This window comes from Pseudarthrobacter sp. alpha12b, from assembly GCF_054130495.1.
The window spans coordinates 3980035-4091928 of the sequence record NZ_CP196746.1; the positions used below are offsets into that span (position 1 = coordinate 3980035).

The following is a 111894-nucleotide window of genomic DNA, read 5'->3' on the forward strand; positions in this document are numbered from 1 at the left end:
GTACCTGCAGGACAAGGTGCTGTTCGGCACCGACTTCCCGCTGATCACCCCGCGGAAGTGGCTGGGCGCCTTCGCGGACCTCCCGCTGAAGGACGAAGTCCGGCCCAAGATCCTCAAGGACAACGCCGTGCGCCTCCTGGGGCTGGGTGGCTAAGATGAACAGCTTGACGACGACGGCACCCGGCCTGGGTGCCCGGCTGTACTCCGCAGCGGACTGGTACGACGCCGAGTCCCTGCTCACCCAGGACGAGTGCCGGGTCCTGGCCCGGCTGAGGGATTTCCTGGACCGCGAAGCGAAGCCCCTGCTGGCCGAGTACTGGGAACGGGGCGAGTTCCCGCAGCAGCTCGCCCGGCCGCTGATCGACCTGGACCTCATGGAACCCACTGAACTCACTGTGGACGGGCCAGCGCGGGGCATCTACCAGGGCTTCCGAATCTTCGAACTTGCCCGCACCGACGCCTCCCTGGCCACCTGGTATACAGCGCAGGCCGGCCTGTTCCGGACCGCCATCCGCGTCGGCGCTTCCGAACAGCAACAGCGCGAGTGGATGCCCAAAGTCATCGACTTCTCGCTCAAAGGCGTCTTCTCACTGACCGAACCCGAGTCCGGCTCGGACATCGCCGGCGGACTCTCCACCACAGCCCGTCGTGAAAGCGACGGCAGCTGGATCCTGGACGGTGCCAAGCGCTGGATCGGCGGCGCCGCCACCGCTGACGTCCTGGCCGTGTTCGCCCGGGATGCCGCCGACGGGCAGGTCAAAGCCTTCCTCGTGGACCGCACCGCCCAGGGAGTCAGCCTGGAAAAAATCCAAGGTAAGACCTCGCTGCGGATGATGCAGAACGCCCACATCACCCTGACAGGCGTCCGCGTCCCGGAGTCGATGCGCCTGCACAACGTGAACTCCTTCAAGGACGTCGCGGCGATGCTGAGGGCCATGCGCTCGGACGTGGCCTGGATCGCCACCGGCATCGCCGCCGGCGCATTCGAAGCCGCCCTCGCCTACGTCAACGGGCGCCAACAGTTCGGCCGCAGCCTCGGTTCCTTCCAGCTGGTCCAGGAGAAACTGGCCCGCATGCTGGGGAACGTCACCGCCAGCCTGTCCCTGGTGGTCCGGCTCACCGAACAGCAGGCCAAGGGCATCTACCGCGACCAGGACTCGGCCCTGGCCAAGATGCAGACGTCCCTGTTCATGCGCGACACCGTGGCCCTGGCCCGCGAAGTGGTGGGCGGCAACGGCATCACCCTGGCCACAGATGTGGCACGGTTCCACGCCGACGCCGAGGCCGTCTACTCCTACGAGGGCACCCACGACATCAACGCCCTCATCATCGGCCGCGCCCTCACCGGCGAAAGCGCCTTCACCCGCTGAACCCCGTTTTCCCCACCCAACGAACAACTCCCGGAGGCAACGATGCCCACTCTCGTCGTCGATTTCGACACCCTGCTCACCCTGTCCGGCAAGGACCTCGGCACCACCGACTACCGCCAAATCACCCAGGAACAGATCAACCTGTTCGCCGACGCCACCGACGACCACCAGTGGATCCACACCGACCCCGAACGCGCCAAGGACGGCCCCTTCGGCGCCCCGATCGCCCACGGCTTCCTCACGCTCTCGCTGATCATCCCGTTCTGGGGCGAGCTGTTCGACGTCGACGGCGTCACCACCAAGGTCAACTACGGACTGGACAAAGTCCGCTTCACCTCACCCGTCACGGTCGGGTCCAAAGTCCGGATGCAGGCCACCATCGCCGACGTCACCGAGGTCAAGGGCGGCGCCCAGATCAAGGTCAACGCCACCATCGAAATCGAAGGCCAGGAACGCCCCGCCGTCGTCGCCGAATTCCTGGCCCGCTTCTACAAGTAAGCCGCTTCTACAGGTAGGCCGCTTCTACAAATAAGCGGCCCCCAGCAGCAACCCCTTTTCAACACGGGCGGTACCGCACGGCGCCGCCTCCGCAGGCAACCCCAAAAACCCTTCCCTCCGTACCCCCATCCCTCCGTCCCTAGGAACAGCCATGTCCGGACACACCACGCTCGCACCTGCGGGCACGGCCGCCAAGCGCAAGGAAGCGCGCACGGTCATCCTGTCCAGCTATCTGGGCAGCACCATCGAGTTCTACGACTTCCTGCTGTATGCCACCGCCGCAGCAGTAGCCTTCCCCAAGGTCTTCTTCACCGGAACGGACGAATGGGTGGGGGTCGTGGCCGCCTACGCCACCTTCGCCGCCGGGTACGTGGCCAGGCCGCTGGGCGGGGTGATCTTCGGCCACTTCGGTGACAAGGTGGGCCGCAAGGGGATGCTGATCATCTCCATGGCCATGATGGGCATCGCCTCCACCCTCATTGGCCTGATTCCCGGCGCCGGCATGATCGGGCCGTGGGGCGCCGTCATCCTGGTGCTGCTGCGCGTCTGCCAGGGCATCGCCGTCGGCGGTGAATGGGGCGGGGCCGCGCTCATGGCGCTGGAGCACGCCGACCCCAGGCGGCGCGGCTTCGCGGCCTCGTTCGTCAACGCCGGCGCCCCCACGGGTGCCGTGCTGGGCACCCTGGTGATGGGCGCCTTCTCGGCACTGCCGCAGGATGCGTTCCTGGCCTGGGGCTGGCGGGTGCCGTTCCTGCTGTCCTTCGTTCTCCTGATCGTGGGCATGTTCGTCCGCCTCCGGGTCTCCGAAAGCCCTATCTTCGCCGAGGCCGTGGCCAAGGAAGACGCCCAGGGTGCGAAGCGCAAGATTCCGCTGCTGGACGTGCTGCGCCGGCCCAAGGCCCTGATCATGATTATGTTCGCCGGCGCCGCCGGGTTTGGCCTGCAGGTGGTGCTGCCCACGTTCTCGGTGACGTATGCCGTGTCCAAGGGGGCGCCGCAGCAGGGTGTGCTGTACGCGTTCGCGGGAGCCTCCGCCATCTCCATCATCTTCGTCCTGCTGGGCGGCCGCCTGTCCGACCGGTTCGGCCGCCGCCCGGTCATGATCGCGGGTTTGGCCCTGTTCATCGCCTACTTGTTCCCCATGTTCGGCATGCTGGGCTCCGGCAACGTGGGGCTCGTCTTCGTGGCCTTCACCGTGGCACTGATCCTGCACTCATCCCTGTACGGGCCGCTGGCAGCGTTCGTCTCCGAGCAGTTTGGCACCACGTCCCGCTACACCGGCGCCGCCGTCGGCTACCAGCTGGCCACCCTCATCGGCGCGGGCTTCACCCCGGGCATCATCGCCGGGCTCTACAAGGACTCCGGGCAGAGCATCCTTCCCGTGGTGGTGTTCCTGTCCGTCATGGCACTGGTCTCGATTGTCTTCATCGCCCTGACGCGGGAGTCTAAGAACAACGACCTCACCACGGTCCGTTAGGAGAACCATGGACAACAACGGAGTTGGATCCTGGCTGCAGCGCCGCCGCCGGAAGTCGGGTGGCAAGACAGCCCTCCTGTCCGGTGCCGGCGCCCTGAGCTACGAAGAGTTGGCTGACAGGGCAGACCGCCTGGCCAACGCGCTCCGCGACAGGGGAGTGGCAAAGGGTGACCGGGTAGCCTACCTGGGCGAGAACCACCCTTCCTTTGTGGAAACGTTCTTTGCCTGCGGCCTCCTGGGCGCCATCTTCGTGCCGCTCAACACCCGGCTCGCTCCGCCTGAACTGCAGTTCCAGCTGCAGGATTCCGGCGCCCGGCTCCTGGTCAACGCCGGAGCCCTGGAGGCATCCGCCAGCGCCGCGCTGGAAGGGACGGCCGTCACCCACCGCCTCGTTGTAACGGCCGACGGCGGCACGGCACCTTCCGCCGCCACGTCACCTTCCGCCGTCGACCACTGCGCCGTCGAAAACTACGGGGAGGCGCTGCAGGCAGCGCCGGCCGAACCCATCGACGTACCGGTGGGCCATGACGACGGCGCCATGATCCTGTACACCTCGGGGACCACTGGCAAGCCCAAGGGCGCCCTGCTGACCCATGGCAACATCACGTGGAACTGCATCAACACCATCGTGGACATGGACCTGAACCGCAATGATGTGGCGCTGATGATCTCGCCGCTGTTCCATGTGGCGTCGCTGGACATGGGCCTGCTGCCCATGCTGCTGAAGGGTGCCACCGTGGTGCTGGAGGCCAAGTTCGATCCCGCCAGGGTCCTGGAGCTGATCCAGGAACACAAGGTGACCACCCTCAACGGCGTGCCCACTACGTTCCAGCTGCTCTGCGAGCATCCGGAATGGGCGGCGGCGGACCTCAGCTCCCTGGACAAGCTGACCTGCGGCGGCTCGGCCATTCCGCGCCGGGTCCTGGACGCGTACGAGGACCGCGGCGTCGGCTTCACCAGCTGCTACGGCATGACCGAAACAGCCCCCGGCGTCACCATGCTTCCCGTGGAGCGGTCCCGTGAAAAGGCCGGCTCGGCAGGCCTGCCGCACTTCTTCACCGACGTCCGGATCGCCGATCCCATGGGCGGCGCAGTGGCCCCCGGCGAAGTGGGGGAGATCCAGATCGCCGGCCCCAACGTGATCAGGGAGTACTGGAACCGGCCGGAAGCGACTGCTGCGAGTTACGCGGACGGGGCCTGGTTCCGCTCGGGCGACATGGGCTACCGGGACCAGGAAGGCTTCCTGTTCGTCTCGGACCGGCTCAAGGACATGATCATCTCCGGCGGGGAAAACATCTACCCGGCCGAAGTGGAAGCCGTCATTGCGGAGCACGGTGCCGTCAGCAGTGTGGCGGTCATCGGCGTCAGTGATGACAAGTGGGGCGAGGTCCCCCAGGCGATCGTGACCCTGCGGGAAGGGGGATCGCTGACGGAGGAACAGCTGCGCAGCTTCCTGGACGGCCGGCTGGCCCGCTACAAGATCCCCAAGTCCCTGGTGGTGGTGGCGGACATGCCCCGCACGGCCAGCGGCAAGATCCGGAAGATGGAGCTCCGCAAGCAGCTCTGATTGCCGGGCCGATTGCCGTTCACGTTTCCTGCCGCCGGAGTTTCCCGTGCAGTATGGTTCCGCCGTTGTTACCGTTCACGGTCATCAATTGGCGGAACCATACCAGCCGGTGCCACCATTATTGGATGCTTGAGGCAACTAAACCCCAGAAGTCCCCGGACGGGACACCCGTCAACCCCGCGTTCGAAGCGGAAAGCAGGATCGCCCGCATCGCGGTGACCGTGTTCCCCATCCTGGTGGTCGTCGCAGGCATCCTCGGTTTCCTGCTCCCCGGAGTCTTCAAACCCATGGCCCCCAGCGTGCCCTACCTGCTGGGCATCATCATGTTCTGCATGGGCCTGACCCTGACTCCGCCGGACTTCGCAGCGGTGGCCAAGCGGCCCTGGGCTGTGGCGCTGGGGATCGTGGCGCACTACATCATCATGCCCGGCGCCGGCTGGCTGATCGCGGGCGCCCTCAACCTCCCGCCTGAACTTGCTGTCGGCGTGATCCTGGTGGGCTGCGCACCCTCCGGCACGGCCTCGAACGTCATGGCCTTCCTGGCCAAGGGCGATGTTGCCCTCTCCGTGGCGGTGGCCTCCGTGTCCACCCTGATCGCCCCGATCGTCACGCCGCTGCTGGTCCTGTTCCTGGCCGGTTCCTACCTCCAGATCGATGCCGCGGGGATGGTCCTGGACATCGTCAAGACCGTGCTGCTGCCGGTGGTTGCCGGCCTCCTCGCCCGGCTCTTCCTCAAGAAGCTCGTCGCCAAGGTGCTGCCCGCGCTGCCGTGGGCGTCCGCCGTCGTGATCTCCCTGATCGTGGCCATCGTGGTGGCCGGCAGCGCCAACAAGATCATCGAGGCCGGGGCCATCGTGTTCCTCGCCGTGGTGCTGCACAACGGCTTCGGCCTGGGCCTTGGCTACCTCGCCGGCAAACTGGGCCGCCTGGACGACAAAGCCCGCCGCGCCCTCGCCTTCGAAGTGGGCATGCAGAACTCCGGCCTGGCAGCAACGCTGGCCACCGCCCACTTCACGCCCCTGGCCGCACTGCCCTCCGCGGTCTTCTCGCTCTGGCACAACATCTCCGGTGCCATCGTGGCCGCCTGGCTCGCCCGGCGTCCGCTGCGGGACAAGCGCGTGCTCCAGGAAGAGCAGGCTTAGCCAGGAACGCAGGCCTGACCAGCGCCGCCATCCCCCACAGCCCGTAACCAGCCCGTTTCCACCTGCCGATTGTGGGTATAGGACCCGATGGGACAACGTCGCTTCGACGCTGCCCGCCAGTTCCTACAAGGAGATGGACAGATGGCTCGGATTGACCGAATAGCTGAACCATGGGGGACAAGGACGCCGTACGGCAGCGGCGGTGATTGGCCGGTCAGGGTGGATACCCACCTGGCCGAGGGGGTGGCCCCGGAGGACGTGGACAGGTGGGTCCAGACGGCGTCGCTCCTGCACTCCAACGGCGACGCCATGGATATCGCCGTCAAGGACAACAAGATCGTCGGCGTGCGCGGACGGGCCGTGGACCGCGTCAACCACGGCCGGCTGGGACCGAAGGACCTGTACGGCTGGCAGGCGAACGGCTCGCCGGACCGGCTTACCAAGCCCCTGATCCGCGAGGGCGGGAAGCTGGTGGAAACGGACTGGGACACCGCCATGCAGCGCGTGGTGGACCGGTCCAAGGCGCTGCTGGCCGAGCAGGGCCCCAGCGCCATCGGCTTCTACACCACCGGCCAGCTCTTCTCCGAGGAGTACTACACCCTGGGGACGCTGGCACACGGCGGCATCGGCACAAACCACGTTGATGGAAACACCCGCCTGTGTACGGCCACTGCAGGAGAGGCGCTGAAGGAATCCTTCGGCTGCGACGGGCAGCCGGGCTCCTACACGGACGTGGACCACGCGGACGTGATCGCCCTGTACGGGCACAACGTGGCGGAAACCCAGACCGTCCTCTGGACCAGGATGCTGGACCGGCTGGCTGGGCCCAACCCGCCCAAGATCATCTGTGTGGACCCGCGGATGACGCCCGTGGCCAGGGCCGCCACCGTGCACCTGGCCCCGCGGCCGGGCACCAACGTGGCCCTGATGAACGGCATCCTGCACGAAATCATCGCCAACGGCTGGGTGGACCACGAGTACATCGACGCCCACACGGTGGGCTTCTCCGAGCTCGAAAAAGAGGTCAAGAACTACCCGCCGGCACTGGTGGCGGAAATCTGCGGGGTCCCGGCGGAGCAGATCTCCGAGGCCGCAAACATCATCGGCCACGCGGAGCGGCTGCTGTCCACGGTGCTGCAGGGTTTCTACCAGTCCAACCAGGCCACGGCCGCCGCGGTCCAGGTGAACAACGTGAACATCATCCGCGGCATGCTGGGTAAGCCCGGCTGCGGCATCCTGCAGATGAACGGCCAGCCCACCGCGGAGAACACCCGCGAATGCGGGGCCGACGGCGACCTCGCCGCCTTCCGCAACTGGTCCAACGATGCCCACATCCAGGACCTGGCCCGGGTCTGGAACATCGATCCCATGTCCATCCCGCACTACTCGCCGCCCACCCACGTCATGCAGATGATGCGATACGCGGAGGACGGCTCCATCCGGATGCTGTGGGTCAGCGGCACCAACCCCGCCGTATCGCTGCCAGAGCTGGCGCGCATCCGCAGCATCCTGGAGCAGGAGCGGCTGTTCCTGGTGGTGCAGGACATCTTCCTGTCCGAGACCGCCCAGCTGGCCGACGTCGTCCTTCCCGCCGCCACCTGGGGTGAGAAGACGGGAACCTTCACCAACGTGGACCGCACGGTGCACCTGTCGGAGAAGGCAGTGGATCCGCCCGGGGAGGCCCGTCCGGACCTTGACATCTTCATCGACTACGCGCACCGGATGGGCCTGCAGGACAAGGACGGGCAGCCGCTGATTAAGTGGCACGATCCCGAGTCCGCCTTCGAAGCGTGGAAGGAATGTACCCGCGGCCGTCCCTGCGACTACACCGGCATCACCTATGACAAGCTGCGCGGCGGCTCCGGCATCCAGTGGCCGTGCAACGAGCAGAATCCGGACGGCACCGAACGCATCTACGCTGACGGAAAGTTCTGGGCGCACCCGGAGTACTGCGAGACCTACGGCCGCGACCTCATCACCGGCGCGCCCGTGGAGCCGTCCGAATACAAGGCCCTGAACCCGGAGGGCAAGGCCATCATCAAGGCCGCCGAATACATGCCGCCGCACGAGCTGCCCAGCCGGGACTTTCCGCTGCAGCTCATCACCGGCCGCACGCTCTACCAGTTCCACACCCGCACCAAGACGGGCCGGACGCCGGAGCTGCAGGCGGCCGCACCTGACGTGTGGGTGGAGCTGTCAGCGGACGACGCCGGCGCGTACGGGATTGCCGAGGGCGACCTTGCGGAGGTGGAGACGCCGCGTGGTTCAGTCCGTGCCAAGGTGCGGATCAGCGGGATCCGGAACGGGGTCCTGTTCCTGCCGTTCCACTACGGATACTGGGACACTCGCGGCGGCCACCAGCCGGACGGGGCCGGCAGGGCCGCCAACGAACTGACCATCACAGACTGGGACGCCGCCTCCAAGCAGCCCATCTTCAAGACGGCGGCGGCACGCATTACCCGTGTGTCAGGCGGTGACGGGCCGTCCCCGGCGCCCACCACCACGGCGTCGGCTCCGGCCGGGGACTTCCCGGAAGAGGCCAGGACCAAGGGGATCGCCTCCGCACTGGCGGATGAGGCCACCGGAACGGCAGGAGGGGCACGATGAAATTCGGGCTTGTACTTGAGGAAATGCACCGCTCCGAGAACGACCTGGCGCACCACCTGCTGGTCATCTCGGAGCGGCACAAAGTGGACCACGAGATCTACCACCTGGCCCGCGACCTGGCGCGCTGGTCCCAGCAGCACGTGCGGGACATCGCGGCGATCGCCGGGAACTACGGCCAGGACCTGGATCCGGAACCGCGCGGCGAAGCGGGGCTCATGGAAGCCCTCCGGGAAAAGGGCAGCGAGATGGTGGGCCGGCGTCCCGAAACCGGGATGCTGCTGCTGCGGGACCTACGGGAGCTCTACCTGAAGACCTGCGGGGTCTCTGCGGACTGGGAGCTGCTGGCCCAGGCCGCCCAGGGGATGAAGGACAGGAAACTGCTGGCCCTGGCCGAGAAGTGCCATCCGCAGACCATCCGCCAGATGAAGTGGGCCAACGGCAAGCTGAAGGAGTCCGCCACGCAGGTCCTGGTCAGCTGATCTTCCGCACTGCATCTTCCCAGCAGCCGCACGATCTTCCCAGCAGCCGCATGCCCCGGGACCGCCCCTGAACTAGTTTCATTCAGTGAAACCGGCAGCGCGTCGGGGCCCGTCGATGGCCCAGAGTTGAGTCCATGAACGCGGACCCCCCAATTGGCCCGCTCCCGGCTACACAGGACAGAAACGGCGCGGCACACATGGAGTCAACGATGACGGCACTGCGGATCCTCCGGGGCATCGAGTTCGCCCGGCCACAGAACGCGGATCCGCTGCTGCTGGACCTCTACCTTCCCGGCGCCGGTGCGGCGGGCCGGGACCAAGGTGGCCGGCCTGCCGTGATCCATTTCCACGGCGGCGGCTGGCGGACGGGGGAGCGTTCCTCGCTGGGGCCCGGCGTGGACGGTTTTGGCCTCAGCCCCATCGAACAGCTGGCGGATGCCGGGTTCGTGGTGGCCTCCGCGGACTACCGGCTCACGGACGTGGCCACCTTTCCGGCCCAGCTGTTGGACGCAAAGGCAGCTGTCCGCTGGCTCCGTGCCCACGCCGCTGAGTACGGGGTGGATCCGCGCCGCATCTACGCCTGGGGTGACTCGGCCGGCGGGCACCTCGCCAGCCTCCTCGGCTTGACGGCTGGAGCCACCGCGTTCGGTGCGCCAGCCGGAACGCGGGGCCCTGGCGGTGATGACCAGGTTGCCGCCGTCGCGGCCTGGTACCCGCCCACAGACTTGCTGCGGATGGGGGCGCAGGCGCGGCCGGACGCCGTGGCCCGCGCCGATGATCCCGGCTCCCGCGAATCCTTGCTGCTCGGTGCGCAGCCGGCCGATGCTCCGGACAGGGCCAGCGCCGCCAGCCCGGTGACCTACGTTCACCCGGACGCGCCGCCCTTCCTCCTCATCCATGGAACGGCGGACCGGTTCGTCCCGGTGGCGCAGTCCACCAGCCTTGCCGAAGCCCTGGAACGTGCGGGCACCGCCGTCGAACTTCTCCTGCTGGAGGACGCGGACCACATGTGGCAACTGCCGGACGGCAGCAACGCCGCGGCGGGACAGGCAACTGCCGCCACCATCGATTTCTTCCGCCGCCAGGCAAACCAGCACTGATTTTCCACCACCGTGCCGGGGCCATCTGCGCCCCGGAGCAGACCTGAAAGGCCTCCCATGCAGTTCATCGGCATCACCCACCACGGCGAACCCTGGGCAGCGGCGCTCGCCGGATCCCGCGTCCTTCCGCTCGCCACCGTCACCGAATTCTGGGCCGACGCCGAGGACTGGCAGGACAAGGCAGCCACCCTGGCTGCCTCCGCGGGGGAGCATGAGGCGTCCGACGCCGGTGCCTGGCTTGAGCGGGGCAGCGTCGCCGAGGTGCCGCTGGTCCCAGCCTCCGCGCGGGTCATCTGCGTGGGCCTGAACTACAAGGCGCACGTGGCCGAGGGCAGCTTCAAGGACCAGGAACTGCCGCCGTATCCCACCCTGTTTGCCCGCTGGACGGCGTCCTTGTCCGTGGGCAACGTGCCCGTTCCCGTCCCCGCAGGCGAAGCCGGGCTCGACTGGGAGGGCGAGGTGGCCGCCTACATCGGCCGGCGCGTCGAGTCCGCGGATGAGGAAACCGCTGCCGGCGCCGTTTTTGGCTACTCCACCTTCAACGACCTCACCTCCCGCAAGGCGCAGAAGCTCACGTCCCAGTGGACCCTGGGCAAGAACGGCGACTTCAGCGGCCCCCTGGGTCCACTGGTGAGCCGGGACGAGGTGGGGGACCTGCGTGACGGGCTGCAGGTCCGCACCCGCGTCAACGGCATTGAAGCCCAAAACGGCAACACCCGGGACATGATCTTCTCCGTCCCGGCCATCATCTCGCTCATCAGCCAAACGTTCACACTGCACCCCGGTGACGTCATTGCCACGGGAACGCCGGAAGGCGTGGGCTACGCCCGCACCCCGCAGTGGCTGCTGCAGCCCGGCGATACGGTGGAAGTGGAGATCGAGAAGCTCGGCACCCTCACCACGCCCGTGGGCGATATCTCCCTCCGGAGCCGTGCCTGATGGGCATGTTCCATAACGCGGCGGACATCCCCGCTGAGGTGCAGGTCCTGATCGCCGGCGGCGGTCCCAGCGGGTTGTTCCTGGCACTGGATTTGGCTTCCCGCGGCATCGCCAGCACCGTCATCGACCCGCGGACCAGCGTGGACCCCACCCGGCCCCGGGCCAAGACCACCAACGCCCGCACCATGACGCACCTGCGCCGGCTGGGCCTGGCCGACGCGCTCCGTGCTGCGTCGCCCCTGCCGGTGGACTATGCGCAGGATGTCATCTTCTGCACCGGGCTCACCGGGCCTTCAGCGCACGAGCTCCGCCGGTTCCGCAACGCCTTCCAGCTGGTCCCCGGCAGGTACGGGCCGCAGCCGGAGTGCGGCCAGCAGGTGCCGCAGCCGGTCCTCGAGGAGGTGCTCCGCGCCGCCGCCGGGGACAACCCGCTGGTGACGTTCGTGACCGGGTGGTCTGTCCAGGAGGTCCAAGGCCCGGGCATCACACTGGACGGCACCGGGAGCCCCGGCGCCGGCCTTCCTGGCGCCGGGCCTGACGGTAAGGCAGCCACGGCGCCGTACGCCGTCGTCGTCGCTGATGCTGCCGGCACCCGCCGCACCATCCACGCGGACTATGTAATTGGTGCCGACGGCGGGTCCTCTGCGGTGCGCCGCAGCCTGGGTATCCGGCTGGAGGGTGGTTCCGCCGCACTGTCCAACATCAGCATCCTGTTCCGCTCGCAGTCACTGGCCTCCGCCGTCTCGCTGGATCCCGCAGTGCAATACTGGGTGGTGGGGTCGGAAACCTCGGGGATGGTGGGGCCCATGGACCTTGCCGACACCTGGTGGGCGATTGTCCAGGGGGTGGATCCTGCGGTCACTGTCTCTGCCGCTGATGCTGCCGGGATGGTCCGTTCGCTGGTGGGCACTGAGGTGGACGTCGAGGTGCTGGCTACCGACCCGTGGACCGCCCGCATGCTGCTGGCGCCGGAGTACAGCCGCGGCAACATCTTCCTGGTGGGCGACGCCGCCCACCTCAACCCGCCATGGGGCGGCCACGGGTTCAACACGTGCATCGGGGACGCAGCCAACCTGGCCTGGAAGCTCGCCGCCGTCATCAACGGGTGGGCCGGGCCCGGCCTCCTTGCCAGCTACGGGGATGAACGCCGGCCGGTGGCAGCCCGCACCATCCGCGACGCCGCGGAAAACGGCAAGGCCCTGGCTTACCACTTCGCTGATGCTCACCTCGCCGTCCCCGGGCCCGCGGGTGACGCCGCGCGGCAGGCGGCGCACGAGGCGCTGGCCGTGAAGCAGAGCGAGTTCGATTCCCTGGGCCTGGTGCTGGGGTACTCGTACGCGGACTCGACCCTCGTGGTGGCCGATGGCCTGCCCGTACCGGCCGAGGACCCCATCCGCTACGTTCCCTCAGCCAGCCCTGGCGCCCTGTTGCCGCATGCCTGGCTGGCGGACGGCGCCTCCCTGTACAGCCATTTGGGCCCGGGCTTCAGCCTGCTGGCCGACGCCGGGACGCTGGGCAGGATGCCGGCGGATGAGGCCTTGGCGCCGGTGCTGGCGGCCGCAGCCCGGCAGGGCATCCCGGTGACCGTCGCCGCCGTCGGGCCTTCCGACGACGGCACGCCCCTTTCGCAGTTATGGGGTGCCGGCGCCGTGCTGGTCCGCCCCGACCAGCACGTGGCCTGGCGGGGAAGTTCCGCCTCGGTCGCGGGCGCAGCCTTGACCGTAGCGGCCGGCTGGTCGCCCACCTCACTTGAGACCACCAGGAGCATCCGTGTCGACGCCGTCATTCCGTGATTACCTGTTCGCCCCTGGCCACCCGCGCGTCGCGGAGATCCGCGGCCTGAACGCCCGCGAGTATGCAGAAGCGGCCAAGAGTGATTCGTTCGCCGGGCCCCTGATCGAAGGCTGGCAGAAGCTGTACCCGCAGCCGTTCACGGGCATCACCAGCGACGGCGTGCGCCGGGAGGGCTTGTACCCGCTTGTTCCTGCCCGGACCGGGGAGGAAGCGCCCACCGCGGAGATGGTCGCCGCGGCCCGCAAGCTCCTGGACGCCGTTACGCCCCGGCAGGCAGACAAGCTGGGCTATGCCGTGGACGCGCCCGAGTGGCAGAGCTGGGCCAACCCCGAGTTCATGCAGCACGACACTGGCCTCCGCCTGGACGAACTGGATCCTTCCGCCCGGGATGCTGTCCTTGGGGTGGTGGAGGCATCCTTGAGCCCGGCCGGGTTTGAGCTGGTGCGGAACCTGATGCGCATCAACGGCTTCCTGGGCGATCTGGTTGAGCTTCCGCTGCTGATGAACGAGTTCAGCTATAACTTTGCCCTCTACGGTGAGCCGTCCGAGACCGAGCCGTGGGGGTGGCAGCTTTTTGGCCACCATGCGGCCCTGAACTGCCTGGTGGCGGGGACGCAGCTGGTGATCTCACCGGTATTCATGGGCGCCGAGCCGGACGTGATCGACGCCGGCCCGCACCGGGGCGTCAAGGTGTTCAAGGAGCGCATCGCCCTGGCCCGGCAGCTGATGGGTGCGCTGCCGGCGGATCTGCGGTCGGGCGCCATTGTGTACGGGTCCATGGTGGACCCGGCCATGCCGGAGGGCCGCCTCCATCCCGGGGATGAACGGCACCTGGGCGGCTGCTTCCAGGACAACCGGGTGATCCCATACGAGGGGATCCGCGTGGCGGAGATGCCCGCGGAGGCCCGGGAGCTGCTGGACGCGGTGGTGGAGGACTTCATCGCTTACCTGCCGGAGGGGCCCCGCGCCGCACGCCGCCGGGAAATCCAGGAGCACTATGGCGAGACCTTCTTCAGCTGGATCGGGGGCTGGGAGGGGGAGGAAGCCTTCTACTTCCGGCTGCAGAGCCCCGTGGTGGTGCTGGAACTGGACCACCACACCGGCGTCTTCCTCAGCAACGACCAGCCCGCCCCGTTCCACATGCACACCGTGGTCCGCACCCCCAACGGCAACGACTACGGCCGCGAGCTGGTGAAGCAAGCCACCTCCTAATTCCCCCATCCACCCACCCACCATCGATTGCTGAGTAACTGCCGTTTTGGGGCGTCATAACGGCAGTTACTCAGCAATCGATGGGTCTCGACGAACACAGAAGGCCCGGACTTCCCTTTCGGAAGTCCGGGCCTTCTCTCTGCGGCCAAAAGCTACGGGATGTCCAGGGCTGCGCGGCGCTGCGGCGGCGGGCCCACCACGGTCAGGTCCATCTCGGCCTGGGCGCGGCCGAAGCCTTCCATGTCCATGTAGGGCTCGCCGCCCTCGGTGTACATGTAGTCCTGGGTGGGCTGGTTGAAGTACTCGAAGAAGCCGTTGAACACCGACGGCGTCAGGAAACCCACCATCTGGGTGTTGTGGGCATCCAGGGCGAACGAGTGGATGGTGCCGGCTGGGGCGTGCACAAAGTCGCCCTTGGTCAGGAGCATCTCCCGGCCGTTGGCGTACAGCCACATGCGGCCCTCGGTGCAGAGGAAGTTCTCTGTGTGCTCCGAGTGGAAGTGCAGGGGAATGTAAGGGGTCTTGGCGCCCTTGGTGTGCACGGCGAAGTAGTTCGAGCCGGTGTTGGCCGGCCGGGACAGGTAGGTGAACATGGTCTGGTAGCTGACCAGCCGCTCTCCCTCGCCGGCACTCAGGAAGTACGGGCTCTGGGAAGGCGGCAGGCCGGCGTCGTGCTTGAACGACGGCGCCACGCGCTCAACGTCAGGGAAGGTGATGCCGAACTCGGCACCTACCTCGGCCTGCTCCTGCAGGCTGGCCTTGTGTCCGGGCCGGACCGGCGGAACGTGCGAATCGATGGGCGTACCCACCTTCTCGTAGTACTTCTCGCCGCCGCCCGGCGTCATCCAGTTCAGGAAGCGGGTGTAATGGCTGGCCATCCGGTAGGCGTGCGGGGTGTTCGGCGGAATGACCACCGAGTCGCCCGGGGTGAGGATCCTGCTTTCGCCCGGCAGCCAGACGTGCAGGATGCCGTCGAAGACGTACAGCGTCTTGTGCTCGATGCTGTGGCTGACAAAGGGGGACTCGGCCCCCATGCCGCCGGAGATGTAGGCCGCGCTGAAGATGCCGCCCGTATCGGCGGCGCGGGCGATGACCGTCACCAACTGGCCGTTGATTTCGTAGCGTGCGCCTTCGCCCGACGCCATGTAGTACGGGACCGCCTCGCCGGGCAGCACGTTGGCCGCCGGGAGCTGCTTGTTCATTTCCTCAACGCTGAGGGACATGGTTTCCTTCTTTCCAGTCGGCCGGCCCTTGCCGGAGCGTGACCTACATCATGGCTGGCCATCGCTCCGGCCACGACTACGGATTCCAATGGTTGAAACCCGAACCTGGCCGGCCCACGTCCCCCTGCTAGCCCTCGCACTCCTTGCAGTACTTCCTGCCGTCCTTTTCACGGGCCAACTGGCTGCGGTGATGCACCAGGAAGCAGGACATGCAGGTGAATTCGTCGGCCTGCACCGGGACCACCTGGATGAGGAGTTCCTCGTTGGAGAGGTCTGCCCCGGGCAGCTCAAAGCTGTCCGCAAGGTCCGTTTCGTCCATATCCGGAGAAGCCTCCCGGCGGCCGGACTTATCGGACTTCAGCTCCTCCAGGGCGACGTTCGGCTCTTCCTCGGGAGCCACCCGCGGAGCGTCGTAGTCAACTGACATGTGGTGTTTTCTCCTGTCCAGCTGCTGGTGTCCAGATTGTTCTGGACAGATCGACAACGCAGGGCGCGGGCAACAAATTCCCGGGGCCTGGTGGTAGGTAGGTAGACTGGTCTACCTACCCACTCGAGAAGGGTGCCCATGACAGCTTCAACCGTTCCGGCCGCTGCCCGCCGCCCCGCCCGGGAGCTGCTGCTTGAGGCGGCTTCGCGCCTGTTCTATGCCCACGGGGTATCCGCCACCGGAATCGATACGATCACTGCCGAGGCCGGCGTGGCCAAGAAGAGCCTTTACAACAACTTCAGCTCCAAGGCGGACTTGGTTGCCGCCTACCTGGAAGCCCGGCACGAGGAATGGCTGGGCCTTTACCGCAACCGGCTGGAAGGGGCCCTCACCCCGGCGGAGCAGGCACTGGCGGTCTTTGACGCATACCTGGACCACGCAAACGCCGCCTACCAGCACGGATTCCGTGGATGCGGGCTGCTCAACGCGGCCGCCGAGCTGCCCGCCGGAGATCCCGGGAGGGACGCCGTGCGTCGCCACAAGGAGGAGGTGCAGGAACTCCTGGCCCGGCACGTCAAGGCACTGTTGCCCGGGCGGGAAGGCCAGGTGCCAGCCGTTGCCGCCCACTTGGCGTTCCTGCTCGAAGGAGCCATGGCCAGGGCAGGCCTGGAGGGCGGCGACGCGCCGCTGCGGCAAGCACGTGCCATCGCCGCGCAGCTGCTGGACGCGCTGTGAGCAGCAGCCAAACCCATCCGAAGGCGCAACTGTGGGGAGCCCTGTCCGTGGTGGCGGCCTCGATCCTCTGGGGCACCACCGGCACCGCTGCCACCTTTGCCCCCGCAGTGAGCCCGCTGGCCATTGGCGCGGTGGCAATGGGGCTGGGCGGCTTGCTGCAGGCTCTCTACGCCGCACGGCACATTGCCATCCAGTCAGGCAGCCTGCTCGAACGGTGGCGCCTGATTTTGCCTGGGGCCGCCGCGGTGGCCGTCTACCCCTTGGCCTTCTACAGCTCCATGCGCTTCTCCGGCGTGGCAGTGGGAACCGTCGTCTCGATCGGTTCGGCACCGGTGGCGGCTGCCCTGATCGAACGCTTCGCGGACAGGAAGCCGTTGAGCCGGCAATGGAGCCTTGGGGCCCTGCTGGGAGTCGGGGGAGCCGCCCTGCTGTCTTTTGCCGGGCACGCGCCTGCAGGTTCCGTGGCCGCCGGTTCATGGACCCCGACGGCGGGAATCCTCCTTGGACTGCTGGCCGGCACCACCTATGCCCTGTATTCATGGGCGGCACACCGCCTGGCCGGTCAGGGTGTTACCTCAAGGGCCGCCATGGGGAGCATCTTCGGGCTGGGCGGACTCCTCCTGATGCCGGTCCTCGCGGTGACGGGAGGCCCGCTGCTGGACTCCTGGCGCAGCATCGGCGTGGGCGCCTACATGGCAGCGGTCCCCATGTTTGCCGGGTATCTCCTGTTCGGCTGGGGCCTGGCGCGGGTGGGGGCGAGCACGGCCACCAGCATCTCCCTGCTGGAAACCGTGGTGGCCGCCGTCCTGGCGGTGCTGGTGGTTGGCGAGAAGCTCCCCGCACTTGGCTGGCTTGGCGCCGTCGTTGTCCTGGCGGGCCTGTTCATCCTGACTCCGCGTCCGCAACGGGCGCGGCAATCCTCAACACCACGGGCAACACCGGGGCCGTCAGCCGGTGTGCTGCCGCCCCGCGCCCCGGGCCAGCACGGTGGTGCCCAGCAACCGGCAGGCACCCAACCCCAGCAGCAAAATCCCTAGTACCACCGCGCCCGGTGCCGGGATCCCGGCTCCTGCAACGATGAGCACAACGCCGATCAGCGCCGCCGCCATCCCCGGGAACAGGCCTGCGGGGAAACGCCGCGCGGGATAGCCGGACAACAGTTCCATGGCCAGGTGGGGATCGTCCGCGATCAGCCCCAGTTCCAGCTCCTTGAGCAGGCGTCGCTCCTCATCGGACATTGGCATGGCGGGTCCCTGTTTTCCCTGGGAGGCGGTAACGGTATTGACCGTAGGAGCCTTCTACCGGTTAGTCAATAGCGTCACCCGGGACGTCGTAGCGCAGTTCATTGCCCAGCACCCGCACGCCTTTCGTGGGAACGTGCAGAACCGCCTTGGCGGGCGGCATCAGATGTTCCACTGGCACGCCGGCCAGCAGGACGCAGTGGTCCGAGATGAGCCGGCGGTGGCAGCGCCACCAGAGCGTTTCACTGCACATGATCGCGGTCCGCACCGCCTGGGAGCCGGCCACCAGCTCAGCGGCGGCAGCCGTAAAGTCCTCGGTGCGCATGTAGCCTGCGTACGCGCGGAACGACTCATTGCGGAGGGCCGTATCCGGAGAGTCCGGGAGCAGCTTTCGGAAGCCGCCCAGCCGTTTCTCCCAGCGGTAGTCGATGCCCGCCGCCGGCAGCCACTCCGCCAGCCGGTCCTTGCCAAAATGCGGATGCTTGCGGCTGCCCGGCCCGATCCGCACGTCCACCAGGGACGTCACCCCGGCGTCGCTGAGCAGCCTGGTGAAATCCTCCTGGGAAGCGGTGCCGTGACCTACGGTAAACAGTGCCTTCATCGAAGCCATGATAGGCATGCGCCGACCCCTCCGAAGCCGGCTACCGTCGTCGTAATTCCGCGAACTCGATGGACGGGACAATGGCGCCCGCGTCCCGCTCCACGAAGTTGGTGCCCGGGGGCACCAGGTCGTCGATGGCGTCCAGCACCGTCTCGCCCAGCTGGACGTCGGCCGCGCGGAGGTAGGCCTGGAGGTGTTCTTCGCTGCGCGGGCCGATGATCACGCTGCTGATGGCGGGGTGGGTCAGGGCGAACCCCACGGCCAGGTCCACGAGGGACATCTCCAGCTTGTCCGCCAGGCGGGCCAACAAGTCCGCGGCCAGCAGCTTCCGCTCGCTGGATGGTCCGGAGATGTCGTACCGGCCCGGAAGCGTGTGGACCCGGGTGGGCGGCTTGGTTGATTCCAGGGCGAAGCTGCCGGAAAGCCAGCCGCCCGCCAAGGGGCCGTACGCAAGGACACCCAGGCCGTACTGTTGGGCGATGGGGAGCACGTCGCGTTCATTGCCGCGGACCAGCATGGAGTACGGAACCTGGTTGCCCAGCGGCGGGATCAAGTGGTTGGTGGTGGCCAGCCACTGTGCCTCCACGAGCTGCGCAGGGGTGAATACCGACGTGCCGTAATACAGAATCTTGCCCTGGCGGATCAGGTCATTCAGGGTGGTGATGGTTTCCAGGACATCGGTGTTGTAATCCGGCCGGTGCGCCTGGTAAAGGTCAATGCGGTCCGTCTGCAGCCGGCGGAGGCTGCCCTCCACTGCCTGGGTGATCCAGCGCCGCGAGTTCCCGGAGTGCGCCGGATTGGGGCTCATTTGGCCGTGGAACTTGGTGGCCAGGAAGACGTCATCCCTGCGGCCGCGCAGCGCACGGCCCACCACCTGCTCCGACTCGCCCTGCGAGTAGACGTCTGCGGTGTCAATCGCGGTGATGCCGGCGTCCAGTGCTGACTGGATGATGCGGATGCCCTCATCCGCCCCGGTGGGGGCGCCCTGGCCGTTGCCGGTCCCCTCGCCGAAATTCATGGTCCCAAGAGTGAGGGGACTGATGGGGGTTCCCGACCGTCCGAACACCCGCAGTTCGCTAAGGCTCATCTCCGGTCTCCTCCATTCCATTCAGTTGCCGTGCCCTGGATCGTCACGACGCTACACAGAGACGGCAGGCCGCCGCAGATTTCCGTTTTAGTCCTTCTCTTTTCGTCGCATGGAGTAACCGGAACCGCTGGGATGACGTTTTGTGGCGCCCAAACAGCGCCTTATCGTGCCTATATTGAGGCATGGGCACCCTCAATAGCGATGAACAGTTCGTCCAGTTGCACGACCTCATTATCGGCAGCAGCAACGTGGCTGACTTCCTGTCCGAGTTGTCCTCTGTTGCCGCGTCCACGCTCAGCGACGCCGCGGGCGTGTTTATCGAATGCGGGGTCACGCTCCGCCGCCTCAAACGCAGCGCCACCATTGCCGGCAGCAGTGAACGGGCCGCCATCCTGGACAAGCTGGAACAGGTCCTGGGGGAGGGGCCCTGCATTGCCTCCCTGGACGCAATGCAGCCCATGAACCTGTCCGATGTTGAGACCGATACCCGCTGGCCCGAGTACCAGAAGGTGCTGGCCGAAAACGGCTGCCGCAGCGCGCTGGGCGTTCCCCTGGCCCTGGACGAAAACCAGGCCGCAGCGTTGAACTTCTTTGCGGCGGAGCCCGATGTCTTTGCGCCCAACGTCACCCGCACGGCGGAAGGGTTCGCGGACCTTGCCGGCAGGGCACTGAGGCTGGCACTGCGGATCGCCGATGCCCAGAACCTGGCGGATGACCTGAAGGCCGCCATGGCAAACCGCACCACCATCGACCTTGCATGCGGGGTGATCATGGCGCAGAACCGCTGCACCCAGGAAGAGGCCATGGCCCTGCTCACCAAGGCATCCAGCCACCGGAACCAGAAGCTGCGGGACCTGGCCGGCGAGATCATGGGCCGGGTCAGTAGCGGGGCTGTGACCACGCACTTCGATCCGTAAGCCGCCAGGTTCCATCCCGAAACCCGCCCTGACTGCCTTTATGCGGCCCGGGTTTCGCCTCGGCGCCGCCCTGCAATAATCTGAACCAACGGTTGTGCACTGGGGTGTGAGCGCCCGGCATGACAGGCAGCACTGTAAGTTCCGGGACCATCACAGACGAGGCGGACACCCATGACGGCAACAGACCAGCAGCACGCGGCACGGCCAAGCATGCCCGCAGACCCGCCCGCCTCCGGGCTGGTGGATCCGCACCTGCTGCAGCAGCTGGCCGACGCGCATGGCGTGGGCACGTCCTTCCAGGGCTGGGACGGGCTTCCGCATTCGGTTGCCCAGGCGACGCTGATCAAAGTGCTGGCCGCGCTGGGGGTTCAGGCGCACACCAACCAGCACATCGAGACTGCGCTGGCCGAGGCGGAACTGGCGCCGTGGCGGCGGATGCTGCCGCCCGCCGTCGTTATTAAGCAGGGTGAGCCGGCGCAGGTCCCGGTCCACGTACGGGACGGTGCCACGGCGCGCCTGACCATCACCCTTGAAGGGGGTACCGGATCCCGGGAGGCGCTCCAGCAGGATGCCTGGATCCAGCCACGTGAGGTGGACGGCGTCTCCACCGGGCGTGCCACGTTCCTACTTCCGGAGGACCTGCCTTTGGGCTGGCACACCCTGCACGCGGAGTCGGAAGGCGCCACGGCCACCGCCACCCTGGTGGTCACGCCGGCCCGGCTGGCCACGGCGGCGCCCCTGGAGGAGCGCCGCGGCTGGGGGCTGGCCACCCAGCTGTATTCGGTCCGGTCAAAGCGGTCCTGGGGCATCGGCGATTTTGTGGACCTTGCTGACCTGGCGGCCATCAGCGGCGCGCGCGGCGCCGACTATGTGCTGGTCAACCCGCTGCACGCGGCCGAGCCCGTCCCGCCAGTCCAGCCCTCGCCCTACTCGCCGTCCACCCGCCGGTTCTTCAACCCGCTGTACATCCGCATCGAGGCCATCCCCGAGCTGGCGTACCTCCGGCCGCGGAAACGTGCGGCACTGGAAAAGCTGCACGAGGAAGTGGCAGGCCTGAACAGGGACGGTGCGCGGCTGGACCGGGACGCCGTCTACGCGGCGAAGCTGCAGGCCCTTGAGATGCTCTACCACACGCGGCGTTCGCCGGCCCGGCAGGCCGCTTTCGACGAGTTCTGCCGCATCTCCGGCAGCGGCCTGGATGATTTTGCCCTCTGGTCCGCCATCCGCGAGGACCTGGCGCCCGGCGATCCGTTGTGGACGGATCCGGAGTGCGCCATCGGAACACCGGCTGCGGAGGGCCTGCGGGAGAAGCTGGCGGACCGGATCGGGTTCCACCGCTGGCTGCAGTGGATCTGCGACGAGCAGCTGGAAGAGGCCCAGCAGGCCGCGCTCGGCTCCGGCATGCGGCTGGGCGTGGTGCACGACCTCGCCGTCGGCGTGGACCACAACAGTGCCGACGCCTGGACGCTGCGCGGCGTGCTGGCCCCGAACACCAGCGTGGGCGCGCCGCCGGACATGTACAACCAGCAGGGCCAGGACTGGGGCCAGCCGCCATGGCACCCCGCCCGCCTCGCGGAAGCCGGCTACGAACCGTTCCGCAACATGCTGGCCAACGTGCTGCGCCATGCCGGCGGCATCCGCGTCGACCACATCCTGGGCCTGTTCCGGCTGTGGTGGATCCCCATGGGGAATGCGCCGGGGGATGGTGCCTACGTCCGCTACGACCACGAAGCCCTGATCGGCATCCTGGCCCTTGAGGCGCACCGTGCCGGTGCCGTGGTGATCGGAGAGGACCTGGGCACCTTCGAGCCATGGGTGCGTGACTACCTGGCGGCCCGCGGCATCCTGGGCACTTCCATCCTTTGGTTTGAGTACGACGGCGATTCGCCTCTTGCGCCGGAAAAGTACCGCACGCAGGCGCTCGCCAGCGTGAACACCCATGACCTCCCGCCCACGGCCGGCTACCTCGCCGGGGACCACGTGGGGCTGCGGAGCAGGCTGGGGCTGCTGGAGCGGTCAGAAGAGGAAGAGCGGGCCGAGCACAACGCGTCGCTGGAGAAGATGTTTGCCTTGCTGCGCGAACGCGGCTACCTCTCCGAGGGGAACGCGGCCGGCGCAGCTGGACAGTCGGCGGAGGAGCACACTATCGAGGCGCTGCACCTCCTCCTGGCCCAGGCGCCGTCGGTCCTGCTGGGCGTGGCCCTGGTGGACGCGGTGGGGGAGCGGCGGGTCCAGAACCAGCCCGGAACCACAGAGGCCCTCTACCCCAACTGGCAGGTTCCGTTGGGCGGTCCGGATGGCAGGCCCGTCTACCTGGACGACCTTCCCGGCAACAGGCGGTTCAACGCACTGCTCGCCACAGTGGAGGGTGCCCTGCACAGGTCTTAGTCCCTTACTAAAACAATGTGGCCCCGCCGCTTTGCAAGCGGCGGGGCCACATTGTTTGTGTGGGCGCGGGAACTAACCCGCCGTGATCACGTGGGTGAAGTGGTCGTACCGGAAGGTGACCGGGCCGCCGTCGTGCTCTAAGACGATGTTGGCCCCGGGGGAGGCCCCGCCGGCCCCGTAACTGACGTCCCACGACTTGTTGAGGGCCGCCTTGAACTCGTAGCTCCCTGCCGGCAGGTCCGGCACGGTCAGCTTCCAGACGAGGTCTGCCGGGTCCAGCACCAGCTGCGCGTGGTCACAGGACGGTTCCCAGTCCGAGGCGCAGCCCAGCTCGCTGTCCATGCTCCCCGCTGCCGCCACGGCGGACGGCTGCTGTGAAGCGTAGACGGCGCTGAGCAGGTGCGTGCTGTTGTCGTAGCGGAAGGTGACCCTGCCGCCGGGGTGGTCCAGCATGATGTTCTGCCCGTTGAGCTGGCCGTCGGCACCGTAGTTCTCGTCCCAGCCGCCGTTGAGCGCGGCCTTGTACTCGTACGTCCCCGCGGGCAGGTCCGCGGTCAGCCGCCAGACGCGGTCCACCGGGTCCAGCACCATCTTTGCCTGCGGGCAGGTCGGATCCCACTGCGCGGTGCAGCCCATGGCCTGGTTCAGCGATCCGGCCACCGTGACGGAGTCGGGTTGCGGGGCCTGGCCGACCGTGACGGTCCGGATTTCGCTGGTGACATCGAAACCGGTGCCGGCCATCGTGGCTCGGTACCGGACCTTGGTGCCATCAGCCAGCCCCAACACGTCATCGGTGGCCGAGTACACGGGCGACGACGAGTCGGTGCCCACTGCGGTCCAGTCCCCGCCGTTCACGCTTCGCTGGAAGGACACCACGTGGCTGGCCTTCTCCGGATCGGCGGTGGCACTCAGCTCAACCTTGCCTTCCACACTGCTGCCCTCGGCCGGCTTCTGCAGCGTCAGGACGGGTGCGGGGACGCTTGCCGAACGGCTCTGGCTGGTGGCGGTTTGGCCGCCGTTGTCCAGAACTGTGGCCCGGTATTCCAGAGGCGTGCCGGCGTCCAGGGCCGCCACGTCGTGGAACACCTGGTACGGGGCGGTGTCGTCGGTGCCGATCCGTTGCCATTCGCCGCCTGCCGTCCTTGCTTCGAAGGTGACCTCGTAGAACGAAGCACCGTCGACGTCGGCCGTTACGTTGATGCGCCCGTTGTCACTTGGCGCTGCGGCGGGCTGTTGGAGGGCGACGGCGGGAGCCTCCTTGGAGTGCGGAATCCGGCCCGAGGATTGGTAGACGACGGCGGAGAGCGGCGGGACGGTCACCGTCAATGTGGCGTCCTCGGAGGTCTTGGCCTCGTCGGCGCCTTCGCCGTAGATGCGCGTGTAGCTGCGCTTGGCGATGTACGTGGGGATCGCCGCTGTCCGGGGCTGGGCACTGTTGTTCAGGGCCACGACGTATTCGCGCTGGTCCTGGGCGTCGGTGCGGGAGAAGGCGTAGATGCCCGGGCCTTCGGAGGCGTAGCGGTGCTGGTGGGCGCCGTTCCGGAGTGCCGGATGCTCCTTGGTGAGGGCGGCCAGTTCGCGGATCTTGGCGTACAGCGGATGGCCCGGGTTGAAGTTGTCCGTGGCGTGGGTGGAGTCCGTGCCCAGCAGGTCGTCGTCAAGGTAGTCCGGAACCTTGCTGGCGAAGAGCGTCTGGCGCGCGTCCTGGTCGCCGCCGGGGCCGGTGAAGCCCTGTTCGTCGCCGTAGTAGACCACCGGGTTGCCGCGGGAGAAGTACATCAGCTCATGCGCCAGCTCGTCGCGGGCCACCTTCTCGGCGTCGCTGGCGGCAGGGTTGTCCTGGCTGATGAAGCTGCCGATGCGGCCCATGTCGTGGTTGCCAAGGAAGGTGGGCAGCTCGTAAACGTTGGAGTCGGCGTCGGTGTACCAGTCGTCGCCGGCGAAGAAGGCCTGCAGCGCCTTGGCGTCCTGGCTCTTGGACGCGAAGTTGCGGGCGGCATCCTGGAACGGGAAGTCCAGGACTGCCTGCATCTTGTTGCGGGTGGTGAACTGCGACGTGAAGCTCTTGCTGGTGTCGAACACCTCGCCGAACATGAAGAACTCGTCCTTGCCATGCTCCTTGGCGTAGCTGAGGACGTTGGGGCCGAATTCCTGCCAGAACTCGTTGTTCACGTGCTTCATGGTGTCGATCCGGAAGCCGTCCACACCGAAATCGCCGATCCAGGACTTGTAGATGTCCTCCATGCCGTGCACCACTTTGGGATTTTCGGTGAACAGGTCATCGAGGCCGAAGAAGTCCCCGTACATGGAGTCCTCGCCGGTGAAGGTGGTGTCGCCGCGGTTGTGGTACAGCGTGGGATCGTTCAGCCAGGCGGGAACCTTCAGAGTTTCCTCGCCGGGAGCCAGGACTGGCTTGTAGGGGAATGATGTGTTCGCGTCCAGTTGCGGGAAAGTTCCGGTGCCGGCATAGTCGCGGTCATCGAATGCCTCGCCCGTGGCGTTTTTGTACGGGACCGCGTCCTTGGACACGTAGCCTTTGCGGTCGCCCTCCTGGTAGCCGATGACGTCGGCCGTGTGGTTGGTGATGATGTCGAAGTACACCTTCATGCCGCGGGCGTGGGCCTCGTCAATGAGACCCTTGAGTTCGTCGTTGGTTCCCAAGTGCGGATCGATCTGGGTGAAGTCGGTGACCCAGTAGCCGTGGTAGCCGGCTGACTTGTCCTCCGGCTGGACTGCCTTGTTCTTGAAACTGGGGGTCAGCCAGATGGACGTGGTCCCCAGGCCCTGGATGTAGTCGATCTTGTTGCGCAGGCCGGCCAGGTCACCGCCGTTGTAGAAGCCCTTCTTCGTGGGATCAAAACCGGAGACCATGGGGTCAGGGCCCAGGCCGCCCTGGTCGTTGGCGGCGCTGCCGTTACTGAACCGGTCCGCCATGACGAAGTAGAAGTTCTCGTCAGTCACCGGGCCGCGGAGCGAATGCAGGGCGGATACGGACCCCTGGCCTTTGGTGCCGGGATCCTTGGAGCCGGGGTCCTTGAAGCCCAGGGCGGCATGGGCCGGCAGGACCGCGGCGGAGACGGCGACTGCGGCTGCCAGAAGGCCGGCCGCGGATCTGGCCGCGACGGCACGGCCGGGGGATAGGCGGCGGGTTGGTGGATGCTGTGTTCCTGCGGGCTTTGCCGGCAGTTGGGCGCGTGGGGGCGCGCCGGGAGGGGTGCGGAATAACACTGTGAGACCTTCCTGGGAAGCAGCGCTGCTGTACAGGCTTGCCGTTGACATGGGGATGCGGCAGGAGGGTTCGAAGAACAGCATGCTGCCTTGTGAACCGAGTCACAACTGTAAGCGCTTGCACTGGATTACTCCAGCGTTTGGGGAAGACGGACGGCAGGGCTAACCCGCGGCCACCAAGGCAGTGGGTGATGGGGTGGGCAGGTTGTGGAGCGCCGGCCCGGGGAGGCCGGTGACGGGGTCCAACCCAATCGAGGCGATGTTGTCCGACCGTTCATGGGCCACGTGCAGCCAGTTTCCCCGGACCAGGTGGTGCCGCGGCCAGTCCCCGCCGCTGTCCAAGTCCTTCAGGGGGATCAGTTCGGTGCCGCCCCGGGCAACCTCCAGGACGCTGATGATGTTGGAGCCGCGGACGCCGGCATAAGCGAAGTTTCCCTGCGGGCCGAGGCAGATCTCAGCGCCGGAATCGCCGACCTGGCTGCCGCCGGCCGTGCCTGGCCCGCGGAACACCAGTTCGTAGGTCCCTGCCTGGGGCCGGACCACAAAGACCTCCACCGAGTATTCCGACACGATGAAAACGTTGCCGCCAGGGTGCTCCACCAGGTGCCGGGGGCCACTGCCGTAGGGGAGGACCACCTCATGATCGGCGACGAGCCCGGTACCTGGTTCATAGTTCCAAATGCGGAGGGTGTCGTGGCCAAGGTCGGTGGTCATGATGCGCCCGTCGCGCAGCATGAGGCTGGCGTGGGCGCGGCTTTGCCTGGGGACTCCGGGGGTAAGGCCGGCGTGGGGATCAACCGACGGTGCGGCGGGGAACCGCCCGGTCATGCCGCCGTCGGCATCCAATTCATAGAGGAGCACCTGCCCGTCACCCCAGCACGCGGCGGTGGCAAAGCGGCCGTGCGGGTCGACGGCGACATGGCAGGTGGCCTCGCCGGCAGGCTGCGGTTCCCCACGGGGTTCCAGGGCGGCGTCGCCGTGCCGAAGGTACGCCTGGACTTTCCTGCGCTGCTCGGCCGCCGCGTACACTACCGGCAGAGTCGGGTGGACAGCGACGAACGACGGCGATTGCGCCTCGACTGCCGTGCCCAGCCATTCGAGCCTTCCGTCCTGGTGCTCGCGGGCAGCGCCAATGCCCTTGGCACGGCCGCCGCCATCGGGGGTGTAGGTGCCGATCCAAAGGAGGTTGGTGCCGGTGGCGGTGGTCATGGTCCCATCCTGCCAAGACCTGGCCCCCATTCCCGTGCGCCAAGCCACCTACTAGCATGGGATTTCCAGCAACGGCAGGAAGAGGTGGGCGCGATGACCGCTGTGTCAGTTTTGGTAGTCCCCTTCCGGTGCCGCCCGGAGAGCTTGGCGTAGACGGCGTGGGGGTACCCGCGGGCTCACCGAAAGGCGTTGCCATGCCACCTCCGGAATCACGCGCTGTCCGCGACCAATGCCCCCCGCGGGAGTTCGACCGCATCGTCTCACTGTTGCGGTCTTCGGGATGCGTCTTCGCCGAAGAGGAGGCCCGGCTCCTGCTGGATGAGGACTGCAGCCCATCGGAACTTTCCCTCAATATCCGGCGCCGGATGGAGGGAGTCCCCTTGGAGCACATCCTGGGCTGGGCGGAATTCGCAGGCCGCCGCATCCGGGTTGAACCCGGCGTCTTTGTGCCGCGGCGCCGAACCGAGCTGCTGGTCTCCGAGGCCCTGGCAGTGCTGGCCGACGGAGCCCCGCCTGTGCCCGCGGTCGTGGTGGACCTGTGCTGCGGATCAGGGGCCGTGGGAGCGGCCATCATGCATCGGGCGCCGGGGGTGGAACTGCATGCCGCGGACATCGAACCAACTGCTGTGCGATGTGCCCGGTTGAACGTTGAACCCCTTGGCGGCCACGTCCATGCGGGCGACTTGTTCGGAGCCCTCCCTCCCGCACTGCGCGGGCGGATCCTGGTGCTCGCCGTCAACGCTCCCTACGTCCCCTCGGAAGCAATCCGGACCATGCCTCCCGAGGCGCGGCTCTACGAACCTGTCGCCTCCCTCGACGGCGGCCCTGACGGACTGGACTTCCACCGCTGTATTGCGGCCGAGGCGCTTGGCTGGTTGGCTCCCGGCGGTCATGTGCTCATTGAAACCAGTCAGCGGCAGGCAACCGGCACTTCCGCCATCCTGGCGGCAGCCGGTTTCGCCGCAAGGACGGTCCGTTCAGAGGGAGTGGACGGCACGGTGGTGGTGGGCGACGCAGGGGCAGGGGACCTGCGTGCCCGACGGCTTCCATAACCCAACCCTGCCAGCCACCACCGACAATAAGACCCCACAAAACCCCTAGGTGGAAAACCTGATCGGCAGCAGTCTTGAAGTCAGCGGGTTGGCTGGGCAGCCCGGGTTAAACACTGCCGGCCGCCGCGTCCCCCAAGGATCGCGACGGCCGGCAAGGCGATTCAGTTGTAGCACAAAGGCGGACCATTCCGTTTGTCACACGGAGGTGCCGCGTAACGAACGGCGATCACGCGGCTATCAGGCCTTTCCGCCGGCCCCATCGGAGGTACCAAGGTTGGTGGTCTCCGGGTGGGTGCTGTGCGCGGGGATGTGGTCTTCGCCCAAGCCGCCGGCATCACCGCCCGTTGAAGTTCCAGAGGAAGTGCCCGTGGAAGTACCAGTGGCGGAAGTACCGGAAGAGGACTGGCCCCCGCCGGATGCGCCGTCCCGGTGCATTGCGGAGCCGATCACTGTGCCTGCCCTGCGCGCAGCTTCCCCAAGCTGGTCCGCCACCTCAGGCGCCTTTTCCTTGATGGCTTCCGTAGCCACGGATACCTTGTCCTGGACCGGCTTGCTGTCCCAGACGCCGGCCGCGCGGGCCTTCAGCTTGTCGTACGCGGCGCGGCCTGACCGCGAGCCGAGCACGTAACCGACGGCAACGCCCACACCCAAAAGAAGCTTGTTTTTCACGATGAACTCCTGCTCTGCGAGAAGGTTGTCAGTCCGGCCGGGGTAGCGGGCTCCCGTTGCCGGAGAAAATGAAAGCCGGCCTGGGGATGATGTCCCCAGGCCGGCCTCCTGGCTTGCCCGTACAGTTATCCGCGGGCGCTGCGCTTGGTGACCATGCCGTAGATGGCAAGGACGATCAGCGAGCCGACGATCGCCAGCAGCCACGTCTGGATCGAGAAGAACTCCTGCAGTCCACTGCCGAAGATCATCCCGCCCAGCCAGCCGCCGAGGAAAGCACCAACAACGCCCAGGATCAGGGTGATGACCCAGCCGCCACCCTGCCTGCCCGGGAGGATCGCCTTAGCGATCGCACCGGCAATAAGTCCGAGAATCAGAAATGCAATAAATCCCATTTGAAGCTCTCTTCCTAAGTAAAGGAGGCCTCCAGTTCCGGAGGCACTTCATCCTTCTGCGTCAATAGTAATCATGCTTACTATCTTTTTGCCAACCCAGTTTTTGGAAAAAAGTGCAGTTCAGGCTGTTTTTAGTGCCCCGTTTTGTCCGAGTCGTTGCCCGCCCCGGGGCCCTCGTCCAGGATCGAAAGTTCCGCTAGATCCTGCGGGTCCAGGGCGAAATCGAACACGTCCAGGTTCTCCTCCATCCGGTCCGGGGAAGCCGTCTTGGGAATCGTTACCAATCCGTTTTGTATGTGCCACCGCAGGACCAGTTGCCCGGGGGTTTTCCCGTGTTTTTCCGCCAATTGGGAAAGGATTGGCGCGCCGAGCAATCCAGCGCCGGACCCACCAAGCGGGCTGTAGGACTCCGTGACAATTCCGTGCCCGGCGTGGAATTCCCGCTCCGCGGACCGGGTGATGGCCGGACTGAGCTGGATCTGGTTCACCGCCGGCACCACGTTGGTCTCCGCCATCAGCCGTTCGAGGTGCGCCGGCTTGAAGTTGGACACCCCGACGGAGCGGACCTTTCCCGCCGCCTGCAGCCGTTCAAACGTCTGCCAGGTGGAGACGTACTGGTCCCTCCCCGGCAGCGGCCAGTGGATCAGCAGCAGGTCCACGTAATCCAGGCCCAGGCGCTTCAGTGACCCGTCCAGGCCCGCCACCGCGCGGTCGTGGCCCTGGAATTCGCCGTCGAGCTTGGTGGTGATGAAGAGCTCGCTGCGGTCCACACCGCTGGCCCGGATGCCGTTTCCCACGCCGCGTTCATTGCCATACTTCACGGCGGTATCGATGTGCCGGTACCCGGCTTCCACGGCCTGTACGACGGCGGTCGCCGCCTGTTCGTCGTCCAGCGGCCAGGTGCCAAGCCCCAGCTGCGGAATCCTGTTGCCGTCATTGAGTTCGATGAGCGGTGCAAGTGTCATGCCATCAGTCTCCCCTCTATCGGCCGTCCTGTCGTTCACATGCCCGGACGCGTGAAGGCCCGGAGGATGTTGCCGGCGTTGTACTCCAGCGACACGCGGGCCGTACTGGATACCGTATCCGGGTTCTTCTGCTGGGCAAGGAAATCCACGAACCGCTGCACTGCCTGCCCTGCCTTGGCGGGGTCGCCATCCCGGACCGCCTGAGCGGCCTGCTGCGCGCTGGCGCCCAGCTGGCTGGCCACCGGTCCGGAAACATCACCGGATTCCACCAGGTCCGCCAGGATGTCCCTCAGGGCCTTGATGCTGCCCGGAAGCCATGCGGCGCGCAGCGGGACGTTGCCGAAGTTCATATCGGAGGCGAAGTAGAAGTCGGTGTAGGCGGGCTGGTTGTAAGCCGTATTCTGCCGGGCAACCTCGGCCCGGTACTGCGGATCGTGCATCAGGGTGTAAAGCTTGTGGTCGGTCACCTCGGTGCTCAGGTAGATGCGCAGGGCCGAGCTGTCCGCGGTGCGGGCCACCATTTCCTCCCGCCAGTCGCCCATGATGTCCGCCACCAGGCTGGGGGTGCCCTTGGTGCCGTTGTTGGTCCGGGTGCCGTCTGCCGTGAGCAGCCGCCCGCGCTTCCAGTCGTCGATGGTGGGCGTCTGGTCGCCTGATCCGTTAATGATCTGCGTGGTCATGTCCGCGGCCCATTTGATGCTCATGTTGGTGCCGGGGGCACTGCTGGAAAGCTTCCTGCCGTCCGCCGACTGCATGCCGATGGCCCAGTTTTCGATGCCGGGCACGGATGGATCCACGTCGCCGATCATGCCGCGGCCGGTGTCCTTGCCGGAGTACGCCCCGAACAGCACCTCGCCGGTGGCCGCGTCCCGCATGGCGTAGCCGTACGGCGCGTACGCGGCGCCTTCGTGGACTGTGAAGATCTCCTTGCCCGGCCGGTTGGGGTCGATGTCGGTGACATGCATGGCGTCACCATGGCCCAGCCGCGCCTCTTCGCCGGGAGCGGCGCTGCCGGTTGGCAGGGTGTCGAAGGACGTGTACAAAACCGAGCCGTCGTCGTCGAGCGTTGCCGATCCGTAGAGGATCTCCTGCTTTCCGTCGCCGTCCACGTCGGAGGCGCTCAGTGAGTGGAAGCCCTGCGTGGTGAGCTTGCCGTAGGTGGGGTCCGTGCCGTCGCGGCCGTGCGGGGAGTCGTTAAACGGGTTGGTCATGGGCGTCCAGCCGGAGTCCACGTTCCAGATGGGCGAGAGGTTGGTCCCGTCCCAGGTGTAGGTGGCCAGGGTGGTTCGGGTGTAGTAGCCGCGGGCAAAAACCGCCGCGGGCTTGCTGCCGTCCAGGTAGGCGACGCCGGCCAGGAACCGGTCCACACGGTTTCCCGGTTCGATGCGCGCCATGGCATAGTCGCCCCACATCAGGCCGTCGTCGGTACGCCCAGGCGTGTACGCCACGGTCTTCAGTTCCTTGCCCGTGGCGCCCTCGAACACGGTCAGGTATTCGGGCCCCGAGACAATGAAGCCCTCAAACGCGCGCAGGTTGTTGCGGGCGCTGCGGGACGGGGCGTAGACGTCCATGAAGTAGTCGGTGAGCGCCTCGGCGTCGGACTTTGACAGCGGGTACGTGTACTGCGGCGCGATGCCGAAGGCTTCCTCCAGGGTTGCGGGCCAGTGTCCGGCCTTCACCTCGGGGTGCTCCGTCCAGCCCCGGAAGGTCTTCACCATGTGCTGGTAGTAGTCCGCGGCGCTCATGCGGTAGTCATCCGTGTTGGAGTAGCCGGCGTTGATGTCGGTCTGGAGCAGGGAGATGAAGGAACTGGCCGCCACGCTGCCGTCCGCGTTGAAACTGGTGCTCTTGGTCCCCGGAGCGGTCTTCATCATCATCTCCGCCCGGCCGTCGCCGTCGAAGTCGTTGACCAGCAGCTGGGTGTAGTGGGCGCCGGCGCGGATGTTGACGCCGAGGTCGATCCGGCTGAGGAGCGTGCCGTCCGCCTTGTAGGTGTCGACGTAGGTGTTGCCCGTGTAGCCCACCTGGGAGACGTCCTTGGAGTTGTTCGGGTCCCACTTCACAACGAACTCGTACTGACCGTCGCCGTCCACGTCGCCCACCGAGGTGTCATTCGCGGAGTACGTGTAGGCCTGGCCCGCGGGAGTCACGCCGTCGGCCGGCTTTTTGAGCGGGATGTCCTTGAAGTTGCTGCCCCACGGGCTGGCGGAGGCGCTGTGGTCCACTTCAACGCCGCCGACGACGGCCCGCACCTGGTAGGCCGACGCTGCGGTTCCTGCACGGTCCAGGAAGTTGGTGCTGTCCGTTACCGTGGCAAGCTTCTGGCCGTCCCGGTACACGTTGAAGTCAGTCCCGGTGAGGCCGGTGGCAGAGGAGCCGGTGGCTTCAGTGCCCAGCAGGCGCCAGCTGAGGAATACGCCCTCCGACGTTCCGGCAGCAACCAGTCCGCGGTCGAGATGGTCCAGCTGGATGCCGGGATTGCCCGGCTTGGGTGAGGGGCCGACGGCGGAGGCCGGGGCGGCGAGGCAACCGACAGTGAGTGCCAGGCCGGCGGCGCCGGCAGAAAGAAGGCGTATGGGAGTGGGGCGGGGATTCATCAGTGAATCCTTTCAATTCTGAGACCGGAAAACGCTTCCCCAGTAATCTAGCCGCGGGGGAGGGGGCAGCGGAAGCCTTGTTTTCGCGGCGCAGAGAGGGTATTTAGAACGTTGTAGAAACGGAAGGGCCTGCTGCAGTTGCAGCAGGCCTCTTCGGCTTCCGCCGGGACCCCGGTCCCCCTGGGAAGCACCGTTCAGCCGTTCAGCCGCTTGGCTGATGGGGCCTGGGCCTGCCTTAGTTGGGGGCTTCCGCCAGCTTCCGCTTAAGGATCTTTCCACTGGGTCCCAGGGGGAGCTCGGAAAGGATCCTGACCACCCGCGGGTACTTGTAGGCCGCAAGCTGGGCGCTGGCGAAGTCCATCAATTCGGTTTCCGTGACTGTGGCTCCGGCGTCCAGGACGATGGCGGCCGCGATTTCCTGCCCGTGCACGTCATCCGGGATGCCGTAGACCGCCGCGCTGACCACCGCCGGATGGGTCAGCAGGACTTCCTCCACTTCGCGGGGATAGACGTTGTAGCCGTTCCGGATGATCATGTCCTTCTTGCGGTCCACGATGGTGAGGTACCCGTCGTCGTCCTTTGTCCCAAGGTCCCCGCTGCGGAACCAGCCGTCCACCACGGCCTCCGCGGTAGCCTCCGGCCGGTTCAGGTAGCCCTTCATGAGCAGGTGGCCGCGGATGACCAGCTCGCCCAGTTCGCCGTTGGGCAGCAGCTCGATCCGCTCGGTCACCTCGGGCCGGGCGATCTCGATATCAACACCCCAGATGGGAATCCCGATGGTGCCCGGCCGAGGCGCCGTTCCAACGTGGTTGAAGGCTGCAACAGGCGAGGTCTCGGTCAGGCCGTAGCCTTCGTGGATCTCCACCCCGTAGACGTCGCGGAACCTGTCCATGACGGCCAGTGGAAGGGACGCGCCGCCGGAGATGCCGTACCGCAGGGCCGCGGGCCGGTCCGGGATGCTCTTGGCAGCTTCCAGGAGCGCCACGTACATGGTGGGCACGCCGAGGAAGATGTTGACGTCGTGCTTTGCCAGCAGCTTCAGGGCATCCGCGCCGGTGAAGCGTGGCATCAGGACGATCGTGGCGCCGGCACGGAGTCCCGTGTTGAGGACCACTGTTTGGCCGAAGGTGTGGAAGAGCGGCAGTCCACCGAACAGGACGTCGCCGGGCCGGAAGTCCATCACGCTGGTGAGCAGGACGCTGGTTTGCTCCACCAGGGCGAAGTGCGTGCCCAGTGCCCCCTTCGGTTTGCCCGTGGTGCCCGAGGTGTACAGGATGGTGGCGGTGTCCGACGGGCGGCACGGCTCGTAGGTCCGGATCGGCTCGGCACCGGCGGCTTCCGCTTCGAGCCGGGCGAACCCGCCGTCGTCGGGCGCCATGACGGTCAACACGTCGATGCCAATGGCCGCGGCGCCTGCGGCACCCTCCGGAAGCAGCGGAGCCGCGCAGATCAGCAGCTTGGCACCGCTGTCCTGCAGGACGTACTCGATTTCGCGGGCCTTGAGCAGGGCGTGCACCGGGACAACGATGGCTCCGAGCGACAGGATGGCGTAATACACCCGTGCAAAGTCCGGGACATTGGGGATCAGGACGGCCACGGCGTCTCCCGGTCCAACGCCACGGGCCCGCAACGCGCCGGCGTAGGTACGGGTCTGCCGCCAGAGGTCGCCATAGCTCACCTGCTCTTCGCCGACGACGAGTGCGATGCTGTCGGGAGTCCTCTTGGCTGATTCAGCCAGGATTGCTGCGACGGAGATGGTGGCGAATCCGTCGTCGGAGTTGCTGTTGGTCATGGCCTGCTTCTTCGTTGGGATGGTCATGCTGTGAGGATCAGGGCGTCGCCCTGGCCGCCGCCCCCGCAGAGGGCCACGACGCCAGTCCCTCCGCCCCGGCGCTTCAGCGCCAGTGCCTGGTGCAGCACCAGGCGTGCGCCCGAGGCCCCCACGGGGTGGCCCAGGGCGATGGCGCCACCTTCGGCGTTCACGGCTTCGGTGTCGATGCCAAGATCGTTGGCGGACTGGATAAGGACCGAGGCGAAGGCCTCGTTGATTTCCACCAGGTCCAGCTCCTGCGCGGTGAGCCCCTGGTCCTTGAGGGCGCGCTCGATGGCCCGGGCGGGCTGGGAGTGCAGCGACCCGTCGGGACCGGCGGTCTGGCCGTGGGCCCCGATCTCGGCAATCCACTCCAGCCCCGCAGTCTCGGCCGCTGCCTTGCTGGCGATGATCAGCGCCGCAGCGCCGTCGGAGAGGGGCGAGGACGAACCGGCCGTGATGGTGGCCGTCTCCGCCTTGGAGAACGCCGGGCGGAGTTGCGCGAGCGATTCTGCAGTGGTTTCCGGGCGGATGCCCTCGTCATGTTCAAGGGTCACGGCCGGGCCCTTGCGCTGGGGGACCTGGATCGGCGCGATCTCCTCGGCCAGCACCCCGGCGGCCCGGGCCGCATCCGCCCGCTGGTGGGAGCGGGCCGCGACGGCGTCCTGCTCTTCGCGGGAGATGCCGCGTTCGGTGTTGCCTGCGTCGGTGGCCTCGCCCATCAGCTTGCCGCTGACCGGGTCCTGGAGCCCGTCGTGGTTCAGGGAGTCCAGCATCGGGGCATCACCGATGACGACGCCGGCGCGAAGCCCGGGGACCAGGTGCGGGGCGTTGGTCATTGATTCCTGTCCGGCGGCGACAATGAAGTCGGCTTCCCCGGTGCGGATCATCCGGGCGGCGTCGATGACCGCGGTCAGTCCGGACAGGCAGAGCTTGTTGATGGTGATGGTGGGGACGTCCCAGCCGATGCCGGCGGCCAGGCTGGCCTGCCGCGCGGGGCCCTGGCCGGCGCCGGCCTGGATGACCTGCCCCACGATCACGGCGCCGATCTGTTCGGGTGCAACGCCGGTGCGCTCCAGCGCGGCGCGGATGGCATGGGCGCCCAGTTCGCTGGAGGAAAAGGGTGTGAGGCCTCCGCGGAACCTGCCGAACGGGGTGCGGGCGCCGCCCAGGATGACGGGGATGTTGGCGTTCTGGTTCAAGAACAGTCCTTTCGAGGTTGACGCGCGGCCAAAGTCAGGTCTAAGAGATCAGGCGAAGGCGGAGGTGCCGGTGATGCCGCGGCCGATGATGAGCGCCTGCATGGTTTCCGTGCCTTCGTAGGTGTGGATGGCTTCGATGTCGGCCAGGTGCCGGGCAACACGGTTTTCCAGGAGGATGCCGTTGCCGCCCAGCAGATCACGCGCATTGGAGGCAATACCCCGGGCGGTGCGGGTGCAGGTGTACTTGGCCAGCGACGCCTGCTCCGGGGTGAGCGCTCCGGCTTCATCGAGCCGGGTCATCTGCACCACCATCAGTTGCATGGTGGCCAGTTCGCTAAGCATCCGGGCCAACCGTTCCTGCACGATCTGGGAGGCGGCCAGGGGCCGGCCGAACTGCTTGCGCTGCTTGGCGTACTGGACGGCCGTTTCGTAGCAGGCGGTGGCATGCCCGACGGCGGACCAGGCCACGCCCAGCCGGGTCGCCAACAGGACGCGGGCTGTGTCCTTGAAGGTTCGTGCGCCAGGGAGGACGTTCGCGTCCGGGACAAACACATCCTCCAGCCGGATGTGGGCTTGCCAGATGGCGCGCAGGGCCAGCTTGCCCTCGATCTTTGTGGCGGTGTAGCCGGGGGAGTCCTGTGGAACCAGGTAGCCGTGGACCTGGCCGTCGTCGCCCCGGGCCCACACGATGCTGACGCCGCCAACGGAGCCGTTGCCGATCCACTTCTTTTCGCCGTTGAGCAGGAACCCGCCTTCAGTACGGGTTGCCGTGCTTTCCAGGGCCACCGAGTCGGAGCCATGGGTGGGCTCGGTGAGGGCAAACGCTGCGTACTCGGTTCCGCGGGCGATCGCCGGCAGCCAGCGTTCCTTCTGCGCGGGAGATCCGCACTCGGCGACGGACCGCAGGGCCAGGCCGCCCTGGACCGCGATCATCGTGGCCACGGAGCCGTCCCCGCGGCTGATTTCCATGTTCACCAGGCCGGCGGCCATGCTGCTCATCGGTTCGAAACCGTCCACTGCAATGCCGTCGCGCAGCAGGTCCAGTTCGCCAAGGCGGCGGAGGAGGTGCAGCGGATACTCGCCGCGTTCCCAGTAGCCGTCAATGACGGGGAGGACCTCGTCCTGGACGAACATGCGGGCCCGGTCCCAGTACGCCCGGTCCTGGTCGCTGATGCCGGCGAGGATGGACGCCGGGTCCGTGCCCAGGGCCTCGGTCAGAAGGTAGTCCGGCTCAACCGTGCCGGCCGGGAAGCCGGCGGGGCCTCCGGCGCGGGCGGGCGCGAGGCTGGGCGACGTCGTCGTCATGTATCTGCATCCTTTAACTCAGCGGTGGCGGGACCCACCGAAACAGTGTGGCTTACGCCACACTGACTAAGGATGCAATGAAACGCAGTTCCACGTCAAGAAACTCCGTGTCAGAAGCAGGATCTGGGTAGCAACCCGCGGCTCGCTAGGGCAGGGCGTCGCGGACCGCCTGGGCAATCGCATCCTTGTCCGCCGCGCCCGGAAGGACGGTCACGACGACGGTGGGCGCCGGTTGCGCTGGTGCGGCTGACCCCAGGAGCGCGGGCCGGAAGGTTTCAGACAAGGCCTGGAGTTCGCCGGCCAAAGCTGCCGCCCGTTGGCGGTCCGCTGCCGCCGTTTCCCCGGCCCCGGGTGTGGCCCGAAGCCACTGCCGGAGGAAGGCATTGTGAACGGCCACCACGGCTGCGGCAAAGGCTACGGCCTTGTATTCACTCCGGCCGTCACCGGGCAGCTTGCCGTTCAGGTGCAGCAGGAACGCCCGCTCGTACCGGTGGGAGGTCACCAGCTCCCGGTCCCGAAGTGCCGGAACTGCCTGCAGAAGCCCGTAACGGGCGCGGGAGGTTTCGGGGTTCCGCAGATGGTGGTTGAAGACCAGCAGGGCTGCGTCAGCCACTGCGGCCAGCGGCTCAAGCCTGGATTCGGCGAGCCGGTCGTTGACCTGCTGCAGGATCCGCTCGTGGTCGGCGAAGACAACGTCCTCCTTGGACCCGAACCTGCGGAAAAACGTGCTGCGGCTCATGCCGGAGGCTTCTGCGAGTTCGTCAACGGACGTTGCATCGAAACCCTGCTTGGCCAGGAGGCCAATGGCTGCCGCAACGGGCCCGTCGGCAGGATGCCCTTCGACGGGACGGTTGGAAGGGGGCGAGGTCATGCGCCGAAATTTAGCACAGCAGCAATGTGGCCGGCCTGCCGCGGGATGCTGCGGCAGGCCGGCCACGCCGGCACTTACGGATCAGGCGCCCTGCCGGGACCAGCTGGTCAGCTTGTCCGAAAGCTGCATGTAGGACTCGGTCACCTGCTGCAGCTCCGGGTGGCTGTCGTACCACTGAACAATCTCCCGGGCGCCGTCCGCGAACGGGATGGTGGCAGTGTAGTCCGGCACCAGCGATTTGATCTTGGTGTTGTCAAAGACCACCGAATGGGACCGGTCGCCCAGGAGGTTGGAACCCAGTTCGGCGTCGTGGACAGCGATGGTTTCGGACGCCACGTGCACCAGTTCCGGTTCCCGGACGCCTGCCGCCCGCGCGAAGAGCCCATAGATCTGGTTCCAGGGCAGGTATTCGTCGGAAGTGATGGTGTAGCTTTCACCCACCGCCTGGGGCCTTCCGAGCAGCCCGACAAACGCCTTGGCAAAGTCCTTGCTGTGCGTCAGCGTCCACAGCGAGGTGCCGTCCCCGTGGACCATGACCGGCAGGCCGCTGCGCATCCGGTGGATGTCCGTCCAGCCGCCCACCATGGCGATCTTGGTGCGGTCGTAGGTGTGCGACGGCCGGATCACCGTCAGGGGAAAGTCCTGCTCCCGGTAGGCCCGGAACAGCAGCTCCTCGCACGCGATCTTGTCCCGCGAGTACTGCCAGAAGGGGTTCTTCAGTGGCGTGGATTCGCGGATGGGCAGCCGCGTGGGCGGCTTTTGGTACGCGGAGGCGGAGCTGATGAAGACGTACTGGCCGGTCCGCTCCCGGAACAACTCCATGCTGGTTTGCGCCTGGTCCGGGGTGTAGGAGATGAAGTCCGCTACGGCGTCGAACTCCCTGCCGCCCAGCGCCTCCCTCACGGCCGCTGCATCACGGACGTCCGCGTGCAGTACTTCCGTCCCCTCCGGGATGGGCCTGGTGGACTGTCCCCGGTTCAGGATGGTCAGCCGGTGGCCCAGCGCGGCGGCGCGTTCTGCCGCCGCCGCGCTGATGACCCCGGTGCCGCCGATGAAAAGGATGCTCCTCGGCGCCACCGTATCCGTAGCCGCTGGGGTTACCACGCGTAGTCTTCCGGTGCCGTGCGGTGCCCCGGGAAGATGTCGTCCAGCCGCTTGAGTGCGTCGTCATCGAGGGAAACGTCCAGGGCGCGGATGGCGGCGTCCAGCTGTTCCTGCGTGCGCGGGCCAACGATCGGAGCCGTCACGGCCGGCTGGTGCAGGAGCCAGGCCAGGGCGACGTCGCCGGGCTCGTGGCCCAGTTCGTCGGCGAAGTCCTCGTACTGGCGGATCTGGTCCTGGTGCTTCTTCAGCGTTTCAGCCGCACGCCCCTCGGTGCGCCGCACGCCCTCGCGTTCCTTCTTCAGCACGCCACCCAGCAGCCCGCCCTGCAGCGGTGACCAGGGGATCAGGCCAAGGCCGTACTGCTGCGCCGCGGGGATGACTTCCAGCTCCACCTGGCGCATGAACAGGTTGTAGATGGACTGCTCGCTGACCAGGCCGGTGTAGTTCCGCCGGCGCGCAGCCTCCTGGGCCTGGGCAATATGCCAGCCGGCAAAGTTGCTGCTGCCCGAGTACAGGATCTTGCCCTGCTGCACCGCAACTTCGATGGCCTGCCAGATCTCGTCCCACGGGGTATCGCGGTCAATGTGGTGGAACTGGTACACATCGATGTAGTCGGTCTGCAGGCGCTTGAGGCTGGCATCCAGTGCGCGGCGGATGTTCAAGGCAGAAAGCTTTGACTCATTGGGCCGGTCCGTCATGGTGCCGTAAAGCTTGGTGGCAAGGACGGTGTGTTCGCGGCGCTCGCCGCCCTTTGCGAACCAGCGCCCAATGATCTCCTCGGTCCAGCCGCGGTGGTCGGCGCCACCGTACACGTTGGCGGTGTCAAAGAAGTTGATGCCGGCCTCGTGTGCGGAATCCATGATGCTGTGTGCGTCCGCCTCCTCCGTCTGCGGTCCAAAGTTCATGGTGCCAAGGCAGAGGCGGGAGACTTTCAGGCCGGAGCGGCCCAGGTGGGTGTACTGCATGGAAAATCCTTTCAATCGGGAGCTTGCCAAACCACTGGTTGGGCCTGCTGGAACCTACATCTGGGTGAAGGATGCGACGGCGGGGTCGGAGCCGATGCGGGCTCCGGACTCGAGTGCGCTGATGGCGGACAGTTCGTCGTCTGACAGCTTCAGGGACGAGGCTGCGAAGTTTTCCCGGATCCGGTCAGGGTTCGCGGATTTGGGGATGACGATGTTTCCGTTGGCAAGGTGCCACGCAAGCACCACCTGGGCGGTGGTGGCATCGTGGGCATCGGCGATTTCGGTAACGGCGTTTCCGTTGAGGTCCCCGCCCTGGCCCAGCGGGCTGTACGCCTCGACGGCGATTCCAAGGCTGCGGCACTTGGCCGCAAGGTCAGCCTGCTGGTAGCTCGGGTGGAGTTCAATCTGGTTGACGGCGGGCACGGTTTCAACCGACTCCAGCAGGGTGTCCAGGTGGTCGGAGAGGAAATTGGAGACGCCGATGGCGCGGATTTCCCTGTTCTCGTACAGCCGCTCCATTTCCTTCCATGCCTGGACGAAGAGGCCTTGGGAGGGGACCGGCCAGTGGATGAGGTAGAGGTCGATGAAGTCCAGGCCCAGTGCCTTGCGGCTGTTCTGGAACGCCTCCTGCGCCCGGCCCTGCTCGCCGTTGCGGAGCTTGGTGGTGACGAAGATGTCCTCGCGCTTGATGCCGGTGGCGGCGAGGGCGGCCCCGACTCCTGCCTCGTTCCGGTAGGCAGCGGCGGTATCGATGTGGCGGTAGCCCGCTTCCAGGGCGTCCTCCACGGTCCGCTGCGTCTCTTCCGGCGGAACCTGGAAAACGCCGAAGCCAAGCTGCGGGATGGTGACGCCATTGTTGAGTGTCAGCTCTGACATGGGTGTGCTCCTTCTGTGGAGTGGTGCTGGAAGGTTGGATTGCTGCGGATTGGTGCCGGCTGCTCGACGGGTGAGAAAGCGGTTTCCATCGGCTCACTCCTGAGCCTATGCACTTTTGGCGGCCAAGTCAGCAGGCAAAGCTGTTCCTGTTTTTCCTAGGACTGCCAGTCCTACCTTCGTTGTAGAGCGGGGCACGCAACGCAGGCACAATGGTCTGCATGGGTCAAAGCGCCGAGTTCGGAAAATTCCTCAAAGCCATGCGGTCCCGGTTGAGCCCGGAGGTCGCCGGAACGGGTCCCAGCACGGGTGCCCGGAGGGTTCCGGGCCTGCGGCGGGAGGAAGTGGCGCGGCTGGCCGGGGTCAGTACCGACTATTACGTCCGGCTGGAGCAGGGCCGCAACATTCACCCGTCCCGCACCGTGCTGGACGCGGTTGCCAGGGCCCTGCGGCTGGACAGCAGCGAGCACGCGCACATGCTGGACCTCCTGGAGAACTGCGCAGGTGCGCCCCGCGAGCCCGGGACCAATGCCGCCCAGGGTGTCCGGCCGGCGCTGCGCCAACTCCTCGATGCTGTGGGGGAGGTGCCTGCAATGGTGCTGGGCCGGCGCAATGACGTCCTGGCCGGCAACAGGATGGCTTTCCTGCTGTTCACCGATTTCCCGGCATTGCCGCCGGCGGAGCGGAACCTGACCCGCTGGACCATCCTGGATCCTGCGGCGCGGGAGCTGTTCAGGGACTGGAAGACGGTGGCGGCTGAAGCAGCCGGATCCCTGCGGCTGGACGTGGGCCGGCATCCCAATGATCCCCAGGCCAACCACCTGGTGGGGGAGCTCGCGGTCCACAGCGAACATTTCCGCCAATGGTGGGCGGGGCACCGGGTGGCAACCCGCTCCGCGGGAACCGTCCGGCTGCACCATCCCGCGGTGGGGGACCTGGAACTGAACTTTGAAAACCTTGTCCTGCCGGAGGACCCCGACCAAACGCTGAGGGTGTACTCCGCCCGGCCGGGCTCGCCGTCGTCGGACGCCCTTGCCCTGCTGGGCAGCCTCGGCGCGGCGCCCGGCGCAGGCCTGGAACGCGACGCCGCCGCAGTGGCCGAAAGCGGCGAAGCGGGCTGACGTCCGCCCTGCTGCTGTACATTCGTCCAGCGAAGGGCGTTGATTCTGGCCAGCCGCCCATTGGCCCTTGACCAGGCGTTTCCTAGGGTGGGAGTACACGTTTTCCCCGCCCAGTCTTTACCACCCAGGATGGTCTCAACGATGAAACGCATCGCCCTGCTGAAGGAACGCCAGGCATCCGCCGGCACCGCCTCCACCGCCACCGGATCGCACTGCCCTGCTTCCGGTCTCTGGAGCCCGGACCTGGACCCGCATACGGTCCTGTCCTTCTTTGAGGGCCACGTCTTCCCGGCGTTCGACGGCGTGCCTACAGTCTGGCGCCGCCGCAGCCCGGGCACGGCAAACTAGGACAAACAGCGCTCAAAAAAACGGGTCGTGAAGCCAAAAGCTTCACGACCCGTTTGTTTAGCTGTGTCAGCCCTGCTCTTCCAGGCGGAAACCGATCTTGATGGTGACCTGCCAGTCCGCCACCTTGCCGTCTTCGAGGTGGCCCCGGACTTCCTTGACTTCGAACCAGTCGAGGTTCCGCAGGGTCTGGGAGGCCTTGGCTATCCCGTTCCGGACGGCGTCGTCCACGCCCTGGGTGGAGGTGCCGACAATTTCAGAAATGCTGTACGTGTGGTTGGACAACTTCGCTCCTCGTGATCATCGTTGCTCCCGGTTGCGGGCCGTCCCTGAAGCCTAGTAGGACTGCGGGAGCGTTGAACAGACCCAGTCCGCGCCCGGCTACTTCGCTTCCAGCACCAGCTGCTTCAGGTCGTCGAGGGTCTGCTGCATGTGCGCATCCATTGCCTGGCGTGACCGGACGGCGTCGCGGGACCTCAGGGCTTCGGCGATGTTCTGGTGATGGCCGATTGCGTGCTCCTGGATTGCCGGGACGGCGGAGGTCTCAGTCCTGCGCTTTTCCAGGACGCGGTGCAGTGGCTCAAACAGGACCGATACGAAGACATTCCCGGATGCGCGCAGGATGACGTCATGGAAGGCGAGGTCTGCCTCCACGAAAGCCGCGACGTCGTTGATGCTGTGGGCGGCCTTCATCGCCGAGATGTAGTTGAAGAGGGCTTCGATGTCCTCTTCGGCGATCCGTCCGGCGGCGAGCTCGCAGGCTCCCGTTTCGAGCATCCTGCGGAGCTCGATGAGCTGGACTGAGGCGTCGGCGTCGTTCTTGCCCTCGGCCGCGGCCCGGATTACGGCTTCCAGCGATGCCCAGCGGCTCAGGGGATTGACGAACGTTCCCCGGCCGCGCTCCACGCTCAGGATGCGTTGGGCCTGCAGGGTCTTCATCGCCTCGCGGACCGTCATGCGGCTGACCTCGTGGCGGGCGCTGAGTTCGTGCTCGCCGGGAACGGTGGAGCCGGGCGGAAACTCCCCTTCGATGATGCGGTCCAGCAGCTCGTCGGCCACCACGCCCACCAGTGACTTCCTTGCCATGTTGCCCCCGATCCCTCTTCCCGGCCGACGCCTGGCGGATATGTCAGACAAGTGTACTTGCGCGTCCTTATGCCGTGTGCCACACTAATTTTCAAATGCAAGATGTCAGACATCTTACAGTTACCTTTACATCAGGATCCGCGAACCCGGATCGCAACACAACGGAGTGCACTGTGACGCATGAAGCAGACGTTCTGGCCGCCTATCCGGCAGACCTCGATATTCCCGCCGGGCTGGTGGCCGGCGCGCTGGCCGCTTCCAACGCGGCGGTTCCCCGCGTCCTGGTAGTGCTCGACGACGACCCCACCGGCACGCAGTCCGTGGCAGACCTGCCCGTGCTCACCAAGTGGGACGTGGAGGACTTCACGTGGGCCTTTGGCCAGGGCAAGCCGGCAGTGTACGTGCTGACCAACACCCGCAGCCTTGACCCGGCAGAAGCCGCCGCCCGGAACGAGGAAGTGGTCCGGAACGCCCTGGCCGCAGCGGGATCACCGGACACTCTCCGCCTTGGCTTCGTCAGCCGCAGCGACTCCACCCTCCGCGGCCACTTCCCGCTGGAACCGGACGTCATTGCAGCCACCGTGGCCAAGGTCAGTGGAGAAAAGACCGACGGCGTTGTCCTGGTTCCGGCCTTCCCCGACGCCGGCCGGCTCACCATTGGCGGCGTCCACTACATGCGCGGCACTGGCGACGCCAAGGGAACCCTGATCCCGGTCTCCGAAACCGAGTTCGCCAAGGACGCGTCCTTCGGCTTCAGCACCTCCGTCATGGCCGACTACGTAGCAGAGAAGTCGCAGGGCAGGTTCCCCGCCGACTCCGTGATCGTCCTGGACCTGAACACCATCCGCGCAGGAGCGTCCGCGCAGGACCCTGCCATCTCCGCCAAGGCCATCGCCGACGCCATCGAGCCGGCCACCGACTCCACCCCCATCGTGGCGGACATCGTCACTGAGAACGACTTCCGCGCCCTTGCCCTGGGCCTGGACGAAGCCGAACGCCGCGGCAAGAAACTCCTCTACCGTGTTGGCCCGCCGTTCGTCCGCGGCCGCATCGGCCAGGAAATCCGCACCGCGCTGACCGCCGAAGAAGCCTACGCGGGCAACACCCCGTCAGAGGCGGGCGGCCTGATCGTGGTGGGCTCACATGTTGGGCTCACCACCCGCCAGCTCAACGTCCTCACGGCCGAACACAGCTCCGCGCGCATCATCGAGATCGATGTTGAGAAACTCCTCGGCGCCGAGCCGGACGCCACAGCGCACCTCGACGAGACCGTGGACGCAGTCGTTGAGGCCCTCCGCGCCGGCGACGTCATCGTCCACACCAGCCGCCTGCTCATCAAAACGGACGACCCCGCCGAAAGTCTGCGGATCGCACGGACCGTATCCGCCGCCGTCGTGGACGTGGTCAACCGCACCCTGAAGACCTTCCCGCCACGGTTCGTCATCGCCAAGGGCGGCATCACGTCCTCGGACGTCGCAGCCCACGGCCTGGAAATCCGCCACGCCATCGTCCGCGGCCCTATGCTGCCCGGCATCGTCAGCCTCTGGGAACCGGTGGACGGACCCGCCAAGGGCATCCCCTACATCGTCTTCGCCGGCAACGTGGGCGACGACGACTCCCTGGCCCAGGTCACCCGCAAACTGAGCAATACCTTCTGAGCCCACTGGCTCCCAACAAGCCCCGCAAAAAAATTCAACGGAGAACACCATGACCAGCAACTACACCGTCACCGTCCTGGGCCTTGGCGCCATGGGCCTGCCCATGGCCACCCGCCTGGCCTCCCAGCTGACCGTCCACGGCTTTGATATCGCCGAGCCGCGCCTCAAGCTCGCGCAGGAAGCCGGCATTGCCACGTTCACCACGGCCCGCGAAGCCGCCAAGGGCGCCGACGCCGTCCTCCTGGCCGTGCGTAACGGCGAACAGCTCAACGACGTCCTCTTCGGCGAGAACGGCGTGGCCTCCGTGCTGGAGCCCGGCGCCGTCGTGATCCTTGGCAGCACCGTGGGCACCGACGCGATTCCCGCCACCGTGGCCAAGCTGGCCGAATACGGTGTGGACCTGGTGGACGCCCCGCTGTCCGGCGGACCCAAGCGTGCCGGCGAAGGCGACCTGCTGATCGTCGTCGGCGCTTCCCCCGAAGCCCGCGAAAAGGCCGCCCCGGCCCTTGACCTGCTCGCTTCTACGCTAACTGTGGTGGGCGACAACCCCGGCGACGGCCAGGCGCTGAAGACCGTCAACCAGCTCCTGTGCGGCGTCCACATCGCCGCTGCCGCCGAGGCCCTTGCCCTCGCAGACGCGCTGGGACTGGACCAGGCCAAGACCCTCGCCGCCCTGGAAGCAGGCGCCGCCGGCTCCTTCATGCTTTCCAACCGCGGTCCGCGCATCCTGGAGGCCTACAACGAGGAAGGCGCCGAGGTCCTCTCCCGCCTGGACATCTTCGTAAAGGACATGGGCATCGTGGGGAAGGCCACCCGCGCCGCGGGCCTGGCAGCCCCCGTTGCCGCCGCCGCCGAGCAGCTCTACCTCCTGGGCCAGGCCCAGGGCCTCGCCGCCGCCGATGACTCCGCCGTCATCAAGGTGGTCGCGCCCGCCAAGCGCACCAAGTAGGTCCCTCCCCCCGAACGGTGCGACGACGGCGGTCCCCCCTCCGCCGTCGTCGTACCTCCCAGCGTTGCCGGCGCAGTCCCGCAATGTTTATCCCCACCCCGCCATTCCCTGATGCCGCCCTGCCCCGGGACCGGCACGTCAAAGGAGACACCTCCCCGTGAACCACCTGATGAGCCCGCTGATCCAGCGGGCGGCCGACGCCCCGGCCATCAAGCCCGCCGTTGAGCTGGGCACCCCAGTACTGCTCACCATTGCAGCCGTTGGCATCGCCATCCTGCTGGTGATGATCATCCGCTTCAAGATCCAGGCCTTCGTGGCCCTGCTCACCGTCAGCATCCTGGTTGCCGTCGCCGCAACCATCCCGCTGCAGGACATCTTCACGGTCGTCTCCAGCGGCGTGGGCAGCACCATGGGCAAAGTGGCCATCCTGATCGCACTCGGCGCCGTGCTGGGCCGCATGATCGAGGTGTCCGGCGGCGTCCAGTCCCTCGCCGACCACTTCACCCGCAAGCTCGGCGCCCGCCGCGTGGCCGTGGCGTTGACCGCCGTCGGATTCCTGGTGGCCATCCCCGTCTTCTTCGAGGTGGGCATCATCGTGCTGGTGCCCATCGTGTACGCCTTCGCCAAGATCGCCAAGGTGCACCCGGTCAAGTTCGGCCTGCCCATGGCCGGCATCATGCTTTCCATCCACGTTGCGGTCCCGCCGCACCCCGGCATCGTGGCCGGCGCCGGCGTGCTCGGCGCCGACATCGGGCTGATCGCCCTGATCTCGCTGCTGATCTGCGTGCCGCTGGGCTTCCTGTCCTACTGGGTCGCCTCCATCATGAACCGCAAGGACTACGAACTCCTGCCCGCCGTCAAGACCCAGGTGGAGGAGTTCGGCTCCGACTCACTGGTCAAGGTGGGCCACGACGGACCCGGTGCCGCCGCCATCGCTCCTCCCCGGCCGGGCCTGATCATCTTCCTGATTGCCGCGCCGATCGTGCAGATCCTCCTGGGTACCGTCGGCACGCTCATGATCCCCAAAAGTGACCCCCTCTACGGCCTCGCAGCTTTCGTCGGCAACCCCTTCCTGGCGCTGCTGGTGGCCGTGGCGCTGTCCTTCTTCCTGCTGGCCGTCCGCCGCGGCTGGTCCTTCAAGGAAACCGGCGAAATCTTCGAAGGCTCCCTCCCGCCCATCGCCTCGATCCTGATGGTGGTGGCCGCCGGCGGCGTGTTCGGCAACGTCCTGCAGGTCTCCGGCATCGGCGGGGCGCTCTCCAAGACCCTGGACACGCTCGGCGTGCCGCTGCTGCTGCTCGGCTTCATCATCTCGCTGGCGCTGCGCGCTGCCCAGGGTTCGGCCACCGTGGCCATCGTGACCACCACCGGCCTGCTCTCCGCTGCGGTCAGCGGCGGCGGCTACAGCCCCGCGCAGATTGCCGTGATCGTGATCGCCATCGGCTTCGGCGCGCTTGGCCTGTCCCACGTGACGGACGCCGGTTTCTGGGTGGTGGTCCGGTACTACGGCCTTACCGTTTCAGACGGCCTGAAGACCTGGACCGTCCTGACCACCATCCTGGGCCTGGCCGGCTTCGCGCTGACCTTCGTTGCATGGATCCTGGTGGGAGGCCTGGGCGTCTGATGCATACCCGACTGGACCACCTGGTCACCTCCGCCCTCCAACAGGGCTCCGCCGTGCCGGCCTTCACCTGCTACGACTTCACCACCGCGCTGGCCGTGGTGGGCGCCGCCGAGGAATCCGGCCGGGGCGTAATCCTGCTGGTGGCACCCAAGACCGCCGGCACCGCCAACGGACTCCGGCTCATCGCGGCGCTGCGCGGCCTGGCCGACGCCGCTGCCGTCCCTGTCGCGGTGCAGCTTGACCACGCATCCGATCTCAAGGTGATGGCCGACGCCGTCGGTGCAGGGGCGGATTCCGTCCTCGCCGACGGTTCGTCCCTTCCTTACGAGGACAACATTGCGCTGGTCCAGGCGGCCCGCGCTCTGCTTGGGCCGGATGTGGTGCTTGAGGCGGAACTGGGCGGCCTGGCCGGCGACGAGGACCGTGCATTCTCCGCCGACCAGCCGGCCGGCCAGTCCGGGGTCGACGTGGCAGGCCTGACGGATTCGGCACAGGTGGAGGATTTCGTGTCCCGCACCGGCGCTGAACTCCTGGCCGTCGCAGTGGGTAACGTCCACGGCAAGTACAAGGGCGAGCCGCGGCTGCGCTGGGATGTGCTGCAGGACATTGCGGCGCGGATCCACATACCGCTGGTGCTGCACGGCGCCTCCGGCATCCCGGCCGGGGAACTGGTCAAGGCCTCGGCCATGAACGTTGGCAAGGTCAACTTCAACACCGAACTGCGGACCGGTGTACTTGCCACCCTCCAGGACCAGCTTCCCGCCCACCGCGCGGACGGGGAGAACCTGCAGGGCCTGTTGTCCATGTGGAACCAGTCGGCGAAGGGCTTTGCCGCCACCACGCTGGCCACGCTGGCACGGTAGCGGCACCGGAAACTCCATCAGGCGGGAGGCTAGGATCAAGCAATGATCCTGGCCTCCCTTCTTTTTGCCTTCCTTGCCGGCGCGCTGCACGTCTTCATCTTCACCATGGAGTCGCTTACCTGGACCCGGCCCGCCACCTGGAAGCGCTTTGGGGTTGCTTCCCAGTCCGATGCCGAGACCACCAGGTCGCTGGCGTACAACCAGGGCTTCTACAACCTGTTCCTGGCCATTGGGGCGTTCATTGGCGTGGGACTCGTGGCATTTGGCGGCGCGGGGTCCGCCCAGGCCGTGGCAGGCTGGACCCTCATCTTCAGCTGCTGCGGCTCCATGCTGCTGGCGGCCGCCGTCCTGGCGTTCACCGGACGCAAGTACCTCCGGCCCGCCATAACCCAGGGCACTACGCCGCTTCTCGCCGTCGTCCTGGGACTGCTGGCAACACTGCAGTAGAAAGATCCGCAACCGGCCAAAGTCCTTATACCACCCGGGCTCCGGGGGCACAATGGTGGCATGGGCAGCGTCGAGTCTTTGTAGGGACCCCATGCGAAGCACCGGCACGCGAAGGACAGGAACCGGGGCGGACACGGCAATCCGTGACCCGGCCATCGACCTTGTCCGCTTCATCTGCCTGGTCCTGGTGGTGGTGGGGCACTCCACGATGGTCAGCCCGGTCCTGCACCCGGATGGGACCGTGACAACCGAGAACACCCTGGCGGAACAGGACTGGTTCGAACCCGTCATCTGGATCTTCATGGTCATGCCCCTGTTCTTCGTCACCGGCGGCATCACCGGACTGCAGTCCTGGCGGCGGCTCAGGGCAAGCGGCGGGACGGCTGCCCAGTTCGTCCGCGCGCGACTCCTGCGCCTGGTCGGCCCGGCCACCGCGCTGCTGGCAACCATGGTGGCCGGCCTGTCGGTGGCGGCCGCGCTGGGCGTGGACCGGCAGGTGGTCCAACTCGTTGCCACCGGTGCGGGCATGCCACTGTGGTTTCTGGCGGCTTACCTCGCCGCGCAGCTGAACATCCCTGTCCTGGCGGCGCTCCACGACCGTGCACCATGGCTGGTCCTCGGCCTGCTTACCGCGCTGGTAATTGCCGTGGATTGCCTCAGGGGCGCGTTGCCGGACCTCGCCAATGTCAACCTGGTGTTCGTGTGGTGCGCAGTCCAGCAACTGGGTTTCCTGGCTGCTGACGGACATTTTTCCCGCCTCTCCCGCTCCGGGCTGCTGGGCGTCGCGCTGGCGGCAAACCTGCTGCTGGGACTTGTGACCGGGCTGGGCCTGTACCGCGGCAACATGCTGGTCAACCTCAACCCGCCCAACCTGTCCCTGGTGCTTTTGGGCGTTTCCCAGCTGGCCCTAATGGAACTGGCGCGGCCGGTCCTGGCGCCGCTGGCCGGCGTCCGCTGGATCGGGGGGCTCCTGGGCGTGGCCGGTGCCAGGTCCCTGACGGTGTATCTATGGCACCTGCCGCTGCTGGCGGCCATGTCCGGGCTGCTGCTCCTGGCGCCGATCCCCAAGCCGGAATCCGGAACCGCCGAATGGTGGTGGTCGCGGCCAGTGGTGGTCCTTGCGCTGGTCCTGTTGCTCCTGCCGGTGGCTGCAGCCTTTGGCCGCCTGGAGGAACGGACGACGGCGCCCCAAGCCTTCCGCTGCCGGCCCGCCATGGCGGGGGCCGCCGTCGTGGTGGTCTTCGTCCCCGTGGCGGACGCCGCCTTCAACGGGCTGTCGCTGGGGCTGCTGGCAGCAGGCGCGGTGTGTTTTTCCGTGGCGATCCTCTTGCTGGGCGGCTTGCCTTCGCGGCGGCGGGGTGCCGTCCCCGGGGCCGGAGGCAGAGCCCCGGGAAGAGGGGGCGAAGGGGCATTGCCAGCGGGGTGAAGTAGTGCCAGTGTCGAACCATGACCGAGAACACCACGTCCGCAGAGGACAAGTTCACCGCCAACGTCTCGCTGCGGCGCAATGACACGCAGCACCGGTACGAACTCCTGGTGGACGGCAGGTTGGCCGTCAAGGCCTTCTTCCACGACCTTCCCGGTCACATCGATTTCACCCACACCGAGACCGGTGAGGACTTTGAAGGCCAGGGCCTTGGTAAAGTCCTGGCGCATTTTGCCCTGGATGACGTGGTGGCCACCGGAAAACGCATCATCCCGCACTGCCCGTTCATCTCCAGCTACCTCCGCAAACACGAAGGCTACGAACAATTCGTCGACTGGCCGGAGCGCTGACTGGCCGGGCACTGACTTTAAGTCAGCTGGCGAGGGCCTGGTCGCTGACCGACACGGCGGTCCCCGGATCATCAATGGTGAAGCCGCAGGCGCAACGGTAGGTGACGATGCTCTCCGGGACGGACCCGGGCCGCAGGGCAACGACGGTGTCCCCATCAACGTACACAGGCTGCCGTACCGGCAGTTCCCCGTGGTCTACGAGCTGCATTGGCGTGCGGCAGTGCATGCGCGAATTGAGGGTCATCAGTAACCCTGCATCCACGGGTACGGTGGTGGGCAAGAGCTGCCCAGCTGCCTCGGTGCGCTCCCCAGACGCCGTCAGCTGGTGTTCCATTGCGGTGGTCATTATGTTCTTCCCTGGGCTTCTTCACGGAACCGCCAGCGTTGGCAGCCCCGCCGCGAACTGCTTGCGGAGGTTCATCTATCGCAGTAAGCAAAGCATGCTTACTATTTGATGCACAAGTCAGGCTCTGCGGATCAGGGCTTAGCCGCGCCTGCGCTGCCAGTGCCAGGCGTGCCAGAAGAGCAGGAAAACCAGAGTCGCAAAACCGGCAATCACCACCTGCGGGGCGAACGTGAACAGCACGTATGCGAGCGGGATCCCGCTGGAGGATGGCCCCATGACCATAGGTCCGTTCAGCAGCGCCGCGGTGCCGCCGGCAATCAGTCCTGCGGACAGCAGCCACAACACCACGATGAACGGGTTCGGCGGGGACCAGGACCTTTCCGTCCCTGCGTCCCCTGTACCTTCAAGTTCAGGCGGTACAGGGTTCCCGTCCCTGTCCACTTCACGGAATCCAAGCGCTCCGGACTGTTGCTGGTCCATGTTTTCCCCCTTCATGGCAGCAGCCTGGCCAGCCGCCGGCGGTACCAGCCTAGCGGCCCTGGTTGCCGGCAGTGCGGTCCATCCGGCCGTCCGTCTGGCTAGGCTTGCAGCATGACGCCATCCAGCACCCGAACAACAGCACTCGTTACTGGCGCCAGCGCCGGGCTGGGCCACGAATTTGCAAAGCAGCTCGCGGCGCAGGGGCACCACCTGGTCCTGGTGGCGCGCAATGCCTCCCGGCTTGCAGAAGCAGCGGAGGATTTCCGGCGCCGCTACGGCATCACGGCTGAGGTGCTCCCCGCCGACCTGACGAACGACGACGACGTCGCCGCCGTCGTCGAACGCCTTGAGGACGCCAGTCGACCGGTGGGGATCCTGGTGAACAACGCGGGGATCGGACTCCTGCATAACTTCGAGGACAACCATGCGGCGGAGGAGAGGACGCACCTGAAGCTGCACGCGGAAACGTCCATGGTGCTCACCCACGCGGCCCTGAAGGGCATGCTGGAACGCGGGGAGGGCAGGATCATCAATGTGGCCAGCGTGGCCGCGTTCCTGCCCCGCGGCACCTATTCGGCTGCGAAGGCGTGGCTGGTGAGTTTCAGCCGGTGGGCAAACCTGGCCTACCGCAAGCGGGGCATCAAGGTCACCGCCGTCTGCCCGGGCTTCACGCACACCGAGTTCCATGACCGGATGGGGATGGACAAGTCCGTGGCGCCGTCCTGGACATGGCTGCGCGCGGAGCGGGTGGTCAGTGAAGGCCTGGCGGACAATGAGCGCGGCAAGGCGGTGTCCATCCCGTCCAAGCGCTACAAGGTGGTTGCCGCAGTGGCCAAGGTGGCTCCGGCTCGGCTAATGGCGGGCCCGGCGCGGAAACCGAAATAGGGGCCCGCGCCTGGACGGACCTCCAACGGGAACCTTCCGCGGCCGTGCACCGGACCTTCGGACGGCCACCACCACCAGGATCCCCAGCAGCGCCCCCACCAGTGTCTCCACCGCCCGCTCGAGGATCAGGACCCGCGGTTCGATCGGGGAGGCCAGCTGGGTTATCAGCAGGATGACCGGGGTGAACCAGACCATGGCCAGGCCGTAGTGCCTGGTCATGAACAACTCCGTGGCGAACTGGAAGAGGATCACCAGCAGGGCCAGCACAACCGCTCGCTGTGCCGGCTCCTGGAGTGCGGGGTAGAGCGCGGACAGGGTCCAGGGACCCGAAATGAGGACGACGGCGGTGACCGCCAGTCCAAGTAGCGTCCCCACGATGCGGTGGACACCCCGCCGGACGCTGCTGGGCAGGTCTGCTCCGGCCAGGGGGACGGCAGCGGCAGCCATGGCCCAGTGCGGGTGGCCCGTGCCGCTGATGACGCCCGCTGTCCCCGCAGCACCCACCGCCAGTACATACCGTGCAGCGTGGACGGACAGCTCCCGCCGCCGCGCCGCCGAACGGGACGGGATGCTCCTGGTGGCGCCGGGTTCCCAGGACCTCTGCCTCACCCACCCGCTGAAGCCGATCAGGATGGAGAACACCGATGATCCCACCGCGATGAGGATGGCGATGTACCAGGGGACTGCGGTGGGAACGGAAGCGCAGGCGCCCAGGGCCAGGATTCCGAAGAAGGGCCCGTTCGGTTTCAGCCGTACCCGGTCCGCGTACACCGAGCCAACCCCGGCAAGGGCGGCTTCCACTGCCACGAGCCACCAGGAGCGGATGTGGTTGGTGGACAGCGTTACTCCCACGGCCACGCCGCTGAGCAGCACCAAGGCTCCCTGGCCCTGGTGGCGGAGCCGCAGCTGGTGCGGTTCCAGGCGGCCGTACATGCCGGTCAGCGCGCCGAATACGGCGTAGATGATGAGGTTGGTATGGCCTGCGGCAAGCAGCAGCAGCGAGGGGACGGCCACGCTGAGGGCCACGCGGAGTGCGGCGAGGTGGTCGTTATTGGCCGGTTCCAGCCGGTGCAGTGCGCGCAACTGCGCCACCACGTGCTTCATGTCCCGACCTGTCCTGTTTCGTTGTCGTACTGCGGCCCGTAGGCCCTTGCGAACGTATCACCGCGTCTCCGGCTGAGTCACATTGCCGGCAGTCATGAAAGGACATCGGGCAGGAACGCAAAGGCCCGCCCAACGTGGTTTCCCCAAGGAAGCACGCGGGACGGGCCTGTGAGCGTGGGCTACAAGATTGCCCGGGTGGCGGGTTATGCCCCGGCCGGAACCCCGCGGTGGGCGTGCGGATCCGTGCCGTCCTGGGTGTCGAACGGCAATTCGTCCAGGTTGATCAGCGGGTTCTCGTCCTGGGTTGCCACCAGTTCCTTCGCTTCCGCCTGGGTGTCGACGCTGGGCATCGATCCCGGGAGCGGACGGTTGGCGGATTCCTTCAGGAAGTAGATGGCAATGGCACCCACCAGGGATGTGGCCATCAGGTAGTAGGCAGGCATCATGTCGTTGCCGGTGGCGCTGATCAGCGCCGCCACGATGAAGGGCGTGGTCCCGCCAAAGATGGCCACGGCGAAGTTGTAGGCAATGCCCATGGCTCCGTAACGGCTGGACGTGGGGAACTGGGCCGGCAGGGCTGAGGCCAGGTTGGCGACATAGAAGGTCACGGGGAAGGCAACCAGGGCCAGGCCCGCAAGGGTGGACCAGATCTGTCCAATGCCGATCAGCATGAATGCCGGTATTGCCAGGACGATGGTGCTCACGGCACCAATCCAGAGCACCGGGCGGCGGCCAATCCGGTCGGAGAGCTTGCCGGTTAGCGGGATGCACAGGCTCATGATGACCAACACGGGAATGGTCAACAGCGTGCCGTGAACTTCGTCGTAACCCTTGGACTCTGTCAAGTACGTCGGCATGTAGGACGTCAGCGCATAGCCGGCCGTGTTGGCAGCGGCCACAACCACCATGGCGACAATGATGGGGCGCCAGTAAGCCTTGACGATTCCGACGGGTCCCTTGGCGGTGGCCACGTCCCCTGCGGATGCGTTCTTGGCGTTCTCTTCCTGGGCGTCGAGGGTGGCCTGGAACTGCGGCGATTCCTCGATCTTGCTCCGGAAATAGATAGCGATGAGGCCCAGCGGGCCGGCCACCAGGAACGGGATGCGCCATCCCCAGGCCTCCATGGTGTCCTGGCCCAGGGTCAGCTGCAGGACGGACACCAGGGCGGCTCCAATGGCGAAGCCCAGGTAGCTGCCCAGGTCCAGGAAGCTGGCGAAGAAGCCGCGGCGCTTGTCAGCGGCGTATTCGCTGACGAAGGTGGTGGCACCGGCGTACTCACCGCCGGTGGAGAAGCCCTGGATGAGCTTGAGCAGCACCAGCAGCGCGGCTGCCCACAAGCCAATCTGGGCGTATCCGGGCAGGAGGCCGACGGCGAAGGTGCTGGCCGCCATGATCATCAGCGTGGTGGCCAGGATCTTCTGGCGGCCCATCTTGTCGCCCAGCCAGCCGAAGATCACGCCACCCAGGGGACGGGCGATGAAGGTGGCGGCAAAGGTTCCCAGCAGGAACAGCGTCTGGGTAGTGGGATCGGACTCGGGGAGGAAAACCGGGCCCATGGTGGTGATGAGGTAGCCGAAAACGCCTACGTCGTACCATTCCATCGTGTTGCCCACGATGGTTCCGCCCAGTGCTTTCTTAAGCATGGGCTGGTCAACCACGTTGACATCGGATTCCTTGAGTCGGCGGCGCGGCAGCAGCCGGGGCTTCTTGGCAGCCGTGGTGGCTGCCGGGTCAGTTCCGCGGGCGTTCCTGGCGCCTGTTGGAGAGTCGATCATGCTTCGGTCTGTGGGCATTTGGGCAACTCCTGTGGAGGTCATTTGCTTGCGACTTGTAGCTGCCCCGCTCCGGGCAGGCCTTCAATTTTACGGGATGTCTGTAGCGCGCCAACAGTTTGATGGCGTAGAGTGCGCCCTTTTGGGCCACTTCAGGGGTGGATTCCACAAATTTTTGATCCGCCGTTTCCCGCGCCGTTACTGGGAAGCAGGCTGAGGATCGGCGCCGTTACCAAAAATTTTCCGGCGGGACCCGTTTCAGGCCCCCATTTTTGGTGATCGCGGCCGCGAAAGTGACGGTGGCCACTGGCCCTGGAAGGGGTTCACAGGACTCCATGACGTGCCTATGGTAGAGCGATGAACACACTTCTTTCCGGGCAGTAGTTCACGCACGCCCGGGCGCTCTGGTTGGCGTTTCGTCTCAAGGAAGAACGAAGGAAAGAAGGGAAGTACAACATGGGTGAAGAATCCAGCCAATTCCACATCAGGCCTGAGGTTGCGGACCACCTTGCGGCAGCCATGGATACACCGGTGTCGCCCGGCCCGGCAGCAACCGGCGCCGTCCCTCTCGTAGAGCAGGGCGGGTGGCCGGACGGCTATGGGAAGCGGCGGCACCCCAAGGAGCGGGACGCCGGCCATGGCCGGATGGGACATGAGGCTGCTGTGACGGCCGTCCACCGCACCGGCCGGCCGCAGATGCCGCATTCCTCGTAGCTGCCAGCGGGCGCCCGGATGCAGCATGGCGACGCGCGCTCTCCATTTCGACACGGAAATTACCTGGCGCCCCCGGAATACGGAATAAATCAAGCTGTCTGTGACAGTTTGGGTGTTTGGTTGGGTTGGTTGATCCAGGCTTCCCCGGGCGGTGCCGGAGTGACCGGGGGGCTGCGGAAGCGTTCGGGGTGTCGGCGGTAGTAGGCCTCGTGGGCGTGTTGGCGGTGGTTCCGGATGTCTGCTGCGCTGCCATCGTGCACTGAAGTGGGTGTGAACCAGTTCAGGCCACTGTGTAGGTGGTTGTTGTTGTAGTCATCGAAGAACCAGCGCGCAAAGTCTCTAGCTTGTTTGAGCGATTCGAAGCGCTCGGGGAATTCGAGTGAGTACTTCACGGTCTTGAAGAGGGATTCGATGTAGGGGTTGTCGTTGGAGACTCTCGGGCGGGAATGCGAAGGACGGATCCCCAAGGTGCGCAGCAGTTCCCATGTCCGGGCGGACCTCATGGGTCCTCCGTTGTCCGCGTGGAGCACTTTCGGGGCTGTCCTGGCAGCCAGGACTGCGCTGCGGATGAGGTCCTGGGCGAGTGCTGTGTCCTCGACCTGCTCGACTCGGTGGCCCATGACTTTCCGCGAGAAGACGTCAATGATGGTGTAGAGCTTGAGGTGTTGTCTGCCGGGTCCCCGAAGCATCGTGATGTCCCAGGACCATAGCTGGTTCGGCGCTGTGGCTTGGAGGACTGGTTTCGCGCGGGAGGTTGTTGCGGCGCCAGCGGATCTTCGGCGGCGTCGGTCCCCGTTCTGGCCATGCCGACGGACGATCCGGTGGGCAGATGCCATCGAGCAATAGATGTCCCCGGCATCAGCCATCCTCCTCACGGCTTGTGTGACGGAGAGCCCGGAATACTCCTCGTTGTTAATGGTTTGGAGCAGTTTCTCTTCGTCCTCGGGGCTGATCCTGTTCGGATAGGACCGGTCACGGTGTGCAACGACAACACCGGGGCGTTTGGTGCCTCTGCGATACCGGTACCAGGTCTCGTGGGAGAGCCCCAGCAGGCTGCAGGCCCTGCGGACTCCGTAGCCGACACCACTCAACGCGGTGATCACTCCGAGGAGGACGTCCCGTCGACGGGCTTCTTCAGCCACTCTGGCCGGCCTGGTTCCGGTTCGTCCAAGTGGGGATCTGTTGCTGCCGCGCTCCGGGCCATAGCGTCCAGGAGCGCGGCAGCTTTTCCCAGGATCTCCACCGCGGCCTCCGACTTCTCCAGCTTTTGCTTCAGCCGCTCGTTCTCTGTCCGAAGGTGTTTGAGTTCATCCCTGTCACGCGCTGTCATCCATGTCTTCCCCTCACCTGTCCCGGGTTGAACCCCCGGCGGCAGGAGCCGCCCTTCATCCCGGGCAGCAAGCCAATCACGGAAGGTCGCGGAGTGCACCTGAACCCGGCGGCAAAACTCGGACTTGGAACCCCAGTCCACGCACTTGTCGTATTCCAGCAACAAATCCCACTTCTGCTGGGCCGAGAACCGATGAAACTTTGTGGGACGAGTCGGAATTTCCATGGGCGTTCCTTCCCCGCCCCGAAGTGTCACACAACAGGCTGACACACAGGGAATATGGAGGCGTCAGGTAATTTGCGCGTCGTGAATTCGCATGCGCGTCGAAAACCGGCCGCCCCGCCGGGCTTCACCCTTCCCGGACCACCTCCGACGGGTCCTTGTCCACACGCCAGCCCCGCCACCGCGGATGCCTGAGCCTGCCCGGCCCCGTCCACTCGCTGTAGGTCACCTCGCCCACAAGCTCCGGTGACACCCAGTGGGCATCGGCGGAATCCGGCCGGGGTACGTCATGGAAGGGTGAGGTCTTCCGGCCAAGGCGTTCCACCGTTTGCCGCAGTTCCATCAGCTCCCGGGTGCTGAAACCAGAGCCCACCCGGCCCACATACTGCAGCTTGCCGCCGTCGGGAATGCCCACCAGCAGCGATCCCACGGTGTCCTGGCGGCCGCCCTTGCCTGGCCGCCAGCCGCCCACCACCACTTCCTGGGTCTGCTCGGTCTTGAGTTTGATCCAAGTCCTGGTCCGCTGGCCGCTCACGTAGCGGCTGTCCGTCCTCTTGGCCATGACTCCTTCGAGGCCGAGCTCCTGCGCGCTGTCGAGGAGATGCTGGACGGGCTCGTCCAGTACGGGGGACAGCTCCACCGGGCAGCCGGACGGCTGGAAGAATTCCTCCAGGCGCTGCCGCCGTTTAGCGAGCGGGAGGGGCCGGAGGTCCAATCCGTTGTCGAAGAGGAGGTCGAACAGCATCAGCTGGACCGGGATGGCGGTGCGGGCTTTGGCGACGTCGGCGGCCCGGGTCAGTTTCATCCGGCCCTGCAGCAGGCCAAAGTCAGGCTTTCCGCCGGGCCCGACGGCGATGATCTCACCGTCCGCCACGAACGGATGCTCCGGCCAGCAGCCGCGGTCCGTGAACTCCGGATAGGTTCGAGTGACGTCGTTGCCGTTGCGGGAGAAGATCCGGACCTTCTCCCGGTCCGCCACCAGGATGGCCCGGACGCCGTCCCATTTCAGCTCGTACTGCCACCTGCTGCCGTGGAGATCGGCAGTGCTGCCGGAGGTGGCCATCATGGGCGGGTATTCCAGCGGATCCGGGGCGGTGCCTGCTGCGGTGCCGGTTGCAGTGCCGGCACCGGGTACGGCCGGCTCGGTAACGCCGGCTGGCTGTCCAGACTCCCCGTCGTCGTCGTCCTCTTCCCGGCCGTCCACCTGTGCCGCCGGAGCTGCCGGAGCCGGGTGCCGCCGTCGTCCGCCCGCATGTTCCTGGTCCATCAGGTGGATGAGCCACTGTCCTTCGGCGTCCTTGCCCTGCCCGCGCCCCGTATGGATGAGGGCCACTTTTTTGCTGCCGCCCAGCCCGCCGTCTTCGGACCCCGTCAGGGTGACGATGACTTCCTTGCCGTTGATCCACTTGTGCAGCTCGTAGGTGCCGGTGTCCCAAATGGTCATGACGCCGGCGCCGTACTGCCCCTTGGGGATGGTCCCGTGGAAGGTGAGGTAGTCCATGGGATGGTCCTCGGTCTGGACAGCGAGGTGGTTCTTGCCGCCGGAGTCGGGGATGCCTTTGGGCAGCGCCCAGGATGCCAGGACACCTTCGTGTTCCAGCCGGAGGTCGTAATGCAGGCGGCTGGCGTGGTGCTCCTGGATGACAAAGCTGTTGCCGCCGGCCGGGATGCCCGCAAACGGTTCCGGCGTTGCGTGGGGGTCGCGCATGGAGCGGTACTTGCCCAGGCGGGGATCGGCGTCGTGGGGTGCTTCCCCCTGGTCCGGGCTGCCCGTACCACCAGCCGCAGGGCCTGCTGCAGCGTTGACGACGGCGGCGAAGGGGTCCTTGCCGTCCCGCACCCGCCGCAGCACTTCCTTGTAGTCGAGGTGCTTGAGGCGGGGAGAGTCGATTTCCCGCCATGTCCGGGGTGCGGCCACCAGGGGCGTGGGACGGCCCCGCAGTGAGTAGGGGACAATGGTGGTTTTCGCCGCGTTGTTCTGGCTCCAGTCCACCAGCACCTTGCCCGTGCGGAGCGACTTCTTCATGTCGCTGACGGCGAGGTCCGGGTGGTCGGCCTCGAGCGCGCGGGCCAGCTCCCGGGCGAACGCGGAGATCTGTTCCGAGGTCTGGGTCCCGTCCAGCGCCGCGTAGAGGTGGATGCCCTTGCTGCCGCTGGTCACCGGGACCGGGTCCAGGCCCACGTCCTGCAGGATGACCCGGGCCAGGAGGGCCACCTCGCGGCATTCCGGCAGGCCGGCGCCCTCACCCGGGTCCAGGTCCAGCACCAGCCGGTCCGGGTTGAGCTGGTTGCCATGGGTGTCCACCCGCCACTGGGGCACGTGGATTTCGAGTGAATTGATCTGGCCGAACCAGGTGAGCGTGGCGGCATCATTGACCATCGGGTAGTGAATGGTCCGGTCCTTGTGCGTGATCGCCGCCCGCGGCAGCCAGCCGGGGGCTGAGTCCTCCAGGTCCTTCTGGAAGAACACTTCCCCGGGCTTGTCCGCGGTGCCCACTCCGTTGACCCACCGCTTGCGCGTGGCCGGACGGTTGGCGGCCGCCGGGATCAGGACGTGGGCCACCGCGGCGTAGTAGGCCAGCACGTCCGCCTTTGTGGTGCCGGTCTCCGGATAGATGATTTTGTCCAGGTTGGTGAGCGTCAGTTCGCGTCCCGCAACCCGGACACGTTCCCTGCTAACGGCCACGGGGCTTCACCTCCGGCCCGCTCTGATGTTGACTGTAGGAATGAGAGCCATCTGGAAAGGTGCCATCGCGTTCGGGCTGGTCAACGTGCCCGTGAAGGTCTACAGCGCCACTGAGGATCATGACATCAGTCTGCACCAGGTTCACAATGCTGACGGCGGCAGGATCCGGTACCAGCGCCGGTGCGAGGTCTGTGGCGAGGTGGTGGACTACTCGGACATTGAGAAGGCGTTCGAGGAGGACGGCCGCACGGTGGTGCTGTCCAAGGATGAGCTCAAGTCCATTCCCGCGGAGAACAGCCACGAGATCGAAGTGGTGCAGTTCGTCCCGTCCGAGCAGCTTGAACCCATGATGTTCGAAAAGAGCTACTACCTGGAGCCGGACTCCAAGTCGCCCAAGGCCTACGTGCTGCTCCGCCGGGCGCTCGAGGACACGGACCGGGTGGCCATCGTCCAGTTCGCGCTGCGTGAGAAGACCCGGCTGGGGGCCCTCCGGATCAAGGACGACGTCCTGGTGCTGCAGTCACTCCTCTGGCCCGATGAGGTGCGCGAGGCAAGCTTCCCGTCGCTGGACGCCGATATCAGGATCTCGGCCCAGGAGCGCGACATGTCCGCAGCGCTGGTGGAGTCCATGGCCGCTGACTTTGAACCCACTTCCTTCACGGACGAGTACCAGGTGCAGCTCCGGCAGCTGATCGAGGCCAAGCTCGAACAGGGCGAATCGCTGGATACGGAGGAGACTTTCGGCGTCGAGGCCGGCGAGGGCGGCAAGGGCGAGGTCATCGACCTCATGGAGGCCCTCAAGCGGAGCCTGGACAGGAAGCGCGGCGGTGGGGAGGCGGCCTCCGCCGGCGGGGATTCCGACGACGAAGCGGACACCGGGGACGGGGAGGCCGAAGAGGCCAAGCCGGCGCGAAAGGCCTCCGCATCAAAATCCACGGCTTCCAAAACAACTGCCGCCAAATCGAGCGCAGCCAAATCAACGTCCGCCAAATCGACGGCGTCCAAATCGACGGCGTCCAAACCGGCTGCCGCCAAGGCTGCGGATACCAAGTCCGCAGCCAAGCCTGCTGCCAAGACCACCAGGGCGCGCAAGCCCGCCTGACCCTGGTGTCCGCGGTGTCCGTGCCTTTACACCGGCCGGTATCGCGTCCACAATGAGTCGCATCGCAGCCTCCGCTGTGCCAACAGTGTGCTGTCGCTCATTTGAACGGACACGTAGAGGGGCACGGACATGGACAACCAGACCGACTTAGTGGACGCGGACCGGGAGCTCAAGAAGAAGCACCGGGCCATGTGGGCGTCAGGGGATTACCCGGCCCTCGCTGATGAGATGCTCCTGGAACTGGGCGCCGTCCTGGTGGAAGCCTGCGGCATCAGGTCGCGCCAGCGGGTCCTGGACGTTGCGGCAGGAACGGGGAACGCGGCCATCCCGGCGGCCATGATGGGCGCCAAAGTGGTGGCCAGCGACCTCACCCCCGAGCTTTTCGAGGCAGGACGCCGGGAGGCCGCAAACCGGGGCGTCAGCCTGGAATGGCAGGAAGGCGACGCCGAGGCCCTGCCGTTCGGCGATGCCGAGTTCGACGCAGTGATGTCCTGCATCGGCGTGATGTTCGCGCCCCACCACCAGGCGGCGGCCGACGAACTGCTCCGGGTCTGCAAACCCGGAGGCTCCATAGGGCTGCTGTGCTGGACACCGGAGGGATTCATTGGGCAGATGTTCGCGGTCCTGAAGCCTTTTGCCCCGCCACCCCCGCCGGGTGCACAGCCGGCGCCGCTATGGGGGAGTGAGGAGCATGTCCGCGAACTGTTGGGCGACAGGATTACCGGGATCCACACCCGCAAGCAGAACCTGGCCGTCAGGAGCTTCCACCAGCCGGCGGACTTCGTCAGGTATTTCAAGTCCCATTACGGACCCATCATCTCCGTCTACAAATCCCTGGGCGACAGCCAGGACAAGGTCAAGGCCCTGGACAAGGCCCTCACGGATCTTGCTGATTCCTTCGGCGACGCACACGGCGATACCCCGTTCCAGATGGAATGGGAGTACCTGCTCTTCACGGCCAAAAAGGCCTGAGAGATGCCGGAAGACCATGTGGCAACCTCCGCCACCATCATCAACGCCCGTCCTGGGCGCGTGTGGGAGGTGATGACAGACCCTGTCGCCGTCAAAGAGTTCATGTTCGGGACCACGCTGGAGACGGATTGGAAGGTTGGAAGCCCCATCACCTGGCAGGGCGAGTGGGAGGGTAAGGCGTACCAGGACAAGGGCCGGATCCTGGCGGTTGAACCGGGACGCAAACTGGTGCACACCCACTTCAGCCCGTTGTCCGGCCAGGAGGACGAGCCCGGGAACTACCACACCCTCGAATGGACGCTCGAGGACCGGGGCGGCGGCACCCGGCTGACCTTGGCCCAGGACAACAACCCCACCCAGGAAGCCGCCGAACACTCCAAAACCATGTGGGACAAGCTCCTGGCCGACGTCAAGGCGCTCGCCGAGAGCGGCTGACCGGCTACCTACTTGGGCGACGGGACGCTTAAAAGCCAAGCGGCCGCCGTCGGGCGTATCCCTTGGGAGGGAAAGCCCGACGGCGGCCGCCGGCGGTGTGCTGCCTGAGGCAGCGAAGGTGCTACTCGGCGTCGTGGTCCGTTTCCAGGATCTGCACCAGGTGGTTGAGCGCATCGTCCGCACCGGCACCTTCGGCGCGGAGCACCACAACGTCGCCGTGGGAGGCGCCCAGGCTCATCAGGGACAGGATGCTTGCGGCGTCCATGGCCTCGTCGGCCGGTTCGCCTTCACGGGCGATGGTGATGTCCAGGTCGTACTCGCCGGCGGCCTCCGCGAAGATGGCGGCGGGGCGGGCGTGCAGGCCCACGCGGCTGGCGACGGTTGCGGTGCGTTCTGGCATTGTTGCTCCTTTGGTCTTTCGGCGTGCTGACGGTTCAGCGGCCGGTGGGATATGCGGCTGGGGCCGGCTCAGACGGTTACGGGTACGGGTTCAACCGTATCAACCGTCTTCTTGACTGCCCAGCGCTTCAGGGCGATGACCGACAGGGCGGTGATCACCGTGCCGACGGCGATTGAGACGACGAACATCAGGAAGTTGTCGATGGCGAAGAAGACGAACAGGCCGCCGTGTGGTGCCTTGGATCCGACGCCCGCAGCCATCGAAATGGCTCCGGTCACGGCACCGCCCAGCATGCTGGCGGGGATGACGCGCAGCGGGTCGGCCGCTGCGAACGGGATGGCGCCTTCGGAGATGAAGGATGCACCCAGCAGCCAGGCTGCCTTGCCGTTTTCCTGCTCGGCGAGGCTGAACAGCTTCTTGTTCAGGACGGTCGAGGCCAGGGCCATGGCCAGCGGCGGAACCATGCCGGACGCCATGACCGCTGCCATGATCTGCCACGGGGCCTGGTTGTCGATGGTGGCGGCGCCCAGCCCGGCGACGGCGAAGGAGTAGGCAACCTTGTTGACCGGGCCGCCGAGGTCGAAGCACATCATCAGGCCGAGGATCACGCCCAGGGCGATGGCGCCTGCACCGGTGAGTCCGGAGAGCCAGCTGTTCAGGCCGTTGGTGATGGCGACGATCGGGCCGCCCAGGATCAGGAACATCAGGCCGGAAGCCACGAGCGATGCCAGCAGCGGGATGATGACCACGGGCATCAGGCCGCGCAGCCAACGGGCAACCTGCAGGCGGCCCACCACATGGGCGATGTAGCCGGCGAGCAGGCCGCCAACAATGCCGCCGAGGAAGCCGGCGCCCATGAACCCGGCCACTGCGCCGGCGACAAAGCCGGGGGCGATGCCCGGACGGTCGGCGATCGCGTAGGCGATGTAGCCGGCCAGCGCCGGGACAAGGAAGCCCAGTGACAGTGCACCGATCTTGAACAGCACGGCACCGAGGTAGGCGCCCAGCGGGCCCCAGGCGTTGTCCGGGAACTGGGTGGGCAGGTTGAACAGGCTGTTCTGGACAACGATCGTGTCCGCGTACTTGGTGATCAGGTAGCCGCCCATGAGGAAGCCGAGGGCGATCAGCAGGCCGCCGCCTGCCACGAACGGAATCATGTAGCTGACGCCGGTGAGCAGGGCCTTCTTGAGCTTCTGCCCGATGTGCTCGCCCTTTTCCTCAGCCTCATGCTCGGCCTGCTCCTCCGCGCCGAAGTGCGGGACGCGGCGGGCGTGGGGGTTGTCTGCCGCTGCGAGGGCTTCCTGGACCATCTTGTCCGGTTCGTCGATGCCGCGCTTGACCGGTGCGTTGATGACCGGTTTGCCGGCGAAGCGCTCCTTGCCTCGCACGTCCACGTCAACGGCGAAGATCACGGCGTCCGCTGCTGCGATGACGGCGGGGTCCAGCGCCTTGGCGCCGGAAGAGCCCTGGGTCTCAACCTGCAGGTCGACGCCCACTTCCTTGGCCGCCGCCACCAGTGAATCGGCTGCCATGTAGGTGTGCGCGATGCCGGTGGGGCATGCGGTCACAGCCACGAGGCGCTTGGGGCGCGGGCCGGTTGAGCCCGCAGCAGCGCCCGCATTCGAGACTGCCGATGAAGAACCTGCTGCACCTGCTGCCGCGCCAACGCCGGCGCCGACAGGTACCGCATCAGCCGGAGCCGCTGCGGCGTGTGCGGCGGGCTTGTCCGCCAGGGCGCCGTCCACGAGCTCCACGATCTCGGCCTGGGAGGAGGCGTTGCGGAGGGCTGCGGTGAAGTCCTTTTTGATCAGGGACCGGGCCAGCTTGGACAGCAGCTTCAGGTGTTCCTGGTCCGCCCCGTCCGGAGCGGCGATGAAGAACACCAGGTCTGCCGGGCCGTCCTTGGCGCCAAAGTCCACCTTCGGGTTCAGCCGCGCCATGGCCAGGGTGGGCACGGTGACGGCCGCCGAGCGGCAGTGCGGGATGGCGATGCCGCCGGGGATGCCGGTGGCGGTCTTCTGCTCGCGGGCGAAGGCGTCGGCGAAGAGGCCTTCAACTTCTGACGCGCGTCCGGTGGCTGCTACCTTGCTTGCCAGATGCCGGATCACCGCTTCGGGGGTATTGCCCAGGTTCTGGTCGAGCTCGACCAGGTCCGTGGTGATGAGCTGGGTCACTGTCAATCCTTTCGAAGGGCCGTGATGGTTACGGCATCCGGGGTTGTTTGGTTTACTGCCGGAACAGTGGAACCCGGCAGGGAGGCAGCGGCGGCACCATGGGCCACCGCCTGACGAAGGCAGTCGGCTGGGGCGGCGCCCCGGCCATGGGCAAGCAGGTAGCCGGCAAGTGCGGAATCGCCCGCACCCACCGTGCTGACCGCGGCGACCGGCGGGTGCGTGGCGAGCCACGCGCCGTCGGCCGTTACAAGGACAGCTCCCTTGGAACCGAGAGTTGCCAGCACAGCACCCACACCGGCACGTACGACGGCGGCTGCGGCGGCAGCGGCAGCAGCCGGGTCCGCTTCCAGCTCGTCACCGGAGGCCGGGGCAAAACCGGCGGCTGCGGCCAGCTCCGCCAGTTCCTCGGCGTTGGGCTTGAGGAGGTCCGGCATGCCCTCCGGACCGCCGGTGAGGGCGGCGGCGAGGGGCAGTCCGGACGAGTCGACGGCGATGCGCGGGGCGGCGCCGTCGGCGGAGGAACGCAGCCGGTGGGCCACGGTCGCGTAGAAGTCCGCGGGGAAGCCGGGCGGCAGCGAGCCGGCCAGGACCACCCAGCTGGCGCCGCGCGAGCTTTCCACCAGCAGCTTGATGAGGGCTTCCTGCTGGTTCCCGTCCAGCACGGGTCCGGGTTCGTTGATCTTTGTGGTCACGCCGCCGGGCTCGGTGAGCGCCACATTGGTGCGCAGCGGCTCGTCGATGGGAAGGGAAACGAAGGGCACTGCACTTTCGCGCAGGCCGGCCAGGACGGGGTCGCTGTCCGCTCCGGGGAGGACGGCAACGGACTCCAGCCCGGAAGCCACCAGGGCGCGGGAGACGTTGACGCCCTTGCCGCCGGATTCCTGCCGGACGGAGACGGCGCGCTGCACCTCGCCACGTTCCAGCGGGCCGGGGAGGGCGACGGTGCGGTCAAGGCTGGGGTTGGCCGTGAAGGTGACGATCATGCGACCACCACGTCTACGCCGGCATCTTCCAAAGCGGCTGCGAGTTCAGGTCCGGGTTCACTGTCTGTGATCAAGGTGTCCAGATCTTTCAGGGAGGCGAACTGGACCAGGGTTTCCGTGTCCAGCTTGGAGGAGTCGGCCAGCACCACAATGCGGCGTGCCGACTGGACGAAGGCCGCCTTGACGGCGGCTTCTTCAGGATCGGGAGTGCTCACGCCAAAGGTGGCGTGGATCCCGTTGGTCCCGATGAACGCGATGTCGGGGCGGATGCGGGCGGCAGCGTTCACCGTCGACTGTCCCACGGCCACCTGGGTGAGGCCGCGAACCCGCCCGCCAAGGATCTGCAGGGCAACGCCGGGGACGTTGGAGAGTTTGCTGGCGATGGGTACTGCATGGGTGATGACCACCAGTTCGTGCTGGGGTCCCGTTCCGTCGGAAGGTTCGACGGCGGCGCGGCGGGCCAGCATGTCGGCAAGCACCTCGGTGGTGGTGCCGCCGTCCATCAGGACGCTGGCGGGTGAGTTCCGGGGAATAAGGGCAAGGGCGGCTTCAGCGATCCGGATCTTTTGGTCCGGCCGCTGGATGGCCCGTTCGGTGACGCTTTCTTCGGTGGTGCTGAAGCGGTCTGCCGCCACTGCACCGCCGTGGACGCGGCGGACGGTGCCGGCGTTTTCGAGGGCGGCAAGGTCCCGGCGCACTGTTTCGGTGGTGATCCGGAAGCGCTCAGCCAGCAGGGTCACGCTGACCCGGCCGCTGCCGGCTACAAGCTCGGCAATCTGTTGCTGGCGCTCTTCGGCGAACACGTACCCTCCGTTGCGTAGGTCCTGCTGTAAATGTGCGCCGGGCCGGCTTCCCGGCCTGGCGTGACTGGTATCACATTGATGTTGAGTTACTTGACTTTATCTTTGCTTCTGTTGGTTTGTCAATGGAAACCAACATGAAACAAAATCCGCTGGATCGGCTCCCAGCGGAGACGCGAAAGCCGGGCTGGACGCTTTGTGGTCCAGCCCGGCTTTTCGGGTTCATCGATGGCTCTCCGGGATCCCCGCCCGGTTCCGCCGCGCTTAGATGCCCCCGTCCCGGCTTTCGTGGCGGGTGATGCGCTCACCGGTGTTGGGATCAATCACGGAGCGGGACTCGCTCACGCGGCGGCTGCGGCCGGGGGAGGCGAGGATGAGTGACGCGATCAGACCGATCACGCCCACGGCCATCAGGATGTATCCCACCAGTTGCTGGTCCACGAAGGGGATCAGTCCAGGGGCCACTGCCCAGGCGAGGATGGCGCCGAGGGCGATGAGGAAGATTGACGAGCCGATTCTCATGACGTGCTCCTTATGGCCGCGTCCTGCACGGCGCTGGTAGGGCATTACGGACGGGTGTTGCGTCATTGCCAAAAGCTAAGCCTGCTGTCTGTCAAGCGTCACGCTACCTCCCGGTGATTGCGGATTCAATGACCCGGCCGGGGTGGCGTGCTTCCCTCGTTAGGCTGGTCCGGTGGAAACAGTTGTGTGGTCCAGGCCGGAAGGCCAGCGCGCCGGCACTCCCTTGCTGGTGATGATGCACGGTTACGGCACGGACGAGTCGCGGATGGTGCGCCTCTTCGACTACCTGCCGCCGGAGTTCACCTGTGCCGCGTTGCGGGCGCCGATGCCCATCGGCGACCACTGGGGCTGGTTCCTGCTGGACTACTTCCTGGCGAACGACTTCGCGGATGTCATCTCGGCCGCCAACGCAGTGCGGGCCTGGATCAGCTCGGTCAAGGACCAGCACAGCAGTGTCACCCTGATGGGGTACTCGCAGGGCATGGCCATGGCCAGTACGCTCCTGCGGCTGCACCCTGATGACTACAAGGCTGTTGTGGGACTGTCCGGCTTCGTGCTCAACAACGAGCTCCTCTCGGTGACGGATTCCTTCACGGTCAAGCCGCCCTTCTTTTGGGGCCGCGACAAGGCGGACCTGGTGATCAACGAGGACGCCGTGGCCTACACCGCCGAATGGCTGGAGGAAAACACTCAATTGACGGCCAGGACCTACCCGGGGATGGGGCACGCAATGTCCAAGACCGAGATGGTGGACGTCAGCGCCTTCCTGCGCCACTACGTGCTGGGCTGACCGTGTAGCGGTTCCGGCAGTGGGTAAGAAAAAACAGTTGCCAGCGAAATTTGCAAGCGCTTACACTCATCTACGGCCATGATCGGTCCTGCAGTGGGCGGACGAGGAAGCGATGCTGTGTGCATGAGGCGCAGCAGCACCTTTCTTCAGGCTGCCCCGGCAGGGCCGGCTGTCCACGAACCGAAAGGACACGCACTGCCGATGACACGTGAAACTGCAGCTGACACCGCCTGGACCGGCGCCGCAGCAATCCTTTTCGACCTTGACGGGGTGTTGACGCCCACGGCTACCGTGCACGAGCGCGCCTGGCAGGAACTGTTCGACGGCTACTTGTCCCCGCATCCGGAGGTTGCCGGGTACAGCGAAAGCGACTACTTCGACCACATCGACGGCAAACCCCGCTTTGACGGGGTGCGCGACTTCCTGGCCTCGCGCGGGATCACGCTGCCGGAAGGCCCCCTGGATGACGACCCCGCCCACGAAACTGTCCAGGGCCTGGGCAACCGGAAGAACGCGATCTTCAATGACATCGTGAGTGCCGGCGTCGAACCGTTCCCAGGCTCGGTGCGCTTCCTCGAAGCCGCGCTGGAGCGCGGACTCAAGGTCGCCGTCGTCTCCTCCTCCCGCAACGCCCCCGCCGTCCTGAAGGCCGCTGGACTCAGCCACTACTTCGCAGTGGTGGTGGACGGGGTGGTGGCCGCGGACCAGGGCCTGCCCGGCAAGCCAAACCCGGCCACTTACGAATACGCGGCAAAACTGCTGGACCTCTCCAGTCCGGAGTGCGTGGTGGTGGAAGACGCAGTGTCTGGAGTGCAGGCCGGCCAAGCGGGATCCTTCCACTCCGTCATTGGCGTGGACAGGGGTGCCGGGCGCCAGACGCTCCTGGACGCCGGCGCCACCCTGGTGGTCAACGACCTCCAGGAACTGATCCCCTAAAATCCGCGCATCAGAACCGGCGTTGCCTGCCCCGGGCAACCCTGCTGCTTCCCCGGCAGCACCCATCCGAGTACCGCCCTCCCCCGAATACTCCGTGCCGGCCAGTACGGCACCACAGCAAGGCCAAAAGGACCCCCACCATGGCACTGATTACAGCGGACCGCGAACGGTTCCCCGACACCCCTTGGCAGCTCGTTGAAACGCGCTATGAGACCGATGGCGCAGGAACCCTGGAGACCCTGTTTGCCCTGGGAAACGGTCATTTGGGTATCCGGGGTGCACACTGGGCGGCGGCCGACGCCGATCTGCCGGGCAGCTTCATCAACGGCCTGCACGAGATCTGGGACATCAAGCACGCCGAAAACGCCTTTGGTTTTGCCCGGACGGGGCAGCGCATCCTTTACATCCCGGACGTCAACAACTTCACGGTGGTGGTGGACGGCGAAAACCTCAGCCTTGCCGAATCGGAGGTCCTTGACTACCGACGGAGCGTCGACTTTTCCACCGGGATCTACGAGTGCCGGATCACCTGGCAATGCCGGTCCGGCGCCACGGTGACCACCACTGAACGGCGGGCGGTTGGCTACGAGTCCCGCGGCAGCCTCGGCATTTCGCTGGAGGTGGCAGCGGACCGGCAGATCTCCCTGGACGTCACTTCCGCCGTGATCAACCGCCAGGACCAGCCGGTGGAAGACCACTCCGTGCACGATCCCCGCCGGGCCGGAAGGCACGCCGGGAGGGTGCTGCTCCCGGTGCGGCTCGACGGCGGCGACGGCTCGCTGCGCCTGTCCTGGGAGGCGGCCGAATCCAAGCAGCGGGTGGGGATCGCAGTTGACCACTGGACCTCCGCCGGGCACCAGCCGTTCGAAACGTTGGTGGACCAGGATGACAGCAGCGTCCGGTACGTGCTTGCCGTTGAGGCCGGCGATCCGTTCCGGTTGGAAAAAAGCGTCAGCTATGCGGCAGGTCGCACCATCCAGGACCCGGACGTGGATGCAGCCGCGGTGGCCGAAGAAGCGCTCCGCCCGGTGGACAGCATCTTTGCCGAGAGCATGGCCCACTACCGCAGCTACTGGGCCACCTCGGACATCGTGGTTGAGGGCGGCCGGCCCGGGCTGCAGCAGGCCATTCGGTGGAACCTGTTCCAGCTGGCGCAGGCCACCGCGCGGGTCGATGTTGCCGGCATCCCCGCCAAGGGCGTGACCGGTTCCGGCTACGAGGGGCACTACTTCTGGGACCAGGAGGTGTACCTGCTGCCGTACCTTACCTACACCAATCCCGACGGCGCCCGGCAGGTCCTGGAGTACCGCCACGGCATTCTTCCTGAGGCCAAGATCCGGGCCAAGGAGCTGAGCGTGGACGGCGCCCTCTTCCCGTGGCGGACTATCAACGGGCTCGAGGCCAGCGCCTACTACGCTGCCGGCACGGCCCAGTTCCACATTGCGGCTGCGATCGCCTTTGCCACCAACAGGTACCTCTGGGCTACCGGCGACTCCGCCTTCCGCGAAGGAATGGGCGCTGAGCTGCTGATCGAGACGGCCCGGATGTGGACATCCCTGGGCTTCTTTGGCAAGGATGGGCTGTTCCACATCCATGGCGTGACGGGTCCGGATGAGTACACGGCCGTAGTGAATGACAACCTGTACACAAACGTCATGGCCCGCTTCAACCTGCGCGCAGCCGCCGCGCTGGAGCACCCCGAAATCACCCACGAAGAGCGCCAGTTGTGGGAGGCAGCCGCAAAGCGCATGCAGTTGCCGTTCGACGACCGGATGCAGGTGCACTCCCAGGACAACGACTTCATGACCCTCGAAGCCTGGGACTGGACCACGCCGCGGTCCAAGTACCCGCTGCTCCTGCACTTCCACCCGCTGGTGATCTACCGCCACCAGGTCCTGAAGCAGGCTGACACCGTCCTGGCCATGTTCCTGCAGTGGCAGGATTTCACGGCGGAGGAAAAGCAGCGCGCCTTCGACTTCTACGATCCCATCACCACCGGTGACTCAACCCTGTCTGCCTGCGTGCAGGGGATCATGGCGGCCGAGGTGGGCTACTCGAGGGAAGCGCTGCAGCACTTCACCAACGCCGTGTTCATCGACCTGGACGACACCCACGGCAACACGATCGACGGCGTTCACATCGCCTCCACCGGGGGAGTCTGGAGCTCGCTGGTGTGCGGGTTCGCCGGCATGCGCGACCAAGGCCAGGTCCCATACTTCGATCCCCGCTTGCCCGCTGAGTGGCAGGGACTGGCCTTCCACCTGAAGATCCGGGGGCGGCTGCTGCTGGTCCAGCTTGCCGCCGGGTCCATCACGCTCACGGTCCAGGAAGGCGGGCCGCTGGAGGTGGACGTCCGCGGCCAGCGCCTCACCGTGACGGGCCAGCCCGTGCAGGTACCGCTGGAACCGGTCGCGGAGCCGGAGCCCACGGTGTTCCCCAGCGGACTTCCGACGGCGAGCATCCCGGTGGTGCGCGGCAACAACTGAGCCGCGTTGCCGGGCTGGGAGGACGCGTCCGACGGCGGCCCGGCAGGTACTGCAGCCGGCACGCCTTAGTCTCCTGCCGCCGTCGTGCGTTCCACCGCTTCTAGCCTGCGAGGAGGGTGCTGGCTTCCTGGCGGGTGGTGCCGGAGTCCTGGATGCCGTCGGCGATGTGGGCGAGTTCGGCGGGGATGTCGCGGCCTTTTTTGCGCATGGCGGTGGCCCAGAGGCGGCCGGCGCGGTAGGAGGAGCGGACCAGGGGGCCGGACATGACGCCGAGGAAGCCGATTTCTTCGGCTTCGTGCTGGAGGTCCACGAATTCCTGGGGTTTGACCCACCTGTCCACGGGCAGGTGCCGTTCGGACGGGCGGAGGTATTGGGTGATGGTGATCAGGTCGCAGCCGGCCTGGTGCAGGTCGCGGAGGGCTTCGCTGATTTCCTCGCGGGTTTCGCCCATGCCCAGGATGAGGTTGGATTTGGTGACCATGCCCAGGTTCCGGCCCTGGGTGATGACGTCCAGGGAGCGTTCGTAGCGGAACGCGGGGCGGATCCTTTTGAAGATCCGGGGCACGGTTTCGACGTTGTGGGCGAAGACTTCGGGGGCGGAGTCGCAGATCGCGCGGATGTGGTCGGGGTTGCCGGAGAAGTCGGGGATGAGCAGTTCCACGCCGGTGCCGGGGTTCAGTTCGTGGATCTTGCGGACGGTTTCGGCGTAGAGCCAGACGCCTTCGTCTTCGAGGTCGTCGCGGGCCACGCCGGTGACGGTGGCGTAGCGCAGCTGCATGGACTGGACGGAGCGGGCCACCTTGGTGGGTTCGAACATGTCCACGGGGGAGGGTTTGCCGGTGTCAATCTGGCAGAAGTCGCAGCGGCGGGTGCATTCGGAGCCGCCGATCAGGAAGGTGGCTTCCTTGTCTTCCCAACATTCGAAGATGTTGGGGCAGCCGGCCTCTTCGCAGACGGTGTGCAGGCCTTCCTTCTTGACCAGGTTCTTCAGGCCGACGAACTCGGGGCCCATCTGGACCTTGGCCTTGATCCACTCCGGTTTGCGTTCCACCGGGACCGCAGCATTGCGCTGCTCGATCCGCAGCATCTTCCGGCCTTCAGGTGCCAGGGTCATGATCGTGTTTCCTTTGTTTGCTGGGTGAATCGGGGCGTGCTGGATGTCAGCATTCGACGACGTTGACGGCGAGGCCGCCCATGGCGGTTTCCTTGTATTTGGAGGACATGTCTTTGCCGGTTTCGCGCATGGTGATGATGACTTCGTCCAGGGAGACGCGGTGGGTGCCGTCGCCCCAGAGCGCCATTTTCGCGGCGTTGATGGCCTTCGCCGCAGCGATCGCGTTCCGTTCGATGCACGGGACCTGGACCAGCCCGCCGATCGGGTCACACGTCAGGCCCAGGTTGTGTTCCATCGCGATTTCCGCGGCGTTCTCCACCTGCGCCGGGGTGCCGCCCATGACCTCGGCCAGGCCCGCGGCCGCCATCGAGGACGCGGACCCCACCTCGCCCTGGCAGCCCACCTCAGCCCCGGAGATCGAGGCCTGTTCCTTGTAGAGCACCCCCACCGCGCCCGCGGCGAGCAGGAACTTGACCACCACGGCATCCCGGTCGGCCTGGGTGGCCTGGTCCATGCCCGGGGCGAAGTGCAGCGCATAGAACAACACCGCCGGGATGATCCCGGCGGCCCCGTTCGTGGGCGCGGTGACCACCCGCCCGCCGGAGGCGTTCTCCTCGTTCACCGCCAACGCCACCAAGTTAACCCACTCCTGCCAATACCTGGGGTCGTAATGGTCCCGCCCGTCCTGCCCGTCCTGTTCGGTGTCTTCGGGGCGGGCGGTTTCTTTCTTCAGCCGCTCGTACCAGTCCGGGGCGCGGCGGCGGACCTTCAACCCGCCCGGCAGCACCCCTTCCCGCTTCAACGACGTCTGCACGCAGTTCTCCATCACGGACCAGATATGCAGCAAACCCTCCCGGATCTGCTCCTCCGTCCGGGACGCCTTCTCATTCACGAACATGACATCGGCGATGCCCAGCCCGGTCACCGCGCAGTGCTCCAGCAACTCCGCCGCGGTCCGGAACGGCAACGGCAACTCCTGTTTGGACGCGTCCAGTTCCTGCTGCGCCGCGTCCTCCTCACCCTCCCGGACAATGAACCCGCCACCGACCGAGAAAAACGTCGCCGCATGCAAAACCTGGCCACCGGCACCGGTGACGGTGAACGTCATCCCGTTCGTGTGCCGCGGCAACACCGTGAGCGGCCGCAACACCATGTCCTTCACCCCATACGGCAACGCCACGCTGCCGGCCAGGTTCAGGGTCCCGGTCTCCGCGATCGAGGCCAGCCGCTCCTCCACCTCATCGGGCAGGATCAGCTCCGGATGGAACCCCTCCAACCCCAACAGGACAGCGGTCATCGTCCCATGCCCATGACCCGTCGCCGCCAACGACCCATACAAATCCACCCGCAACCCAGCCACCTCAGCCAGCACCCCCGAGGCCTTCAACTCCTCCGCGAACACAGCAGCAGCCCGCATCGGCCCCACAGTATGCGAACTAGAGGGCCCAATCCCGATCGAAAAGAGATCAAAAACGCCAACAGCCATGCGATTGGTTCCTAACTAAAACGAGGTGGTTGGGGTGGAGCGGGCAGGACATCCTCTGCATGCTCGGTCGCGAAGACGCCCGCTAAGCGGACGTGACGCCGTGGCAGGGTTGGGTGCGCCTGGCCGAATTCCTCCGCGTGCTCGGTCGCGAAGACGCCCGCTGCGCGGACGTGACGCTCCCTTAGACGCACGTCTCCGGGATCCGCCCAGTCGCGAGCAACCGTCACCAAGGCGACAGGGCAAGCATGCAACGCACACGGAGGCGTCAGGACGGGAGCAGGAAACACGCACGTAGTCCGCATCCACCCACTTCCTGTATGCCCCGGCCCCCTGCACCCACGGCGACAAGCCCACAAGGGGCCGGCGGAGCCGGACTTTTCGAAAGCGTGCGTCAAAGCGACGAAGGAGCAGCACGCGTGAAAATGTCCGGTCCGCCGGTCCCGAACCCAGCCACGGCTCAGGACAGCGGTGCGATGTCCGGGTAGAGCGGATGCGCGGAAGCCAAAGCCTCGACGCGGTGACGCAGGCCGGAAAGGTCCGCGTCGGCGTCGGCAATTAATGCCTCGGCGATGATGTCTGCAACCTCGCGGAAGGCGTCCTCGCCAAAGCCACGGGTAGCCAGGGCGGGGGTGCCGATGCGCAGGCCCGAGGTGACCATCGGCGGACGCGGGTCGAACGGCACGGCGTTGCGGTTGACGGTGATGTCGATTGCGGCGAGCCGGTCCTCGGCCTCCTGGCCGTTGAGCTCGCAGTTGCGCAGGTCAACGAGGACCAGGTGCACATCCGTGCCACCGGAGACCACGCTGATGCCCTTGGCGGTGACGTCAGGCTGGACCAGGCGCTCGGCCAGGATGCGGGCACCTGCCAGGACGCGCTCCTGCCGCTCGCGGAACTCTTCGGAAGCCGCGATCTTGAACGCCACGGCCTTGCCGGCGATGACGTGCTCCAGCGGCCCGCCCTGCTGGCCCGGGAATACAGCCGAGTTGATCTTCTTGGCGATGTCGGGGTCGTTGGAGAGGATGATGCCGCCGCGCGGACCGGCGAGGGTCTTGTGCGTGGTGGAGGTGACCACGTGGGCGTACGGGACCGGCGAGGGGTGCAGTCCCGCGGCCACCAACCCGGCGAAGTGCGCCATGTCCACCATGAGGTAGGCGCCCACGGAATCGGCGATGCGGCGGAACTCCGCGAAGTCCAGCTGGCGCGCGTAGGCTGACCACCCGGCCACGATGAGCTGCGGCTTGTGCTCCTGGGCCAGCCGCTCCACCTCCGCCATGTCGATGGTGTGGGTGTCTTCGCGGACCTGGTACGGAACCACGTTGTAGAGCTTGCCGGAGAAGTTGATCCGCATGCCGTGGGTCAGGTGGCCGCCGTGGGCCAGGTTCAGGCCCATGATGGTGTCGCCGGGCTTGATCAGCGCATGCATCACCGACGCATTGGCCTGGGCGCCGGAGTGCGGCTGGACGTTGGCGTATTCTGCGCCGAACAGGGCCTTCACCCTGTCGATGGCCAGCTGCTCGATCACGTCGACGTGCTCGCAGCCGCCGTAGTACCGCTTTCCGGGGTAACCCTCGGCGTACTTGTTGGTCAGCACCGAGCCCTGCGCCTGCATGACCGCGGCGGCGGTGTGGTTCTCGGAAGCGATCATTTCCAGGCCGTCGCGCTGGCGGCCCAGTTCGTCGTCGATCTTTGCCGCAATTTCCGGGTCCAGGACGGACAGGTCTGCGTTCAGGCTCGGGGAGACCACCTGCTCGAAGGCAACGGTGCCCGCGGTGGAAGCAGCGCCGCTCACAGTTCGCCGCCGTTTGCTTCGGCGTATTCCTGTGCGGACAGCAGCGGGCCCTCTTCGCTGACGGTGACCTTGAACAGCCAGCCGGCACCGTAGGGATCGTTGTTGATCACGGCAGGGTCGCTGACCACGTCGTCATTGACTTCGGTGACCTCGCCCGTCACCGGGGAGTACAGGTCGGAGACGGACTTGGTGGACTCGATCTCGCCACAGGTTTCGCCTGCGGTCACCGTGGAGCCAACCTCGGGCAGGTCCACGTACACGATGTCGCCCAGCGCCTCGGCGGCAACAGCGGACACGCCCACCACGGACGGGCCTGAGCCGTCAGCGGCGATCCATTCGTGTTCGGCGGAGTACTTCAGTTCAGCGGCAACTTTAGCCATGGTGTGTTTCCTTAAGTTCGGGGTTCAAAATGCGGGAGCGCCGGGCTATTTTTGGCGCTTGTAAAACGGCAGGGCGACGACTTCGAAGGGCTCGGCCTTGCCGCGCAGGTCCACGTCCAGGGCAGTGCCCAGCCCGGCGTGCTCGACGTCGACGTAGGCCAGCGCCACCGGGTAGCCAAGGGTGGGGCTGGGCTGGCCTGAGGTCACCTCGCCCACTACGTTTCCGTCTTTAAGGACGGGGTAGCCGCCACGGCCGGCACGGCGGCCGTGACCCTTCAGGCCCACCAGTTTTCGCTTGGGCCCTGCTTCCTTGGCTGCCTCCAGCGCTGCGCGGCCCACGAAGTCGCCTTCCTTGGATTTGAGCGCCACCACGGGGCCCAGGCCGGCATCGAACGGTGACCGCTCCAGCGAGAGCTCGTTGCCGTACAGCGGCATGCCCGCTTCCAGGCGGAGTGAATCGCGGGATGCGAGGCCGCAGGGGACAATGCCGAACTCTTCCCCGGCCTGGGCGATCGATTCCCACAAGGAGGCTGCGCCTTCATTCGGGAGGAAGAGCTCGAAGCCGTCTTCACCGGTGTAGCCGGTGCGGGCCAGGATGACATCGTGCCCGGCGACGGTGACTTCGTTGAACGCGTAGTACTTCAGGTCCGTGACCAGCGCGTGCTGGGACTCGTCGGTCAGCTTGAGCAGGATGGCCTCGGCCTTGGGTCCCTGGACGGCGACGAGGGAAGTTGCCCCGGAGGCGTCCTCTACCGTCACGTCGAAGGTGGCAGCGCGTTCGGCTAGGGCTGCGGCCACGGTGGCGGCGTTCCCGGCGTTGGGAACCACCAGGTACTTCTCGTCACCGAAACGGTAGGTGATGAGGTCGTCGATGATGCCGCCGTCTTCGTTGCAGATCAGCGAGTACTTGGCTTTGCCGTCCGCGATGGCGGACAACTTGCCCACCAGGGCGTAGTCCAGGAAGGCACCGGCCTGGGGCCCGGTGACCCAGACTTCGCCCATGTGGGAGAGGTCAAACAGGCCGGCGGCATTACGGACGGCGTGGTGTTCAGCCAGTTCGGAGCTGTACTTGAGCGGCATCTGCCAGCCACCGAAGTCGGTGAAGGAGGCGCCAAGCTTCTTGTGCTCTTCGTAGAGAGCCGTGTAGTTCTCACTCATGGGGGATCCTTAGTTTTCGAACTCGGACAGCGGCGGGCAGGAGCAGATCAGGTTCCGGTCTCCACCGGCGCCGTCGATCCGGCCCACCGGCGGGAAATACTTGTCCTGCTTGAGGTGGTGGACGGGGAAGACGGCCTGCTCGCGGCTGTACTGACGGGTCCATTCGGAGTTCACGACGGCGGACGCGGTGTGGGGTGCGTTGCGCAGCGGGGAGTCCTGGACAGAGAAGTCGCCGTTGGCCACCTGGTCGATTTCCTTGCGGATGGTGATCATGGCCTCGATGAAGCGGTCGATCTCTGCCAGGTCCTCGGACTCGGTGGGCTCCACCATCAGGGTGCCGGCCACCGGGAACGCCAGGGTGGGGGCGTGGAAGCCGAAGTCGATGAGGCGCTTGGCCACATCCTCCGCGGTGACGCCTGTCCTGGCAGTGAGGTCGCGCAGGTCCAGAATGCACTCGTGCGCCACCAGGCCGCCCTCACCGGTGTAGAGCACCGGGAAGTACTCGTTCAGCCGGGACGCGACGTAGTTGGCTGCGAGCAGGGCTGCCTTGGTGGCTTCGGTCAGGCCCTCGCCGCCCATCAGCTTCACGTAGGCCCAGGAGATCGGCAGGACACCGGCGGAACCGAAGTTCGAGGCGCTGATGGCCACGCCGTGGCCTTCCTCATGGGCGGCCTTGTTGGCGTCGCCGGGCATGAACGGGGCGAGGTGGGCTTTGGCTGCGACCGGTCCGACGCCGGGTCCGCCGCCGCCGTGCGGGATACAGAAGGTCTTGTGCAGGTTCAGGTGGGACACGTCGCCGCCGAACTTGCCCGGCTGGGCCAGGCCCACCAGGGCGTTCAGGTTGGCACCGTCAACGTAGACCTGGCCGCCGGCAGCGTGGACAGCCTCGCAGATCTCGGTCACGTCCGCGTCATAGACACCGTGGGTGGACGGGTAGGTGATCATGATCGCCGAAAGGGCGTCCTTGTTCGCCTCGATCTTCGCGTACAGGTCCTCGTGGTCGATGGTGCCGTCTGCGGCTGTGGCGACGACGACGACCTTCATGCCGGCCAGCACTGCGGAGGCGGCGTTGGTGCCGTGGGCTGATGCCGGGATCAGGCAGACGTTGCGCTGGGTATCGCCGTTGGCACGGTGGTAGCCGCGGATGGCCAGCAGGCCGGCGAGCTCGCCCTGGGAACCGGCGTTCGGCTGCAGCGACACCTGGTCGTACCCGGTAATTTCTGCCAGGTCTGCTTCCAACCCACTGATCAGTTCACGCCAGCCCTCGGTCTGGGAGTCCGGTGCGAACGGGTGGATCGAAGCGAACTCCGGCCAGGAGATAGCTTCCATCTCGGCAGTGGCGTTGAGCTTCATGGTGCAGGAGCCCAGCGGGATCATGGTGCGGTCCAGCGCCAGGTCACGGTCGGAGAGCTTCCTGATGTAACGCAGGAGCTGGGTTTCGGACCGGTGGGTGTTGAATACCGGGTGCTGCATGAACTCGGAGGTGCGGAGCACCTCCGAAGGCAGATCGAAGCCCTTCGCGTCCACGACGGGACCGGCACCGAAGGCGACGGCGATCGCGGACAGGATTTCCGGCGTCGTGGTTTCATCCGTGGAGACACCGATGGTGTCGGCGTTAATGAAACGCAGGTTGATGCCGCGTGCTTCAGCAGCGGTGATGACCTTGGCGGCCTTGCCGGGGACGGAGACCGTGACAGTGTCGAAGAACGTCTCGGTGGCCAGTTCCCGGCCTGCGATCTCGAGCGTAGTGGCCAGCGCGCGGGCGTTGTTGTGGACGCGCTCGGCGATGGCCTTCAGGCCGTCGGGGCCGTGGTACACGGCGTAGAAGGAGGACACGATCGCCAGCAGCGCCTGCGCGGTGCAAATGTTGGACGTGGCCTTTTCGCGGCGGATGTGCTGCTCGCGGGTCTGCAGCGCCAGGCGGTAGGCGGGAACGCCGGCGTCGTCCTTGGACACGCCCACCAGGCGGCCGGGCATGGAACGCTCCAGGCCCTTGGCCACCGCCATGTACGCGGCGTGCGGGCCGCCGAAGAACAGCGGAACACCAAAACGCTGGGTGGAGCCGACGGCGATGTCGGCGCCCTGTTCGCCCGGAGGAGTGATCAGGGTCAGGGCCAGCAGGTCGGCGGCCACCGTGACCAGCGCGCCGCGCTCCTTCGCTTCGGCGATGACGCCGGCGTGGTTGAAAACACGGCCGGACACGCCGGGCTGCTGGAGCACGATGCCGTTGATTGAGCCGTGGGGCAGGCCGTTGGACAGGTCGGCGACCTCAACCTCGAAGCCGAGCGCCTCGGCGCGGCCCTTGACGATGGCGATGGTCTGCGGGAGGACATCGGCGTCCAGGACGGTCTTGCCGTCGCGGGCGTCCTTGTTCTTGTTGGCGCGGCGCATCATGAGGACGGCTTCGGCGACGGCGGTGGCTTCATCCAGCAGGGAAGCGTTGGCGATGGGCAGCCCCACCAGGTCCTGGACCATGGTCTGGAAGTTCAGCAGCGCCTCCAGCCGGCCCTGGGAGATCTCCGGCTGGTAGGGGGTGTACGCGGTGTACCAGGCCGGGGCCTCGAGGACATTCCGGCGGATGACGGCGGGCGTGATGGTGTCGTAGTAGCCCTGGCCGATCATTTGTACGGCGGTCTTGTTCTTGGCGGCGAGCCTGCGCAGTTCCGCAAGCACCTCAACCTCGCTCAGCGCGTCTTTGAGCGCAAGGGGCTTGGACTGGCGGATTGAGTTGGGAACGGCGATGTCCACCAGTCCATCAACGCTGTCGTAGCCAACGGCCTTGAGCATGGTGTCCACGTCAGCCTGGCGGCGTGCACCGATATGCCGGTCTGCAAAGGCAGACGGAAGGGATTGAATCGTCATGAGGAACTCCAGGTTTGGCCGGCCACGGGTGGCACGGCATGGATCGGGTCCCTCCCCGCTCTGTATTGGACCTGAGAGATTCCGCAAACCCATCAGGGCCTGCTTGCACCGTCGGTGAGTGCTGCCGGAGCAGCACTGCTTTCCAGAGTCGCCTCGCCGTGACGGTACATGGGCCTGAGAGATTCCTGGGGAGGATTTGCTCCTACGGCGCCTGCCCGGTGATGGCCGGGAGAACTCTCCCGCCACAGCTCGAAAGGCATATTGAAATGTGGGTGATTCGGCTCACAGGTTACAGGCAAAGCGAAGCGGGGAGCAAATCGGTCCGTCATGAATTGGGGCTCCAGAGCGTTACGTGGATGGCGTAACGCCGGGTTTGACTTTTGTCCGTGACGGACGCCACACTGAACCCCGTGATCCGGCCGGACCGCGGAACTGGCCCAAAGATGCTGGGTGCTCTGTTCGCCGGCCGGGATCACCGGAGGCGCCACAATCCATTCTGCGCATTACCGCGCCTGGGATGGATGCCCTCCGACAACTGAACACTGATTTAGCAAGCAAACGCTTTTGACCTGCGGCGGGAGAGCCCTGCCGGTACGTTCAGCAGGCGCCGTAGGAGCAAACCCTCCCCAGGAAACTCTCAGGCCCACGTACCGCCGCGGTGAGGCAACTCTGGAAAGCAGCCGGGCCCTGTCCTGGCTCACCGACGGTGCAAGCACGCCCATGCCGGCATGTGGAAACTCTCAGGTCCCAGACAGAGCGGGGAGGAAATCCAATCTTTGCGACACCCCGGGTGCCGCTCGAACGATGGAGTTCCTCAATGACGACCCATTCCCCGACGTCCCCCGGCGGCGGAGCCCCGCACCTGGAGCGGCAGCTCAGCAACCGCCACATCCAACTGATCGCCATCGGCGGTGCAATCGGCACCGGCCTGTTCATGGGCTCAGGCAAGACCATCTCGGCGGCCGGCCCCTCGGTGATCTTTGTGTACATGATCATCGGCTTCATGCTGTTCTTCGTCATGCGTGCCATGGGTGAACTGCTGCTCAGCAACCTCAACTACAAGTCCTTCAGCGACTTTGCCGCTGACCTGCTGGGTCCATGGGCCGGCTTCTTCACAGGCTGGACCTACTGGTTCTGCTGGGTCATCACCGGCATCGCCGATGTCATCGCCATCGCGGGCTACTCCAAAGAGCTGTGGCCCGGACTACCCCTCTGGATTCCCGGCCTGGCCACCGTGGCCATCCTGCTCCTGCTGAACCTCACCACCGTGAAGGCGTTCGGCGAAACGGAGTTCTGGTTCGCACTCATCAAGATCATTGCCATTGCCGCTCTGATCATCGTTGGCCTGTTCATGATCTTCACCGGTTTCCAGTCCGACGCCGGCCCTGCCACCTTCACCAACCTGTGGAGCCACGGCGGATTCTTCCCGAACGAGTTCATGGGCTTCGTGGCCGGCTTCCAGATCGCCGTTTTCGCCTTCGTGGGCATCGAACTGGTGGGCACCACCGCCGCCGAGGCCAAGAACCCGGAGCGGAACCTTCCCAAGGCCATCAACTCCATCCCCATCCGCGTGCTCCTCTTCTACGTGGGCGCCCTCATCATCCTGATGGCCGTCACCCCCTGGACTGAGTTCAGGGCCGGTCACAGCCCCTTCATCGCCATGTTCTCCCTGGCAGGCCTGGGCGCCGCGGCCACCGTGGTCAATCTCGTGGTGCTGAGCTCCGCGATGTCCTCCGCGAACTCCGGCATCTACTCGACGTCCCGCATGGTCTTCGGCCTTGCCCAGGAAGGCGACGCTCCCGACGTCTTTGGCAAACTGTCCCGGCGGAAGGTGCCCCAGAACGCACTGTTCCTCTCCTGCGTGCTGCTGCTGTCCGGCGTCGTCCTCATGTATGCGGGCCAGGACGTGGGCAAGGCCTTCGACATGGTGACCACTGTCTCCGCCGTCTGCTTCGTCTTTGTCTGGTCGATTATCCTGGCCAGCTACATCGCTTTCCGCCGCCGCCGGCCGCACCTGCATGAGGAATCGAAGTTCAAGATGCCCGGCGGTGTGGCCATGGTCTGGGTGGTCTTCGCGTTCTTCGCCTTCGTGATCTGGGCCCTGACCACGCAGCCTGACACCCTGGTGGCCCTGCTGGTCACCCCGGTGTGGTTCGTCCTGCTGGGCGCCGCGTGGTTCGTCCTCCGCCGCCGGCCCGCACACCAGGCCCGTTTCGCCGCGTTCCAGGCTGAACTGCAGGCGGACCAGGACTTCACTGACGCCGCTTCCGGCAGGGCGGCACGGCAGGATGCCTCCGCAGAAGCGCGCGAAGAGCGGGTCAAGCGGTGATCGGCACCGAGGTCCGCGCGGCGGGGGCCGGCCAGCTCCAGGCCATGCCGCACGAAACGGGCCGGGAATTCGTGCTGACGTTCCATTGCCCGGATGCCCTTGGCATTGTCCAGGCGGTGGCGGCATACCTGCTGGAACAGGAATGCTACATCGTGGACATCAAGCAGTTCGGCGACAGGGCTAGCGGCCGGTTCTTCATGCGAATCCACGTCACCTCTCGGGTTGAGCTGGACCTTGGCCGCCTCCGGGCGGGTTTCGGTCAGGTGGCCCAGGAGTGGCAGATGGACTGGCGGCTGGAACGCCACGGACGCAAGCAGCCCATCCTGGTGATGGTTTCCAAGTATGAGCATTGCCTCAACGACCTCCTGTTCCGCGCCCGCAGTGGTGAGTTGCCCGTGGAGATCGCCGCCGTGGTGTCCAATCACCCGGACCTGAAACCGCTTGCGGCGTGGCACGGTGTTCCGTTCCACCACATCCCCGTGACGCCGGAAACCAAGGCCGATGCCGAGGAGCGGCTGCTGGGCCTGGTGGACCACTACGCCGTGGAGTTGGTGGTGCTGGCCCGCTACATGCAGGTGCTCAGCGACGAGGCCACCACCCGCCTCAGTGGCAAGGCCATCAACATCCACCACTCGTTCCTGCCCAGCTTCAAGGGTGCCAAGCCCTACCACCAGGCCTACGAGCGGGGCGTCAAAACGGTGGGCGCCACAGCCCATTACGTCAACTCGGAGCTGGACGAGGGGCCCATCATCTCCCAGCAGGTCATCGAGGTGGACCACACGTACTCCGCCTCGGACCTGGTCACGGTTGGCCGCGACGCCGAATGCAAGGCGCTCACGAATGCCGTCCGCTGGCACGCTGAAGGGCGGATAGTCCTCTCCGGCAACCGGACGGTCATCCTGCGCTAGCTGCCGGCCCATCCACGCGGCCGGCGCCCGCACTCCCTCCAGCCGGGAGGGGCAGGTGCCGGCCGCCGTGGCACCAAATCTGAATACAGCCTTTCGAGCTGTGGCGGGAGAGTTCTCCCGGCCATCACCGGGCAGGCGCCGTAGGAGCAAATCCTCCCCAGGAATCTCTCAGGCCCATGTACCGTCACGGCGAGGCGACTCTGGAAAGCAGTGCTGCTCCGGCAGCACTCACCGACGGTGCAAGCAGGCCCTGATGGGTTTGCGGAATCTCTCAGGTCCAATACAGAGCGGGGAGGGGCCCGATCCATGCCGCGCCACCCGTGGCCGGCCAAACCTGGAGTTCCTCATGACGATTCAATCCCTCATGGCAACAGCCGCAGCATCGATTCGCGCGGAAGGACAGGCCGGCAAGTCCGGTGCGGTACTGCCTGTCCGGATGCAGGTCATTCCCTCGGAGGGTATTGCCGCCATCGTCCAGGCCGCCGTACCCGCTGGGACACAGCTGACGGTGACGTGCCTGCCCTGCCGGGGTGTGGGACCCACCATCCGGACGGCCATCGAGCTTGCCTACCTTGGCTTCGAGGTTGTCCCGCACCTGGCCGCACGAAGCATCGAAAGCCGTGAGCAACTGGCCGGCGTGCTCCGGAACTGCCACGACGCCGGCATCACCGAAGTGTTCGCCGTCGGCGGTGACGCGGGGGAGCCGGCCGGTCCCTATGACAGCAGCCTTCCATTGCTGGAGGACCTCGCGGAGGTTTCCGGCGGACGGATCCGGGCCGGGGTGGCGGGTTACCCCGAGGGGCACCCGGACCACAGTGAACTGCACATGCTCGATGCCCTGCTGGAAAAGCAGCATCTGGCATCGTCAGTGGTGACGCAACTGTGCTTTTCGGCCCCACGGATCCAGTGGTACGCCCAAACCCTGCGCCGGGAAGGGGTGCGCCTGCCTGTCTGGGCTGGGGTGCCCGGCGCTGTTCCGCGGGCCGAGTTGATTTCCCTTGCGACCAGGATCGGTGTGGGCCCATCCCTCAAACTGCTGAACCGCAGGGGCCCGCTTGGCCGCCGCCTGCTCCGGGGCGGCCACTACTCGCCCGAGTCCATCGTGGCGGAACTGAAGCGCGGCGGGGCAGTGGAAGGTATCCACCTTTACACGTTCAACAACCTGGCCGGTCCCGCCAGCTAGAAGGCCGGGGGCCGGGGTGGCAGGTGACGCGGATCGGAAAGTTCAGCATGCTTAGTGTTTGTCCACATAGGATGGATAAGCACGGCAGCCTACCCGCTGCAGGTCGATTTGAATGAAGGTGACCATGGCCAGGCGCAGCAATCCCGCAGTACGAATCGCACAGGAAACCGCCCACAACGCAATGTTCGATGCCGACGGCAAACCCAAGCCCGGTGTCCACAACATGCTGCTGAAGGCAGTGCAGATCCAGCGGCCCCTGGTGGTGGCCTACATCCGCCGGCTCCAGAAGAAGCATCCGCGGGCCACCGCCGCCCAGTTGGCCGCCATCGCAGAGCGTGACTACCTGCGCGCAGTGGCCGGTGGGGGCGCCCTCGTGGGAGCCACCGCCGTCGTCCCTGGTGTTGGAACCGTGGCGTCGCTGGGACTTTCCGCAGCCGCAACCGTCGGCTTCCTGGAGGCGACGGCCCTCTACGCGACCTCGCTGGCAGAGCTCCACGGCATCCGCCTCACCAATCCCGAGAAGGCCGGCACCATGGTCATGGCCATCATGCTTGGTGAGGAAGGCACCGCCCTGCTGGGAACGCTCAGCGGCCAGGCGGCCGGGGGCGCCAAGCCCGCCGACGTCTGGGGGAGCATGCTGTCCAAGTCCTCGATGCCTGGATTCGGCAGCGTCCGGAAGAGTATCCAGCACGCCTTCCTGAAGAACCTGCTCAAACGGCAGGGCACTGCGCTGTTCGGCCGGGCCCTCCCCTTCGGCATAGGGGCAGTTGTGGGCGGAGCCGGTAACCTCGTGATGGGCCGTGCCGTGGCGCAGAACGCCAGGGAGGCGTTCGGACCCATGCCGGACACCATTCCCGGGGAGCTGACCGCCGCTGCCGGGCCGGACAACCTGACCCTGGAAGGCAACACACTTGGATCTCAACGCTGATGTAGGCCAATCATTCGGCTCCTGGACCGCGGGAGGCGATCCGGCGATGTTTCAGCTGGCCACCAGCGTCAACGTAGCGTGCGGCCTCCACGCAGGCGATCCGGTCACCATGCTGGACAGCTGCCGGGCGGCTTACGAACTTGACGTCACCGTGGGTGCGCACCTTGGCTACCGCGATATGGCCGGATTTGGCCGGCGCTCGCTGGACATGAGTTTTGATGAGCTATTCGGCGACGTGCTGTACCAGCTGGGCGCGCTCGACGGCGTCGCACATGCCGTGGGTGCCTCGGTGGACTTCGTGAAGCCACACGGTGCGCTGTATGACACGCTGATCCATGATGCCGAGCAGGCCGCCGCCCTGGTTGCGGCCGTGAACGCCTACGATCCCGGACTTCCCATCCTGGGCTTCCCGGGCTCGGAGCTGCTGAAGCAGGCCAAGGAAGCCGGCCACCCCGTATTCACCGAGGCCTTCGCCGACCGCGCCTACTACGCCGACGGCACCCTGGTGCCGCTTTCCAGGGAAGACGCCATGCTGAACGACGTCGACACTATCGTTGAGCGGGCCGTTCGCCTGGCCACGAAAGGCGAAGTGGTGGCCATCGACGGGTCCATCGTCACCGTCCAGCCGGACTCCCTGCGACTGCAGGGCGGCAGCCCCGGCGCCGTGGAGACGGCGGCAAACATTCGGGCAGGTCTTGAAGCCGCAGGCGTGGAGCTGGAGGCCTTCGCATAGGACCCAGCCGTTTGCAAGCTGGATTGGCATACCCGTTGGCGTACCAACCGCGTGGCTGGCCGGCTTCACGGTGACAGGGCGTATGGCTCGGCGTGGAATTCGGCCCAGACTGGATCGTCGGCCGGCAGGTCGTTGAGGTCCACGTATCTGGCGTCGTCGGGTTCCCACTGCGGGAGGTCTTCGAGGTGCGCGTCAAGGCACCGGCATTCACGGGGCACGGCCCACTGCGGCCATTGCGGCCAGGTTCCTGGTGGCCAGGGGGTTGGTTCGGCATCCTGCTGTTCGGCGTTGTAGTGCCTGCCTGTTGGTGAGGTCCAGCCGGGTGGCTCATTCTTGTTGGCCGGGTCCGGTGTCCATCTGCCGTGATGTTTGAGCCGATGATGCTTAGGGCAGAGTTGAGCCAGGTTGCTGACGTTGGTGATGCCACCGTGTTGCCAGGCGGTGAGGTGGTCGGTGTCGTTGTCGGGGGTGCGGTTGGTGCAGCCGGGAAAGGTGCATTTGGCATCCCGCATCCTGATCCAGCGTTTGATGGTTTCGGTGAGCCGGTAGTTCTTCCTGCCGATTTCCAAGGGTGCCCCGTCACGGGGGTCGACCAGGACCCGGTAGAACGAGTCAGCCCCGTCCGCGACGAGCCTGCGTGCCATGGATGCCGGGATCGGGCCGAAACCATCCAATACGGCGGGTTCATCGGTCTGGCCGAGGAGGGAGAGCACGGGGACGGTGACCAGGACGTCCGCCCGCGGGGTGGGGACTTCGCTGAGTTCCTTGGCAGTTCCAGCGCCGAGGAGCAGGGAGGCGGCGATGTCGGGGCGGAGTTGGGTGAGGGTGCGCTCTTCGGTGGGGCCTTGGAGGCCTCGGGCGGTGGCGGTGGTCCGGTTCCAGATGGCGCAGGCGGTATCCCCGGGGAGGTAGAGGGAGACCCAGGCCATGCCGTCCCGGTCGGGGGTGTATTCCATCCGCCGGTCAGCCACCCCCTTGGCGTGCCGCTTCTCAATCGATTCCGGATGGTGGCGTTCCCGCCACCCACGGACCTTGGCCCGGAACCGGGAGGGTACGAGCTCACCGGGGGTGGCACCCCGGTGGGGGTTCGGCGCATCGGGGTCGAAGAAGTGCGCCACCAGAGAGGCCGCGCCGTCGGGGGAGAGGCCTTCGGTTTCGTCGGCGATGATCTTCGCGTGCTGCCAGGACAACACGCCGGCGGCCAGTGCGTCCATGACGGGTGGCAGGGAACAGACCCTGCGGGATTGGTCCGTGAACGCGCCCGCGGCCGCCGAACTGATGGTCAGGACCCCGGCGACCTCCTCCACCACCGACATCTGCGCGTAAGTGCGGTCTTGGATCGACGCGTCCGGCGGCGTCATGGCCTCCTGCAGTTCAACGGCTCGGACGGCCTGCCGGGACTTTAGCGCGGCGAGTTGAGCTTCCAGCCGGGCCATCAGCTCCAAGCCTTCAAGACACAGCTCATACCGCCGTTGCAACACATCCACACCGGCACCAACATGAGCCCCGGACGCCAGGAAAACGTCCTCTTTCTCCAGCGTACCCAGGGCAGCAACAGAGGCATGGACACCCTCCAAAGCCGCCCCAACACCACCGTCGATTCCCATACCGACATCATCCAACGAGGCACTGACATTTGAGCCCGCCCCCTGCCCAATCCGCCAGGCCGCCAACGCCACCCGCGGCCAAAGGTGCCTTGACCCTAAAAAGCGCGTGCCGCCGTCGTACGCGTTCCCGCTGCGCAGGTTCCTTCCCGCACCCCTAATACGGAATAAATCAAGCTGTCTGTGACAGTTTGGGTGTTTGGTTGGGTTGGTTGATCCAGGCTTCCCCGGGCGGTGCCGGAGTGACCGGGGGGCTGCGGAAGCGTTCGGGGTGTCGGCGGTAGTAGGCCTCGTGGGCGTGTTGGCGGTGGTTCCGGATGTCTGCTGCGCTGCCATCGTGCACTGAAGTGGGTGTGAACCAGTTCAGGCCACTGTGTAGGTGGTTGTTGTTGTAGTCATCGAAGAACCAGCGCGCAAAGTCTCTAGCTTGTTTGAGCGATTCGAAGCGCTCGGGGAATTCGAGTGAGTACTTCACGGTCTTGAAGAGGGATTCGATGTAGGGGTTGTCGTTGGAGACTCTCGGGCGGGAATGCGAAGGACGGATCCCCAAGGTGCGCAGCAGTTCCCATGTCCGGGCGGACCTCATGGGTCCTCCGTTGTCCGCGTGGAGCACTTTCGGGGCTGTCCTGGCAGCCAGGACTGCGCTGCGGATGAGGTCCTGGGCGAGTGCTGTGTCCTCGACCTGCTCGACTCGGTGGCCCATGACTTTCCGCGAGAAGACGTCAATGATGGTGTAGAGCTTGAGGTGTTGTCTGCCGGGTCCCCGAAGCATCGTGATGTCCCAGGACCATAGCTGGTTCGGCGCTGTGGCTTGGAGGACTGGTTTCGCGCGGGAGGTTGTTGCGGCGCCAGCGGATCTTCGGCGGCGTCGGTCCCCGTTCTGGCCATGCCGACGGACGATCCGGTGGGCAGATGCCATCGAGCAATAGATGTCCCCGGCATCAGCCATCCTCCTCACGGCTTGTGTGACGGAGAGCCCGGAATACTCCTCGTTGTTAATGGTTTGGAGCAGTTTCTCTTCGTCCTCGGGGCTGATCCTGTTCGGATAGGACCGGTCACGGTGTGCAACGACAACACCGGGGCGTTTGGTGCCTCTGCGATACCGGTACCAGGTCTCGTGGGAGAGCCCCAGCAGGCTGCAGGCCCTGCGGACTCCGTAGCCGACACCACTCAACGCGGTGATCACTCCGAGGAGGACGTCCCGTCGACGGGCTTCTTCAGCCACTCTGGCCGGCCTGGTTCCGGTTCGTCCAAGTGGGGATCTGTTGCTGCCGCGCTCCGGGCCATAGCGTCCAGGAGCGCGGCAGCTTTTCCCAGGATCTCCACCGCGGCCTCCGACTTCTCCAGCTTTTGCTTCAGCCGCTCGTTCTCTGTCCGAAGGTGTTTGAGTTCATCCCTGTCACGCGCTGTCATCCATGTCTTCCCCTCACCTGTCCCGGGTTGAACCCCCGGCGGCAGGAGCCGCCCTTCATCCCGGGCAGCAAGCCAATCACGGAAGGTCGCGGAGTGCACCTGAACCCGGCGGCAAAACTCGGACTTGGAACCCCAGTCCACGCACTTGTCGTATTCCAGCAACAAATCCCACTTCTGCTGGGCCGAGAACCGATGAAACTTTGTGGGACGAGTCGGAATTTCCATGGGCGTTCCTTCCCCGCCCCGAAGTGTCACACAACAGGCTGACACACAGGGAATACCCGGCGCGAAAAGGAATGTGCGCAGCGAAAAAATCTACCCGCAGCGAAAAGCCCCGAGCGAATCACCCAAAGATCAGCTGCGCCACCGTGAAGATCGCCAGCCCTGCCAGCGACCCCACCACCGTGCCGTTGATGCGGATGAACTGCAGGTCCTTGCCCACCTGGAGCTCGATCTTCTGCGAGGTTTCCTCGGCATCCCAGCGCGCCACCGTGTCCGTGATGACCCCGGCGATGTCCGAACGGTAGGTCCGGACCAGGTAACCCGCAGCGTCACCGATCCAGGCGTTGACCTTCCCGGCCAGTTCCGGATCCTGCACCAGGCGCGACCCAAAATCGCGCACCGCTGCCTTGAACTTGATGGTGAGTTCGCTGTCCGGATCGTCCACGGCACCCAGCAGTGCGTTCTTGACCGTGCCCCATGTCCGGGACGCGAGCTCGCGCACCTCGGGGTCGCCCAGGACCTGCGCCTTGATGTCCTCTGCACGCGCAATCATCGCGGGATCATGCTGCAGGTCCTGCGCAAGGTCGCTGAGGTACTTGTCGATCGACTGCCGAACCTGATGCCGGGGGTCCGCCTGGACGGCCCGCACAAACTTCAGGATTTCGAGGTAGACCTTGTCGCCCACCAGCCCGTCCACGAACTGCGGAACCCAGGTGGGGGAGCGGTCGGACACCAGGTGGGTGACCGTATCGTGGTTGTCGTCCACCCAGTCCGCCGCGCGGTCCACCAACAGGTCAACCAGCGTGTGATGGTGTCCGTCGTGGAAGATCCGCTCCGCCAGCCTGCCCACCGGAGGTCCCCACGGCGGTGTGAGCAGGTGCTTGCGCACCATGCCCTCGATGACGGCCTGGACGTCGTCGTCATTCAAAACCTTGAAGGCGCCGCGGATGACGGCAGCCCCCTCCTTGGCCACGCGGTCGGCGCCGCCGGGCGCCGCCAGCCACTCACCGGCGCGGCGGGCGATATTGACGCTCGCCAGCTTGTCCTGGACAACCTGCTCGGAGAGGAAATTGGTCTCCACGAACTCACCCAGGGAAGCACCGATCTGGTCTTTCCTGCGTGGAATGATGGCCGTGTGCGGAATCTTGATGCCCATGGGGTACTTGAACAGGGCCGTTACGGCGAACCAGTCGGCCAGCGCACCCACCATGCCGCCCTCAGCCGCCGCGCGCACGTACTGCAGCCACGGATATTCCTTCTGCAGCGCGAACGCAAAGACAAAAATCACTGCCATGGCAATCAGCAGGCTCAGCGCCAGCAGCTTCATCTTCCGCAGCGCTGCCGCCTTTTCGGCGTCGTCGGCACCGGGTTGGCGGCGTACGACGGCGGCTGCCGCCTCCGCGCCCAACCCCACCTGCTGCGCGGCTTCGGTGGGGGCTTCCTGCGTGGTTGGCCCAGTAGTTGCCTCAGAGTTCACCTGCATGTGCCAAGCCTAGCCCCGAAGGCGGGAGCCGGTCGGCTACCGTGTGTGCATGACAACTGACGAGTCAGTGATGCAGCGGCCGCTGGTCTTTGCCCACCGCGGTTCAAGCGGCGCCTATGCCGAACACACCCGGGCCGCCTACCTGCAGGCCCTGGCCGACGGGGCGGACGGGGTGGAGTGCGATGTCCACCTGACCCGGGACCAGCATCTTGTCCTGCTCCACGACGCCAACCTGGACCGCACCTCGGATGGGACCGGGCCGGTAGCCGACCGAACGCTCCGTGAGCTGCGCCAGTTGGATTTCTCGTCCTGGAAGGGAGTCCGCATCCCTGAAACCTACGGGGCGCGCTCGGAGCAGCTCCTCACCCTCCCGGAGCTGCTGGACATCCTGCGCGGGGCAGGTCGTCCCGTGAAACTGGCCATCGAGCTCAAGCATCCGAGTCCGTACCAGCTCAAGCTGGAGGACCGGGTCCTGGAGGTGCTCCGCAGCGAGTGCTGGGACCCGCAAAGCTCCACTGTGGACAACGTGGCCGTGACCTTCATGAGTTTCAGCCCGGATTCGGTCCGCCACCTGCTTCTTTCTGTCCCGCCCCAGTACATCTGCCAGCTCGTGGACGATCTCACCATCCACGAAATCCGCGGCGGGCTCGGCGTGGGGCCGATTACCGGGGGCGCTATCGCCAACCTGATGAAAGCCACCCAGCTGGAGGGCGAACGGATCCTGGACGACCGCGAGGTGGGCATGGCCGGGCCCGGCATCGAGTACGTCCGTGAGCGGCCGGACACCGTCCGCCGCTGGCTGGACTCCGGCCGCCGCTTCAGGGTGTGGACCGTGGACTCACCCGAGGATGTGGCGCTCTGCCGGGAGTTGGGCATCCAGGAGATCACCACCAACGTGCCGGCCCGTGTCCTTGACCAGCTCCACGTTGCCTCGCCGCAGGGAAAGTAGGGGGGGACATGGACGCCCCCGGCCCGTTTTCCCGGCCCCGGTGGTGGGCCGGTCCGCTCGACGTCGAAGGCCTGGCACTCCAGTCGGTGGAAGCAGCGGCGGATGCACTGAACCTGTACGCGGGTACGCCTGGCCGCTTCAGAACCACACCTGGGCTCACGGCGGCTGCCTTTGATTCCTTCGGACACCTGCTCATTGCGGGGCGCAAACCGCAGGGATTTGCGCCCCTGTCCGGCTTCCGGCGCACCGCCGACGGCTGGATCCGGCTGCACGCCAACTACCCGCACCACGAGCAACGGCTGCTGCAGGCGCTGGGTGCGTCCTCCGCGGCAGGGGCTGAACACGCCCTTCGTTCCATGGCGGCGTTCGAGGCTGAGGCGGCCATCCAGGGCCACGGCGGGATTGCTGCCGCCGTCAGAACCCGCGCGGAGTGGCTTGCCTCCGAGATGGGCCAGGCGGCGGGCGCGGGGTCCTGGGTCGCCGTGGAACACTCTGACGGCACCATGGCCGGGTTGGGGCTGCAGGACTTTGGGGCGGCAACGGCTGTGACAGGCGGCGGTGAGAGCCAGGGTAAGGGCAACGACGGCGGCACCGGCCTGCCGCTGGACGGGATTCGGGTCCTGGACCTGACGCGGGTGATCGCAGGGCCGGTCGCCACCCGCCTGCTGGCAGCGCTCGGAGCAGACGTTCTGCGGATCGACCCGCCCGCCTTTCCCGAGATCGAAGACCAGTTCGTGGACACCGCGTTTGGCAAGCGCAGCGCGGCAGCCGACCTGGGCCTCCCGGCAAACCAGCACCGCCTCAGGCAACTGCTGGCAGGCGCAGACGTCGTGGTAACCGGCTACCGGCACGGCGCCCTGGACCGCTTTGGGCTCAACCCGCGGGAACTGCTGGCAGCACATCCAAGACTGGTGGTGGTCACCCTCAACAGTTGGGGCGGCAGCGGGCCGTGGAGCGTCCTGCGCGGCTTTGACAGCATCGTCCAGGCCGCCAGCGGAATCGCGCACGTCTGCGGCAAAGAGGACGACGACGGCGGGTGGCGCCCCGGAGCCCTTCCGGTCCAGGCGCTGGACCACGCCACCGGGTACGGGGTGGCCGCGGCGGCCGTCCGCCTTCTGGCCGGGCGCCGCCACGGGGGCATGGGCGGCGCCGCCCACCTGTCGCTGGCGCGCACCTCCGAGGAACTGTTTTCCCTGTCGAATAACGCGGAAAGCGCGAGGAACACAGAAAGCCCGGACCGCAGAGAAAGCCCAGCGGAACTGCCCGCGCCCGAATACCGATTCAGGGATAGCAGCTACGGGGATCTCCGCTACGTCGGTCCGCCCCTGCTGGACGCGGGCCAGCCGCTGGACTATCAGTCCCCACCGCCGCCGTACGGAAGCTCGCCGCTCGCCTGGAGGTGAAGCCACGCGGAGCCGCCTTGCCATCGTCGCCTTGCCGCCGTCGCCTTTACCGCATTGGCTCAAACGCCGGTTTCTGGGCTCCGCTGTGGCTGTGATTGAGTGGTTCCATGTCTTTTCCCAGGTCCGTCCCCGCCGCTAAGGGCCTGTCCGCTTCGTGCCGATCCATTCAAGGCGCGGCCCTACAGCACCTGTCCGCAGCTGCCATGGGAGCCCTCCTGCTTGCCAGCGCCGGTAAGCATTTCAGGGACCCCGGCTTCTACCGCGACGTAGTCCCGGAATATCTATGCCGCCAGGATCCGACGACTGACACCACCCAAAGCACTGCATCCCAGCATCCTTTGGCCGTCCTGTCCAGGGACGAGTGGATCGCCGTGAGTGGCCTGCTGGAGCTGGCGGCCGCCGTCGGAATTCTCCTCCCGCCCACCCGCAGGCTGACAGCCACTGCCCTTACGGCGATGTTCACCGCGTTCCTGGCAGGGCACGTCGACGCGCTTGTGAGGGCGTACGGTCCGCAAGGGACGCCCCTCCGGCGGAAGATCCACGCCGCCCGGCTTCCACTCCAGGCGCCGCTGATCCTGTGGGCCTGGAGCCTGCGGAAACGGGCAGCGCCCGGCCGTAACCCGGGAGGCCGCGGGTGAAGCTGCTGGCCTCGCCAGCGGTCAGGGTGGGTATTTCCATCAGCATTGCCACTGGCCTTTACGGCGTGTCCTTCGGGGCGCTCGCGGTGACGTCCGGCCTCAACTTCTGGCAGACCATGGCCCTGAGCCTGCTCCTCTTCAGCGGCGGCTCGCAGTTCGCGTTCATTGGGGTTGTGGCAGGCGGAGGCTCGGGCCTCGCGGCCATGAGCGCTGCCACCCTCCTGGGCATGCGCAACGGCATCTACGGCATGCAGCTGAACGCGCTGCTGCGGCCCACCGGGTGGCGGAAGTTCATCGGCGCGCAGCTGACCATCGACGAATCCACTGCCACCAGCACGGGCCAGACGGACCCGGCTGAGCAGCGCCGTGGATTCTGGACCGCCGGGATCGGCGTCTACGTGTTGTGGAACCTCTTCACGGCGGTGGGGGCGCTCGCCGGGAGCGGGTTGGGTGACCCCAAGCAGTGGGGGCTTGACGGGGCCGCGGTCGCCGCCTTCCTGGCGCTGCTCTGGCCCCGGCTCAAAGGCAGGGAACCCATCGCCATCGCGGTGGTGTGTGCCGTGGCTACGGTAGTTGCTGTTCCCTTTGTGCCGGCGGGCGTGCCCATCCTGGTGGCCGCAGTAGTGGCGGCGCTGGTGGGCTGGTTCAGCCACGGCCGTCGTGACGAAGGCCTTGAGCCCGACGTCGAGCCATACGGCGCCCACGGCCCCGGCCACCACTCCGGCCATCGCCCGGGCCGGGACAGCCGTGGTGCGGGAACCGGGCACAGGGAAAGCGCCGATCCGGAGGCAGGCGCATGAGCCTGTGGATCTGGCTGCTCATTGCCTGCGGGCTTGCCTATGCATGGAAAATCGTGGGCTACTTTGTTCCTGCCAAGTTCCTTGAGGACCCGCGGGCATCACGCGTCGCAGGGACCATGACTATCGGCCTGCTTGCCTCGCTGACCGTGGTGAATGCGGCGGTGTCGGGCCAGGGGCTCGCTGCCGACGCCAGGCTGGGGGCGCTCGCCGCGGCAGCGATCGCCCTGGTTTTCCGGCCACCCTTCCTGGTGGTGGTCATCGCCGGAGCCGGCACTGCGGCGCTGTTGAGGTTTCTGGGCTGGAACTAATCCGGCAGCCCCGCGCACAACGGAGTGATTCACGTCACTTTACTGGGCCGGTGCCGGTTGTACTATGAGATCGGCTTATGCAGTTGGCCATGGATTCCCTATGAACGGTAACCATGGAAAATCAGCTGCATCCGGCAGGCGGTTTGGCGGGCAGGCTCCGCCAGAAGAACGCCCGACGGCGGGCGGGCCTCCCTGCCAAACGCTTCTTTAAGCGCTTTTCCGGACTTTCGGACGTACCGGAAGAGGACCTGGAACTTCTCTCCGAACGGCTTCGGGAAGCACTTGACCTTGATCCGTCGTCGTCCGTGCCTGCACTCCAGGCCCTGGTGCGCCGGGAAATCCGCAAGCGCGCAGACACGGGAACCCCCTAGGCGGCCAGCATTCCGGGCGCCATATGTGGTGCACTGGAAGAGAGGCAGCCCACACCCAGGCGGCCACCAAAGGAGGAATCGAGATGGACGAACAGTCACGGCCTGTCGAGCCGCAGGACGGCCAGGGCACCGAGGACACCGGCGAGAACGTCAGGGGAGAACAAGGCACGGGAGTGCCGGCAGCAGAGCAGACCGCAAAGTCGCGGGCCGCCTATCTTGACCCGCGCGGCTCGGAATCAACCCGGGAACTGCGCGACACTGCCAGGAGGCGCCGGGATGCGGAAGAGAAACTCCAGCAGCACCTGATGGAAGCGAAGGACCACGTGCCCAACGAGTTCCATGAACACCCGGGCCACGGTTATGAAGGACACGAACACGCAGGCCACGAGCAATTTGGTCATGAACACCCTGGTCCTGAAGACCTTGAGGCAACGCGCCAGGAGTCGCACCAGCCCGGCGAGGGGACTGAGAGCAACGCCCAAGGCGGGGACAGCGGGGCCGGGGAAACGACAGCCGACAAGCCCTGACGGCCGGCCGGTACCTGGCTGCCGGTCTGCACTGACCGGCAGCCAAGTGCCGGAGCAAAGCCAAGTGCCGGGGCAGGCGGTGGGCTAAGCTACCCCGTGGGCGGCGCCGTCAGGTGAGACTGCCCGGCGGCAACTTTCTTCGACGCCCATCTCATACCAAACCTGCGCGCCGAACTCGGGCTCTGGGGTGTCAAGGTTCTGGTACAGGGCATCAAGCAGTTCCAGCAGCTCCCCGGTTGCCAGGGTGGGGAGGACTTCCTCCGGCCCAAGGGGATCTGTGAGGTAGTGGAGAAGCTTTGAGTGGTTCATTGCAGTGCAACCGTCGTGTTGCGGACAGGCGCGAAGTGCATGGATCGCTCCAACGTGGAAGTGCCTGAGGCTGGCTGCCTAACCCCAACTTCGAGTGTATTGCACGTACCCACTGCTAACAACGGACTCGGCTGACAACGCAAACGCGGCAGTCAGCGTCGCGCCGCGGCAGGCCTACTCCGGCCGGCCGCCGGGCTGGACCGGCCCGGTGGTGAAGCCAGGGGCAGCCGGGACTGGCACGAACACGGGCAGCGGGCGCGACGGGCGGACCGTACGGATGGCATCCTCAACCAGGGCCAGCGGCCGGCGCCAGGCGTCAGAGCCCGGTTCCATGGTGTCCACCACGCCGATCAGCATGGCCAGCAGCCGGAACATATCGGTCATGGAGATGTCCGGGCGCAGGCTTCCCTGGCCTTGCCCGCGCGCCAGCAGGATGCTCATGGATTCCATCAGCGATCCTGTAATTCCGGTGAGGAGCTCGCGCCGGCCCGCCACCGCACACAGCAGGTTGGCGTCGTCGCTTGCTGCCGCCATCAGGGCTTCCAGGACGCGCAGCAGGCCTGCAGCGGCGTCGATGTCGGCAAGGGCGCCGTCCATGACGGGGTCCACGGTGAGCCGGAGCTGCCGGTTGAGCGCGGCAAGCACCAGTTCTTCCTTGTCCGCAAAGTTGCGGAAGAGCGTTGCAGGGCCCACGCCAGCCGTGGTTGCGATGGTCTGGAGCGGTACTTCCGGGCCGAACTCCTGGAAGCACTGGCGCGCCGCCGTGATGATCTTGTCCACGTTCCGCGCTGCGTCTGCACGGAGGGGCTTTCGGGCGACTGCGAGGCTCATGCCCAAAAGGGTAGCAACGGAGCCCCGGGCCAACACGGTTACTGCAGGGTAGGCGCTTATGTGACGGCGGCGGGCGGTGTTCACGCCTGCAGCTGTCCGCGGCCCCGTGGGAGACTGGGGAGCATGTTGCTTGCATTTTCTGTTGCTCCGTCAGGCGTTCCCAGCGAAGGTTCCAGGCCCAACGACGCGTCAGTGCACGACGCCGTTGCGGCCGCAGTGAAGATCGTCCGGGAGTCCGGGCTGCCCAACCAGACGGATTCGATGTTCACCACCATTGAAGGTGAGTGGGACGAAGTGTTCGACGTCGTAAAGCGCGCCACCGAAGCTGTGGGGCGCTACGGCAGCCGTGTCTCATTGGTGATCAAAGCAGACATCCGGCCCGGTTACAGCGGGGAGCTGACTGCGAAAGTGGACCGCCTGGAGAACGCCCTGGCGCAGGAGCCCTAAGCCTCTTCGAAGGGGCCAAAGTGTCTGGACCGCCGGAACGCCGCATGCCAAACTGTGCCCATGTTCGAGCACAAACCCCGGCCGGAGTGGATTGCCACTGAGGAGTTTTTGTCCCGCACTGTGGTGCATCCGGACAGTGCGGTCCAGCATGCCATCAGCACCGCGGCTGAAGCCGGAATGCCGGCCATCGAGGTGGCGCCAAACGCCGGGAAGCTGCTGAAGCTCCTGGTCCAACTGTCCGGTGCCCGCCGCATCCTGGAGATCGGGACCCTGGCGGGCTACAGCACCATCTGGATGGGCCGGGGGCTTCCACACAACGGCAAGATCGTCACCTGCGAGTACCTGCCCCAGCATGCTGAGGTGGCGTGGGCCAATATCGACGCCGCGGGCCTGGGGGAAGGGGTGGAGATCCGGCTGGGGCCTGCCCTGGAGACCCTGGCTGCCCTCGAGGAGGAGGACAGGGAGCCGTTCGACTTCATCTTCATCGACGCAGACAAGCAGAACAACAGCCGCTACCTCGACTGGGCCGTCAGGCTGGGCAGGCCTGGAGCCACCGTCATCCTGGACAACACCATCTGGGAGGGTGCTGTCCTGGACCCGGACATCGACCCCGTCAACGCACCGGGCATTATTGACGCGCTCAAGATGCTCGGTGACCACCCGCGGCTGGACGCCACCGTCATCCAGACGGTCGGCTCCAAAGGCTGGGACGGCTTCGCGCTGGCGCGCATCCTCCCGCAAAACAGTAAGTAAGCTGTGGAGATGCGTCCGGTGCCCCACCGGACATCTTCCATGGAGGACGTACTTGCAAGCGCCACCTACACCTGTGCTCCTAAGCTCCGCGCCCGCCGCGCTCTCCCCCTGGGTTTCGGTCCTTGATTCAGTCGCCGGTGCAATTGGTGACGTCCCGGCCCTGCTGGCACTGGCTGTAGAGGCCGGACGGACGTGGCCGCGGCCCGGTGAAGGACGCACCGCCGTGTTGTGGGAACTCCTGGCATCTGTTGCTGCCACGGACGTGGCCGCGGCCCGGGTGCTTGAGCCGCACCTCGACGCGGTCGCCATTCTTGCCCAGGCCGCCCAGGCATTTCCGGCCGTCGACCCCGTGCCGGAGGGTGCCGCGGAAGCTGCGTGGGGCGTCTTCGCCGCAGAGGGACCAAACGCCCGGCTTGAGGCGCGGTCCGCAGGTACCGGGCTTGTCCTCAACGGCTCCAAGCCTTGGTGTTCACTTGCCGGGCGCCTGGACTGCGCCATCATCACCGCCCACACGGACGACGGCGGCAGGGCGGCTTTCGCGGTCAGCCTTCGCCACCCCGGCGTGGCAGGTGAGGAACCGGAGTGGATCGCACGCGGGCTCCGGGAGATACCCAGTGGAACTGTCCACTTCGACCAGGTCCCGGCGACGCCTGTGGGTGGAACCGGCTGGTACCACAGCCGGCCGGGCTTTGCCTGGGGTGGTATGGGCGTCGCTGCCTGCTGGCTGGGCGGAGCCGTGGGCGTTGCACGCGACTTCCGTGACGGCCTGCTGGCAGCTGCCGACACCGGACGGGAGCCGGACCAGCTGGCCCTCGCAGCATTGGGCGAGGTGGACCGAACCATCGCCGCCGCCCTGCAGTACCTTGCCCGCACGGCAGACCGCATCGACCACGGCACGCTCGGTGCCGACGGGAACCAAAGCACCTGGAGCGAGGCCCAGCGCGTGCGCGGAACCGTTGCCGCCGCCGTCGAACGTGTCCTTTACCTGGTGGGTTCCAACCGCGGTCCAGGTCCGCTCGCCTTTGACGAACCGTACGCCAAGAAGATGGCGGACCTGGCGCTTTATGTGCGGCAGCACCATGGCGCGCGGGATGATGCCCAACTGGGCCGGCTTGCGCTCAAGGGGGACTGCCCGTGGTGACCTTTTCCCACGCGGACCAGGGGACTGGCGAGGCGGACTGGGCCCGGAGTGGACTGGCTGTGGCGCCGGAGCTGCCGCTCGATCCCACCGAACTGGCGGGCATGCGCTTCGTGGTCCTGGCAGCGCATCCGGACGACGAAACACTTGGCGCCGGCGGGCTCATGGCCTCGCTGGTGGCGCTGGGAGCAGGGGTTGAAGTCCTGCTCTGTACCGCGGGGGAGGGGTCGCACCCGGATTCGCCCACCACGAGCCCGGAGCAGCTGGCCACCATCCGGCTTGCCGAATTTTCCGCGGCCCTGGCCGCCCTGGGCCTGGCGGACCACTGGACGTTCCTCGGCTTGCCGGACCGCGGACTGGGTGCCCACGAAGAAGCGATCGCCCGTGCCGTCCGGGACGCAGCACGGCGGCTGCCCGGCGACCCGGATCGGTTGGCCCTCGTGGCCCCATACCGGGCCGACGGCCACGGCGACCACGATGCCCTCGGTGCGGTGGCGTCTGGGGTTGCCCGGCGCGACGGCCATGCACTTTTGGAGTACCCCATCTGGTTTTGGCACTGGGCCACGCCCGGCGACGGTGACTGGCGGCAGTGGGTCCGCTTCCATCTGGACCAGCAGGCGCGCGAGGCCAAGAAGCGCGCCATGGCGGAGCATGCGACCCAGGTGCAGCCACTCTCGCCTCTTCCCGGGGACGAAACACTGCTCAGCGGGCCGTTCCTGGAGCACTTCTCCCGTGGCTATGAGGTATTCGCCTGGACGCCTGCGCCAAGTGCATCCGGAAGGCCGCATTCCAGCAGTGACGCCGAGTTGGTTTTCGACGGGGTCCATGACGGCGCCGAGGATCCCTGGAACTACACCGGGAGTTGGTATGAGCGGCGCAAACGCGCTCTCACCCTTGCGGCGCTTCCGGCGGAATCTTACGAACGCGGCCTGGAAGTGGGCTGCTCGATCGGGACCTTGACGGCGGGGCTGGCCACCCGGTGCCGCAACCTGCTGGCGGTAGACGCCAGCGGAACCGCAGTGCGGCGCGCCAAGCAACTGCTGGAGGGCACGTCCGGGGTCCAGGTGGAGCAGCGGGTCGTACCCGGATCCTGGCCCGGAGGAACGTTTGACCTGGTGGTCGTTTCCGAGGTGGGCTACTACCTGGCCGTTGAGGAGCTGGCGCAATTGTGGGACCGGGTGGAGGCATCCCTGGAGCCCGGCGGAACCCTTCTCCTGTGCCACTGGCGGCATCCCATAGCGGGTTGGGAACTCAACGGGGACACCGTCCACACGCTGGCCCGGCAGCGGCTGGAGTGGCGGACCGCCGGGCTCTACCAGGAACGTGACTTCGTGCTGGAAGTCCTGGTGGCCGAAGCCCTGGTTGCCCCGGCCGGCGGCGGGCGGCCGGATGACTAAGGTGCCCCCGCAGGGAGATACGTCAGGGGACCCGGCTGTCCCAGGCATCCACAGCATCCAGCAGGTTGCGGTTGTCATTCCGGCCCACAACGAGGAGCAGCACCTGGAACGGGCGCTCACCGCCGTCAACTGCGCGGCGGACCGGACCGAATCCGAACTGCCGGATGTCAACGTGCGCGTGGTGGTGGTCCTGGACGGCTGCACTGACCGGTCCCCTTCGATTGCCGCCCAGTTGGCTGCCGGAGACCCACGCTACGTGCTCCTGCCCGTGGACTTCGGGAGTGTGGGAAAAAGCCGGCAGGCCGGGGTCAGTGCCGCGCTGGGGAACGCAAACAGGCCGCTGCAGGCCCTCGGAGCGGCGGTAGGTGATCCGATGCAGGGGATCTGGCTGGCCAACACAGACGCCGATTCCTGCGTGCCCGGACACTGGCTGGTGCGGCAGCTGGAATTGGCCGCACTCGGTTCCGATGTTGTCCTTGGCACGGTGCAGCCGGACCCCCTCGACCTGCACCACGAGCTGTTGGCCCGCTGGCATGCCCGGCACGGCGGCACCGAGGACCACTCCCATGTGTACGGTGCCAACCTTGGAGTCCGTGCCTCTTCCTACCTTGCCTCAGGTGGCTTCCCCGGCGTCGATTTCGATGAAGACCAGGCGCTGGTGGACCGGCTTCGAAGCATCGGCGCGCGCATTGTTGCCACCGACACTACCCGGGTCCTCACATCAGGAAGGACTGCAGGCCGGGCGCCGCGGGGGTTCGCCGCCTACCTCCTGGCGCTTGCTCAGTCGTAGGCCCACCCCCGACAGGGACCGCCCGGGCGCGACAAAGGGCTGTTGCCTGGCGGCAACAGCCCTTGGTCCCCAAAGACTCAATCTCCGGTGATGGCGTCCCTGGCCTTCCCGTGGGCCGGCTTCAGAAGGCCCTTCCGTTTACTGTCAGACCAGGTCCGGAGCGCTGGCAACGATGTAGTCCGCCGCGGCTGGCCCAGTCATGGAGAGGTTATTGCTGTCCGGGTTGATTCCGGCGTCCTGCATGGCTTTCCACAGGGCTGCCGGTGGCTGGAGTTCCGCCTTGTGCAGGAGGCACCAACTCGTATAAAGACCGTATAGCTCGTCGCGTCCGAGGCCCAGCCCGGGCTCCCTGTCCGCGATAACTGCTTCGGCGAGAAACTGTTCAAAATGGGTAGCAGGCATGTCCGCTCATAAGGGGTCGACAGTTACTTCCGCCGTCTGCTTCAGCGGCCTTGCCGGTTTCCGGAGGATCCCGGCGAGGTATTGAAGAAATTATTGCAGTTCAACGCGCTTTGTCCAGTTGGACCAGGTCCGGGCCCACCTTGCCGGGCCGCGCCCCATCGGGCCGGGCCCTGTACGGTTTCGTGGTGTTAAAGTTGCGCGCTGTTAAGGGGCGCCCGGGTACCGGGCGGGGTTGAGGGGGCCGACGGCGACTGGGGGGACTGGCCTCGGTCTCAGAAGAGGCCATCTCACCGCCGACCCCGCCTTAGCCCGGGTTTGCTGCATCCCGGGAAAACCAAACAGGACCTTCAAGATGAATTTTCCTCCATCTCGAAGGTCCTGCCTAGTCCCCCTGCGGCGGCTGCGCCTGTCTGCCTAAGCGCTCCCGCCGGGCCGGCCGCCGTCGTCGGACTCTCCGTTGCCGGCGCGGTGTTGCACCTTCTCGCGAACCCTGTCACGGTGCCGCTCACCGTGGGTCTCGCCGTTCTGTTCGTTGCCGGCAAGCTGCCCGTTGCCGCTGTCGCCGGCTCCGTGCCCGCCGTTCTGGTTGCCCTCCGAGCTGTACTTCTCCCGGAGTTCACGGCCGTGCTTGATGTCTTCCTCTTCCTGCTTCTGCAGCTTGTCGCTCTTCTTGGTACCCCGCGGCGGCAGCTGGATGGTCTCCTCAGCCTCAATCCCGGCCTGGAGTTGCCGTCCCCGCTCCGTCTCGGCGTCGAACTCGGCTCCGAAAAGCAGGGACATGTTCAGGATCCACAGCCACAGCAGCGCGACGATCACACCGCCGATTGCGCCGTAGGTCTTGTTGTAGCTGTTGGAGTATGCCACGTAGAAGCCGAAGGCCAGCGAGGCCAGCAGGAACACCACTACGGCGATGGCGGAGCCCATGCTCATCCAGCGGAATTTCGGCTGCTTTACGTTCGGGGTGGCGTAGTAGAGAATGGCGATCGCAACGATAATCAGCGCCAGCATCACCGGCCACTTGGCGATGTTCCAGAGGGTCAGGAAGGCGCCGCCGAGCCCGATCAGGTTTCCGACGGATTCTGCCACAGGGCCGCTCAGTACGAGCATCGCCGCGATGACGACGACGATCAGCAGGTTCACGACGGTGACGCCGAGCATGGTGCCCCGCAGCTTCACGAACGCCCGGCCCTCATCGATCTCGTAGACCCTGTTCATCGCCCGGCCGAAGGCGCCGACGTAGCCGGAGGCGGACCAGAGAGCGGTGAGGAGGCCCAAGATGAACGTGAGGCCGGCGGCAGAGGAGCTGGCGAGGTCCTGGACCAGCGGGCGGATCGTGTCGACGGTCTGGCCTGGGGCGAAACCCTGGACGATATCGAGCAGTGCGGAGGTGGTCTTTTGCGGGTCCCCGAAGATCCCGAGGAGGGACACCAGCGCCAACAGCGCCGGGAAGATCGAAAGCACTGAGTAGTAGGTGAGTGACGCTGCCAGATCGGGGCACTGGTCTTTGCTGAACTCGCGGAGCGTCTTCTTGGCGATGTACTTCCAGGACGGCTTTTCCAAGTCCCTCGGCCTGCCGGGTTTCCTCGAGTCGTTTGGGTCCGGAGCCTGGCCCGCCTTGGCGGTACTGGTCTCGGATGTGTCGTGAGTGGCCATGGGGTGTCCTCTCAAATCAGGGGGCGAAGCGGACAGGCCGGCTCCGCGGGAAGCGGTGCCGGCCTGTCGGACAAAGCTATTGCCTTCGCGGTGCCGTGACCGGCCGGGTTAGGTGTTTTGGACGTTGTCTTTGGCGTCGGTGGCGCGGTCTTTGACGTCGGTGGCGGCCGTTTGGCCTTCGGTCTTGACGTTCTGGGCGGCGTCGGTGGCGGTGGCCTTGACGTTTTCCATGGCTTCCTGGGCGGGTTCCTTGAGGTCCTGGGCCATGGTTTTGGCGGCGTCGGTGACCTGGGTTGCCAGGGGCTGGGCTGCGGTTTTGAGTTGGTCCGCGGCTTCGCGTTCCTTTTGGCTTGCCGGGATCAGCGAGGAAACGAGCATGCCGGCGCCGAACGCGATGAGCCCGGCGGCCAGGGGGTTGCCGGCGGTTTTGGCTTTGACCTGGTCCGGTGCGTTGGAGACGGCCTGGCCGGCGTCGGAGAGTTTGGCTGAGACGGTGTCTGATGCCTGGTGGAGGCTGTCCCCGGCGGAGTGCATGGCGTTGGTGGTGTGTCCGGCGCCGGTGTTGGTGGTGTGGTGGACCTTGGTGGTGGCGGTGTCTGCTGCTCCCATGATTTTCTCCTTCACCCCGGTCACGGCGTCGCGGACTTTGTCGGTTTGGCGGTGGACGATGTTGGACGGGGTGACTTTGTCGGCCACGGCGTCGACGTTGGTGCCCAGGCGGGCCCGGGTGGCTTCTATGTCTGCGCGGATGACGTCAGGGTTTTCGCTCATCGGTTTACCTCACCTGGTTTTAGGGTTGGGGGAATTTCTGAGAGGGTTTCCCCGGTTTGGGGCAGGCCCTTGATCTGCTTGAGTTCCTTGCGGCCAATGGAGGCCAGGACGGCGGCGATGATGGCCCAGATGACGGCGACGATCAGCGCGGACCAGCCCAGGGCCATGATGGCGCCCAGGGCCCACATCAGGGCCAGCGAGAGGAAGAGCAGGACGAAGTGTCCGCCGATCCCGGCGCCGGCGAGCATGCCGGCGCCTTTGCCTGCGCGGGAGGTGGATTGTTTGAGTTCGGCCTTGGCCAGTTCCACTTCCTGGCGCATCAGGGTGGACAGGTCCCGGGTCACGTCCCCGAGCAGGTCACCCAGCGACGCGTTGTCCGCTTTCACATGCGCCGCACTGGGCGGCGGCTCGGGAATCTGGCTACTCATCACAGACCACCCGTCTGGCCGCCCCGGGTGCGGTCCTGGGTAAGGGGGTCGTTTGCCATGGGGTCGTCTGCAAGAGCGCGGTCACGGAGCGGGTCGTCGGAGAGTTGGTTCCCCGACCAGGGTTCTTCTACGAGTTGCGGGCTGTCCAGGCCGCTGGCCGGACCTGCAGCCTCGGGATAGCTGCTGCCTGGTGCGCCGCCGTCGTAACCGGCCGTGGTGGTGGCCGGGCCGGGGAGCTGGACCGGCGGGGGCGGAACAGTCCCCCCGGCAACGGGGTAGGACTGGTTGTACTGGTCGCCGTACGTGGTGCCGGAGTACTGGCCGGACAGGCCGGCTGCGCCGGTGCCGGCCGCGGTGGTGGCGGAGGCCTCGGGTGCGCCTGCGGTGAGGCTGCGGGTAAGGCGGCCGGCCAGGACACCGGCGCCGGCGGCCAGGAGCAGGAACGTTCCCGGATTGTTGCGCGCGTACCGCTGGACCTCGTTCAGGAGGTCACCGGGCTGCCGGTTCTCCAGCCATGACGCAACCGAGGAGGTGCGCTCGGCCGCCTGCCGGACCAAGTCGCTGGCCATGCCCTGCTGGTCGGGGGCGCTGGCCATGCTGTGCAGCTGGCTGGAAATGCTGTGGAGGCCCTCCGCGGCCTTCTGCTGCTGCGTGCCGGCCTGGCTGGTAAGGCCCGACTTCGCCTGGTGCAGGAGGTCCTGGGCATTGGCCTTCGCCTCATGCGCCACGTTCGCTGCCTCTTCCTTCGCAGTCTGGGCAACGTTCTGCGCGGACCCCGCGGCAGTCCGGGCCACGCCGGCTGCTTCTTCCTTGGCGGCGTCCTTGCGGGACGAACCGTAGGTGTCACCAGCCTGGCTGTCGCCGGCAAGGGGAGTGCCGGTTGAGGGGAACGTGGCGGGCTGCCGCTCACCGGGGATTCCTGTATGGGCCGGCGGAGCCGTGTAAGCGGGATCCTCGGGCCATTGGTTCTCTGTCATCTTCGCTCTCTTTCCAAGAAGGCCGGTTGTTGATCAAGAACCAGCAATACTGGCCGTAAAATGATAAGCATGATTACTAATAAAAGGTAAGTACCCTTGCTAAGCAAGTTATAACCGTTCCAAAAATGTCAGCCGGAATGGCGAGGGCCTGCCCGGTCACAACGAAGTGGAAAGTGGTGGGAAACGTGGACACAGCTCCATGGGTATGGATAGTGGTTGCCGTTGTTGTTGTGGTGCTGATCGTGCTGCTCCTCCTGGTTGGCGGGAAACGCCGGAAGGCCATGCAGGAGAAGCGGGACCAGGAGCACCGGGAAAAGGCCGCCGAGATCCGGCGTGAAGCCGAGAATATGGAAATCGACGCCCGCGAACGGGAGGCCAAGGCCATCCGGGCGCGTGCCGACGCCGAGCAGGCGCAGGTTGATGCGGCTCGGCTGCGGCAGGAAGCCGAACAGCGCAGCCAGGAAGCCCAGTCCCTCCGGGGTGATGTTGCCAGCCATGCCCGGAAGGCGGACGAGCTCGATCCCGATGTCGGGCGCGATGGCGGCCGGCAGGATCGGCGCGAGGAGTTTGGCGGCCGGCACGACCAGGCAGGGGAGTTTGGCGGCCATCATGAGCGCGGTCCGGCCCACGCGGGTCCTGCCGGGGCCGCGGGCGCTGGCTTGGGCCGGGAAGCAGGGTATGGGAACGGTGCGCAGGCCGACGCCGGGCATGCCGACGCCGGACGCAGCCCCGGCGGGCACCATGACACTCCTGCTGCCGGTGCCGATACCGGGATCCCGGAGGCAGAATCCGGACGGAGGCGCCAGACTGACGCCGCTGACACTGCCGCTGGGCATGATGTCCGCGACGAGGACAACCCGCGCACGGGGATCTGAAGTTTGCGGCCGCCGCGGCCAAACCCGCGGCGGCCCTTTTAGTGCTGCCTCTCCGTCGGCGCCTCTGGGCGCTGCTTCCAGGGGCGTCAGCGCGGCTTGAGAACGGGGGAAGGGTTGACTCCTTCCCCCGTTCCCATGCCCGCAAGAAGTTCCTTGACGGCGTCAATCGACGACACTTTTGGTTCCCATCCCAGGATCAGCCGCGCCCGGCTGGTGTCCATGATGGGCGCACCGGCCGCCATCTCCACCCATCCTGAATCCGTGGGTTGGACCCGTGCCCGCCACGTCAGGTCCACAACTGCGTGGAGCAACCGCATGGGGATGGGGAGGATTCTCTTGGCGCCAAGGATGCGCCCCAGTTCCTGCGGTGTCAGGACCGGCTCGGCGGCGATATTGAAGGCTCCGCTGGCGCGCTGGTCCACCGCCCGCCAATAGGCTTCTGCGACATCGTCCGCATGGACCGCCTGGAAAACCAGGTTGTCCGGGGCCGGCAGTATTGGCAGCCAGGGTTTCGGCGGCACCAGCCGGGGAAGGACGCGGCCCAGGAAGTACCTGCCGATCTCAGCACCCGCGTTTCCCTGGAAAATGAGCGCCGGCCGCAGCCTGGCAACAGAAATGCTTGGCTCAGCGGCCGCGAATTGGTCCAGGAGCTTTTCCTGCTCGGCTTTGTGCCGGCTGTAGTGCGAACCGGCCATTCCTTCCGCCGGCCACGACTCGTCCCTGCGCTGGTCCTTGCCGGACTTGCTGTAGGCGCCCACTGACGAGGCGCAGACAACTTGCTTGACTCCCGCGCGGGCGGCAGCGTCCAGGACATTTTTGGTTCCCGTGACGTTGGTCCGGTGCAGGAGGTCCAGGTCCCGGTTGGGCTGGATCTGCCACGCCAGATGGACCACTGCATCGACCCCTGTGAGCGCCTTTTCCAGCAATGGCATGTCCTGGTCAAGGCCCACGTCCAGGGTGTGCCACTGCACGCCGCTGTAGGGTTCCCGGGACGTATCGGGCTGCCTGCGGCTGATTCCAACCAGTTCCAGGCTGCCGGGCTTCCTGGCCAGTTGGCGCTGGAGGTTGCGCAGCAGTGCTGTTCCCGCGTTTCCGCTGGCTCCGGTGATGGCGATGCGCATGACAAAGACTCCTTGCTGGGTGGGTCCGGCTGCCGCGTACATTCCGAGCTTATAACGGAGAAGGATTGTTTTATAAGCAAGCTTATGATTTGCTGCTTCTAAGTCTTGCCGCAGGCTTTCGGAACCAGACCGAGGGAAACCAACACCCATGCCCGAATCCTTTGCCGCACTGGCCGTGGACGCTGCGTCTGTCCACCATCAACAGCCGGTACCCGCACAACAACAGACTCCTCCGGCCCCCTCAGGGCGGCTTCGGGAGGCGTTCGAAAACGACCTGGTCCTCAGGTACCTGGACCTCGCTGAGGCACTCGCCTCGCGTTTTGAAGCGCGCGGCAGGGAGCGCGCGGACCTGAATCAAGTGGCCTACCTGGGCCTGGTGAAGGCAGCGCGCGGTTTCGACCAGGCCAAGGGCGAAAGCTTCCCCGCCTATGCGGCGCCCACCATCACCGGCGAACTCAAGAGGTACCTCCGCGACCGGACATGGGTTGTCCGCCCGCCGCGCCACATCCAGGACCTGAGGACCCGGCTGTTCCGCGCCGAGCCGGAGTTGACCCAGTCGCTGGGCCGGAACCCGAGTGTTGCCGAGTTGGCCGGAGAGCTGGGGAGTGACCCGGCTGAGGTGCAGGAGGCCATTTCGGCGTCCAGCAGCATGCACCCGGATTCCCTCGACGCCGTGAACCCGAACTCCGACGCACCCTCCATTGGCGAGGTGCTGGCCTGCCCGGAAACTCCGCTGGAGCGGCTGGAAGAGCTGGCCTGCCTCCGTGATGCCATGCAGGACCTGGACGACTCAGACCGTGAACTCCTGTACCGGCGCTACTTCTGCGAGGAAACGCAGGTGCAGTTGGGGAAGCGGCTGGGAATGTCCCAGATGCAGGTATCCCGCCGCCTGGCCAAGGTACTGGTGGAACTGCAGCGCCGGCTGGAGGGGAGCTCCCAGTTCAGCAGGCCGGAGGACTCCGCAGGCAATGGAGCACCGGCCCGCATGGGCCGGGCAGGCCACCCGGGCGGCCCGGTTGCACCGTTCCACCGGGCGGGCAGCACCGGACATCCCGGCAGTGCCGGCAAGGCAGCGGGCCGCCGCCACGGCGGTATCGGGACCAGGTAGCACCCCAACTGCCCAGCGCCGCACCAACCCTTATCTTGCCTGTTCAACAACGGTGACGGTGCCATCGCCACCGTGGCTGAAAAGCCCGCGGCCTTGTTTAGGAGCAACTGCAAGAGGGAACAGGTTGGTTATGGGAAGCTCTGAAATGTCCAAGCTCCGGGCTGTCCTGTTCGACCGGGACGGGACCCTGGTGATCGATGTGCCGTACAACGGGGACCCCGGCAAAGTGCGGCCCGTGGCCGGTGCCAAGGCAGTGCTGGACAGCCTGCGGGCGGATGGAATCGCCACCGGCGTGATCAGCAACCAGTCGGGTATTGCCCGCGGCCTGATTAGTGCCGAAGACGTGCAAAAGGTCAACGACCGGGTGGAGGAACTCCTGGGACCGTTCGATGTGTGGGAGGTCTGCCCCCATGCTGAGCAGGACGGCTGCTCCTGCCGCAAACCCGCCCCCGGCATGGTCCACAGCGCCTGCCGAAAACTGGGCATCCACGAATCCGAGGCCGCCCTCATCGGGGATATCGGCGCCGACGTGGGGGCTGCGGAGGCTGCCGGAGCCACCGGAGTCCTGGTTCCCACACCCGTGACCCGTGCCGAAGAGGTGGCCGCGGCGCGGCTGGTCGCCTCCGACTTGGCCTCCGCCGTCGGCCTGCTGCAGGAGACGCCTTGATGGGGCGCGTCCTGGTGGCCCGGCTGGACAGCATGGGCGACGTCCTGCTGGCCGGTCCTGCCGTGCGCGCGGTGGCGAACGGCCGGGCCCAGTACGGCGGCAGCACCAATCACGTGGTGATGCTGTGCGGCCGGCAGGGTGAAGCCGCAGCCGCCATGCTCCCCGGCGTCGCCGAAGTCTACAGCTGGGACAGCCCCTGGATCATGAACCCGGCCCCCCGGATGACCGGCCCGCATGCTGACAGGCTGATCGAATACATCCGCAATTCCCGCATTACCGAAGCAGTCATCCTCACCTCCTTCCACCAGTCACCGCTGCCGCTGGCCCTGTTGCTGCGCCTGGCAGGGGTGGAGCGCATCACCGGCGCCTCCACCGACTACGCCGGCTCGCTGCTTGACGTGCGCTTGAAACCGGGGGAGGACTTTCCCGAAGACCAGCCCGAAGCGGAACGGGCGCTGGGCATCGCCGAAGCCGCAGGTTTCCGGCTCCCCGCGGGCGATGACGGAAAGCTCCGCGTTAACTCCGTCGCGGAAGTGACAGGACTCGTGGGTAAGGAGCCCTACGTTGTGGTCCACCCCGGAGCAGCGGTTCCCGCCAGGGCGTGGCCCCCGCTGCACCATGCTGCCGCCGTCGAACTGCTCCAGGGTGCCGGGTACCGGGTGGTGGTGACCGGCGGCCCCGGCGAGACGTCGTTGACGGCCACGGTGGCCGGCCCGTCCGCACTGGACCTCGGCGGCCGCACCGACCTCTCCACCATGGCAGGCGTCATGGCCGGAGCCGATGCTGTGGTCAGCGGCAACACCGGCCCTGCCCATCTGGCAGCCGCCGTGGGTACACCGGTAGCCTGCCTGTTTTCCCCCGTGGTCCCGGCGATCCGCTGGGCACCCTACGGCGTGCCCCTGGAACTCCTCGGCGACCAAAATGCCGCCTGCCGCATGTCCCGCGCCCGGGATTGCCCGGTTCCCGGCCACCCCTGCCTCGACTCGGTATCGCCGGAGGAAGTGGTGGCGGCGGTGGAACGCCTGATCAGCGGAGTGAGCTCCTTCAGCACGCACGTCAGCACCCGTAGAAAGGCCCGCAACAGATGAGGATCCTGCTCTGGCATGTCCACGGTTCCTGGACGGACGCCTTTGTTCGCGGCCGTCACGAATACCTGCTCCCCATCCTGCCCGGCGGTGGGGCCTGGGGGCTGGGCCGCGCCGGCAGGGACTGGCCGGCATCAGTGCGGGAGGTGGACCTGGCGACGCTCGATGCCGACGCCGTGGACGCCGTCGTCCTCCAACGGCCCGAAGAAATCGACGAAGTGGCACGCACCCTGGGACGGATGCCCGGCGTCGACCTTCCGGCCGTGTTCGTGGAGCACAACACGCCCAAAGGCAATTTCCCCAACATCCGCCACCCGCTCGCGGACCAAAACCGCATCCCGGTGGTCCACGTGACCCATTTCAACCGGCTGGCCTGGGACAACGGGTCCGCCCCCACCACGGTGATCGAGCACGGGATCCCCGATCCCGGACAGCTCTACACCGGTGAACTCCCCGAACTGGGGGTGGTGGTCAACGAGCCCGTGCGGCGCGGCCGGGTG

At 66.4% G+C, this 111894-nt stretch carries 106 protein-coding genes and 3 riboswitches (2 of these 109 cut by a window edge); of the genes, 56 read left to right on the forward strand and 50 right to left on the reverse strand.

What is annotated here, in order from left to right:
• The 12 genes from ACTAQI_RS18405 to ACTAQI_RS18460 form a co-directional block, all read left to right on the forward strand.
• A protein-coding gene (locus tag ACTAQI_RS18405) for an amidohydrolase family protein (protein WP_457947785.1) crosses the window boundary here: on the forward strand, positions 1-154 show its final stretch. The gene continues 737 nt to the left of window position 1, outside the view; only the last 154 of its 891 coding nucleotides appear in the window; its start codon lies beyond the left edge, outside the window; its stop codon occupies positions 152-154.
• Between the two features lies 1 nt (position 155).
• The gene (locus ACTAQI_RS18410) at positions 156-1370 is read left to right on the forward strand and encodes an acyl-CoA dehydrogenase family protein (protein ID WP_457947786.1); all 1215 of its coding nucleotides are present in this window, start codon (positions 156-158) and stop codon (positions 1368-1370) included.
• A 42-nt stretch (positions 1371-1412) separates the two neighbouring features.
• Positions 1413-1868, forward strand: a complete 456-nt coding sequence (locus tag ACTAQI_RS18415; RefSeq protein WP_457947788.1) for a MaoC family dehydratase — start codon at positions 1413-1415, stop codon at positions 1866-1868.
• Positions 1869-2019: 151 nt separating this feature from the next.
• Positions 2020-3345 (forward strand): MFS transporter, encoded by a 1326-nt coding sequence (locus ACTAQI_RS18420; RefSeq protein WP_457947790.1) that lies wholly within the window; start codon positions 2020-2022, stop codon positions 3343-3345.
• Between the two features lie 7 nt (positions 3346-3352).
• On the forward strand, positions 3353-4912 hold the full coding sequence (menE, locus tag ACTAQI_RS18425) for an o-succinylbenzoate--CoA ligase (RefSeq protein ID WP_457947792.1): 1560 nt from the start codon (positions 3353-3355) through the stop codon (positions 4910-4912).
• 125 nt (positions 4913-5037) lie between these two features.
• Complete coding sequence (locus ACTAQI_RS18430) at positions 5038-6054, forward strand: bile acid:sodium symporter family protein (RefSeq protein WP_457947793.1); 1017 nt, start codon at positions 5038-5040, stop codon at positions 6052-6054.
• A 141-nt stretch (positions 6055-6195) separates the two neighbouring features.
• Complete coding sequence (locus ACTAQI_RS18435) at positions 6196-8661, forward strand: molybdopterin oxidoreductase family protein (RefSeq protein ID WP_457947795.1); 2466 nt, start codon at positions 6196-6198, stop codon at positions 8659-8661.
• Positions 8658-9140 (forward strand): hypothetical protein, encoded by a 483-nt coding sequence (locus ACTAQI_RS18440; protein ID WP_457947796.1) that lies wholly within the window; start codon positions 8658-8660, stop codon positions 9138-9140. Before ACTAQI_RS18435 ends, ACTAQI_RS18440 begins: the two co-directional genes overlap by 4 nt.
• Before the next feature lie 134 nt (positions 9141-9274).
• Positions 9275-10240 (forward strand): alpha/beta hydrolase fold domain-containing protein, encoded by a 966-nt coding sequence (locus ACTAQI_RS18445; RefSeq protein WP_457947797.1) that lies wholly within the window; start codon positions 9275-9277, stop codon positions 10238-10240.
• A gap of 57 nt (positions 10241-10297) precedes the next feature.
• Positions 10298-11179, forward strand: a complete 882-nt coding sequence (locus ACTAQI_RS18450) for a fumarylacetoacetate hydrolase family protein (RefSeq protein ID WP_457947799.1) — start codon at positions 10298-10300, stop codon at positions 11177-11179.
• Positions 11179-12972, forward strand: a complete 1794-nt coding sequence (locus ACTAQI_RS18455; protein WP_457947800.1) for an FAD-dependent monooxygenase — start codon at positions 11179-11181, stop codon at positions 12970-12972. Before ACTAQI_RS18450 ends, ACTAQI_RS18455 begins: the two co-directional genes overlap by 1 nt.
• Positions 12950-14185 (forward strand): DUF3500 domain-containing protein, encoded by a 1236-nt coding sequence (locus ACTAQI_RS18460; RefSeq protein ID WP_457947802.1) that lies wholly within the window; start codon positions 12950-12952, stop codon positions 14183-14185. The genes ACTAQI_RS18455 and ACTAQI_RS18460 overlap by 23 nt, the downstream gene beginning before the upstream one ends.
• 152 nt (positions 14186-14337) lie before the next feature.
• On the opposite strand, the gene ACTAQI_RS18465 is transcribed toward ACTAQI_RS18460, so the two are convergent.
• The gene (locus ACTAQI_RS18465) at positions 14338-15408 is read right to left on the reverse strand and encodes a quercetin 2,3-dioxygenase (protein WP_457947803.1); all 1071 of its coding nucleotides are present in this window, start codon (positions 15406-15408) and stop codon (positions 14338-14340) included.
• A 127-nt stretch (positions 15409-15535) separates the two neighbouring features.
• The gene (locus tag ACTAQI_RS18470) at positions 15536-15835 is read right to left on the reverse strand and encodes a DUF4193 domain-containing protein (protein WP_457947805.1); all 300 of its coding nucleotides are present in this window, start codon (positions 15833-15835) and stop codon (positions 15536-15538) included.
• Positions 15836-15973: 138 nt separating this feature from the next.
• Here ACTAQI_RS18470 and ACTAQI_RS18475 point away from each other — a divergent pair, with 138 nt between their 5' ends.
• Together ACTAQI_RS18475 and ACTAQI_RS18480 are read left to right on the forward strand one after the other, a co-directional pair.
• Positions 15974-16570, forward strand: a complete 597-nt coding sequence (locus tag ACTAQI_RS18475) for a TetR/AcrR family transcriptional regulator (protein WP_457947807.1) — start codon at positions 15974-15976, stop codon at positions 16568-16570.
• Positions 16567-17607: a DMT family transporter gene (locus ACTAQI_RS18480; protein WP_457947808.1), complete on the forward strand. Its 1041-nt coding sequence runs from the start codon at positions 16567-16569 to the stop codon at positions 17605-17607. Before ACTAQI_RS18475 ends, ACTAQI_RS18480 begins: the two co-directional genes overlap by 4 nt.
• Here ACTAQI_RS18480 and ACTAQI_RS18485 read toward each other — a convergent pair.
• From ACTAQI_RS18485 to ACTAQI_RS18495, 3 genes are all read right to left on the reverse strand, one after another.
• A complete protein-coding gene (locus ACTAQI_RS18485; RefSeq protein ID WP_457947809.1) occupies positions 17518-17814 on the reverse strand; it encodes a DUF3040 domain-containing protein in 297 nt (98 codons plus the stop codon). The genes ACTAQI_RS18480 and ACTAQI_RS18485 overlap by 90 nt on opposite strands.
• Before the next feature lie 61 nt (positions 17815-17875).
• Positions 17876-18430 carry a DUF488 domain-containing protein gene (locus tag ACTAQI_RS18490; protein ID WP_457947811.1) on the reverse strand — a complete coding sequence of 185 codons (555 nt, stop codon included), beginning with the start codon at positions 18428-18430 and terminating at the stop codon, positions 17876-17878.
• 22 nt (positions 18431-18452) lie between these two features.
• Positions 18453-19499, reverse strand: a complete 1047-nt coding sequence (locus ACTAQI_RS18495) for an aldo/keto reductase (protein WP_457947813.1) — start codon at positions 19497-19499, stop codon at positions 18453-18455.
• Positions 19500-19681: 182 nt separating this feature from the next.
• Here ACTAQI_RS18495 and ACTAQI_RS18500 point away from each other — a divergent pair, with 182 nt between their 5' ends.
• Positions 19682-20416: a GAF and ANTAR domain-containing protein gene (locus ACTAQI_RS18500; RefSeq protein ID WP_457947815.1), complete on the forward strand. Its 735-nt coding sequence runs from the start codon at positions 19682-19684 to the stop codon at positions 20414-20416.
• A gap of 171 nt (positions 20417-20587) precedes the next feature.
• Complete coding sequence (gene malQ / locus ACTAQI_RS18505; protein WP_457947817.1) at positions 20588-22804, forward strand: 4-alpha-glucanotransferase; 2217 nt, start codon at positions 20588-20590, stop codon at positions 22802-22804.
• 72 nt (positions 22805-22876) lie between these two features.
• On the opposite strand, the gene ACTAQI_RS18510 is transcribed toward malQ, so the two are convergent.
• Positions 22877-26032 (reverse strand): alpha-amylase family glycosyl hydrolase, encoded by a 3156-nt coding sequence (locus ACTAQI_RS18510; protein WP_457947818.1) that lies wholly within the window; start codon positions 26030-26032, stop codon positions 22877-22879.
• Between the two features lie 162 nt (positions 26033-26194).
• The gene (locus ACTAQI_RS18515) at positions 26195-27241 is read right to left on the reverse strand and encodes a lactonase family protein (protein ID WP_457947819.1); all 1047 of its coding nucleotides are present in this window, start codon (positions 27239-27241) and stop codon (positions 26195-26197) included.
• Positions 27242-27435: 194 nt separating this feature from the next.
• On the opposite strand from ACTAQI_RS18515, the gene ACTAQI_RS18520 reads away from it, so the two are divergent.
• Positions 27436-28293: a putative protein N(5)-glutamine methyltransferase gene (locus ACTAQI_RS18520; protein ID WP_457947820.1), complete on the forward strand. Its 858-nt coding sequence runs from the start codon at positions 27436-27438 to the stop codon at positions 28291-28293.
• A gap of 237 nt (positions 28294-28530) precedes the next feature.
• Here ACTAQI_RS18520 and ACTAQI_RS18525 read toward each other — a convergent pair whose 3' ends face one another.
• From ACTAQI_RS18525 to ACTAQI_RS18575, 11 genes are all read right to left on the reverse strand, one after another.
• Positions 28531-28962: a YtxH domain-containing protein gene (locus tag ACTAQI_RS18525; RefSeq protein WP_457947822.1), complete on the reverse strand. Its 432-nt coding sequence runs from the start codon at positions 28960-28962 to the stop codon at positions 28531-28533.
• Between the two features lie 125 nt (positions 28963-29087).
• The gene (locus tag ACTAQI_RS18530) at positions 29088-29354 is read right to left on the reverse strand and encodes a GlsB/YeaQ/YmgE family stress response membrane protein (protein ID WP_018769627.1); all 267 of its coding nucleotides are present in this window, start codon (positions 29352-29354) and stop codon (positions 29088-29090) included.
• Between the two features lie 131 nt (positions 29355-29485).
• The gene (locus tag ACTAQI_RS18535) at positions 29486-30319 is read right to left on the reverse strand and encodes an aldo/keto reductase (protein WP_457947823.1); all 834 of its coding nucleotides are present in this window, start codon (positions 30317-30319) and stop codon (positions 29486-29488) included.
• 35 nt (positions 30320-30354) lie between these two features.
• Positions 30355-32916 carry a rhamnogalacturonan lyase gene (locus tag ACTAQI_RS18540; RefSeq protein ID WP_457947824.1) on the reverse strand — a complete coding sequence of 854 codons (2562 nt, stop codon included), beginning with the start codon at positions 32914-32916 and terminating at the stop codon, positions 30355-30357.
• Between the two features lie 235 nt (positions 32917-33151).
• Positions 33152-34708 (reverse strand): long-chain-fatty-acid--CoA ligase, encoded by a 1557-nt coding sequence (locus ACTAQI_RS18545; RefSeq protein WP_457951107.1) that lies wholly within the window; start codon positions 34706-34708, stop codon positions 33152-33154.
• A gap of 23 nt (positions 34709-34731) precedes the next feature.
• Positions 34732-35928, reverse strand: coding sequence for an acetyl-CoA C-acetyltransferase (locus ACTAQI_RS18550; protein WP_457947825.1), 1197 nt, complete (start codon positions 35926-35928; stop codon positions 34732-34734).
• A gap of 48 nt (positions 35929-35976) precedes the next feature.
• The gene (locus ACTAQI_RS18555; protein WP_457947826.1) at positions 35977-37233 is read right to left on the reverse strand and encodes an acyl-CoA dehydrogenase family protein; all 1257 of its coding nucleotides are present in this window, start codon (positions 37231-37233) and stop codon (positions 35977-35979) included.
• Positions 37234-37378: 145 nt separating this feature from the next.
• On the reverse strand, positions 37379-38104 hold the full coding sequence (locus tag ACTAQI_RS18560; RefSeq protein WP_457947828.1) for a TetR/AcrR family transcriptional regulator: 726 nt from the start codon (positions 38102-38104) through the stop codon (positions 37379-37381).
• A gap of 81 nt (positions 38105-38185) precedes the next feature.
• A complete protein-coding gene (locus ACTAQI_RS18565) occupies positions 38186-39208 on the reverse strand; it encodes an SDR family oxidoreductase (RefSeq protein WP_457947829.1) in 1023 nt (340 codons plus the stop codon).
• Positions 39202-40173 (reverse strand): aldo/keto reductase, encoded by a 972-nt coding sequence (locus tag ACTAQI_RS18570; RefSeq protein ID WP_457947831.1) that lies wholly within the window; start codon positions 40171-40173, stop codon positions 39202-39204. Before ACTAQI_RS18570 ends, ACTAQI_RS18565 begins: the two co-directional genes overlap by 7 nt.
• A gap of 54 nt (positions 40174-40227) precedes the next feature.
• Entirely contained in the window at positions 40228-41049 is an 822-nt protein-coding gene (locus tag ACTAQI_RS18575) for an aldo/keto reductase (protein ID WP_457947833.1), read from the reverse strand.
• Positions 41050-41267: 218 nt separating this feature from the next.
• Here ACTAQI_RS18575 and ACTAQI_RS18580 point away from each other — a divergent pair, with 218 nt between their 5' ends.
• Entirely contained in the window at positions 41268-42167 is a 900-nt protein-coding gene (locus ACTAQI_RS18580; RefSeq protein WP_457947835.1) for a helix-turn-helix domain-containing protein, read from the forward strand.
• Positions 42168-42308: 141 nt separating this feature from the next.
• On the forward strand, positions 42309-42515 hold the full coding sequence (locus tag ACTAQI_RS18585; RefSeq protein WP_043451888.1) for a hypothetical protein: 207 nt from the start codon (positions 42309-42311) through the stop codon (positions 42513-42515).
• 66 nt (positions 42516-42581) lie between these two features.
• Here the strand turns inward: ACTAQI_RS18585 and ACTAQI_RS18590 are convergent, their stop codons facing one another.
• Positions 42582-42797 carry a dodecin gene (locus ACTAQI_RS18590; RefSeq protein WP_457947837.1) on the reverse strand — a complete coding sequence of 72 codons (216 nt, stop codon included), beginning with the start codon at positions 42795-42797 and terminating at the stop codon, positions 42582-42584.
• A gap of 96 nt (positions 42798-42893) precedes the next feature.
• Positions 42894-43598, reverse strand: a complete 705-nt coding sequence (locus ACTAQI_RS18595) for a FadR/GntR family transcriptional regulator (protein WP_457947838.1) — start codon at positions 43596-43598, stop codon at positions 42894-42896.
• Between the two features lie 173 nt (positions 43599-43771).
• Here ACTAQI_RS18595 and ACTAQI_RS18600 point away from each other — a divergent pair, with 173 nt between their 5' ends.
• From ACTAQI_RS18600 to ACTAQI_RS18630, 7 genes are all read left to right on the forward strand, one after another.
• Complete coding sequence (locus ACTAQI_RS18600; RefSeq protein WP_457947840.1) at positions 43772-45256, forward strand: four-carbon acid sugar kinase family protein; 1485 nt, start codon at positions 43772-43774, stop codon at positions 45254-45256.
• 49 nt (positions 45257-45305) lie between these two features.
• Positions 45306-46205 (forward strand): NAD(P)-dependent oxidoreductase, encoded by a 900-nt coding sequence (locus tag ACTAQI_RS18605; protein WP_457947841.1) that lies wholly within the window; start codon positions 45306-45308, stop codon positions 46203-46205.
• A gap of 157 nt (positions 46206-46362) precedes the next feature.
• Positions 46363-47829 carry a GntP family transporter gene (locus ACTAQI_RS18610; protein ID WP_457947842.1) on the forward strand — a complete coding sequence of 489 codons (1467 nt, stop codon included), beginning with the start codon at positions 46363-46365 and terminating at the stop codon, positions 47827-47829.
• On the forward strand, positions 47829-48692 hold the full coding sequence (locus tag ACTAQI_RS18615) for a class II fructose-bisphosphate aldolase (RefSeq protein WP_457947843.1): 864 nt from the start codon (positions 47829-47831) through the stop codon (positions 48690-48692). The genes ACTAQI_RS18610 and ACTAQI_RS18615 overlap by 1 nt, the downstream gene beginning before the upstream one ends.
• Positions 48693-48734: 42 nt before the next feature.
• Positions 48735-49139, forward strand: coding sequence for a DUF1304 domain-containing protein (locus tag ACTAQI_RS18620; RefSeq protein WP_457947844.1), 405 nt, complete (start codon positions 48735-48737; stop codon positions 49137-49139).
• Positions 49140-49230: 91 nt separating this feature from the next.
• Positions 49231-50565, forward strand: a complete 1335-nt coding sequence (locus ACTAQI_RS18625) for an acyltransferase family protein (protein WP_457947846.1) — start codon at positions 49231-49233, stop codon at positions 50563-50565.
• A gap of 20 nt (positions 50566-50585) precedes the next feature.
• The gene (locus ACTAQI_RS18630; protein ID WP_457947847.1) at positions 50586-50915 is read left to right on the forward strand and encodes a GNAT family N-acetyltransferase; all 330 of its coding nucleotides are present in this window, start codon (positions 50586-50588) and stop codon (positions 50913-50915) included.
• 22 nt (positions 50916-50937) lie between these two features.
• Here the strand turns inward: ACTAQI_RS18630 and ACTAQI_RS18635 are convergent, their stop codons facing one another.
• Both ACTAQI_RS18635 and ACTAQI_RS18640 read right to left on the reverse strand, forming a co-directional pair.
• Positions 50938-51261, reverse strand: a complete 324-nt coding sequence (locus tag ACTAQI_RS18635; protein ID WP_457947849.1) for a hypothetical protein — start codon at positions 51259-51261, stop codon at positions 50938-50940.
• A 138-nt stretch (positions 51262-51399) separates the two neighbouring features.
• Complete coding sequence (locus ACTAQI_RS18640) at positions 51400-51741, reverse strand: hypothetical protein (RefSeq protein WP_457947850.1); 342 nt, start codon at positions 51739-51741, stop codon at positions 51400-51402.
• A gap of 111 nt (positions 51742-51852) precedes the next feature.
• Between ACTAQI_RS18640 and ACTAQI_RS18645 the strand changes: the two genes are divergently transcribed.
• Positions 51853-52626 (forward strand): SDR family NAD(P)-dependent oxidoreductase, encoded by a 774-nt coding sequence (locus tag ACTAQI_RS18645; RefSeq protein WP_457947852.1) that lies wholly within the window; start codon positions 51853-51855, stop codon positions 52624-52626.
• Here ACTAQI_RS18645 and ACTAQI_RS18650 read toward each other — a convergent pair.
• Together ACTAQI_RS18650 and ACTAQI_RS18655 are read right to left on the reverse strand one after the other, a co-directional pair.
• A complete protein-coding gene (locus ACTAQI_RS18650; protein WP_457947853.1) occupies positions 52594-53730 on the reverse strand; it encodes an FUSC family protein in 1137 nt (378 codons plus the stop codon). The two genes, ACTAQI_RS18645 and ACTAQI_RS18650, sit on opposite strands and share 33 nt — an antisense overlap.
• A 203-nt stretch (positions 53731-53933) precedes the next feature.
• Positions 53934-55523 (reverse strand): MFS transporter, encoded by a 1590-nt coding sequence (locus tag ACTAQI_RS18655; RefSeq protein ID WP_457947855.1) that lies wholly within the window; start codon positions 55521-55523, stop codon positions 53934-53936.
• 435 nt (positions 55524-55958) lie between these two features.
• Here ACTAQI_RS18655 and ACTAQI_RS18660 point away from each other — a divergent pair, with 435 nt between their 5' ends.
• Positions 55959-56216 (forward strand): hypothetical protein, encoded by a 258-nt coding sequence (locus ACTAQI_RS18660; protein ID WP_457947857.1) that lies wholly within the window; start codon positions 55959-55961, stop codon positions 56214-56216.
• Between the two features lie 89 nt (positions 56217-56305).
• On the opposite strand, the gene ACTAQI_RS18665 is transcribed toward ACTAQI_RS18660, so the two are convergent.
• From ACTAQI_RS18665 to ACTAQI_RS18675, 3 genes are all read right to left on the reverse strand, one after another.
• Positions 56306-57358, reverse strand: coding sequence for an IS3 family transposase (locus ACTAQI_RS18665; protein ID WP_457946093.1), 1053 nt, complete (start codon positions 57356-57358; stop codon positions 56306-56308).
• Positions 57316-57771, reverse strand: a complete 456-nt coding sequence (locus ACTAQI_RS18670) for a hypothetical protein (protein ID WP_457946790.1) — start codon at positions 57769-57771, stop codon at positions 57316-57318. The genes ACTAQI_RS18665 and ACTAQI_RS18670 overlap by 43 nt, the downstream gene beginning before the upstream one ends.
• Before the next feature lie 124 nt (positions 57772-57895).
• On the reverse strand, positions 57896-60454 hold the full coding sequence (locus tag ACTAQI_RS18675; protein ID WP_457947858.1) for an ATP-dependent DNA ligase: 2559 nt from the start codon (positions 60452-60454) through the stop codon (positions 57896-57898).
• Positions 60455-60494: 40 nt separating this feature from the next.
• Between ACTAQI_RS18675 and ku the strand changes: the two genes are divergently transcribed.
• The 3 genes from ku (at position 60495) to ACTAQI_RS18690 (ending at position 62963) form a co-directional block, all read left to right on the forward strand.
• Complete coding sequence (ku, locus tag ACTAQI_RS18680; protein ID WP_457947860.1) at positions 60495-61556, forward strand: non-homologous end joining protein Ku; 1062 nt, start codon at positions 60495-60497, stop codon at positions 61554-61556.
• A gap of 129 nt (positions 61557-61685) precedes the next feature.
• The gene (locus tag ACTAQI_RS18685; RefSeq protein ID WP_457947862.1) at positions 61686-62528 is read left to right on the forward strand and encodes a class I SAM-dependent methyltransferase; all 843 of its coding nucleotides are present in this window, start codon (positions 61686-61688) and stop codon (positions 62526-62528) included.
• A gap of 3 nt (positions 62529-62531) precedes the next feature.
• On the forward strand, positions 62532-62963 hold the full coding sequence (locus ACTAQI_RS18690; RefSeq protein ID WP_457947864.1) for an SRPBCC domain-containing protein: 432 nt from the start codon (positions 62532-62534) through the stop codon (positions 62961-62963).
• A gap of 121 nt (positions 62964-63084) precedes the next feature.
• Here ACTAQI_RS18690 and ACTAQI_RS18695 read toward each other — a convergent pair whose 3' ends face one another.
• The 5 genes from ACTAQI_RS18695 to ACTAQI_RS18715 form a co-directional block, all read right to left on the reverse strand.
• Positions 63085-63363, reverse strand: a complete 279-nt coding sequence (locus ACTAQI_RS18695) for an HPr family phosphocarrier protein (protein WP_056333115.1) — start codon at positions 63361-63363, stop codon at positions 63085-63087.
• A gap of 68 nt (positions 63364-63431) precedes the next feature.
• Positions 63432-65537: a PTS fructose transporter subunit IIABC gene (locus ACTAQI_RS18700; RefSeq protein WP_457947865.1), complete on the reverse strand. Its 2106-nt coding sequence runs from the start codon at positions 65535-65537 to the stop codon at positions 63432-63434.
• A gap of 2 nt (positions 65538-65539) precedes the next feature.
• Entirely contained in the window at positions 65540-66520 is a 981-nt protein-coding gene (locus tag ACTAQI_RS18705; protein WP_457947867.1) for a 1-phosphofructokinase family hexose kinase, read from the reverse strand.
• Positions 66517-67323, reverse strand: a complete 807-nt coding sequence (locus tag ACTAQI_RS18710; protein WP_457947868.1) for a DeoR/GlpR family DNA-binding transcription regulator — start codon at positions 67321-67323, stop codon at positions 66517-66519. Before ACTAQI_RS18710 ends, ACTAQI_RS18705 begins: the two co-directional genes overlap by 4 nt.
• A 261-nt stretch (positions 67324-67584) precedes the next feature.
• On the reverse strand, positions 67585-67842 hold the full coding sequence (locus tag ACTAQI_RS18715; RefSeq protein ID WP_141158415.1) for a DUF6458 family protein: 258 nt from the start codon (positions 67840-67842) through the stop codon (positions 67585-67587).
• Positions 67843-68014: 172 nt separating this feature from the next.
• Here ACTAQI_RS18715 and ACTAQI_RS18720 point away from each other — a divergent pair, with 172 nt between their 5' ends.
• The 3 genes from ACTAQI_RS18720 (at position 68015) to ACTAQI_RS18730 (ending at position 72054) form a co-directional block, all read left to right on the forward strand.
• Entirely contained in the window at positions 68015-68632 is a 618-nt protein-coding gene (locus ACTAQI_RS18720) for an alpha/beta hydrolase (RefSeq protein WP_457947869.1), read from the forward strand.
• Positions 68633-68833: 201 nt separating this feature from the next.
• Positions 68834-69568: an HAD family hydrolase gene (locus ACTAQI_RS18725; RefSeq protein WP_457947871.1), complete on the forward strand. Its 735-nt coding sequence runs from the start codon at positions 68834-68836 to the stop codon at positions 69566-69568.
• A gap of 140 nt (positions 69569-69708) precedes the next feature.
• Entirely contained in the window at positions 69709-72054 is a 2346-nt protein-coding gene (locus ACTAQI_RS18730; RefSeq protein WP_457947872.1) for a glycoside hydrolase family 65 protein, read from the forward strand.
• Between the two features lie 100 nt (positions 72055-72154).
• Here ACTAQI_RS18730 and lipA read toward each other — a convergent pair whose 3' ends face one another.
• From lipA to gcvP, 6 genes are all read right to left on the reverse strand, one after another.
• Complete coding sequence (gene lipA / locus ACTAQI_RS18735; protein ID WP_457947874.1) at positions 72155-73168, reverse strand: lipoyl synthase; 1014 nt, start codon at positions 73166-73168, stop codon at positions 72155-72157.
• 46 nt (positions 73169-73214) lie between these two features.
• On the reverse strand, positions 73215-74654 hold the full coding sequence (locus tag ACTAQI_RS18740; protein WP_457947875.1) for an L-serine ammonia-lyase: 1440 nt from the start codon (positions 74652-74654) through the stop codon (positions 73215-73217).
• Between the two features lie 457 nt (positions 74655-75111).
• Entirely contained in the window at positions 75112-76443 is a 1332-nt protein-coding gene (gene glyA / locus ACTAQI_RS18745; protein WP_457947876.1) for a serine hydroxymethyltransferase, read from the reverse strand.
• Complete coding sequence (gene gcvH, locus ACTAQI_RS18750; protein ID WP_457947877.1) at positions 76440-76823, reverse strand: glycine cleavage system protein GcvH; 384 nt, start codon at positions 76821-76823, stop codon at positions 76440-76442. Before gcvH ends, glyA begins: the two co-directional genes overlap by 4 nt.
• 45 nt (positions 76824-76868) lie before the next feature.
• Positions 76869-77981 (reverse strand): glycine cleavage system aminomethyltransferase GcvT, encoded by a 1113-nt coding sequence (gene gcvT / locus ACTAQI_RS18755; RefSeq protein WP_457947879.1) that lies wholly within the window; start codon positions 77979-77981, stop codon positions 76869-76871.
• 9 nt (positions 77982-77990) lie between these two features.
• Positions 77991-80843: an aminomethyl-transferring glycine dehydrogenase gene (gcvP, locus tag ACTAQI_RS18760; protein WP_457947881.1), complete on the reverse strand. Its 2853-nt coding sequence runs from the start codon at positions 80841-80843 to the stop codon at positions 77991-77993.
• A 152-nt stretch (positions 80844-80995) separates the two neighbouring features.
• Positions 80996-81095, reverse strand: a riboswitch (glycine riboswitch).
• A gap of 313 nt (positions 81096-81408) precedes the next feature.
• Positions 81409-81506: riboswitch (glycine riboswitch) on the forward strand.
• A gap of 154 nt (positions 81507-81660) precedes the next feature.
• Between gcvP and cycA the strand changes: the two genes are divergently transcribed.
• From cycA to ACTAQI_RS18785, 5 genes are all read left to right on the forward strand, one after another.
• Positions 81661-83172 (forward strand): D-serine/D-alanine/glycine transporter, encoded by a 1512-nt coding sequence (cycA, locus tag ACTAQI_RS18765; protein ID WP_457947883.1) that lies wholly within the window; start codon positions 81661-81663, stop codon positions 83170-83172.
• A gap of 44 nt (positions 83173-83216) precedes the next feature.
• On the forward strand, positions 83217-84080 hold the full coding sequence (gene purU / locus ACTAQI_RS18770; RefSeq protein ID WP_457951108.1) for a formyltetrahydrofolate deformylase: 864 nt from the start codon (positions 83217-83219) through the stop codon (positions 84078-84080).
• 94 nt (positions 84081-84174) lie between these two features.
• A riboswitch (glycine riboswitch) is annotated at positions 84175-84274 on the forward strand.
• Positions 84275-84426: 152 nt separating this feature from the next.
• Positions 84427-85263 carry a methylenetetrahydrofolate reductase gene (locus tag ACTAQI_RS18775; protein ID WP_457947885.1) on the forward strand — a complete coding sequence of 279 codons (837 nt, stop codon included), beginning with the start codon at positions 84427-84429 and terminating at the stop codon, positions 85261-85263.
• Between the two features lie 124 nt (positions 85264-85387).
• A complete protein-coding gene (locus ACTAQI_RS18780) occupies positions 85388-86191 on the forward strand; it encodes a hypothetical protein (protein ID WP_457947887.1) in 804 nt (267 codons plus the stop codon).
• Positions 86175-86924, forward strand: coding sequence for a LamB/YcsF family protein (locus tag ACTAQI_RS18785; RefSeq protein WP_457947889.1), 750 nt, complete (start codon positions 86175-86177; stop codon positions 86922-86924). The genes ACTAQI_RS18780 and ACTAQI_RS18785 overlap by 17 nt, the downstream gene beginning before the upstream one ends.
• 65 nt (positions 86925-86989) lie before the next feature.
• Here the strand turns inward: ACTAQI_RS18785 and ACTAQI_RS18790 are convergent, their stop codons facing one another.
• From ACTAQI_RS18790 to ACTAQI_RS18805, 4 genes are all read right to left on the reverse strand, one after another.
• Positions 86990-88531 (reverse strand): DUF222 domain-containing protein, encoded by a 1542-nt coding sequence (locus tag ACTAQI_RS18790; protein ID WP_457947891.1) that lies wholly within the window; start codon positions 88529-88531, stop codon positions 86990-86992.
• A 169-nt stretch (positions 88532-88700) separates the two neighbouring features.
• A complete protein-coding gene (locus ACTAQI_RS18795) occupies positions 88701-89753 on the reverse strand; it encodes an IS3 family transposase (RefSeq protein ID WP_457946093.1) in 1053 nt (350 codons plus the stop codon).
• Positions 89711-90166 carry a hypothetical protein gene (locus ACTAQI_RS18800; protein WP_457946790.1) on the reverse strand — a complete coding sequence of 152 codons (456 nt, stop codon included), beginning with the start codon at positions 90164-90166 and terminating at the stop codon, positions 89711-89713. The genes ACTAQI_RS18795 and ACTAQI_RS18800 overlap by 43 nt, the downstream gene beginning before the upstream one ends.
• Positions 90167-90284: 118 nt before the next feature.
• A complete protein-coding gene (locus tag ACTAQI_RS18805; protein WP_457947893.1) occupies positions 90285-91646 on the reverse strand; it encodes a DUF445 domain-containing protein in 1362 nt (453 codons plus the stop codon).
• Between the two features lie 49 nt (positions 91647-91695).
• Here ACTAQI_RS18805 and ACTAQI_RS18810 point away from each other — a divergent pair, with 49 nt between their 5' ends.
• The 7 genes from ACTAQI_RS18810 to ACTAQI_RS18840 all read left to right on the forward strand — a co-directional run bounded on the left by ACTAQI_RS18810 (position 91696) and on the right by ACTAQI_RS18840 (position 96642).
• Positions 91696-92595, forward strand: a complete 900-nt coding sequence (locus ACTAQI_RS18810; protein ID WP_457947895.1) for a glycerophosphodiester phosphodiesterase — start codon at positions 91696-91698, stop codon at positions 92593-92595.
• Between the two features lie 8 nt (positions 92596-92603).
• Positions 92604-93998 (forward strand): CoA transferase, encoded by a 1395-nt coding sequence (locus ACTAQI_RS18815; protein ID WP_457947897.1) that lies wholly within the window; start codon positions 92604-92606, stop codon positions 93996-93998.
• Between the two features lie 203 nt (positions 93999-94201).
• The gene (locus ACTAQI_RS18820) at positions 94202-94636 is read left to right on the forward strand and encodes a DoxX family protein (RefSeq protein WP_457951109.1); all 435 of its coding nucleotides are present in this window, start codon (positions 94202-94204) and stop codon (positions 94634-94636) included.
• A complete protein-coding gene (locus tag ACTAQI_RS18825) occupies positions 94633-95436 on the forward strand; it encodes an AzlC family ABC transporter permease (RefSeq protein ID WP_457947899.1) in 804 nt (267 codons plus the stop codon). The genes ACTAQI_RS18820 and ACTAQI_RS18825 overlap by 4 nt, the downstream gene beginning before the upstream one ends.
• Positions 95433-95744: an AzlD domain-containing protein gene (locus ACTAQI_RS18830; RefSeq protein ID WP_457947901.1), complete on the forward strand. Its 312-nt coding sequence runs from the start codon at positions 95433-95435 to the stop codon at positions 95742-95744. Before ACTAQI_RS18825 ends, ACTAQI_RS18830 begins: the two co-directional genes overlap by 4 nt.
• 113 nt (positions 95745-95857) lie before the next feature.
• A complete protein-coding gene (locus ACTAQI_RS18835; RefSeq protein ID WP_457947902.1) occupies positions 95858-96115 on the forward strand; it encodes a hypothetical protein in 258 nt (85 codons plus the stop codon).
• A gap of 83 nt (positions 96116-96198) precedes the next feature.
• Entirely contained in the window at positions 96199-96642 is a 444-nt protein-coding gene (locus tag ACTAQI_RS18840; RefSeq protein ID WP_457947904.1) for a hypothetical protein, read from the forward strand.
• An 84-nt stretch (positions 96643-96726) separates the two neighbouring features.
• Here ACTAQI_RS18840 and ACTAQI_RS18845 read toward each other — a convergent pair whose 3' ends face one another.
• Positions 96727-96951: a hypothetical protein gene (locus tag ACTAQI_RS18845; RefSeq protein ID WP_457947905.1), complete on the reverse strand. Its 225-nt coding sequence runs from the start codon at positions 96949-96951 to the stop codon at positions 96727-96729.
• A gap of 174 nt (positions 96952-97125) precedes the next feature.
• Positions 97126-97782 (reverse strand): TetR/AcrR family transcriptional regulator, encoded by a 657-nt coding sequence (locus ACTAQI_RS18850; RefSeq protein WP_457947907.1) that lies wholly within the window; start codon positions 97780-97782, stop codon positions 97126-97128.
• A gap of 123 nt (positions 97783-97905) precedes the next feature.
• On the opposite strand from ACTAQI_RS18850, the gene ACTAQI_RS18855 reads away from it, so the two are divergent.
• From ACTAQI_RS18855 to ACTAQI_RS18875, 5 genes are read left to right on the forward strand one after another with little or no spacing between them, the layout of a single operon-like run.
• Positions 97906-98229, forward strand: coding sequence for a thiamine-binding protein (locus ACTAQI_RS18855; protein WP_142131381.1), 324 nt, complete (start codon positions 97906-97908; stop codon positions 98227-98229).
• A gap of 60 nt (positions 98230-98289) precedes the next feature.
• Positions 98290-98982, forward strand: a complete 693-nt coding sequence (locus ACTAQI_RS18860; RefSeq protein WP_457947909.1) for an O-methyltransferase — start codon at positions 98290-98292, stop codon at positions 98980-98982.
• A gap of 52 nt (positions 98983-99034) precedes the next feature.
• Positions 99035-100123 (forward strand): hypothetical protein, encoded by a 1089-nt coding sequence (locus ACTAQI_RS18865; protein ID WP_457947911.1) that lies wholly within the window; start codon positions 99035-99037, stop codon positions 100121-100123.
• Positions 100117-101517: a PIG-L family deacetylase gene (locus ACTAQI_RS18870; protein ID WP_457947913.1), complete on the forward strand. Its 1401-nt coding sequence runs from the start codon at positions 100117-100119 to the stop codon at positions 101515-101517. Before ACTAQI_RS18865 ends, ACTAQI_RS18870 begins: the two co-directional genes overlap by 7 nt.
• Positions 101510-102307 (forward strand): glycosyltransferase, encoded by a 798-nt coding sequence (locus tag ACTAQI_RS18875; RefSeq protein ID WP_457947915.1) that lies wholly within the window; start codon positions 101510-101512, stop codon positions 102305-102307. Before ACTAQI_RS18870 ends, ACTAQI_RS18875 begins: the two co-directional genes overlap by 8 nt.
• A 144-nt stretch (positions 102308-102451) precedes the next feature.
• Here the strand turns inward: ACTAQI_RS18875 and ACTAQI_RS18880 are convergent, their stop codons facing one another.
• The 5 genes from ACTAQI_RS18880 to ACTAQI_RS18900 all read right to left on the reverse strand — a co-directional run bounded on the left by ACTAQI_RS18880 (position 102452) and on the right by ACTAQI_RS18900 (position 106538).
• Positions 102452-102709, reverse strand: a complete 258-nt coding sequence (locus tag ACTAQI_RS18880; RefSeq protein WP_457947917.1) for a hypothetical protein — start codon at positions 102707-102709, stop codon at positions 102452-102454.
• Positions 102710-103123: 414 nt separating this feature from the next.
• Positions 103124-104362, reverse strand: a complete 1239-nt coding sequence (locus tag ACTAQI_RS18885) for a YihY/virulence factor BrkB family protein (protein WP_457947919.1) — start codon at positions 104360-104362, stop codon at positions 103124-103126.
• A 108-nt stretch (positions 104363-104470) separates the two neighbouring features.
• Positions 104471-105133 carry a DUF3618 domain-containing protein gene (locus tag ACTAQI_RS18890; protein WP_457947388.1) on the reverse strand — a complete coding sequence of 221 codons (663 nt, stop codon included), beginning with the start codon at positions 105131-105133 and terminating at the stop codon, positions 104471-104473.
• Positions 105130-105561 (reverse strand): phage holin family protein, encoded by a 432-nt coding sequence (locus ACTAQI_RS18895; RefSeq protein WP_457947921.1) that lies wholly within the window; start codon positions 105559-105561, stop codon positions 105130-105132. The genes ACTAQI_RS18890 and ACTAQI_RS18895 overlap by 4 nt, the downstream gene beginning before the upstream one ends.
• Complete coding sequence (locus ACTAQI_RS18900) at positions 105561-106538, reverse strand: hypothetical protein (RefSeq protein ID WP_457947923.1); 978 nt, start codon at positions 106536-106538, stop codon at positions 105561-105563. Before ACTAQI_RS18900 ends, ACTAQI_RS18895 begins: the two co-directional genes overlap by 1 nt.
• Positions 106539-106723: 185 nt before the next feature.
• Here ACTAQI_RS18900 and ccmD point away from each other — a divergent pair, with 185 nt between their 5' ends.
• The gene (ccmD, locus tag ACTAQI_RS18905; protein ID WP_457947924.1) at positions 106724-107413 is read left to right on the forward strand and encodes a heme exporter protein CcmD; all 690 of its coding nucleotides are present in this window, start codon (positions 106724-106726) and stop codon (positions 107411-107413) included.
• 86 nt (positions 107414-107499) lie between these two features.
• Here ccmD and ACTAQI_RS18910 read toward each other — a convergent pair whose 3' ends face one another.
• Positions 107500-108534, reverse strand: a complete 1035-nt coding sequence (locus tag ACTAQI_RS18910; protein WP_457947926.1) for an NAD-dependent epimerase/dehydratase family protein — start codon at positions 108532-108534, stop codon at positions 107500-107502.
• Between the two features lie 148 nt (positions 108535-108682).
• On the opposite strand from ACTAQI_RS18910, the gene ACTAQI_RS18915 reads away from it, so the two are divergent.
• From ACTAQI_RS18915 to ACTAQI_RS18930, 4 genes are all read left to right on the forward strand, one after another.
• Entirely contained in the window at positions 108683-109642 is a 960-nt protein-coding gene (locus ACTAQI_RS18915) for a sigma-70 family RNA polymerase sigma factor (protein WP_457947927.1), read from the forward strand.
• A 130-nt stretch (positions 109643-109772) separates the two neighbouring features.
• Positions 109773-110309, forward strand: a complete 537-nt coding sequence (locus ACTAQI_RS18920) for a D-glycero-alpha-D-manno-heptose-1,7-bisphosphate 7-phosphatase (RefSeq protein ID WP_457947929.1) — start codon at positions 109773-109775, stop codon at positions 110307-110309.
• A complete protein-coding gene (locus ACTAQI_RS18925) occupies positions 110309-111397 on the forward strand; it encodes a glycosyltransferase family 9 protein (RefSeq protein WP_457947931.1) in 1089 nt (362 codons plus the stop codon). The genes ACTAQI_RS18920 and ACTAQI_RS18925 overlap by 1 nt, the downstream gene beginning before the upstream one ends.
• Positions 111394-111894, forward strand: the start of a protein-coding gene (locus ACTAQI_RS18930) for a glycosyltransferase (protein ID WP_457947933.1). It continues 534 nt past the right edge of the window; only the first 501 of its 1035 coding nucleotides appear in the window; it begins with the start codon at positions 111394-111396; its stop codon lies beyond the right edge, outside the window. Before ACTAQI_RS18925 ends, ACTAQI_RS18930 begins: the two co-directional genes overlap by 4 nt.

Coding starts and splice junctions, on each gene's coding strand:
- ACTAQI_RS18410 (WP_457947786.1), top strand. CDS start 156: ATGAACAGCTTGACGACGACGGCACCCGGCCTGGGTGCCCGGCTGTAC.
- ACTAQI_RS18415 (WP_457947788.1), top strand. CDS start 1,413: ATGCCCACTCTCGTCGTCGATTTCGACACCCTGCTCACCCTGTCCGGC.
- ACTAQI_RS18420 (WP_457947790.1), top strand. CDS start 2,020: ATGTCCGGACACACCACGCTCGCACCTGCGGGCACGGCCGCCAAGCGC.
- menE (WP_457947792.1), top strand. CDS start 3,353: ATGGACAACAACGGAGTTGGATCCTGGCTGCAGCGCCGCCGCCGGAAG.
- ACTAQI_RS18430 (WP_457947793.1), top strand. CDS start 5,038: ATGCTTGAGGCAACTAAACCCCAGAAGTCCCCGGACGGGACACCCGTC.
- ACTAQI_RS18435 (WP_457947795.1), top strand. CDS start 6,196: ATGGCTCGGATTGACCGAATAGCTGAACCATGGGGGACAAGGACGCCG.
- ACTAQI_RS18440 (WP_457947796.1), top strand. CDS start 8,658: ATGAAATTCGGGCTTGTACTTGAGGAAATGCACCGCTCCGAGAACGAC.
- ACTAQI_RS18445 (WP_457947797.1), top strand. CDS start 9,275: ATGAACGCGGACCCCCCAATTGGCCCGCTCCCGGCTACACAGGACAGA.
- ACTAQI_RS18450 (WP_457947799.1), top strand. CDS start 10,298: ATGCAGTTCATCGGCATCACCCACCACGGCGAACCCTGGGCAGCGGCG.
- ACTAQI_RS18455 (WP_457947800.1), top strand. CDS start 11,179: ATGGGCATGTTCCATAACGCGGCGGACATCCCCGCTGAGGTGCAGGTC.
- ACTAQI_RS18465 (WP_457947803.1), bottom strand. CDS start 15,408: ATGTCCCTCAGCGTTGAGGAAATGAACAAGCAGCTCCCGGCGGCCAAC.
- ACTAQI_RS18470 (WP_457947805.1), bottom strand. CDS start 15,835: ATGTCAGTTGACTACGACGCTCCGCGGGTGGCTCCCGAGGAAGAGCCG.
- ACTAQI_RS18475 (WP_457947807.1), top strand. CDS start 15,974: ATGACAGCTTCAACCGTTCCGGCCGCTGCCCGCCGCCCCGCCCGGGAG.
- ACTAQI_RS18485 (WP_457947809.1), bottom strand. CDS start 17,814: ATGCCAATGTCCGATGAGGAGCGACGCCTGCTCAAGGAGCTGGAACTG.
- ACTAQI_RS18490 (WP_457947811.1), bottom strand. CDS start 18,430: ATGCCTATCATGGCTTCGATGAAGGCACTGTTTACCGTAGGTCACGGC.
- ACTAQI_RS18495 (WP_457947813.1), bottom strand. CDS start 19,499: ATGAGCCTTAGCGAACTGCGGGTGTTCGGACGGTCGGGAACCCCCATC.
- ACTAQI_RS18500 (WP_457947815.1), top strand. CDS start 19,682: ATGGGCACCCTCAATAGCGATGAACAGTTCGTCCAGTTGCACGACCTC.
- malQ (WP_457947817.1), top strand. CDS start 20,588: ATGACGGCAACAGACCAGCAGCACGCGGCACGGCCAAGCATGCCCGCA.
- ACTAQI_RS18515 (WP_457947819.1), bottom strand. CDS start 27,241: ATGACCACCGCCACCGGCACCAACCTCCTTTGGATCGGCACCTACACC.
- ACTAQI_RS18520 (WP_457947820.1), top strand. CDS start 27,436: ATGCCACCTCCGGAATCACGCGCTGTCCGCGACCAATGCCCCCCGCGG.
- ACTAQI_RS18530 (WP_018769627.1), bottom strand. CDS start 29,354: ATGGGATTTATTGCATTTCTGATTCTCGGACTTATTGCCGGTGCGATC.
- ACTAQI_RS18535 (WP_457947823.1), bottom strand. CDS start 30,319: ATGACACTTGCACCGCTCATCGAACTCAATGACGGCAACAGGATTCCG.
- ACTAQI_RS18540 (WP_457947824.1), bottom strand. CDS start 32,916: ATGAATCCCCGCCCCACTCCCATACGCCTTCTTTCTGCCGGCGCCGCC.
- ACTAQI_RS18545 (WP_457951107.1), bottom strand. CDS start 34,708: ATGACCAACAGCAACTCCGACGACGGATTCGCCACCATCTCCGTCGCA.
- ACTAQI_RS18555 (WP_457947826.1), bottom strand. CDS start 37,233: ATGACGACGACGTCGCCCAGCCTCGCGCCCGCCCGCGCCGGAGGCCCC.
- ACTAQI_RS18560 (WP_457947828.1), bottom strand. CDS start 38,104: ATGACCTCGCCCCCTTCCAACCGTCCCGTCGAAGGGCATCCTGCCGAC.
- ACTAQI_RS18570 (WP_457947831.1), bottom strand. CDS start 40,173: ATGCAGTACACCCACCTGGGCCGCTCCGGCCTGAAAGTCTCCCGCCTC.
- ACTAQI_RS18575 (WP_457947833.1), bottom strand. CDS start 41,049: ATGTCAGAGCTGACACTCAACAATGGCGTCACCATCCCGCAGCTTGGC.
- ACTAQI_RS18580 (WP_457947835.1), top strand. CDS start 41,268: ATGGGTCAAAGCGCCGAGTTCGGAAAATTCCTCAAAGCCATGCGGTCC.
- ACTAQI_RS18585 (WP_043451888.1), top strand. CDS start 42,309: ATGAAACGCATCGCCCTGCTGAAGGAACGCCAGGCATCCGCCGGCACC.
- ACTAQI_RS18595 (WP_457947838.1), bottom strand. CDS start 43,598: ATGGCAAGGAAGTCACTGGTGGGCGTGGTGGCCGACGAGCTGCTGGAC.
- ACTAQI_RS18605 (WP_457947841.1), top strand. CDS start 45,306: ATGACCAGCAACTACACCGTCACCGTCCTGGGCCTTGGCGCCATGGGC.
- ACTAQI_RS18615 (WP_457947843.1), top strand. CDS start 47,829: ATGCATACCCGACTGGACCACCTGGTCACCTCCGCCCTCCAACAGGGC.
- ACTAQI_RS18620 (WP_457947844.1), top strand. CDS start 48,735: ATGATCCTGGCCTCCCTTCTTTTTGCCTTCCTTGCCGGCGCGCTGCAC.
- ACTAQI_RS18625 (WP_457947846.1), top strand. CDS start 49,231: ATGCGAAGCACCGGCACGCGAAGGACAGGAACCGGGGCGGACACGGCA.
- ACTAQI_RS18630 (WP_457947847.1), top strand. CDS start 50,586: ATGACCGAGAACACCACGTCCGCAGAGGACAAGTTCACCGCCAACGTC.
- ACTAQI_RS18635 (WP_457947849.1), bottom strand. CDS start 51,261: ATGACCACCGCAATGGAACACCAGCTGACGGCGTCTGGGGAGCGCACC.
- ACTAQI_RS18640 (WP_457947850.1), bottom strand. CDS start 51,741: ATGGACCAGCAACAGTCCGGAGCGCTTGGATTCCGTGAAGTGGACAGG.
- ACTAQI_RS18645 (WP_457947852.1), top strand. CDS start 51,853: ATGACGCCATCCAGCACCCGAACAACAGCACTCGTTACTGGCGCCAGC.
- ACTAQI_RS18650 (WP_457947853.1), bottom strand. CDS start 53,730: ATGAAGCACGTGGTGGCGCAGTTGCGCGCACTGCACCGGCTGGAACCG.
- ACTAQI_RS18655 (WP_457947855.1), bottom strand. CDS start 55,523: ATGCCCACAGACCGAAGCATGATCGACTCTCCAACAGGCGCCAGGAAC.
- ACTAQI_RS18660 (WP_457947857.1), top strand. CDS start 55,959: ATGGGTGAAGAATCCAGCCAATTCCACATCAGGCCTGAGGTTGCGGAC.
- ACTAQI_RS18670 (WP_457946790.1), bottom strand. CDS start 57,771: ATGGAAATTCCGACTCGTCCCACAAAGTTTCATCGGTTCTCGGCCCAG.
- ku (WP_457947860.1), top strand. CDS start 60,495: ATGAGAGCCATCTGGAAAGGTGCCATCGCGTTCGGGCTGGTCAACGTG.
- ACTAQI_RS18685 (WP_457947862.1), top strand. CDS start 61,686: ATGGACAACCAGACCGACTTAGTGGACGCGGACCGGGAGCTCAAGAAG.
- ACTAQI_RS18690 (WP_457947864.1), top strand. CDS start 62,532: ATGCCGGAAGACCATGTGGCAACCTCCGCCACCATCATCAACGCCCGT.
- ACTAQI_RS18695 (WP_056333115.1), bottom strand. CDS start 63,363: ATGCCAGAACGCACCGCAACCGTCGCCAGCCGCGTGGGCCTGCACGCC.
- ACTAQI_RS18705 (WP_457947867.1), bottom strand. CDS start 66,520: ATGATCGTCACCTTCACGGCCAACCCCAGCCTTGACCGCACCGTCGCC.
- ACTAQI_RS18715 (WP_141158415.1), bottom strand. CDS start 67,842: ATGAGAATCGGCTCGTCAATCTTCCTCATCGCCCTCGGCGCCATCCTC.
- ACTAQI_RS18725 (WP_457947871.1), top strand. CDS start 68,834: ATGACACGTGAAACTGCAGCTGACACCGCCTGGACCGGCGCCGCAGCA.
- ACTAQI_RS18730 (WP_457947872.1), top strand. CDS start 69,709: ATGGCACTGATTACAGCGGACCGCGAACGGTTCCCCGACACCCCTTGG.
- lipA (WP_457947874.1), bottom strand. CDS start 73,168: ATGACCCTGGCACCTGAAGGCCGGAAGATGCTGCGGATCGAGCAGCGC.
- ACTAQI_RS18740 (WP_457947875.1), bottom strand. CDS start 74,654: ATGGCTGTTGGCGTTTTTGATCTCTTTTCGATCGGGATTGGGCCCTCT.
- gcvH (WP_457947877.1), bottom strand. CDS start 76,823: ATGGCTAAAGTTGCCGCTGAACTGAAGTACTCCGCCGAACACGAATGG.
- gcvT (WP_457947879.1), bottom strand. CDS start 77,981: ATGAGTGAGAACTACACGGCTCTCTACGAAGAGCACAAGAAGCTTGGC.
- gcvP (WP_457947881.1), bottom strand. CDS start 80,843: ATGACGATTCAATCCCTTCCGTCTGCCTTTGCAGACCGGCATATCGGT.
- cycA (WP_457947883.1), top strand. CDS start 81,661: ATGACGACCCATTCCCCGACGTCCCCCGGCGGCGGAGCCCCGCACCTG.
- purU (WP_457951108.1), top strand. CDS start 83,217: ATGCCGCACGAAACGGGCCGGGAATTCGTGCTGACGTTCCATTGCCCG.
- ACTAQI_RS18775 (WP_457947885.1), top strand. CDS start 84,427: ATGACGATTCAATCCCTCATGGCAACAGCCGCAGCATCGATTCGCGCG.
- ACTAQI_RS18780 (WP_457947887.1), top strand. CDS start 85,388: ATGGCCAGGCGCAGCAATCCCGCAGTACGAATCGCACAGGAAACCGCC.
- ACTAQI_RS18790 (WP_457947891.1), bottom strand. CDS start 88,531: ATGGGAATCGACGGTGGTGTTGGGGCGGCTTTGGAGGGTGTCCATGCC.
- ACTAQI_RS18800 (WP_457946790.1), bottom strand. CDS start 90,166: ATGGAAATTCCGACTCGTCCCACAAAGTTTCATCGGTTCTCGGCCCAG.
- ACTAQI_RS18805 (WP_457947893.1), bottom strand. CDS start 91,646: ATGCAGGTGAACTCTGAGGCAACTACTGGGCCAACCACGCAGGAAGCC.
- ACTAQI_RS18810 (WP_457947895.1), top strand. CDS start 91,696: ATGACAACTGACGAGTCAGTGATGCAGCGGCCGCTGGTCTTTGCCCAC.
- ACTAQI_RS18815 (WP_457947897.1), top strand. CDS start 92,604: ATGGACGCCCCCGGCCCGTTTTCCCGGCCCCGGTGGTGGGCCGGTCCG.
- ACTAQI_RS18820 (WP_457951109.1), top strand. CDS start 94,202: ATGGGAGCCCTCCTGCTTGCCAGCGCCGGTAAGCATTTCAGGGACCCC.
- ACTAQI_RS18830 (WP_457947901.1), top strand. CDS start 95,433: ATGAGCCTGTGGATCTGGCTGCTCATTGCCTGCGGGCTTGCCTATGCA.
- ACTAQI_RS18835 (WP_457947902.1), top strand. CDS start 95,858: ATGGAAAATCAGCTGCATCCGGCAGGCGGTTTGGCGGGCAGGCTCCGC.
- ACTAQI_RS18840 (WP_457947904.1), top strand. CDS start 96,199: ATGGACGAACAGTCACGGCCTGTCGAGCCGCAGGACGGCCAGGGCACC.
- ACTAQI_RS18845 (WP_457947905.1), bottom strand. CDS start 96,951: ATGAACCACTCAAAGCTTCTCCACTACCTCACAGATCCCCTTGGGCCG.
- ACTAQI_RS18850 (WP_457947907.1), bottom strand. CDS start 97,782: ATGAGCCTCGCAGTCGCCCGAAAGCCCCTCCGTGCAGACGCAGCGCGG.
- ACTAQI_RS18855 (WP_142131381.1), top strand. CDS start 97,906: ATGTTGCTTGCATTTTCTGTTGCTCCGTCAGGCGTTCCCAGCGAAGGT.
- ACTAQI_RS18860 (WP_457947909.1), top strand. CDS start 98,290: ATGTTCGAGCACAAACCCCGGCCGGAGTGGATTGCCACTGAGGAGTTT.
- ACTAQI_RS18875 (WP_457947915.1), top strand. CDS start 101,510: ATGACTAAGGTGCCCCCGCAGGGAGATACGTCAGGGGACCCGGCTGTC.
- ACTAQI_RS18880 (WP_457947917.1), bottom strand. CDS start 102,709: ATGCCTGCTACCCATTTTGAACAGTTTCTCGCCGAAGCAGTTATCGCG.
- ACTAQI_RS18885 (WP_457947919.1), bottom strand. CDS start 104,362: ATGGCCACTCACGACACATCCGAGACCAGTACCGCCAAGGCGGGCCAG.
- ACTAQI_RS18890 (WP_457947388.1), bottom strand. CDS start 105,133: ATGAGCGAAAACCCTGACGTCATCCGCGCAGACATAGAAGCCACCCGG.
- ACTAQI_RS18895 (WP_457947921.1), bottom strand. CDS start 105,561: ATGAGTAGCCAGATTCCCGAGCCGCCGCCCAGTGCGGCGCATGTGAAA.
- ACTAQI_RS18900 (WP_457947923.1), bottom strand. CDS start 106,538: ATGACAGAGAACCAATGGCCCGAGGATCCCGCTTACACGGCTCCGCCG.
- ACTAQI_RS18910 (WP_457947926.1), bottom strand. CDS start 108,534: ATGCGCATCGCCATCACCGGAGCCAGCGGAAACGCGGGAACAGCACTG.
- ACTAQI_RS18915 (WP_457947927.1), top strand. CDS start 108,683: ATGCCCGAATCCTTTGCCGCACTGGCCGTGGACGCTGCGTCTGTCCAC.
- ACTAQI_RS18920 (WP_457947929.1), top strand. CDS start 109,773: ATGGGAAGCTCTGAAATGTCCAAGCTCCGGGCTGTCCTGTTCGACCGG.
- ACTAQI_RS18925 (WP_457947931.1), top strand. CDS start 110,309: ATGGGGCGCGTCCTGGTGGCCCGGCTGGACAGCATGGGCGACGTCCTG.